The 114733-nt window shown below is 61.4% G+C and carries 101 protein-coding genes and 2 pseudogenes; 40 read left to right on the top strand and 63 right to left on the bottom strand.

Annotated features, from left to right (window positions below):
* Both NKJ94_RS20340 and NKJ94_RS20335 read left to right on the top strand, forming a co-directional pair.
* Positions 1–210, top strand: a 210-nt coding sequence (locus NKJ94_RS20340) for a hypothetical protein (RefSeq protein ID WP_352527301.1), incomplete at its 5' end; no start/stop codon positions are given.
* 10 nt (positions 211–220) lie between these two features.
* Positions 221–901 (top strand): SDR family NAD(P)-dependent oxidoreductase, encoded by a 681-nt coding sequence (locus NKJ94_RS20335; protein WP_352527300.1) that lies wholly within the window; start codon positions 221–223, stop codon positions 899–901.
* Positions 902–1537: 636 nt separating this feature from the next.
* On the opposite strand, the gene NKJ94_RS20330 is transcribed toward NKJ94_RS20335, so the two are convergent.
* Positions 1538–2347 (bottom strand): HAD-IIA family hydrolase, encoded by an 810-nt coding sequence (locus NKJ94_RS20330; protein ID WP_352527299.1) that lies wholly within the window; start codon positions 2345–2347, stop codon positions 1538–1540.
* 341 nt (positions 2348–2688) lie between these two features.
* Here NKJ94_RS20330 and NKJ94_RS20325 point away from each other — a divergent pair, with 341 nt between their 5' ends.
* From NKJ94_RS20325 to NKJ94_RS20310, 4 genes are all read left to right on the top strand, one after another.
* Positions 2689–4251 carry an ABC transporter substrate-binding protein gene (locus NKJ94_RS20325; RefSeq protein WP_352527298.1) on the top strand — a complete coding sequence of 521 codons (1563 nt, stop codon included), beginning with the start codon at positions 2689–2691 and terminating at the stop codon, positions 4249–4251.
* 72 nt (positions 4252–4323) lie between these two features.
* The gene (locus NKJ94_RS20320) at positions 4324–5304 is read left to right on the top strand and encodes an ABC transporter permease (protein ID WP_352527297.1); all 981 of its coding nucleotides are present in this window, start codon (positions 4324–4326) and stop codon (positions 5302–5304) included.
* Between the two features lie 50 nt (positions 5305–5354).
* A complete protein-coding gene (locus NKJ94_RS20315) occupies positions 5355–6218 on the top strand; it encodes an ABC transporter permease (protein ID WP_352527309.1) in 864 nt (287 codons plus the stop codon).
* A gap of 1 nt (position 6219) precedes the next feature.
* A complete protein-coding gene (locus NKJ94_RS20310) occupies positions 6220–8040 on the top strand; it encodes an ABC transporter ATP-binding protein (protein WP_352527296.1) in 1821 nt (606 codons plus the stop codon).
* 66 nt (positions 8041–8106) lie between these two features.
* On the opposite strand, the gene NKJ94_RS20305 is transcribed toward NKJ94_RS20310, so the two are convergent.
* Both NKJ94_RS20305 and NKJ94_RS20300 read right to left on the bottom strand, forming a co-directional pair.
* Complete coding sequence (locus NKJ94_RS20305; RefSeq protein ID WP_352527295.1) at positions 8107–9336, bottom strand: allantoate amidohydrolase; 1230 nt, start codon at positions 9334–9336, stop codon at positions 8107–8109.
* Positions 9337–9398: 62 nt separating this feature from the next.
* Complete coding sequence (locus NKJ94_RS20300) at positions 9399–10799, bottom strand: amidase (RefSeq protein ID WP_352527294.1); 1401 nt, start codon at positions 10797–10799, stop codon at positions 9399–9401.
* Positions 10800–11038: 239 nt separating this feature from the next.
* Here NKJ94_RS20300 and NKJ94_RS20295 point away from each other — a divergent pair, with 239 nt between their 5' ends.
* Entirely contained in the window at positions 11039–11965 is a 927-nt protein-coding gene (locus NKJ94_RS20295; RefSeq protein ID WP_352527293.1) for a phosphotransferase, read from the top strand.
* Positions 11965–12921 (top strand): phosphotransferase, encoded by a 957-nt coding sequence (locus tag NKJ94_RS20290; RefSeq protein ID WP_352527292.1) that lies wholly within the window; start codon positions 11965–11967, stop codon positions 12919–12921. The genes NKJ94_RS20295 and NKJ94_RS20290 overlap by 1 nt, the downstream gene beginning before the upstream one ends.
* 30 nt (positions 12922–12951) lie before the next feature.
* Here NKJ94_RS20290 and NKJ94_RS20285 read toward each other — a convergent pair whose 3' ends face one another.
* Together NKJ94_RS20285 and NKJ94_RS20280 are read right to left on the bottom strand one after the other, a co-directional pair.
* The gene (locus NKJ94_RS20285) at positions 12952–13926 is read right to left on the bottom strand and encodes an AraC family transcriptional regulator (protein WP_352527291.1); all 975 of its coding nucleotides are present in this window, start codon (positions 13924–13926) and stop codon (positions 12952–12954) included.
* A 44-nt stretch (positions 13927–13970) separates the two neighbouring features.
* On the bottom strand, positions 13971–14825 hold the full coding sequence (locus tag NKJ94_RS20280) for a DeoR/GlpR family DNA-binding transcription regulator (protein WP_352527290.1): 855 nt from the start codon (positions 14823–14825) through the stop codon (positions 13971–13973).
* A gap of 282 nt (positions 14826–15107) precedes the next feature.
* Between NKJ94_RS20280 and NKJ94_RS20275 the strand changes: the two genes are divergently transcribed.
* A complete protein-coding gene (locus NKJ94_RS20275; RefSeq protein ID WP_352527289.1) occupies positions 15108–16031 on the top strand; it encodes a LysR substrate-binding domain-containing protein in 924 nt (307 codons plus the stop codon).
* Here NKJ94_RS20275 and NKJ94_RS20270 read toward each other — a convergent pair.
* The 8 genes from NKJ94_RS20270 to NKJ94_RS20235 all read right to left on the bottom strand — a co-directional run bounded on the left by NKJ94_RS20270 (position 16024) and on the right by NKJ94_RS20235 (position 25541).
* Positions 16024–17481 (bottom strand): amidase, encoded by a 1458-nt coding sequence (locus tag NKJ94_RS20270; RefSeq protein WP_352527288.1) that lies wholly within the window; start codon positions 17479–17481, stop codon positions 16024–16026. The two genes, NKJ94_RS20275 and NKJ94_RS20270, sit on opposite strands and share 8 nt — an antisense overlap.
* A 48-nt stretch (positions 17482–17529) precedes the next feature.
* Positions 17530–18357, bottom strand: coding sequence for an FAD binding domain-containing protein (locus NKJ94_RS20265; protein ID WP_352527287.1), 828 nt, complete (start codon positions 18355–18357; stop codon positions 17530–17532).
* Between the two features lie 10 nt (positions 18358–18367).
* Positions 18368–20755 (bottom strand): xanthine dehydrogenase family protein molybdopterin-binding subunit, encoded by a 2388-nt coding sequence (locus NKJ94_RS20260; protein ID WP_352527308.1) that lies wholly within the window; start codon positions 20753–20755, stop codon positions 18368–18370.
* A gap of 13 nt (positions 20756–20768) precedes the next feature.
* Positions 20769–21245, bottom strand: coding sequence for a (2Fe-2S)-binding protein (locus tag NKJ94_RS20255; RefSeq protein WP_352527286.1), 477 nt, complete (start codon positions 21243–21245; stop codon positions 20769–20771).
* Positions 21246–21271: 26 nt separating this feature from the next.
* Entirely contained in the window at positions 21272–22378 is a 1107-nt protein-coding gene (locus NKJ94_RS20250; protein WP_352527285.1) for an ABC transporter ATP-binding protein, read from the bottom strand.
* Entirely contained in the window at positions 22375–23292 is a 918-nt protein-coding gene (locus tag NKJ94_RS20245) for an ABC transporter permease (protein WP_352527284.1), read from the bottom strand. The genes NKJ94_RS20250 and NKJ94_RS20245 overlap by 4 nt, the downstream gene beginning before the upstream one ends.
* Positions 23289–24164 carry an ABC transporter permease gene (locus NKJ94_RS20240; RefSeq protein WP_352527283.1) on the bottom strand — a complete coding sequence of 292 codons (876 nt, stop codon included), beginning with the start codon at positions 24162–24164 and terminating at the stop codon, positions 23289–23291. Before NKJ94_RS20240 ends, NKJ94_RS20245 begins: the two co-directional genes overlap by 4 nt.
* Before the next feature lie 66 nt (positions 24165–24230).
* The gene (locus NKJ94_RS20235; protein ID WP_352527282.1) at positions 24231–25541 is read right to left on the bottom strand and encodes an ABC transporter substrate-binding protein; all 1311 of its coding nucleotides are present in this window, start codon (positions 25539–25541) and stop codon (positions 24231–24233) included.
* Between the two features lie 600 nt (positions 25542–26141).
* Here NKJ94_RS20235 and NKJ94_RS20230 point away from each other — a divergent pair.
* Positions 26142–27772: pseudogene (locus tag NKJ94_RS20230) on the top strand (ATP-binding cassette domain-containing protein).
* A gap of 385 nt (positions 27773–28157) precedes the next feature.
* Here the strand turns inward: NKJ94_RS20230 and NKJ94_RS20225 are convergent.
* The 3 genes from NKJ94_RS20225 to NKJ94_RS20215 form a co-directional block, all read right to left on the bottom strand.
* Positions 28158–28757, bottom strand: a complete 600-nt coding sequence (locus NKJ94_RS20225) for an NADPH-dependent F420 reductase (RefSeq protein WP_352527281.1) — start codon at positions 28755–28757, stop codon at positions 28158–28160.
* Between the two features lie 68 nt (positions 28758–28825).
* The gene (locus NKJ94_RS20220) at positions 28826–29257 is read right to left on the bottom strand and encodes an ester cyclase (RefSeq protein WP_352527280.1); all 432 of its coding nucleotides are present in this window, start codon (positions 29255–29257) and stop codon (positions 28826–28828) included.
* A 51-nt stretch (positions 29258–29308) separates the two neighbouring features.
* Positions 29309–29974, bottom strand: coding sequence for a hydrolase (locus NKJ94_RS20215; RefSeq protein WP_352527279.1), 666 nt, complete (start codon positions 29972–29974; stop codon positions 29309–29311).
* 116 nt (positions 29975–30090) lie between these two features.
* Here NKJ94_RS20215 and NKJ94_RS20210 point away from each other — a divergent pair, with 116 nt between their 5' ends.
* The gene (locus tag NKJ94_RS20210) at positions 30091–31020 is read left to right on the top strand and encodes a LysR family transcriptional regulator (RefSeq protein ID WP_352527278.1); all 930 of its coding nucleotides are present in this window, start codon (positions 30091–30093) and stop codon (positions 31018–31020) included.
* A 72-nt stretch (positions 31021–31092) separates the two neighbouring features.
* Here NKJ94_RS20210 and NKJ94_RS20205 read toward each other — a convergent pair whose 3' ends face one another.
* Positions 31093–31644: a flavin reductase family protein gene (locus tag NKJ94_RS20205; protein ID WP_352527277.1), complete on the bottom strand. Its 552-nt coding sequence runs from the start codon at positions 31642–31644 to the stop codon at positions 31093–31095.
* A gap of 109 nt (positions 31645–31753) precedes the next feature.
* Positions 31754–32344, bottom strand: coding sequence for a TetR/AcrR family transcriptional regulator (locus NKJ94_RS20200; RefSeq protein ID WP_352527276.1), 591 nt, complete (start codon positions 32342–32344; stop codon positions 31754–31756).
* Positions 32345–32592: 248 nt separating this feature from the next.
* Here NKJ94_RS20200 and NKJ94_RS20195 point away from each other — a divergent pair, with 248 nt between their 5' ends.
* On the top strand, positions 32593–33066 hold the full coding sequence (locus NKJ94_RS20195; RefSeq protein ID WP_352527275.1) for a TOBE domain-containing protein: 474 nt from the start codon (positions 32593–32595) through the stop codon (positions 33064–33066).
* A 765-nt stretch (positions 33067–33831) separates the two neighbouring features.
* On the opposite strand, the gene NKJ94_RS20190 is transcribed toward NKJ94_RS20195, so the two are convergent.
* The 8 genes from NKJ94_RS20190 to NKJ94_RS20155 all read right to left on the bottom strand — a co-directional run bounded on the left by NKJ94_RS20190 (position 33832) and on the right by NKJ94_RS20155 (position 44598).
* Positions 33832–35925, bottom strand: coding sequence for an ABC transporter permease (locus tag NKJ94_RS20190; RefSeq protein WP_352527274.1), 2094 nt, complete (start codon positions 35923–35925; stop codon positions 33832–33834).
* Entirely contained in the window at positions 35922–36983 is a 1062-nt protein-coding gene (locus NKJ94_RS20185; protein WP_352527273.1) for a quaternary amine ABC transporter ATP-binding protein, read from the bottom strand. Before NKJ94_RS20185 ends, NKJ94_RS20190 begins: the two co-directional genes overlap by 4 nt.
* 97 nt (positions 36984–37080) lie before the next feature.
* Positions 37081–38019 (bottom strand): ABC transporter substrate-binding protein, encoded by a 939-nt coding sequence (locus tag NKJ94_RS20180; protein ID WP_352527272.1) that lies wholly within the window; start codon positions 38017–38019, stop codon positions 37081–37083.
* An 80-nt stretch (positions 38020–38099) separates the two neighbouring features.
* Positions 38100–38927, bottom strand: coding sequence for an SDR family NAD(P)-dependent oxidoreductase (locus NKJ94_RS20175; protein ID WP_352527271.1), 828 nt, complete (start codon positions 38925–38927; stop codon positions 38100–38102).
* Between the two features lie 57 nt (positions 38928–38984).
* On the bottom strand, positions 38985–39755 hold the full coding sequence (locus NKJ94_RS20170) for a glucose 1-dehydrogenase (RefSeq protein ID WP_352527270.1): 771 nt from the start codon (positions 39753–39755) through the stop codon (positions 38985–38987).
* A gap of 4 nt (positions 39756–39759) precedes the next feature.
* Positions 39760–40254, bottom strand: coding sequence for an acetone carboxylase subunit gamma (locus tag NKJ94_RS20165; RefSeq protein WP_352527269.1), 495 nt, complete (start codon positions 40252–40254; stop codon positions 39760–39762).
* Positions 40251–42455, bottom strand: a complete 2205-nt coding sequence (locus tag NKJ94_RS20160; protein WP_352527268.1) for a hydantoinase B/oxoprolinase family protein — start codon at positions 42453–42455, stop codon at positions 40251–40253. The genes NKJ94_RS20165 and NKJ94_RS20160 overlap by 4 nt, the downstream gene beginning before the upstream one ends.
* A gap of 13 nt (positions 42456–42468) precedes the next feature.
* Positions 42469–44598: a hydantoinase/oxoprolinase family protein gene (locus NKJ94_RS20155; protein ID WP_352527307.1), complete on the bottom strand. Its 2130-nt coding sequence runs from the start codon at positions 44596–44598 to the stop codon at positions 42469–42471.
* Positions 44599–44758: 160 nt separating this feature from the next.
* On the opposite strand from NKJ94_RS20155, the gene NKJ94_RS20150 reads away from it, so the two are divergent.
* Complete coding sequence (locus NKJ94_RS20150; RefSeq protein WP_352527267.1) at positions 44759–45541, top strand: helix-turn-helix transcriptional regulator; 783 nt, start codon at positions 44759–44761, stop codon at positions 45539–45541.
* Positions 45542–45583: 42 nt separating this feature from the next.
* On the opposite strand, the gene NKJ94_RS20145 is transcribed toward NKJ94_RS20150, so the two are convergent.
* A complete protein-coding gene (locus tag NKJ94_RS20145) occupies positions 45584–46621 on the bottom strand; it encodes an aldo/keto reductase (protein WP_352527266.1) in 1038 nt (345 codons plus the stop codon).
* A 184-nt stretch (positions 46622–46805) separates the two neighbouring features.
* Here NKJ94_RS20145 and NKJ94_RS20140 point away from each other — a divergent pair, with 184 nt between their 5' ends.
* The 4 genes from NKJ94_RS20140 to kdgD all read left to right on the top strand — a co-directional run bounded on the left by NKJ94_RS20140 (position 46806) and on the right by kdgD (position 50925).
* Positions 46806–47885 (top strand): sugar ABC transporter substrate-binding protein, encoded by a 1080-nt coding sequence (locus tag NKJ94_RS20140; RefSeq protein WP_352527265.1) that lies wholly within the window; start codon positions 46806–46808, stop codon positions 47883–47885.
* Positions 47886–48025: 140 nt separating this feature from the next.
* Positions 48026–49099, top strand: a complete 1074-nt coding sequence (locus tag NKJ94_RS20135) for an ABC transporter permease (RefSeq protein WP_352527264.1) — start codon at positions 48026–48028, stop codon at positions 49097–49099.
* A complete protein-coding gene (locus tag NKJ94_RS20130; protein WP_352527263.1) occupies positions 49096–49923 on the top strand; it encodes an ATP-binding cassette domain-containing protein in 828 nt (275 codons plus the stop codon). The genes NKJ94_RS20135 and NKJ94_RS20130 overlap by 4 nt, the downstream gene beginning before the upstream one ends.
* Positions 49924–49992: 69 nt before the next feature.
* On the top strand, positions 49993–50925 hold the full coding sequence (gene kdgD / locus NKJ94_RS20125; protein WP_352527262.1) for a 5-dehydro-4-deoxyglucarate dehydratase: 933 nt from the start codon (positions 49993–49995) through the stop codon (positions 50923–50925).
* Between the two features lie 36 nt (positions 50926–50961).
* Here the strand turns inward: kdgD and NKJ94_RS20120 are convergent, their stop codons facing one another.
* Positions 50962–51687, bottom strand: a complete 726-nt coding sequence (locus NKJ94_RS20120; RefSeq protein WP_352527261.1) for a FadR/GntR family transcriptional regulator — start codon at positions 51685–51687, stop codon at positions 50962–50964.
* Between the two features lie 154 nt (positions 51688–51841).
* Here NKJ94_RS20120 and NKJ94_RS20115 point away from each other — a divergent pair, with 154 nt between their 5' ends.
* Positions 51842–52672: an NAD-dependent epimerase/dehydratase family protein gene (locus tag NKJ94_RS20115; RefSeq protein WP_352527260.1), complete on the top strand. Its 831-nt coding sequence runs from the start codon at positions 51842–51844 to the stop codon at positions 52670–52672.
* Between the two features lie 5 nt (positions 52673–52677).
* On the opposite strand, the gene NKJ94_RS20110 is transcribed toward NKJ94_RS20115, so the two are convergent.
* Entirely contained in the window at positions 52678–54270 is a 1593-nt protein-coding gene (locus NKJ94_RS20110) for a GMC family oxidoreductase (protein ID WP_352527259.1), read from the bottom strand.
* A 218-nt stretch (positions 54271–54488) separates the two neighbouring features.
* Between NKJ94_RS20110 and NKJ94_RS20105 the strand changes: the two genes are divergently transcribed.
* The 4 genes from NKJ94_RS20105 (at position 54489) to NKJ94_RS20090 (ending at position 59199) form a co-directional block, all read left to right on the top strand.
* A complete protein-coding gene (locus NKJ94_RS20105; RefSeq protein ID WP_352527258.1) occupies positions 54489–55571 on the top strand; it encodes a sugar ABC transporter substrate-binding protein in 1083 nt (360 codons plus the stop codon).
* A gap of 163 nt (positions 55572–55734) precedes the next feature.
* On the top strand, positions 55735–56718 hold the full coding sequence (locus NKJ94_RS20100) for an ABC transporter permease (RefSeq protein WP_352527257.1): 984 nt from the start codon (positions 55735–55737) through the stop codon (positions 56716–56718).
* 5 nt (positions 56719–56723) lie between these two features.
* On the top strand, positions 56724–58226 hold the full coding sequence (locus NKJ94_RS20095) for a sugar ABC transporter ATP-binding protein (RefSeq protein ID WP_352527306.1): 1503 nt from the start codon (positions 56724–56726) through the stop codon (positions 58224–58226).
* A gap of 4 nt (positions 58227–58230) precedes the next feature.
* On the top strand, positions 58231–59199 hold the full coding sequence (locus NKJ94_RS20090) for an ABC transporter permease (protein ID WP_352527256.1): 969 nt from the start codon (positions 58231–58233) through the stop codon (positions 59197–59199).
* 83 nt (positions 59200–59282) lie between these two features.
* Here the strand turns inward: NKJ94_RS20090 and gloA are convergent, their stop codons facing one another.
* Positions 59283–59699, bottom strand: a complete 417-nt coding sequence (gene gloA / locus NKJ94_RS20085; protein ID WP_352527255.1) for a lactoylglutathione lyase — start codon at positions 59697–59699, stop codon at positions 59283–59285.
* 119 nt (positions 59700–59818) lie between these two features.
* Between gloA and NKJ94_RS20080 the strand changes: the two genes are divergently transcribed.
* Together NKJ94_RS20080 and NKJ94_RS20075 are read left to right on the top strand one after the other, a co-directional pair.
* Positions 59819–61303 carry an FAD-binding oxidoreductase gene (locus NKJ94_RS20080; protein WP_352527254.1) on the top strand — a complete coding sequence of 495 codons (1485 nt, stop codon included), beginning with the start codon at positions 59819–59821 and terminating at the stop codon, positions 61301–61303.
* A 3-nt stretch (positions 61304–61306) separates the two neighbouring features.
* Positions 61307–62092, top strand: coding sequence for a FadR/GntR family transcriptional regulator (locus NKJ94_RS20075; protein ID WP_352527253.1), 786 nt, complete (start codon positions 61307–61309; stop codon positions 62090–62092).
* Between the two features lie 33 nt (positions 62093–62125).
* Here NKJ94_RS20075 and NKJ94_RS20070 read toward each other — a convergent pair whose 3' ends face one another.
* On the bottom strand, positions 62126–63052 hold the full coding sequence (locus tag NKJ94_RS20070; RefSeq protein ID WP_352527252.1) for an NAD(P)-dependent oxidoreductase: 927 nt from the start codon (positions 63050–63052) through the stop codon (positions 62126–62128).
* A gap of 113 nt (positions 63053–63165) precedes the next feature.
* Here NKJ94_RS20070 and NKJ94_RS20065 point away from each other — a divergent pair, with 113 nt between their 5' ends.
* Entirely contained in the window at positions 63166–63912 is a 747-nt protein-coding gene (locus NKJ94_RS20065) for a FadR/GntR family transcriptional regulator (RefSeq protein ID WP_352527251.1), read from the top strand.
* An 8-nt stretch (positions 63913–63920) separates the two neighbouring features.
* On the opposite strand, the gene NKJ94_RS20060 is transcribed toward NKJ94_RS20065, so the two are convergent.
* The 5 genes from NKJ94_RS20060 to NKJ94_RS20040 all read right to left on the bottom strand — a co-directional run bounded on the left by NKJ94_RS20060 (position 63921) and on the right by NKJ94_RS20040 (position 68608).
* Positions 63921–64652 carry an ABC transporter ATP-binding protein gene (locus tag NKJ94_RS20060; RefSeq protein WP_352527250.1) on the bottom strand — a complete coding sequence of 244 codons (732 nt, stop codon included), beginning with the start codon at positions 64650–64652 and terminating at the stop codon, positions 63921–63923.
* Positions 64649–65374, bottom strand: coding sequence for an ABC transporter ATP-binding protein (locus tag NKJ94_RS20055; protein ID WP_352527249.1), 726 nt, complete (start codon positions 65372–65374; stop codon positions 64649–64651). Before NKJ94_RS20055 ends, NKJ94_RS20060 begins: the two co-directional genes overlap by 4 nt.
* Positions 65371–66414, bottom strand: coding sequence for a branched-chain amino acid ABC transporter permease (locus NKJ94_RS20050; RefSeq protein WP_352527248.1), 1044 nt, complete (start codon positions 66412–66414; stop codon positions 65371–65373). The genes NKJ94_RS20055 and NKJ94_RS20050 overlap by 4 nt, the downstream gene beginning before the upstream one ends.
* Positions 66411–67292 carry a branched-chain amino acid ABC transporter permease gene (locus NKJ94_RS20045; RefSeq protein ID WP_352527247.1) on the bottom strand — a complete coding sequence of 294 codons (882 nt, stop codon included), beginning with the start codon at positions 67290–67292 and terminating at the stop codon, positions 66411–66413. The genes NKJ94_RS20050 and NKJ94_RS20045 overlap by 4 nt, the downstream gene beginning before the upstream one ends.
* Positions 67293–67387: 95 nt before the next feature.
* Positions 67388–68608, bottom strand: coding sequence for an ABC transporter substrate-binding protein (locus tag NKJ94_RS20040; RefSeq protein ID WP_352527246.1), 1221 nt, complete (start codon positions 68606–68608; stop codon positions 67388–67390).
* A 164-nt stretch (positions 68609–68772) separates the two neighbouring features.
* Between NKJ94_RS20040 and NKJ94_RS20035 the strand changes: the two genes are divergently transcribed.
* Positions 68773–69759, top strand: a complete 987-nt coding sequence (locus NKJ94_RS20035; protein WP_352527245.1) for an aldo/keto reductase — start codon at positions 68773–68775, stop codon at positions 69757–69759.
* Positions 69760–71542: 1783 nt separating this feature from the next.
* On the opposite strand, the gene NKJ94_RS20030 is transcribed toward NKJ94_RS20035, so the two are convergent.
* The 7 genes from NKJ94_RS20030 to purU form a co-directional block, all read right to left on the bottom strand.
* A complete protein-coding gene (locus NKJ94_RS20030; protein WP_352527244.1) occupies positions 71543–72328 on the bottom strand; it encodes a 3-methyl-2-oxobutanoate hydroxymethyltransferase in 786 nt (261 codons plus the stop codon).
* A 64-nt stretch (positions 72329–72392) separates the two neighbouring features.
* Entirely contained in the window at positions 72393–73178 is a 786-nt protein-coding gene (locus NKJ94_RS20025) for an ATP-binding cassette domain-containing protein (RefSeq protein ID WP_352527243.1), read from the bottom strand.
* The gene (locus NKJ94_RS20020; protein WP_502896109.1) at positions 73178–74083 is read right to left on the bottom strand and encodes an ABC transporter permease; all 906 of its coding nucleotides are present in this window, start codon (positions 74081–74083) and stop codon (positions 73178–73180) included. Before NKJ94_RS20020 ends, NKJ94_RS20025 begins: the two co-directional genes overlap by 1 nt.
* A gap of 155 nt (positions 74084–74238) precedes the next feature.
* Positions 74239–75300 carry a substrate-binding domain-containing protein gene (locus NKJ94_RS20015; protein WP_352527241.1) on the bottom strand — a complete coding sequence of 354 codons (1062 nt, stop codon included), beginning with the start codon at positions 75298–75300 and terminating at the stop codon, positions 74239–74241.
* 472 nt (positions 75301–75772) lie between these two features.
* Positions 75773–76789 carry a sterol desaturase family protein gene (locus tag NKJ94_RS20010; protein ID WP_352527305.1) on the bottom strand — a complete coding sequence of 339 codons (1017 nt, stop codon included), beginning with the start codon at positions 76787–76789 and terminating at the stop codon, positions 75773–75775.
* A 155-nt stretch (positions 76790–76944) separates the two neighbouring features.
* Complete coding sequence (locus tag NKJ94_RS20005; RefSeq protein WP_352527304.1) at positions 76945–77952, bottom strand: LacI family DNA-binding transcriptional regulator; 1008 nt, start codon at positions 77950–77952, stop codon at positions 76945–76947.
* Between the two features lie 686 nt (positions 77953–78638).
* Entirely contained in the window at positions 78639–79493 is an 855-nt protein-coding gene (gene purU, locus NKJ94_RS20000; protein ID WP_352527240.1) for a formyltetrahydrofolate deformylase, read from the bottom strand.
* Between purU and NKJ94_RS19995 the strand changes: the two genes are divergently transcribed.
* Positions 79483–79755, top strand: a complete 273-nt coding sequence (locus NKJ94_RS19995; RefSeq protein ID WP_352527239.1) for a hypothetical protein — start codon at positions 79483–79485, stop codon at positions 79753–79755. The genes purU and NKJ94_RS19995 overlap by 11 nt on opposite strands.
* Before the next feature lie 86 nt (positions 79756–79841).
* Positions 79842–80894, top strand: coding sequence for a LacI family DNA-binding transcriptional regulator (locus NKJ94_RS19990; protein WP_352527238.1), 1053 nt, complete (start codon positions 79842–79844; stop codon positions 80892–80894).
* Positions 80895–80969: 75 nt separating this feature from the next.
* On the opposite strand, the gene NKJ94_RS19985 is transcribed toward NKJ94_RS19990, so the two are convergent.
* The 3 genes from NKJ94_RS19985 to NKJ94_RS19975 form a co-directional block, all read right to left on the bottom strand.
* Complete coding sequence (locus tag NKJ94_RS19985; protein ID WP_502896108.1) at positions 80970–81161, bottom strand: transposase; 192 nt, start codon at positions 81159–81161, stop codon at positions 80970–80972.
* 15 nt (positions 81162–81176) lie between these two features.
* Positions 81177–81968 carry an SDR family NAD(P)-dependent oxidoreductase gene (locus tag NKJ94_RS19980; protein WP_352527237.1) on the bottom strand — a complete coding sequence of 264 codons (792 nt, stop codon included), beginning with the start codon at positions 81966–81968 and terminating at the stop codon, positions 81177–81179.
* 378 nt (positions 81969–82346) lie between these two features.
* Positions 82347–83093, bottom strand: coding sequence for an AraC family transcriptional regulator (locus tag NKJ94_RS19975; protein ID WP_352527236.1), 747 nt, complete (start codon positions 83091–83093; stop codon positions 82347–82349).
* 161 nt (positions 83094–83254) lie between these two features.
* Between NKJ94_RS19975 and NKJ94_RS19970 the strand changes: the two genes are divergently transcribed.
* The gene (locus NKJ94_RS19970; RefSeq protein WP_352527303.1) at positions 83255–83671 is read left to right on the top strand and encodes a hypothetical protein; all 417 of its coding nucleotides are present in this window, start codon (positions 83255–83257) and stop codon (positions 83669–83671) included.
* 70 nt (positions 83672–83741) lie between these two features.
* On the opposite strand, the pseudogene NKJ94_RS19965 reads toward NKJ94_RS19970, so the two are convergent.
* The 16 genes and pseudogenes from NKJ94_RS19965 to NKJ94_RS19895 all read right to left on the bottom strand — a co-directional run.
* Positions 83742–83957: pseudogene (locus tag NKJ94_RS19965) on the bottom strand (porin); the annotation flags it as partial.
* A 116-nt stretch (positions 83958–84073) separates the two neighbouring features.
* Positions 84074–84301 carry an antitoxin Xre/MbcA/ParS-like domain-containing protein gene (locus NKJ94_RS37585; RefSeq protein WP_502904209.1) on the bottom strand — a complete coding sequence of 76 codons (228 nt, stop codon included), beginning with the start codon at positions 84299–84301 and terminating at the stop codon, positions 84074–84076.
* Between the two features lie 547 nt (positions 84302–84848).
* Positions 84849–85199 carry a hypothetical protein gene (locus NKJ94_RS19960; protein WP_352527235.1) on the bottom strand — a complete coding sequence of 117 codons (351 nt, stop codon included), beginning with the start codon at positions 85197–85199 and terminating at the stop codon, positions 84849–84851.
* Positions 85200–85213: 14 nt separating this feature from the next.
* Positions 85214–87091 (bottom strand): IlvD/Edd family dehydratase, encoded by a 1878-nt coding sequence (locus tag NKJ94_RS19955; RefSeq protein ID WP_352527234.1) that lies wholly within the window; start codon positions 87089–87091, stop codon positions 85214–85216.
* A gap of 64 nt (positions 87092–87155) precedes the next feature.
* Positions 87156–88136 (bottom strand): D-erythronate dehydrogenase, encoded by a 981-nt coding sequence (gene denD, locus NKJ94_RS19950; RefSeq protein WP_352527233.1) that lies wholly within the window; start codon positions 88134–88136, stop codon positions 87156–87158.
* 67 nt (positions 88137–88203) lie between these two features.
* A complete protein-coding gene (locus tag NKJ94_RS19945; protein ID WP_352527232.1) occupies positions 88204–89745 on the bottom strand; it encodes an acetolactate synthase large subunit in 1542 nt (513 codons plus the stop codon).
* A 53-nt stretch (positions 89746–89798) separates the two neighbouring features.
* Positions 89799–90587 carry an HpcH/HpaI aldolase family protein gene (locus NKJ94_RS19940; RefSeq protein ID WP_352527231.1) on the bottom strand — a complete coding sequence of 263 codons (789 nt, stop codon included), beginning with the start codon at positions 90585–90587 and terminating at the stop codon, positions 89799–89801.
* Positions 90588–90786: 199 nt separating this feature from the next.
* Positions 90787–92583 (bottom strand): hydantoinase B/oxoprolinase family protein, encoded by a 1797-nt coding sequence (locus NKJ94_RS19935; protein WP_352527230.1) that lies wholly within the window; start codon positions 92581–92583, stop codon positions 90787–90789.
* 29 nt (positions 92584–92612) lie between these two features.
* Positions 92613–94682, bottom strand: coding sequence for a hydantoinase/oxoprolinase family protein (locus NKJ94_RS19930; protein ID WP_352527229.1), 2070 nt, complete (start codon positions 94680–94682; stop codon positions 92613–92615).
* Positions 94683–95017: 335 nt separating this feature from the next.
* A complete protein-coding gene (locus tag NKJ94_RS19925) occupies positions 95018–95773 on the bottom strand; it encodes an SDR family oxidoreductase (RefSeq protein ID WP_352527302.1) in 756 nt (251 codons plus the stop codon).
* A gap of 337 nt (positions 95774–96110) precedes the next feature.
* Positions 96111–96941 (bottom strand): IclR family transcriptional regulator, encoded by an 831-nt coding sequence (locus tag NKJ94_RS19920; protein WP_352527228.1) that lies wholly within the window; start codon positions 96939–96941, stop codon positions 96111–96113.
* Positions 96942–97049: 108 nt separating this feature from the next.
* Positions 97050–98036 (bottom strand): hydroxymethylglutaryl-CoA lyase, encoded by a 987-nt coding sequence (locus NKJ94_RS19915; protein WP_352527227.1) that lies wholly within the window; start codon positions 98034–98036, stop codon positions 97050–97052.
* Between the two features lie 56 nt (positions 98037–98092).
* The gene (locus NKJ94_RS19910) at positions 98093–98983 is read right to left on the bottom strand and encodes an ABC transporter permease (protein ID WP_352527226.1); all 891 of its coding nucleotides are present in this window, start codon (positions 98981–98983) and stop codon (positions 98093–98095) included.
* A 67-nt stretch (positions 98984–99050) separates the two neighbouring features.
* Entirely contained in the window at positions 99051–100106 is a 1056-nt protein-coding gene (locus NKJ94_RS19905) for an extracellular solute-binding protein (RefSeq protein ID WP_352527225.1), read from the bottom strand.
* 70 nt (positions 100107–100176) lie between these two features.
* The gene (locus tag NKJ94_RS19900; RefSeq protein WP_352527224.1) at positions 100177–101247 is read right to left on the bottom strand and encodes an ABC transporter ATP-binding protein; all 1071 of its coding nucleotides are present in this window, start codon (positions 101245–101247) and stop codon (positions 100177–100179) included.
* Positions 101248–101255: 8 nt separating this feature from the next.
* Positions 101256–102452: an ABC transporter permease gene (locus NKJ94_RS19895; RefSeq protein WP_352527223.1), complete on the bottom strand. Its 1197-nt coding sequence runs from the start codon at positions 102450–102452 to the stop codon at positions 101256–101258.
* Between the two features lie 259 nt (positions 102453–102711).
* On the opposite strand from NKJ94_RS19895, the gene NKJ94_RS19890 reads away from it, so the two are divergent.
* The 7 genes from NKJ94_RS19890 (at position 102712) to NKJ94_RS19860 (ending at position 109725) form a co-directional block, all read left to right on the top strand.
* Positions 102712–103239 (top strand): FAS1-like dehydratase domain-containing protein, encoded by a 528-nt coding sequence (locus NKJ94_RS19890; RefSeq protein ID WP_352527222.1) that lies wholly within the window; start codon positions 102712–102714, stop codon positions 103237–103239.
* Entirely contained in the window at positions 103239–103745 is a 507-nt protein-coding gene (locus NKJ94_RS19885) for a MaoC family dehydratase (RefSeq protein WP_352527221.1), read from the top strand. The genes NKJ94_RS19890 and NKJ94_RS19885 overlap by 1 nt, the downstream gene beginning before the upstream one ends.
* 10 nt (positions 103746–103755) lie before the next feature.
* Positions 103756–105288 (top strand): class I adenylate-forming enzyme family protein, encoded by a 1533-nt coding sequence (locus tag NKJ94_RS19880; protein ID WP_352527220.1) that lies wholly within the window; start codon positions 103756–103758, stop codon positions 105286–105288.
* A 118-nt stretch (positions 105289–105406) separates the two neighbouring features.
* Positions 105407–106342: a fumarylacetoacetate hydrolase family protein gene (locus tag NKJ94_RS19875; RefSeq protein WP_352527219.1), complete on the top strand. Its 936-nt coding sequence runs from the start codon at positions 105407–105409 to the stop codon at positions 106340–106342.
* Between the two features lie 133 nt (positions 106343–106475).
* Positions 106476–107915 (top strand): NAD-dependent succinate-semialdehyde dehydrogenase, encoded by a 1440-nt coding sequence (locus NKJ94_RS19870; protein ID WP_352527218.1) that lies wholly within the window; start codon positions 106476–106478, stop codon positions 107913–107915.
* An 82-nt stretch (positions 107916–107997) separates the two neighbouring features.
* Positions 107998–108678 (top strand): metal-dependent hydrolase, encoded by a 681-nt coding sequence (locus NKJ94_RS19865; RefSeq protein ID WP_352527217.1) that lies wholly within the window; start codon positions 107998–108000, stop codon positions 108676–108678.
* A 165-nt stretch (positions 108679–108843) separates the two neighbouring features.
* A complete protein-coding gene (locus NKJ94_RS19860; protein WP_352527216.1) occupies positions 108844–109725 on the top strand; it encodes a DMT family transporter in 882 nt (293 codons plus the stop codon).
* A gap of 128 nt (positions 109726–109853) precedes the next feature.
* Here NKJ94_RS19860 and NKJ94_RS19855 read toward each other — a convergent pair whose 3' ends face one another.
* Positions 109854–110888: a LacI family DNA-binding transcriptional regulator gene (locus tag NKJ94_RS19855; protein WP_352527215.1), complete on the bottom strand. Its 1035-nt coding sequence runs from the start codon at positions 110886–110888 to the stop codon at positions 109854–109856.
* 319 nt (positions 110889–111207) lie between these two features.
* Here NKJ94_RS19855 and NKJ94_RS19850 point away from each other — a divergent pair, with 319 nt between their 5' ends.
* The 4 genes from NKJ94_RS19850 to NKJ94_RS19835 all read left to right on the top strand — a co-directional run.
* A complete protein-coding gene (locus NKJ94_RS19850) occupies positions 111208–112221 on the top strand; it encodes a sterol desaturase family protein (protein WP_352527214.1) in 1014 nt (337 codons plus the stop codon).
* Between the two features lie 45 nt (positions 112222–112266).
* A complete protein-coding gene (locus tag NKJ94_RS19845; RefSeq protein WP_352527213.1) occupies positions 112267–113262 on the top strand; it encodes a sugar ABC transporter substrate-binding protein in 996 nt (331 codons plus the stop codon).
* Positions 113263–113345: 83 nt separating this feature from the next.
* Complete coding sequence (locus NKJ94_RS19840) at positions 113346–114392, top strand: ABC transporter permease (RefSeq protein WP_352527212.1); 1047 nt, start codon at positions 113346–113348, stop codon at positions 114390–114392.
* A gap of 10 nt (positions 114393–114402) precedes the next feature.
* Positions 114403–114733, top strand: a 331-nt coding sequence (locus tag NKJ94_RS19835) for an ATP-binding cassette domain-containing protein (RefSeq protein ID WP_352527211.1), incomplete at its 3' end; no start/stop codon positions are given.

The following is a 114733-nucleotide window of genomic DNA, read 5'->3' as shown; positions in this document are numbered from 1 at the left end:
TTTCTGCTCATCTTCTTCGATCACTTGGTGTCCACCTATTTCGGTGGACACCTTGTGCATCAGAGCACTCAACAGCAAAAGGTGCGGGGAAATTCGCGCTTACTCATAATCGACGGCGACCCTCTCAGGGATATCCGGATCCTTGGCGCGCCTAAGCATCTGCGGCTGGTAATGGTCGGTGAACGACTGGCGAAGAACGATCTCCTCTGAGGAAACCAAGATGGACAGACCACGCATCCTGCTTACCGGCGCCGACGGCACCATCGGCACCGCCGTGCATGCGGAGCTTAGCGGCTCAGGGGCCGAAGTGATCACCCTTGGACATCAGCCGGGGCCGATGATCGATCTCGTGGCCAACTTTGCCAGTGACGACGATCTTGGCCAGGCGATTGGGTCGATCACCCCCAGCCTCGACGGGTTGGTGTTCGCCCATGGCATGCTGGAGCCGGGGCCAGTTGATCGGGTGCCTCCTGTCGCGTGGCGACACATGCTGGATATGAATCTAAACAGCATATACACGATCATCCATGCCTCGCTGGAGCGGCTTGCCGAGAACGCCAGCATTGTCATTGTGTCGTCGACTGCCGCATTCGACCACAGTCCTGTTGGCGGGCCTCACTATAGCGTGAGCAAATGGGCTCTGAGCGGGCTCGTGCGCCATCTCGCGGACGATCTTGGGCCTCGGGGGATACGTGTCAATTCGGTGTGCCCGGGAACCGTTGAAGGTCCTATGGCCAGGGCGCTGCTCGGCGAACCGGACTATCTGGCGTCGTTGCAGGGCATTCCGCTTCGTCGAGCAGCGGATGCATCCGAGATCGCGGATGTCGTGTCGTTCCTCTTAAGTCGGAAGGCGAGCTATGCGACCGGCGCGAACATTCCCGTCTCCGGCGGCTATCGATAGAGTTAGTGATCGCGGCCCTGACCAGCCTGTCCGGATAACTCATTCGGTTGTTTCGCTCCATAATAACTACGCACTGGTGTGCTCTCGCCGGATTGACGAAGTGCCCGACGCTTCAGAAAGTCGCTCGGCGTGTATTGGCCGAAGCGGAGGCAGCTGATGGATGTCCTTGGCGATGACGATATCGACACGCCAGACTCTATTCCCACGAGACATCGCAGACGCGTTTGGCCATGCAGGGGATGGACCGCGTCATTCGGCTGGTCGCATGCAAACCGCTAATTGACGAACCAATGGTGGACCTCGTGGCGAGCCGCCCTATAAGTCATTGATAAATAGTACTTTGGTGGGCGGAGGATGTGCCAGGAATAATGATTTTATTGTCCTTTTCGCGGGCCAAAACCAGAAGTCTTCCCATATCTTTTCGTAAGCTCCCGCCATCGTATGTGCCCTGCGCCAACAAACATGCCGTCCAAACTGAACCAGGAAGGAAGCGGAAGAGCGGGCAAGTCAGTCAAATTGAAGGACAGGCGCGCACGTCATCTGCGAGCACTTCGGCCGACCTCTCTGCTAAGTAGATAGCTGGGAACCGCAACCAAGGAAGCTGCAACCAACCGGTTTTTCCCTGGGCAATCTTGACTAGATGTCGAGGAGGCTCGCGACCACGCGATCCGGCGCGACGCCTGGCACGGATTGGGCAGGCACGCCTGTCGTGACCAGCACCGAGCGCAGCCCCGCGCGCTGGCCGGCGAGGATGTCGGTAGCGACCTGGTCGCCAATCATGATGGTCTGCGACCTCGGCGTGCCGATGAGGGCAAGCGCCTCTTCGATCATGAATGGCTCCGGCTTGCCGACCACGATCGGGGCGCATCCCGGCACAGCAGCCGTCATCGCGGCCATCAGCGTGCCGACGCAGGGCTCATAGCCATCTTCCGCCGGTGTGAGTATATCGGGATTGGTGACGACCACCGCTGCCCCGCCAAGCGCTGCGCGCACGGCAGTCCGCAGTTTCGCATAGGTCAGTGCATAGTCAAAACTGAGGACGACGATCTCGGCATCCTCGCCGGCGCGCCGGAAGCCACCAACCTCCAACGCCTCGAAGAGCGGCCTTTCGCCGATCGCGAACACGGTTGCGCCGCTCGGCCAGCGCCGGCGCATCAGGCTCACCGTCGCCGCGATGGCGCCGAAGACCTGACCCTCCGTAACCGGCACGCCCATGCGACAGAGCTTCGTGGCGAACTCGGCCGAGGATTTGGTCGTACTGTTGGTCACGAAAACATAGGGCACGCCGTTGCTGTGCCAGGCCCGAAATGCCTGCACTGCGTCAGCAATGGGATTGTCACCGCGATAGACGACCCCATCGAGGTCGGAAATGATGCCGCTTATGGTCGTGTCCTTTGGCATGGAGCGTGGCAGCATCATATGGGCGTTCAGTCGGTCGGCGGGCACGCCAATATCCAGGACCTTCAACTGCAGGGCCCGACGGTTTCTGCGACGCCAACATAAGTGAAGAGCACGCGGATGGACCATCGCCAGCGATCCGGAATTCCTGTGCTGAGCGTGGAGTCCGCATCCGAGCAATGTCGTCTTGCCTGCCCAAGAAGCGTGCAGCGAAAAGCGTCAGCAACGGAATCGTGGAGCGGCAGGTATCAGGCCGGAACTGCATCTGGTCTAGAGTTTTCCGATCCCACCCGGAAAGTGGTGGAATGAACCGGCAACCAGGTAATCCACACGATCGGATCCCTGCCGCGTTCAAAAAGAAAATTCACGCACGTTCAGGGGAACAACAAATGATCAATCGCAGAGATATCATGCTTGGGGCGCTGACCGGAGCCGGCGCCTTCGGTTTCGGCCGCGTGAATCCGGATTTCCTGAGAAGTTCAGCCTTCGCGGCCGAGGAGCGCAATTTGCGTTTCCTCGGTGCGGAAGCCCTGACCGGCAACTGGGATCCGACCACCCACACCAATCTCGGACAGCTCATCGTCGAAGGATTCGTCTTCGGCTATCTGACCCGCGCCCCAATGAAGCCGGAGAACCCCGGCGAGCTGGTGTTCGAACTCGCCGAATCCCTTACGCCCTTGGACACCAACACGCTTGAGGTCAAATTGCGTTCGGGCATCAAGTTTCATGACGGCACGCCGTTCACCTCCGCCGACGTCAAGGCAACCTATGAGTATGGCTCGCAGCCAGACCGCCCGGCGCAATGGTATCCAGGCCCGGTCACCGTCGACATCGTCGATGACCTGACCTGCCGCATCAACACCAAGGAACATGGCTATCCGGCCGCCCTGTACTACTATCTGTCGTCCTTCCTGCCGATCATGGCGGCCAAGGACATCGCCAACAAAGCCCAACTCTCGGCGCGGATGAATGGCACCGGCCCTTTCAAATATGTCGACCAGAAGGGCGACACGACCATTCTAGCCGCCAACGCCGACTTCTTCCTCGGCGCGCCGAAGATCCCCGGCCTCGAATATCATTTCGTCGGCGACACCACGACGCGCACGCTTTCGCTGCTCAACGGAGAAGCCGACATCATCGAACGTCTTGAACAGGAACAGGTCGACACCATCGCCAAGGACGACCGCTTCGCCGTTCACAAGGCGGTGTCAGTGGAAAACAAGTATCTGTTCTTCCGCTGCTCCAAGAAGCCGTTCGACGATCCGCGCGTCCGCCTTGCAGCCTGCCACTCCATCGACCGGTCGCAGGTGCTCGAAGTGCTCGGCGTATCGGGCACGTTTTCCAAGGCCCATATCTCGCCGGTCAAGTTCGGCTATGTCGAGGTGCCGGACTACCCGGAATTCGACCCTGAAAAGGCGCAGTCACTGCTGGCCGAGGCCGGATTCCCCAATGGCGAAGGTTTGCCGGAACTGACCTACTATACGTCGGTCGGTTTCTATCCGAAGACCAAGGAATATGCCGAGCTGATCACCGGCATGCTGCAGGAACAGGGCTTCAAGGTGAACCTGCAGACGCTCGAAGTGGCCGCCTGGGGCAACCTCCTCTACGACAAGCCCGGCGGCGGCGAAGGTCACATGATCGATTGCGGCTGGTGCACCGGTTCGCCGGAGCCGGACCTCGTGATCCGAACACACTTCCACTCCTCGTCCAAGCGCATCACCGGCATCGTGGATCCGGAAATCGATGCGGTACTGGACAAGGAGCGCAACGCCACCTCGATCGAAGAGCGCAAGACGATCCTGCAGCAGGAGACGCTTCCCACCATCGCTCGCAAGGTGCCGGCCTATGCCTTGTTCACCTCCGTCTTCATTCACGCCTACAACAAGAAACTCGATGGTCTCTACATCTATCCGAACGGTATGCAGGACATGAGCAAGGCGACCCTTGCCTGAGCCGCGGCGGACCGGGGCCGGTGCCAACGGCGCCGGCCTCCATTTTCGGCACGCCAACAGGATGGTCGCCCCGTGTTGATCCTCGAATTTCTGGCCAAGCGGATCGCCCAGGGCATCCTCATCGTCGTCCTCACCTCGCTGATCATCTTCACGCTGCTGCGGGTCGTGCCCGGAGATCCCGTACGCCTCATCGTCGGCGGCATGGCACCCGACAATGTTGTCGAGGAGGTGGCCAACAAGATGGGCTTGCGCGATCCGATCATCGTGCAATACGCCCACTATATGGCGGGTCTCGCGCATGGCGACCTCGGCCAGTCCTACATCAGGCCGGTTAGCGGCGGCGTCGCGGCCGGCGGTCAATATGTCGACCCGACCAAGTCGGAGATGGCGCCCGTCGCCGATCTCATCGTCGAGCGACTGCCGCTCACGCTCCAGCTCGGCGGCATGGCGCTGCTGTTTGCGCTGATCATGTCCTTCCCGATCGGCCTTGCCGGCGGCCTGCACCAGCATGGCTGGCAGAACACCCTCGCCTTCGGCGTGCAGTCGCTGTTCGTTTCCATTCCGAACTTCTGGCTGGCGATCATCCTGATCCTGTTCCTGTCGGTGAAGCTCAATCTGCTTCCAGCACTTGGCTACAAGGGTTTCAGCTACGTGTTGCTGCCGGCCTTCGTTCTGGCAGTGGAGATCTCGCCCTTCATCATTCGCACGCTCACCACCTCGCTCGGCGAGGTGATGCAGGCGCCATTCATCGACGAGGCGCGCGTACGCGGCCTGTCGCGGCGGCGCATCATCTATTCGCACGCGCTGCGCAATGCCGCCGTTCCGCTGATCAACCTGCTCGGCATCCAGCTCTCCACGCTGATCGGTGGCGTCCTCGTGATTGAGTACATTTTCGACTACCCGGGGCTCGGCAATCTCACCGTCGTCTCGGTGCTGGGTCGTGATTTCCCGGTCATCCAGGGCATCGCCATCACCACAAGTGCGGTCTTCGTCTTCATCAACATTCTCGTCGACCTGGTGGCCTACCTGATCGATCCGCGTGTGGAGATCTGAGCGTGACCGTGATCTCCACCGATGTCGCCGTCCCTGAGCCCACCCGGACCATGTCCGTTAATCGTCGTATCCTTGCCGCAGCCTGGGGCACGCGAAGTTTCCGCGTCGGTTTCTTCGTCTTCGTCACACTGTTGCTGGTTTCGATAATCTATCCCGAGCTCTCCTCGATCAGCGCCACCAAAATGGTTGTCAAGGACAAGTTCTTGCCGCCGTTGTTCCTGGGCGAGAAATGGAGCTGGATTCATCCGCTCGGCACTGACCAGCTCGGCCGCGACATGCTGATGCGATGCCTCATCGGCCTGCGCTATTCACTGCTGATCGGCATCGTCACGGTGGTGCTTGTGTTCCTGATCGGCTGCGGCCTCGGGCTGCTCGCCGGCTTCAAGGGCAAATGGTGGGAGATGATCATCATGCGCATCACCGACGCCCAGCTCTCTGTTCCAATGATCATCCTCGCCATCACGATCCTCGGCGTTTCGAGGCCGACGGTGCCTACGATCATCATCGTCCTGGCCCTGTCGGGCTGGCCGCTATACGCCCGCGTCGCCCGCAGCGCGGCGATCACCGAGCGCGGCAAGGAATATGTGCGCGGTTTGCGCGTTCTTGGTGCCACGGACTGGCGCATCCTCTTGCTCTATGCCGCGCCCAACATCCTGCCGCCGATCGCCTTCGTCGCCGTGCTCGACGTCGCCCGCATGATGATCTTCGAGGCGATCCTGGGCTTTCTCGGTCTCGGCATCCAGCCGCCGACACCGAGCTTCGGCTCGATCATTTCCGACAGCCGCAAATATCTCATCAACGCCTGGTGGATCGCCACGAGCCCCGGCGTCTTCCTGGCGGTGGCGCTGACAGCCATCAATCTGATGGGCTCCACGCTGGAAAAGGCCCGTAACAGGATTTACGGAGGCGCCTGACATGACGGTGGACATATCGCTCATCCTGGAAGCGCGCGACCTGACTGTTGGTCCCCCGACAGGCGCGGCGAACGTCCTCGACGGCGTGAGTTTCAAACTGCATTCCTCCGAGATTTTCGGCATCTACGGCGAGAGCGGCGCCGGCAAGACCGTGCTCAGCCGCGCTCTCGCCCATTGGTTGCCCGAGGGCCTTGCCTATCGCGGCGGCTCGGTCTTCTTTGCCGGTCGCGACATTTTGGACCGCTCGGCCAAAACGACATGGCGCATCGGCCGGGACGTCGCCTATATCGGCTCCAAGCCGCAGAGTTCGCTCGACCCGACCCAACCGGTCGGCGTTCAGATCGCCGAGAAGCTGCGCAGCGTGCGTCCCGAATGGACGACAAGGGATTGCCACGATCGCGTCATCCAGCTCCTCACCGAAGTCCGTATTCCTTCGCCGAAGGAGCGCTACTGGGAATACCCGTCCAAATTCTCAGGCGGTATGATGCAGCGCGCGATGATCGTCGACGCCATCTGCGCCGAACCGGCCGTGCTGATCGCCGACAACGTCACGCAGCCGCTCGATGTCACGATTGCCGCCCAGATCGTGGCGCTGCTGCACGACCTGTGCCTGCGTCACAAGATGGCGACGATCTATCTGTCGTCTTCGCTGGCGACACTCGGCCAGTTCGGCGGGCGCACTGCCGTGCTGCACCGTGGCCGGCTTGTCGAAGAGCAGGCCTTCGCCGAACTCATCCGCGCACCGCGCAGCGATTATACGAGCCGCGCGATCGCGAGCGTACCGCGGATCTGGTCGACCAGCGAGCGGCCGATGTCGCGGCGCAACACCACGGACGAGCCATTGATGCGTATCCAGGATGCGCACCGTACCTACCGGGCACGCAAGCGCGGTACCTTCAACACCTACCGCAACATCCTGGCGGTCAGAGGCGTCAGTTTCGATATCATGCCGCGCGAGAATTTTGGCATTGTCGGCGAATCCGGTTGCGGCAAGTCAACACTGACCCGCCTGCTGGCCTGGCTGGAAGAACCCGACCATGGCGAGATCGTTCTCGGCGGCGTCTCGCTGCGTACGCTCACCCCGCAGCAGCTCATCGAGAAGCGCGGCGAATTCCAGCTTATCCTGCAAGATCCCTACAACGCCTTGCCACCGCGCACGACCGTAGGCCGCATGATCGAGGAAAGCCTGCGCATCCGGGGTGGCAAGGGGCTTCGCGAGCGCGTGATGGCCGCCATACAGGAAGTGGGCCTGCCGGCACGCCTTTATGATGAACTGCCAAACGCGCTTTCGACCGGCGAACGCCAGCGCATTTCGATCGCCCGCGCCCTGATCCTGTCGCCGAAACTTCTCATTCTGGACGAGACCTTGTCGGCTCTCGACCAGGGCGAGCAGGCCAAGCTGATCGAGCTGTTCTCCACCCTGCAGGATAAGAACGACCTCACCTATGTCTTCATTTCCCACGACCTGGCCATGGTGAGGAAGGTCTGCACCCGGATAGCGGTTATGTACCTCGGAGAGATGGTGGAGATCGCGGACAACCACGAGCTTTTCTTCGACCCGCAGCATCCTTACACCAAGGCGCTGCTGTCGGCTGCTCCAACGCTGGAGGAGAAGCCGTTCGATTCCAACGACTACCTCCTCGAGGGCGAACCGCCGAGCCCGATCGACATTCCGCCCGGCTGCAGTTTCGCTTCGCGCTGCCCGAAGGTCTTTGGCCGCTGCCGGGTGGAGACGCCTCGCCTACGCGAACACACAGCCGGCAGGTTCGCGGCGTGTCATCTGCTCGACAAGATCGAAGACGGCCGCACCGTGGCGGCCTAATGCTTGTCGCCCAAAAGTGCGCAGCGGTTTTGGGATAACGACATGCATAAAAACAAAAATTAATGTTCAGCCGGCCGCGGTGACCATTCGCCAGAGCGTCTCGGTCAGCACGTCGAGCCCCTTGTCGAGCGCAATCTCGTCGGTGAACTCTTTCGGACTGTGGCTCACCCCCCCTCGGCTCGGCACGAAGATCAGCGAAGCGGGAACCCGCTTCTGTAGGGCGAGCGCGTCATGGCCGGCGACCGTCTTCATCGCCAGCGCCGAAAGACCGAGATCGCGTGCCACGGCGAGCGCCAGCGCAACACCGTCCGCGTCGAGCATGGCCGCGCCACGCCGTTCGTCCACGGCGATTTCGACAGAGCCGCCGAGAGGCACCAGGGCCGCCTTTGTTCTTGTCAGAAAACGGTCGCCCAGGGCGATTGCCACCGCCTCTTCCTCATGCCGGAACTCGAACCAGACCTGTACGCAGGACGGCACCACATTTGGCGAATTGGGAGAAACCGTGATGCGCGCGGCGGAAGCATGGGCGCCGGTGCGGCTCGCTTCGACCTCGTCGTAGAGAAGATCGATTGCGCGCGCCGCCGCCCGCAGTGCGTCGCGCCGCCGCCCCATCGGCGTTGGGCCGGTGTGAGACGGCTCGCCGCGAAAGACAAGCGAGAGTTTGCGTGCGGCCCAGGCGCCGGTGACGACACCGATGTCCGTGCCCGTCTCGTCGAGCTTCATGCCTTGCTCGACATGCAGCTCCAGGTAACTCACCGGCTCGAAGGGCAGGTCCCTCTCGCCGCGATAGCCCATAGCGGCAAGCGCATCGCCCAGGGTCGTACCATCGGCATCGGCGAGGCCGAGGGCAGTGGCGAGCGGGAAGGTGCCGGCATAGACGGAACTGCCGGTCAGGCTCGGCTGGAAGCGGGCGCCCTCCTCGTTGGTCCAGTTGGCAAGAACCAGATTGCGCCGCGCCGCGCCCGGCCTGTGCGTTGCGCGCGCGGCCACCGCTTCGACCGCCAGCAGGCCCGCCAGCACGCCATAGGCGCCGTCATAGAGTCCGCCCGTGGGCTGACTGTCGAGGTGAGAACCGACGATGACCGCCTCTGGCGCCGCCGGCGCCAGCGCTGCCGCGCCGAACATATTGCCGATTGCATCGACGTGGAGTGTGAGCCCTCGACGCGGGATTTCCGTCGCCAGCAGATCGCGTGCGGCACGGTCCTCCAACGACGCCGCCAGGCGTTTGACGCCGCCATCGCCGCTGTCGCCATGGCGGGCAAAGGCGGCGATGAGATCGTGAAGTTCCTGTGACATCGATTACTCGCGCTTGCCTGACGAAAAGGTGCGTCTCAGATGGGTCGATTTCGAGCGAAACCTCACGCCCGCGGCGTCAGCGGCCAGTCCATGACAATTTCGCGCAAGTCTTCCAGAGCCTTGCTGATCTGCAGCACGCCGAGATCGTCAAAGCGGTGGCCAATCACTTGAATGCCGATCGGCAGGTGCCGTTCATCGAAGGCGGTGCAGATGGTAGAGGCGGGTTGACCGGTCTGATTGAACATGGCGGTGAAGTGCGTATGGGCGAGCGGCATCTCGCGCGAAACGCCCGGCTCCTCGGCCGGAAAATTCACCACCGGCAAGGTCGGCGCGATGACATAGTCCCAACCCTCGAATGCCGCGAGCAGCGCCGACTTCATCTTTGCGATCTCGCCCAGGGCGCGGTAGAGATCGGCGCCGGAATGGCTGCTGCCGGCCAATGCCCACGCGCGGATATAGGGATCGATGTCGTCGTCGCCGTGCAGTGGCAGGCCGCAATATTCGACGAAACCGCGCACCTGGAGGAAAAGATCGATCGGTGCATAGGCGTCATGGTCGAGCGGCGACACAAACGGTTCGACATTGGCGCCTGCGCCCGCCAACAGCCGGCCGGCAGCCTCCACTGCCTCGCGCACGGCGGGTTCCGGCCTGAGCCCGAAGCCCATGTCGGTCAGGACGCCGATCCTGACACCCCTGAGGTCGCGCTCGAGGTGATTGTGATACAGGGCGCCATCGCCGGGAAAGCTCCAGGTATCGCGCTCGTCGGGACGCGCGAGCACGCTCAGCATGCGGGCAATGTCCTCGACGCGCCGTCCCATCGGACCCGCCATGCGCATGGTATCGGCAGGCAGGTGCGGCACTCGGCCATGGGTCGGCTTCAGCGATGCGAGACCGCATTGGGACGATGGCAATCTCACCGAACCGGCGATGTCGGTACCAACCGACAGAAAGCCCATGCCGGCCGCGACCGAGGCGCCGGCGCCGCTCGAGGAACCGCCGGTGTTCCAGGCCAGGCCCCACGGATTGCGGGTGACGCCGTGCAGCGAGCTGATGCCGGAAGCCATCAGTCCGCAATCGGGCATGGTGGTCTTGGCGAAGATCGGCGCGCCGCTTTCCATAAGCGCCAGCGCCGGCGGCGACGTATAGTCAGACGGCGGCAAGTCGCGGTTGGCGCCGATGCCGTGCCTGTAGGGCCAGCCGGCAATGGCGACGCTGTCCTTCACGGTTACCGGAACACCATCGAGAGGGCCGGCTTGTGTGCCGGCCCGGTAGCGCGCCTCGGAGGCTTGCGCGGCGGCGAGCGCCTGCTCCGGCCGGAAACAGAACAGGGCATTCACCGCCTTGTTGGTCGCCTGCGAATGATCGACGACGGTTCTGGTGACCTCGACCGGCGACAGTTCGCCCGTCGCATAGGCATTCACCAGCGCACCGACGCTCATGGCGACCAGACTTTCGATGGACATATGCAATTCCCTGTGGGTGAGGCGAAATGCCAGCGCCGACAGTGTCTGGATTACGAAGCTTGGCTGTGTTGCGGTAGGGCGTCGATCTGCCGGACAAGAAATGATGGAGCATGAGACATACCCCTTTGCGCCATTCCCAGCGAAACTACACTGGGAAGAACGGTTTGCAGCCGCGCTTCCCCATGTCCGCAAAGCAGACGAGCCAAGGCAGTATGAGCAGATTCGACGAGGAGCAAACTTTGGTTCAGGCGAGCATCCGCTCGCTGCCCGGTTGGCAAGAGCGCGCCGTCGTGGCCGAACCCGCCCTGCCCGTCCTCGCCTCGCCGAGCTGGCGCGGTGTCGATGGCTCGCCCTGGCGTGTCAGCGACACGGCGAGCGGCGAGACCCTGTTCGTCAAACTGATGGACCCCGATGCGCTCTTCTATATCGATGTCGCCTGCGCCTTCGAGGCAGCACAGCGGGCTTCCGATCTCGGCATCGGACCGAGGGTGCTCAAGGCCGATATTGCCTCCGGCATGCTGGTGATGGAGGATCTCGACAAGGGCTGGCGCGTCGGCACGCTCGACCAGTTGCTCGATACCGCCATCGTCGACAAGATCCTCGCCGCTCGACAGCGTTTCCAGGATGGCCCACCATTGCCGCGCACAGCCAGCGTATTCGACGAGATCGAGCGTTTTCATGCCGACGCGATCGCGGCGAACGCCGTACTTCCGTCGGAAGCGGACTGGCTGCTGGCGGAACTGCAACTCGCCGCCGAAGCCATGCGGCCGCTCGCAGCAAAAGCAGTGCCGGTCCATGGTGACGGCAACATTTCCAACGTGCTGATCAGCGATGCCGGCGAGGTACGGCTGGTCGACTGGGACCGGGCGGCCAATGCCGATCCGCTGGAAGATCTCGGCAGTTTTCTTGTCGAGGCCTTCGACGAGATGCCCGAAGCGCGCGACGCCTTTTCCCGCATGACCGGCGGCTTCGACGAAAGAGCCTTCAACCGGGCGTGGCTCTACGGTATCGCCGATGATTTGCGTTGGGGCCTGATCGGGGCGCTGGTTGCGGCGAAGTCGTCGCGCGATACGCATGAATTCTACAAATTCGCCAGCTGGCGATTCCTGCGTTGCCGAATGGCGCTGCGAGAGCCGCGCTTCGGCCAGGCGCTGCGGAGGGTCTGATGTCGATCAGGAAGGCCCTTGGTCAAGCCAGCAACGACCACGAACATGCACTGGAGCACGCGGTTGGTCGGGTGCCACAATGGCGAGGCCGCGATATCAGCTACGCCGCGCTCGTCGGTGGCCTTATGAACCAGAATTGGGTCGTCGAGGTCGCCGGAGACAGCCGAAGCTATTTCGTCAAGGTGCCGGGCGCGGGTTCGGAAATGTTCGTCGATCGCGTGGTCGCCAACCAAGCTGCACGCAACGCGCATTCCATTGGCGTAGGCCCCCAGGTCGTGTTCTTCGACCCCGGCGACGGCGTCGAGATCAGCGAATTCCTTCAGGGATATCGGGCCTGCACCAATGCGGATTTCTCCAGTGCCGCGATCCAGAGCGCGGTTCTCGATATCTATCGCCGTGTTCATGCCGGCCCGGCGCTGTCGCTGACCAAAACCATCTTCGACATGATCGACGAGCACATCGACCATGGCCGCCAACTCGGCTCGCATTTTCCGCCTGCCATGCCGTGGATCGAACACCGCTATGAGCAAGCCAGATCCGCATTCATGGCGTCCGGCCTGGACCTCGTTCCCTGCTTCAACGACCCCATGCCCGGCAATTTCCTGATCGGCCTCGACAGCGCAGGCCAGCTGCCGATGAAGCTGATCGACTACGAGTTCGCGTCCAACAATGAGCGCGCCTATGAACTCGGCGTCCTGTTCGCGGAAATGTTCTACGACGAAAAACTCATCCTTGAGCTGGTCGAGCAATATTATGGCTCGACCAAGCCCGATATTGTCGCCCGCGTCATGCTCAACCGCGCATTGGCCGACGTTAAATGGGCGTCCTGGGCGGTGGTGAATCGCAAGCTCAAGACCTGGGATTTCGACTACCAGAAATACGGCGTCTGGAAGTACATGCGCGCACGCGATGTCATGTACGACCCGCGTTGGGAGGCCTGGCTGCGCGCCATTTGAGCAAGCGCAGCCGTTCCGCTGGCGAACCCGTTAAATGGCTTCGTGCAGCGCCTCTTGCGCGGCATTCCAGGCGCCGGATGTGAAAGCACCGGCACCCGCCCTGTCGGCTTCTCCCCCGGAAAGAGGAATGGACGACCCCGAAACGAGCGGCCGAGCGAGTTGATGCGCTTCGCGTGGAGCCATGCCGAAATGCCGGCTGAAGGTGCGGGAGAAATGGGAGACGTTCTTGAAACCGACCCGGTAGGCGATCTCGGAGACCGTGAGGTGTCCCTTCGGATCGGCGACCAGCAACTCGTAAGCGCGCTGAAGACGCTTGACCTGCATAAATTGACCAACCGTCGTGTCGTCGTCGTTGAACAGGCTGTAGAGATAGCTGAGGGATATCCGGCTGCTGGCGGCGATCTTTCGCGGCGAAAGATCCTGGTTACCGAGATTGGTCTCGATGAAATCGAAGATGCGGCGGCGCAGGCGGTAGCGGGCGTTGCGCACGTCAAGGGTCGAACCACGATCCTCTGCGCCAATGGCAAGAGCAATAAAACCGAGGATCTCGGTGGCCAATGCCTCCGGATTGGGCGGAGGGCAATCGGCGAACAGGTCCACCACTCTGCGCAGCAGGTCGACCAGCAAGAGCGTCATCTGCCGGTTGGCGTCAAAGCGGCAGCCTATGTGATCGTCGACCGAGGCAAGGCGCCCTCTCAGCTCCACTGCCGGAATCCGAACCATCAGCAGGAGTGCCTCGGTGTCCGAGGAAATCTCATAAAACTCCATCTGGCTCAGAAGAATGTACTCGCCGGCATCGATCGTGCCTGAACGCCCGGCCTGGCTATAGTGGAGACGTTCGCTCAAGGGTACGACCAGCATATAGGACTGGTCACGCACACCGGCCACGCGTTCCCGGCTGCAGACGAGCTGGCGTTCGGCAACTGCCAGATCAACGAAAAGGCGGCCAATCTGGATCTGCCGTTGTGTTACCAGTCTGGTGCGAATACCCGGATTGTGCATCATGCTTGGTTCCTGTCCTCAACCTCCCTGTTGACAACTATTTGTTTTTATTCGCTCATTTCTGACACTCCCGCAACGATGACGTCGGTCCCCGCCTTGCGCAGTGCCGCGGCCAGCGTTCCTGAAGGCTGTTTGTCGGTGACGAGGCGGTCCACCTCATTCCATCGTGCACAGACTGAGACGGCGAGTTGATCGAACTTGCTGTGGTCGGCGACCACGATCGCCTCGGCAGCGCGCTCGATCATGGCGTTGTAGACGGCACCGGCCTCTTCGTCGGCGTCGTATATGCCTCGCGCGCTGATGCCGGTCGCGCCCACGATTGCCCGGTTGGCCTCGTAGCCGTTGATGCTGGCGATGGTCTGCGCACCGAGCAGATATCCCTCGCCGGGATGAAGCCTGCCGGCGCAGAACAACACGCGGATGGTTGGGTTGGTACCAAGCGCGCTGGCACTGGCGAAGTCGTGGGTGATGACCGTGATGTCCCGGTTGCGGGCCGCCAGGAACCGGGCGACGTGATAGGTGGTGGCCCCGCCGCCCAGCATCAGTACTTCCTTCGGAAGTATCCTTGCCGAAACCGCGGAAGCAATGGCTTCCCGTTCCGCGACCATTATCCGGCGACGGTCACTGCGCGCCGCCTCAAACGCAAATGGGCGAGAAGCGCCGCCATAGGTGCGGTTGATTAGCCCCTGTTCATGCAGTTCCAGCAGATCCCTGCGGATGGTCTCCCCGGAGACGCTCAAAGCCACCGCCAGTTCGGTGGCCCGCAATGTGGGTGCCGCAGCCAGTTGCGCCATGATGCGCTGTTGGCGAACCGCTTTGGAAAGCCGGTCCTTCTCCTGCATCGGTGAGGCAGACCGCTGCAGGCTCCCATCCTTCGTTGGCAAATGCGCTCCACTGCTCATCGACCGACCGGTCTCCATTCTGCTTGGAGCGAACTAACCGCTCACCCTGCCGTTCCGAACTGGGAAATCTTACGCATGGCTTCTGTGGATTGTCCACAGAAAATGTGGTACTGCCCTCATACTGGCTGTGAAGGCATCATCTCGTCTGCCTCTGCAAAATTGGTTGCATTGTGACAGGCAGCCATCCGCCGAGTGGTGGAAGCCATAAGCATGGGCACCAGATTTGGAATGAATCTTGCATGAAAATAGACCGGCCATATCGGATCTGGCTCGGGCACGTTTATGAACCTCATCAGCGTCGACATACGAATGCTCCGGTCTCTGCAATGTGTCGCGGAAACCGGCAGCATTACGGAGACGGCGCGGCGCCTCAGCCGCTCACAGCCGGCCATTACCCTGCAACTTCAGCGGCTCGACGACATTTGCGGCTGCAACCTGTTCCGTCATGACGGACGCAAGATGGTGCTCACTTCCGATGGCAGGCTGGTGCTTTCTTATGCAAATTCGATTCTTCGCCTGCACGACGAGCTGCTGTCGCGGCTCTCATCGCCCGATATCGAAGGCCAGGTGATCCTCGGCACCCCCGACCTCTATGCTGCCTATCTGCTGCCGTCGATCCTGGCCGTATTCCAGCGCGCCTTCCCGCGCGTCCAGGTCCAGCTTCAATGCTCGCTGTCGACGCCGCTGGTCGCGCAGGTCCATCGCGGCGAAATCGACATCGCGCTGGTCACGCGGATGAACGACTTCATCGGCGGGCGGGTCGTGCGTCAGGAACAGCTCGTCTGGATCACCGGGGAACACTCAACGGCGCATATCGAGACACCCTTGCCGCTGGCACTGCTGCCGCCTGGCAACATCTATCGCGACCACGCCATCGAGCACCTCGAAATGGCGGGCCGCCCCTGGCGCATCGCCTGTGTCAGCGAAAGCGTCAGCGGCCTCCAAGCCGCGGTGTTTTCGGGTATGGCCGTCACCGTTCTCGGCCGCAGCGCGCTCGTTTCGGGCATGCGCGAGATCGTCGCCAGAGTTGAATTTCCGACACTGCCAAAAGTCGACCTGCTGCTCTACAAGGCGCAAGGTGCGACCACACCGGCCGCCAAGGCACTGTACGACTATCTTTCGCATTATCTCAATATCAGCCGCGAGATCGGTGGTGTGCTGATGCCGGACTTGCGCGAAGCCGACAGCGAAGAACCAATCAGTTGAGCGGTGGCCATTCCTGCGCCCAGGGCTGCGCCTGCTCGAAGGCCCCGGCGAGAGCAATGATGGAGGTCTCCCGCATCCATGGCGCGATCATCTGCAGGCCGATCGGCAGACCCGAGGCATCGCGCCCGCAAGGGATCGTCGCGGCTGGCAGGCCGCACAGATTGACCGGCCAGGTGAAGGGCGACCAGCCCAGATGCGCGTCGACCGGTTGCCCATCGACACGGGAAGCGCCGAGAGTGCCGGCCGCGAAGGCTGTCACCGCGACTGTCGGCGTCAGCAATAGGTCGACGGTGCGAAACAGTTCGACGAACTGGCTCCTCAGCCGTGTGCGCAGATGCGTCGCCGCCATATAGTCCGCACCGCTGTAGCTGAGGCCCTTTCGAAGAACCGCGCGAAACTCGTCGTCCGAATCGATAAACGCATCCTCAGCGCGATCGCCGACCGATGCCGCTTGCTCCGTGAAGGCGATCGGCTTGAGCACCTTGTCCAGCATATGCGGGTCGAGGGCGAAAGGCACCTCGACGAGTTCGGCCCCGGCGGACGCCAGGATATCCACGGCAGCGATAAACGCCGCCCGGACTTGGCGGTCGACCGGCGCGTAGCCGAAATCGACAGAGAGAGCGACACGCAGGCCCCTGGCTGACGCCGGGGTCCTTGAATACTCCTGTGGCTTCAAGGCGAGCGAGGCGGCGTCGCGCACGTCGTAGCCCGCAATTGTCTCCAGCAGCCGGGCCGCGTCCGCGACCGTCCGCGCGATCGGGCCGGTATGCGCAAGCGATGCCCATGACGGCGGGAAGAAGCCGGGCGCGCGCGAAACGAGGCCAAAAGTCGGCTTGAGACCAAAGACCCCGCAGAACGAAGCCGGGACGCGGATTGAACCGACGCCGTCGGTGCCAATCGCCAGCGGGCCGCAGCCGGCGGCGACACCGGCGGCGGCACCGCCGCTGGAGCCGCCACTGGTGCGGTCCGGTGACCAGGGATTGCGGGTGACGCCGCTGACGGGACTGTCGGCGGTGAGCTTGTAGCCGGATTCACAGGTGGTCGTTTTGCAGGTTACGATGGCGCCGGCGTCACGCAGGCGGCGCACGACATGCGCATCGACCTCAGGCACGAAACCGGCGAGCGAAGGTGCGCCCGCTTTCGCCGGTTTACCGGCGACGAAGACGAGATCCTTGACGGTGATAGGAACGCCCGCCAGCGCACGGTTCTCAATGCCCTTTCGGTAGCGCTGTGCGATCACCTTGGCGGCGGAAACAGCCTCGTCATAAAGGTCGGTCACCACGATGTCGCAGACAGCGTCCGCGCGGCGGAGCGCCGACACCGTATCGTCGATCACGTCGACAGCGTCGAAACGGCCTGCTCTGTAGCCGGCGACCATGTCGGCGGCGGAAAGACGCGCAAGGTCGCCCGGCGCGCTGGCCGCGCCGAAATTGGCTGGATTGACGGTCATAAGCCCTCCCGGGCCGGACTCGCGCGGCCGAACCGCGCCGGCCGGCCGCTATTGTCCTTTTGTTGCACCCTGGCCGGCGTTTTGAAGCGCAGCCGCTACCGCTCGCCGTGCCATGACCATCACCAGATTGGCGCGATAGTCGCGATCCGCGTGGATATCGGAATTCAATCCCGATGGATCCATCGAGACGCGGTTGAGCGCATCCGGATCGAACCGCTCCTGCAGCGCCGCCTCGACGTCGAGCGCCCTGAAAACCGACGAGGCCGCACCGGTGACGGCGACACGCACCTTTCCGGCCGTCCGTGCGACGAACACGCCCACAAGCGCATAGCGCGACGCCGGGCTGCGGAATTTCGCGTAGGCCGCCATTTCGGCAACCGGGATGCGGAAACCGGTAACGATTTCCCCGGGTTCGAGCGCCGTCTCGAACATGTCGACGAAGAATGCGGCGGCGGCGACCGTCCGCCTGGTCGTGATCACGGTGGCATCAAGCGCCAGGATCGCCGCCGGATAATCGGCGGCTGGATCGTTGTTGGCGACGGAACCGCCGATCGTGCCGCGATGGCGCACTTGCGGGTCGCCGATCTGCCCGGCGAGCGCGGCCAGTGCGGGGATATGCGCCCGCACCAGCGCGGAGGACGCCACGTCGTAGTGGCGCGCCATGGCGCCGACCACCAACGCGCCCTCCTCCAATTCGATCTCGCGAAGTGCTGCCACCGCCGAGAGATCGATGATCGCGGCCGGCGCGGCCAGGCTTTGCTTCATGGCAGGCAGCAAGGTCATGCCGCCGGCCAGGATTTTGGCATCGTCGTGCTTGGCCAGCAGAGCGGCCGCCGCCACGGTCGTCGCGGGCTTCAGATAGGCGAAGGATTTCATCGAAGCCTCCTCATTCGGCCGCGAGCGCGGCGCGCGAATTGCGGATGATGTTCCAGATCCGGTTCGGCGTGGCCGGCATATCGACATGGGTGATGCCCAGCGGCTGCAGGGCGTCGACCACGGCGTTGATGACGGCAGCTGGTGAGCCGATGGTGCCGCACTCGCCGCAGCCCTTCACGCCCATCGGCGTATGTGTGCAGGTGGTGGAGTGCGGCGCAACGACGATCGCCGGGAAATTGTCGGCGCGCGGCATGCAATAGTCCATGAAGGACCCGGAGAGCAGCTGTCCGGAGCTCTCGTCGTAGACGCCGTGCTCGAACAGCGCCTGGCCGACGCCCTGGGCGATGCCGCCTTGCAACTGACCCTCGACGATCATCGGATTGATGATCGTGCCGACATCGTCGACGGCGGTATAGCGCTCGAGCGTCACCGTGCCGGTGTCAGGGTCGATCTCGACTTCGGCGAAATGCGCCCCGCCGGGATAGGTGAAGTTGACCGGGTCGTAGTAGGATTGCTCCTCAAGCCCGGGCTCGAGCGTTTCCAGCGGATAGTCGAACGGCACATAGGCCGCACCGGCGATCTCGGTGAACTTCTTCTTGCGATCCGTGCCGGCGACGGAGAACTCCCCGGCGTCGAAGACGATATCCCCTAGGTCGGCCTCGAGCTGGTGTGCCGCGATCTTCCTCCCCTTCAGGATCACCTTGTCGGCCGCCTTCGAAAGCGCTGCGCCACCGACGACGAGCGAGCGCGAGCCGTAGGTGCCCATGCCGAACTGCACCTTGGCGGTGTCGCCGCAGACGATGTCGATATCCTCGAACGGCACGCCAAGACGATCCGAGACGATCTGCGCGAAGGTCGTCTCGTGGCCCTGGCCGTGATTGTGGGTGCCGATCAGCACGGTGACGGCGCCGGTTGGATGCACTCGCACCGTGGCACTTTCGTAGAGACCACCGCGCGCCCCGAGACTGCCGGCGAGCCGCGATGGCGCAAGCCCACAGGCTTCGACGTAGGTGGAGAGTCCGAGGCCGCGATATTTGCCGCGGTGCGCCGATTCCAGCCGCCGCTGCTCGAAGCCTTCCACATCGGCGAGCTTCTCGGCCCGGTCGAGGCAACCCATCGGATCGCCGCTGTCATACTCGACGATGACCGGCGTCTGATAGGGATAGGCCTCTGTCGGGATCATGTTGCGACGTCGGATCGCGCGCTTGTCGATGCCCATCTCGATCGCCGCTACATCGACCAGACGTTCCAGCACGAAGGTCGCTTCAGGCCGCCCGGCGCCGCGATAGGCATCGACGGGAACGGTGTTGGTGAACACCACCTTGACCGAGCAGTGGATCGCCGGCATGCGATAGACCCCCGACAGCAGCGGGGCATAAAGATTGGTCGGGATATTGGGCCCGAAGGTCGAGAGGTAGCCCCCCATATTGGCGAGCGTGCGCACCCTCAAACCCAGAAATTTGCCGCTCTCGTCGAGGGCCAGGTCGGCCTCGGTAAAATGGTCGCGGCCATGGGCATCGGAGACAAAACCTTCCGACCGCTCGCATACCCACTTGACCGGCAGCCCGAGCTTGGCGGCGGCCCAGGTGACGACGGCTTCCTCGGCATAGTGGAACTGCTTGACGCCGAAACCACCGCCGACGTCGGGCGCCACGACGCGTAATTTGTGCTGGGGGATATGAAGCACGAACTCGCCCATCAAGAAGCGCACCACATGCGGAAACTGGCTGGTGGTCCACAGCGTGTGCTGGCCGGTGGCGAAATCGTACTCGCCGATCGCCGCGCGTGGCTCCATCGGATTGCCGATAAGGCGGTTGTTGACCAGCTCGATGCTGGCGACATGCGCGGCGTCAATGAAAGCCGCCTCGACGGCGGCGGCGTCGCCCAGTTCCCAGTCGCAGCAAAGATTGTCCGGAATGTCGTCATAGACGGCGGGCGCCCCCGCCTGCAAGGCTTCGACGACGCTGACCACGGCGGGCAGGATCTCGTACTGGACGTCGATCGCCTCCACCGCGCTCCGCGCCTGCTCGACCGTTTCCGCCACCACGAAGGCGACGGCGTCGCCGACATGGCGCACCTTGCCATGCGCGATCGGCGGGTGCGGCGGCTCTTTCATCGGGTTGCCGTCCTTGCCATGGATGCCCCAGCCGACCGGCAGGCCGCCGACATTGTCGGCTTTCAGGTCTTCGCCGGTATAGACCGCCACCACGCCCGGCATCGCACCGGCCGCCGTCACGTCGATCGCCCCAAGCCGGGCATGCGCGTGCGGCGAGCGCAGGAACGCGCCGAACAGCATGCCGGGCCGCTTGATGTCGGCGACGTAGTTGCCACGCCCGGTGACGAAGCGCAGATCCTCCTTGCGTTTTGGCGACGCGCCGATGCCGACCACTTTTGACATGTTCATGAGTCCCTCACTTCGCATCGCGCATGGCGGCAGCGCCGGCGATCACCGATTTGACGATGTTGTGGTAGCCGGTGCAGCGGCAGAGATTGCCCTCCAGCCAATCGCGCACCTCGACCTCGCTCGGATCGGGATTGCGCCCGACGAGGTCGACCGCGCTCATCAGCATGCCTGGCGTGCAGAAGCCGCACTGCAGTCCATGGTTTTCATGGAAGGCCTGTTGCATCGGATGCAACTTCGCCTGCCCGGCGGCCGACAGGCCTTCGACCGTCATCACCGAGCCGCCATCGGCCGAGACCGCCAGCATGGTGCAGCTCTTCACGGACTCGCCGTTGAAATGCACCAGGCAAGCACCGCATTGGCTGGTGTCGCAGCCGACATGCGTTCCGGTGAGCGAGAGCTGCTCACGCAGCAGCTCCACCAGCAGCATCGCCGGTTCGACCGAGACGCTGACCGGGCGTGCATTGAGCGTGAGACTGATTTCCATGACGGGCTCCAAATCCTTACGGAGGTCTAGGCAAGCAAATGTGCGCGGTCGATCAGCCATGCCGCAAGGACGCTGTCGCCGACTTCGAACAGATTCTCGAAAAAACGGCGCTCCGGCACATAGGCGACGAATTCCTCCTCGCCGGCTGCGTCCAGCATCACCTTGACGAAATTGCCCTGATACTCGATGCCGAGGATTGTCGCCGGCACCGACGCCATGTCCTGCTCGGACAGTGCCGTGCCCTTGCGGAAGAGCTCGACATCGTCGCGCCGCACCGCGATGTCGATCGCCTGGCCGGCCTCCAGCCGGGCACCGGCGTGCATCGGAATCTGAATGCCGGCGATCTCGGGGCTGGCGATCATCGCCCGCGTGCCGTTGATCTTGCCGACCTTGCCGCTGAGCACATTCTGCCCGCCGAGAAACTCCGCAACGTAGCGATCCTTGGGCGCGGCATAGATTTCGCGCGCCGGACCGGACTGCTTGATCTTGCCGTTTTCCATGACGACGACCATTTCGGCGAGGGCGATGGCCTCGAGCTGGGTGTGCGTGACATGGACGAAAGTGATGCCGAGTTCGCGCTGCATGCGCCGCAGTTCTGCGCGCATCCTGATGCGCAGATGTTCGTCGAGCGCCGACAGCGGCTCGTCGAGCAGCAGCACCCGCGGTTCGGTGATCGCCGCGCGCGCAAGCGCCACGCGCTGCTGCTGGCCGCCGGAAAGCTGCGCCGGGAGACGATCGGAAAACTCGGTCATCCGCACCTTCTCGATCATGGCGTCGGTCTTGGTGTAGCGCTCGGCCTTCGACAACCCGCGAACCCGGAGCGCGAAGGCGATGTTGTCGCGCACCGTGAGATGCGGAAACAGCGCGTAGGACTGGAACATCATAGCCGTGCGGCGCTCGACCGGCGGCAGGCCGACGACGTTCTCGCCGCCGATCATGATCTCGCCGACGGTCGGATCCTCATGGCCGGCAATCATGCGCAGGATCGTGGTCTTGCCGCAGCCTGACGGGCCGAGGATGCAGCAATAGGCGCCGTCCGGTATCTTCAGATTGACGCCGTCGACCGCATAGGCGAAGCCATCATAGCTTTTGGCGACGCCGGCAAGCTCGATATTGCCCTTGCCGAAGCTCATGCAGCACCTCCCTGCTGGCCGGCAGGCGCGCGCGCCTCACGCCGTTTCTGCATGAAGGCGATGGTGCCGAGGCTTGCCCCGATGACAACAAACGAGACGATCGTGGTTACGGTGCCAAGCGCATAGAGCGCCGGTGAGGTGATGTTCAGCGTCATGCTCCAGATCTCCAGAGGCAGCGTGTTGAGCGAGCCGGCCGTCTGCAGCGTCCGGGCAAATTCGTCATAGGAGAGCGTGAAGCCGAACAGCGCGACAGCGACGATGCCGGGCGCCAGCACCGGGATGACGACGAGCCGGATCGTCTGCCAGGGCGAGGCGCCGAGGTCGCGCGCCGCTTCTTCCCATGCGTGGTCGAAGCGCGACATGACGGCGAACATGACCAGCACGCCGAAGGGCAGCGTCCATGAAAGCTGCGCGCCTAGTGCGGAGGTGAACAGGCTTGCGTCGATGCCGACCGCGTTGAAGATGAGCCCGACACCAATGCCGAGCACCAGGCCAGGAGCGACCAGACTGCCGATCATCAGATAGAAGACGACCGTGTCGCCGGCGAAGCGCTTGCGAAAGCCAAGCCCGGCCAGGAACGACACGAGCACGGTCAGCACCGTGACCACGATCGCAAGCTCGAACGAGCGCTCGAAGGAGCCTTTGACGTCACCGGTGCGGACCTGCGTGAACAGGTCGACGAACCAGTGCAGGGACAGGCCCTTCATCGGGAACACCAGCCCGCCGCGCAGATCCTGGAAGGACAGGATGTAGATGCAGGCCATCGGCCCGTAGAGCGCCAGCAGATAGAGCGTGAACAAGGTGGCAAGCACGTAGAAGGTCCACGGCCGGCGGCCGCCGGCCGGCGCGATCGCCCGGCTCCTGCGCGCCGGTGCGCTGGCTGAGGTAACGTCCGAGATACGGGCCAGGCTCATCGCGTAATCTCCTTGCGGATGTCGACGAAGCGCAGGATCAGGCCGACCGTGATGACGAGGATTATCGTCAGCAGAACAGCACTCGCCGCGGCGGTCGGATATTGCAGCACCGAGATGTCCTCGTAGAAGGCGCCGACGACGGAGGCCGAACCACCGCCCGACATCACCTTGACCACGAAGAAGTCGCCCATGACGATCGAGATGACGAAGATCGAGCCGAGCGCGATGCCGCTTTTCGACAGCGGCACGATGATCAGGCGCATGATGTCGAAACGGCTGGCGCCGGCGTCGACCGCGGCCTCGACGACACGTTTGTCGATGCGGCCCATGGCGTTGAAGATCGGCACGATCATGAAGATGGTAAGCTGGTGGACATAGGCGACCACCACCGCGAAGCTCGAAAACAGCAGGAATTCGAGCGGCTGGTCGATCAGACCGAGCCTGATCAAGGCCGCGTTGACCAGCCCTTCCTTGCCGAGCAAGGGGATCCAGGAAATCATCCGGATGATGTTCGAGGTCCAGAACGGCACGGTGCAGAGCAGGAACAGCCCAAGCGCAAGCAACGGGTTCCTGACATGGAAGACGAGGAAATAGGCAACGAAAAAGCCGATCAGCAGGCTGAAAAACCAGGTCAGCACGGTGAACTTGATCGTCTCGTAATAGAGATTGAACGTCAGTCCCGAAGTCAGGATCTCGGTATAATTGTCGAGGTTGAAGGCCGGGAACAATCCGCCAAAGCCGTCGGTCTCGAAGAAGCTCGCCGCCACCACGGCGATCAGCGGCAGCACGAAGAACGGGATCAGCACGACGACGAGCGGCGCCACATAGGCCCATCCGGCCAGATTTCGCTTGAACGCAGCGCTTTGCGCCATCGCGGCTCTCCGAAGATTTTCGGATGAAGGTGTGGATCGGGCACGGCGCGCCCGATCCGGTCCATCTCAAGCGACCTTGAAGTCGTTCCAGCGCTTGTTCATGTAGGCCGCCTCGTCCATGAGCGTGTTCCAGCACGAGATGTTCTTGACCCGCTCGAGGAAGGAGCCGCCATCGCGCACCGTGCCTGCCTTCTCCATCGGGATGCCATAAGGATCCTTGATCTCGTCGGGAGCAGGCTTGCCGTCGTACCAGTAGTCCCACTCGGCGGCGGTGAGGAACGGCTTGGCCTTGGTCGGCACCGGGCTGTAGTAGCCGTAGCGGGCGACGAAGGCGCCCTGCCAGCCGGTATAGTACCAGTTGATGTATTCGTAGGCGGCGTCGAGCTTCTTGCCGGTGAGGTGCTTCATCAGGCCCATGCCGTTGCACCAGCCGCGATAGCCTTCCTTGTCGCCCTTCTTGTTGACCGGCGCGTAGACGCAAGGGATCTCCTTGACGCGCACCGCGGCGACGGCTGGCGACCACATCGACTGGATGATGACCTCGCCGGCCGCCATCAGCTGCACCGACTGGTCGAATGTGGTCCAGGTGGCGCGGAAGTGGCCCGACTTCTTCAGCTCGATCAGCTTGTCGATGGTGAAGTCGATCTCGGCCTTGGTCATGTTGCCCTTGTTGGCGTATTTGATCAGGTCGGCGCTCTCGAAACACAGCGCGGCGTCCATGATGCCGATGGCCGGCACGTCGAGGATCGCCGCCTTGCCCTTGAATTTCGGATCGATCAGTTCCTTCCATTCGGTGACCGGATGGCCGACCAGGTCGGGTCGGTAGCCGATCGAATCCGCATTGTAGACCTGCGGCAGGAACGTCGCCCAGTCGGTGACACCGTCATGCAGCTCGGTCGCGTCCGGCGTCTCTATGTACATCGCCTCGTAGGGCGAAATGCCCTGCCGCGACACGACGGCGCCGTCGATCTCGCCCTTGGTGAAGATCGGCAGGATGTTGTCGAACTCCTTGATCTTCTTGATTTCGATGCCCTGGATAACGCCGCGCTTGGCGGCGAGCTTGGCCTGCCAACCCTCCAGATCGGCGATATCGACCGAATTCGGCTGGGTGATGAAGCGGTTGATGGCGGCCGAGGTGTCGAGATTCTGCATCGTCACCTTGAAGCCGAGATCCTTGGCAGCCTGGTCGCCGATGGCCTTCACCACCGAGTAGGAAACACCGAGATGGCGCAGTTCAATGTCCTTGATCTCCTGGGCCCAGATCGTCGGAAAGCCGCCGATCGCACCCGATCCGACGGCCGCGCCTGCAGCCGCCGCGCTGCCTTTGAGAAACTTTCTTCTGGTCAGTGAGTTCGTCGACTCTTTCACCTGTTTCATGGTCAAACCCTTCCCCTGCATGCCGAACCTGTCGTCGGCAATCCACATTCTTTCGATGTCTGGCTGCCTGCTGGGGGCAGGATATATTTTTTGTGCGGGCCGCCAAATTAGAAGTAAAAATTCCAATCATAAGCCAGGCAAATCTGCCGACGATATGAGCACGGGCAAGCACAAACCTGCCAAAACATATGCAGAAACCTCAGTTCCCTGGGTTTTTTTGCCAGAAGATTCAGCAAATTGGCGATTCTGTTGCGCGAAGACGCGCAGTAGCCGAATGAAAAGTAACTTCGATGCGCTATGGCCGAGGCCACCGTGCTGAATCTAAGAACACACCTTGTAAACGTTTCAGGTTCGAAAGGGTCTTGAGGGGCACGTCCTTCTGGCAGTTCCAGATTGTGCGACTTTGCCCTGGCAATTTTTATAGCATGGCTCCAGTTCGGCTGGACGTCGCATCTTCAGATTGCCTCTGCAGCATTCTCGATCGGGCGCTCGAACCATCCCATTGGCACGCTTGCGGCAACCACATCGAGCGGCTAGAACGATGTCGCCGCTGTCCCAGTCGTCGCCCTTCAGGCGAACCGGGAAACTGCCGGCCTGCATTTGCTCCTCGATCCTGGCACTGACCGCCTCCGACATCTTGCCCAGATTTCGAGGACTATCGACAGCACTGGTCGATTTTTCCCAGCTGGACTGAACAGATTTCACGATCGGAAACGCCGTCGGGCAGATGAAGATCGGAGCTTCCAGGAGACGCTGATACTACCCGGCCAGCCGATGAGCGGGCCGCAGCCGCGGTCTACGATCATGCGGCATCGTCCGGTTCGCCACGACGAGGCGCGCGAGCGCGCCGCCGAACTGCTCAGGCGTGTCCGCGTCAGCCATCCGGAGCGGGTGCTGGGCCTCTATCCGCACGAACTGTCCGGCGGCATGCGGCAGCAGGCCAACATCGCCATCGCCATTGCGCTCGACCCGCCGCTGCTGGTGCTGGACGAGCCGACGACGGCGTTGGATGCCAGCGTCCAGTCCGAGATCATCGCCATCCTGCAGGATCTTCGCAGGGACCACAAAACCAGCGTTCTTCTGATCAGCCACGACATCAACATGATCCGCCGATCCTGCGACCGGGTGGCGGTGATGCAGTCGGGAACCGTGGTCGAAAGCGGCGCCGCCGGCGATGTCTTCGACAACCCAAGCCATGCTTACAGAAAGGCGCTCATCGCCTCGATCCCGGCACTTAACTACACCAAGCGGGACGGAAGGCTGGCTGAGACGGATGGACCCGATCCGACGGCGACAATCTCGGATGAAAATGCCGGCTCGCCAAAAGAACGTCAGATCGCGATCGCCTGCAAAGGCATCAGCCATTCCTTCGGCAGCCAGCCAGTGCTGCACGAGATCGACGTCAGCATCGGCTTGGGCGAAACATTCGGGCTGATCGGCGAGTCCGGTTCCGGCAAGTCGACATTGGCGAGGATCGTCACCGGCCTGCAGATCCCAAGTACCGGATCGGTCGCGCTGTTCGGCAAGACGGTCGTACCGCGCGTCGAGAAGAGAAATCTTGGCGAACGACGCGACGTGCAATGGTCTTCCAATCACCGGACCGCACGCTCAACCCACGGCAAAAGATAGGCAGGATTTTGGGCCGCCCTTTGCGGCGGCTTGCCGGTCTGCGCCGCCGCGACGTGAAGCAGCACGTCAGTGATTTGCTTGCTTCGGTTCGTCTGGCCAGCAGCACGGCTGAGCAAAAGTCGCGGTCGCTGTCCGGCGGCCAGCGACAGCGAGCGGCCATTGCGCGCGCCTTCGCCGGCGTGCCGAAAATCGTCGTGCTGGACGAGCCCACCTCGGCGCTCGACGTTTCCATCCAGGCGACCGTTCTCAACCTTCTCAACGACCTGCAGCGGGACAAGGACACGACCTATCTGTTCATCAGCCAGGACCTCAGGGTCGTACGCTACATGGCTGACAGGATCAGCGTGCTCTATCGCAGCCGTCTCGACGAGACCGGTTCATCCGACCAGATTTTTCGCGGCCCCAATCATCCCTATACGAAACGAAACTCCTGCTGGCGGCGTCCTCGGATGAGACCGCGCCGAAGATCTCGGCTCAGCTCGACATTACGGCAGCCGATTTCCCGAGCAGCGGATGTTCTTTCGCCGATCGGTGCCCCCGAGCTCTCCCCGACTGCAGAAAATCAGAACCGCCGGTCAGGCAGGTCGGCGACGGTCATCTGATCGCATGCTGGCGGCATGGCGAAAGCTTCTGACATTCGAATCATCAGCATTCTGAAGGAGCAACAGGCCTGGCGTTTGCTACAAAGCGGGGATGCACGTGCAAGCTTTGGCCTGACTGAATGTTAGGAGCGCGACCCTTTGCGGCCCCCACGCGCACGATCCATCACGAGGGGTTACGCGTCGCCCAGTACGACTGAGGTCGGCCGGACGGTTTATATGCCGTGCAAAAGTCGTAGAGACTCCAGAGGCCGACAATCCCGACGCTTTTCAGGAGCGGACCTTCGTTTGTCATCCGGAACCGACCTAAGCGGGACGTATAAAATCGAGCCGTATGGCGGTCGGCCCGCTAGAAATCGCATCCCGCTCTGGTGCCAATGGCAAACAATCAACCGACCTTGACGAGATTCAGGTTCGGAAGGGGGCCGCCAGGAAACTGAGCGAGCTTGCCGCCGATCGCCAGCGAGCCAAGATCGATCCCCACGAATCCGATCCGCTCGATCAGGGATGCGACCTCTGCCTTGGCCGCGATGTCGTTGCCCGAATAGAACAGCACGCGCCGACCGCCGTCCGAACGTGGATCAGTGGCCAGTAGCTCTGCACGGAGGTGATTGAAGGCCTTCACGACGCGGGCTCCGGGCACGAGATCTGCAAACGCTTCGCTCGACACGCGGCCGCCGAGGTCTGCGGGCTTGAACAGCGGTGCCTCGATCGGATTGTTTGCATCGATTACAATGCGCCCTGTCCAGTCTGGAAGGCCTGCCATCGCCGCCGGGAGCTTCGTCCAGTTAACAGCCACGAAGACGATATCGGCGCGTGCCGCTTCGTCGCGGGTGCCCGCCTTGATGGATGGCCCAAGCTCGCGGACCAGATCCTTGAGTGAATCCGGGCCGCGGCTGTTGGAGATTGTGGCCTCGACACCCGCCCGGCCCAGCGTCCCTGCGAAGGCGGTGCCAATCGCGCCCGAGCCAATGATACCAATGGTCATTTGATGTTCCTTTCAGAGTCGGAGACGGACGCGGTTGAACGTACCGGCACGTGCTTTCACGCTCGATTTCAGTTGACTGGTGCGGTACCGAGCTGCTGCATCAGCGAGAAGAGATTGGCGACGCCCCAATGTTCGGCGATCCGCCCATCGCGCACGCTCATGACGTCGACGGTCTCGAATTGAATTTTTCGGCCCGTCGGCGTCACCCCAAAAAACGCTCCCAGATTCGTTCCGTGATAGGTCTTGTAGGTCGTCACCCGGTCGCCATCGGCAAGCTGCCAGTGGATTTCGGCGTGGAAGTCGGGGAACGCGGCGCGAAGGACTTTGTACAGCTCTCTCGCGCCTGCCTTGTCGGGCGTGCGGCCCGGTTGCGGTGTGTGGTCGACGAAGTCCTCGGCGAACAATTCATCGAACACCGCGAAATTGCCGCCGCCCTGCACTTCTTCGGTGTTGCGGCGAACGACCGCTTTTGCGGCTTCGCTTGCGTTGCTGCTGGTCATGACATGCTCCGATCGGTTGAGGGTTCTGCGCTCTGTCATGTGCGACGCCGCTCAGGCACCGCCGCCCGCCTTCTGACCGAGCAGCTGCAGCTCCCAGGCGAGCGCGATACCGGTGCCACCGCCATGCTCAAGAAACATCTCAGCCCCCATCCTCGCCGTCTCTTCGCGGGCCCAGTCGCGCTGCAATTCACCGGCCACCGCCATCCACGTGATTGGAACGACGCCTGCCATCACCATGCGGCGCACTGCCATGTCGTGCGCTTCCGCGCTCACGCCGCCTGACGCATCGGTGACCGCGTAGACCTCGTAGCCTTCGCCCGCAGCCTGGATGGCCGGCATGGCGAGACAGATCTCCGACCAAAGCGCCGCCATAATGATCTTCTTGCGGCCCGTCTTCTTCACGGCATCGACAACGCGCGCATCTTCCCAGGTGTTGGTGAAGGTGCGGTCGATCGGCTTCTGATCCGGGAAGACATCCTGCAGGCCCTTGATGAGCTTGCCGCCGCGGTCCTCAAGGACGGTAGTCAGGATCGTCGGCACGCCGAAGATTTTGGCCGTCTTGGCCAGCGCGATGACGTTGTTCACGATCATCGTGGGTTCGTGGCTGTGCAGATTGGCGAATTGGAACGGCTGGTGGTCGATCAGCACCAGCACCGACTCTTCCGGGGTCAGCAGGGCGTTGAGGCCGTTCTTGGGAGCGTTGGACTGGGTGGGCATGGGCGTTGTCTCCGGTTGGCACTGCGTTGTGTGTCACCTAGCTATCGCCCTTTTATTGGCCTATAATTAGTCCGCAATGACTTGCAATTCTTACAAGCATCACTTGAAAAAAGCCCATGGAGACACTGGCCAACCTCGAATCCTTCGCCCGCAGCGCGGAAGCCAGCAGCTTCTCGGTTGCAGCGCGAAGGCTTTCCCTGACCCCGGCCGCGGTCAGCCGTAACGTGGCGATATTGGAGCGCAATCTCGGTGTCCGGCTGTTTCAGCGAACGACCCGGAAGTTGACTCTGACCGAGGCCGGTGAGCGCTTCCTGCTCGCAATGCAGGATCATATGCAAGGCCTGCAGGCGGCGATCGCGGACGCTGCCACCGATCGCGGTGAGCCCGCTGGTGTGCTTAAGGTCAGCATGGGGTTGACGTTTGGCGCAGATTACATCCTGCCCCTGTTGCCAGGCTTCCTCGCGCGCTATCCCAACATTCGCCCGGACTGGAGGTTTGAGAGCCGGCAAGTCGATCTGATTGCAGAGGGATATGACGCGGCCATCGGTGGCGGTAACGACTTGGCGCCGGGCTTGGTGACACGCACGCTTGCGCCCTTGCATATCATCGTTGTTGCTTCGCCAGCCTATCTGAAAGGCAGGAAGCGGCCTGGCGATCCTTCGGGGCTGGCCCTCTTCGACGGTATTGTCATGCGCTCCACGCGGACGGGACGAATCCGCGAGCGCACCATGCGCGACGCCGCCGGCGCGGAAACTATTGCGACACTGAAGGAGACGATCGTACTCGACGATCCCGAGGCGATGTGCCGGGCGGCACTGCTCGGTCTCGGCGTGACGCTTATCGCCGTGCCACATGCTCTTCCGCATCTCGAAAGGCGCGCGCTCGTGCGATTGTTGCCACAATGGTACGCCGACGGCGGACCGATCTCGATCTACTATCCCACCCGAACATTGCTCCCCGCCAAGACCCGCGTCTTCGTCGACTTTGTCGTCGAGGGCTTTCGTCGTGATCGCCTGGCGGAGCGCTTCGCCGGAAGCCTCGGCTAATTGCATCGACCTTCGCTCGGGCCTGGTTGATCTTGTGGCGTGATGCGAATTCGGCTCTCAGACTCCCAAAACTCAGTCTGGAAGATGCCGCCATTTCACCATCCGCTTGCGCAGATCGACGACTTCGCCGTCTACCGTGAACGACCCGTCTCCCCTGTGGTGCAATGTCCGCCGCTCCTTCCGGTCGGGATCGATCCAGATCCGGAGCGCCTCCAGAAGGAAGAGGTTGTAGGTCTCGACCATACTGTCGTCAGCAATTCGGCACTCGATATTGGCGAGACATTCGCCGATAAGTGGCGGCCCCACGTCCCGGGCGGGACGGGATGATAGCCCGAATTTCTCAAATTTGTCGACCTTATCGCCCGAGCAGTTGCCGATATCGACGACCGTGCGGGCAAGATCGACGGTTGGGATAGCGATCACGCATTCGCGGCTTTCGCGCAATGCTCGGTAGCTGTGGTCCCAGGGTCCGATGACGCATCCAATCAGCGGCGGTGCGTGCTGGACCATCATGTGGAAGCCCATCGTCATCACGTTCGGTTTGCCGTTTAGAGCGGTCGTGACCAGGACGATGGGGCCTGGTTCGACCAGTCGGTAGGCATGGGATGCAGGCATTTCCTTCATTGGAGTTCTCCTTGCGATTGGACGCCGCCCACAAGATCCTGAGCCGCAACGACGCGACAACAACCGCTGACGGGCAAAGCGCGATGCCGCTCCACATCGGATCGCCGGCTCAGCGCGGTTTCAACTCCAGACCACCAAATACTGCCTCCACGACCGCCTCGATGTAAGCGTCGGAGATGTCGGAGTTAACGTAGGGAACGAGGAGCCGGTGATAGATCGGGCCATATAGAGCATCGAGCACGACATCTGGATCCAATCCGGGTCTCAGTTCACCATTCGCTATGCCAAGCCGAACGATCTCGCGGGCAATCTGTCGCCGCGGCTCGACCCAACGCATCTTCACGGCCTCCAGCAGCCTGTCGTCGGTTTGGGCGCGCCCCAGTAGCGGCCGCATGATCCTGCCCTGCTGGCCGCGGTAAGCCCGTGCGAGCAGTTTCATGGACGCTGCGAAACTCTCGCGCGCTGTGGCCTTTTCCTGGATTGGCGCCGCCTTTGTAACTTCGGCGAGAAACGCATCCATCACGACTGCCGAGACATTCGGCCACCGGCGGTAGATGGTCGTCTTCGCCACGCCAGTCCGTTCCCCGATGCCTTCAATCGTCAGCGCGTCGAATCCTACCTCTTCGCCCAGTTCCAGCGCAGCGCGGAGAATCGCTGCCGTCGCATCGGCGCCGCGTGGGCGCGGGTGGGCGACCTTCACCGCTCGCAATCGAACATTCCTTTCCATCGTTCCCTTCCTGCAGTCCATCTGGCCAATGCAAGCGGGCAGACTTGGCGTCGCTGATCCCGCGTAAAATCCGCGAATCGGCTTGACAAGTGTACGCTACGTATCGTAGTTGACAAGTGTACGCTACGTATCGTAGCTTTTAAGTGAACAACCTGGGCAAAGCACGGTACTCCGCGGATCCTGCGATCTATGTCACGCATGACCAGGTCGAGGCCATGACCATGGCCGACCGGATTGTGGTGATGAATGGCGGCCATGTCGAACAGGTCGGCCGGCCGCTCGATCTCTATGATGACCCGCAGAGCATGTTCGTTGCCGAATTCATCGGCTCGCCATCGATGAACCTGCTGAAAGGCCGCTTCGACAGCGCCGTCGGACGGCCTGTCTTCAAGACCAATGATGGCATCGTGCTGCCGCTGCCCGGCAGCGTTTCAAGGCCGTCCGGTACGGAAGCGATCTACGGCATCAGGCCGGAATATTTCACCATCGCTACGGCAGGCTCCGGCATCCCGGCCCGCATCGTGGTGGTCGAGCCCCTCGGCCCCGAAACGCAGGTGACCGCGACCGTCGGCGGACAGACCGTGGTGACGATGTTTCACGAGCGGATCAGCGTGCAGCCCGACGAGATCATCTGGCTGCAGCTACAGACCGATCGCGTCTGCCTGTTCGACACCGCTGGACGGCGGCTAACTTAGAATCTGTCAAAATAGCAACAACGAACGCCTTGAAGAAATGCGCGCGGTTACGACGAGCGGCCGTAGACCAGATGGCACCACGCGCTTTCTTGTCGGTGGTCTGCGAGATACCATCCGGCGACCGAGCGACCGAACAACGGCAGGATCACCAACGGCGTCGCCGAAGGCCGCCGCAATGCCTTCCAGATTACGCGGTCGATCGGTTGGCTTCGCCCTCGGCGATTTTTCAGCGCTGCGCTATTTGTACGACCGGCATGTCGAAGCCGTGGTCGGTGTCCAAATCATCCTGTTTGCACGTCGTTGCCGCCCTTTACCGCATGCATTGACCATAGGACTTCCAGCCTTGCTGTAGTGGCGTTATGCATGGCTGATCGCAGTCTGATCGACGAACGGTAGAAATTGGAACTCGGAAAACAGGCGTAGGATCGTTCCCTTCTGTCTTTAGATGGTCCTGCGGGAAACTACCACCTGCGTGCCATGGGTTTAGCGAAGCCCAGCCCTCCATATTGGTGCACGTATCTGGTAGATATGACGATTTTATTCATTGTATCTTGACGCATAATGATCCCGCTCGATACCCCACGGCCATTGCCGCTCCCGATCAGGCAAGCGTGAATTCAAATTGTCTATAGTAGCAAGTGGTTGCGGGACTCTTCTCTGTAACGGCACGAAGGCGACAAACCGCAGACGTCCTGGCCACATATCTCTCGCCAGGATGCCGGCAGATCGTGGGGGAAAGCGATCATGGCAGGCAAGTGATCAGCATCACAAATCCATTATCCGCCCCGCTACCGCTGCTTGCACCAAGCGATCGGCGAGAATGGCCAGGAAGGCGATCGACAGGCCGGCGATCAGCCCCATGCCGGCATCGGCCTTGCCCAGCGCTACATAGACCGCTTGTCCGAGATCGCGCGTGCCGACCAGGGCGGCGATGGCGAGCATCGACAGTGCCGCCGTGATGGTCTGGTTGAGCCCCAGCATGACGACAGGCAGCGCTAGCGGCAGCTTGGCCTGGAACAGCGTCTGCACCGGGGTCGCGCCCATCTGTTCGACCGCCTCGACGACATCGGCCCGGACATGGCGCAAGCCGTGCTCGACATAGCGAATCGGCGGCACGATAGCATAGAGCATGATGGCGATCAGTGCTGTGAACTCACCGACCTTGAAGAACATCAGCGCCGGGATCAGGAAGACGAATTGCGGCATGGTCTGCAGCGCGTCGCAAACCGGCTTCATCACGCGCGAAACCCGCTCGCTGTAGGCGGCCCAGACGCCGAGCGCGCCGCCAATGACAAGGCAAAGCAGCACCGCCAGCGTGCAGAGATAGAGGGACTGGACGAGCGCTCCCCACAGCCCGTTGACGAGGATCAGCAGGAACCCGGCGGCGGCAAAAAGCGCCAGCCGAAGGCCCGCGACCTGAAAGGCGAGCAGGGCAATGCCGAGGATGAAAACCGGCCAGGGAAAGCCTAGAAAGCCGGTGTAGAGCAGCGTGCCGGCGACCAGCAGCGCCAGTGCCGGCCGCCAGTTGAAGCGATGCAGCAGCAAGGCGCAGGCGAGCAGGACGGCGACAGCATAGGTCGCGTTCGCGGTCGGCGAGAGCGTGAACCCCCAGATGGCGGGAACCGCAGCCCCCGATATGCCGATCCTGAGCGGCAGCAGCAAGCAATAGAGAACGCCGTTGCGTAGGCCGTCGAAGAACCAGGCATAGTCGCGCACGAGGCCCAGCAGCCATTGATTGATGCCGCCGACCTGCATGCGCAGCCCAGTGGCGGGCAGCAAGGTTTCGTCCGGCCACAAGAGGCGTATGGCAATCGCCAGCACCGCCGCGAGGACCAGGACAATTGCCAGCCGGCGATCGGTCATCCATGTCATGACCGCCGTCGGCCCGGTCGGACGCGCCTTGGCAAAGCCGATCGTCAGCCGGTCGATGAGGATGGCGAGCAGCGCGATCACCAGGCCCGACAGGATGCTCTGGCCAAACTCGGCCTTGCGCATCGATGACAGCACCTCCCAGCCGATGTCCTCGAAGCCGCCGATGATGGCGGCGACGATGACCATCGACAATGCGGCCATCGTCGTCTGGTTGAAGCCGACCAGAATCTGCGGCAGCGCGGTCGGCACTTCGACATGCCAGAATTGCTGGCGGCGCGTGCAGCCGCTCATCAACCCGGCCTCGCTGATATCGGAAGGCACGCGATCGAGGCCGAGCAAGGTGTTGCGCACCATCGGTGGCGTCGCATAGATGGCGCTGGCGATCAACCCGACCACCGGGCCGAAGCCGAACAGCAGCAGCAGCGGGATGAGATAGGCAAAGGCCGGCACGGTCTGCATCAGGTCAAGCGCGCCGAGCAGCATCGGACGCAGGCCGGGCTTAGCATGGCCGAGCACGCCAAGCGCGAAGCCGAGCACGGTGGAGATCGGCACGGCGAGCAGCACCAATGACAGCGTGCTCATGCTTTGCGGCCAATAGCCGGCCAGGAGTATGTAGGTCAAAGCCAGCAAGGCAAAGGCCGCCAGCCTGATGCCGCTTGATTTCAGCGCCAGCGCCGCCACCGCCAGCATCACCGCCGGCCATGGCAGCCAGACCAGGACGAGACGCGCGCCACGCATCGGCGCTTCGAGCGCGGCGGAAAGGGCCCGGAACGCCGGCTGGACGACGGTCACAACAGCGTCGGTGACCGCGTTCACCCCTGCCGCCAGCGGCAAGGTCCATTCCTTGGGAAACGTCACCAGCCAGGGGAAATCGGTCTTGAGGACGAGGCACAGCGCGGTCAGCGCGATCAAGGCGCACCAGGGCAGAAGGGCCGGCTCGATTGTGACCCTCGGCGAGGATCGAAACGATGCGGCCGGCGCCGTCATGACCGGGTCCGCCTTGTCTGTTCCCGCTCCAGCACGGCAAGGACAGCACTTGCGGTCAGCAGCGCCGGCGGGCCGGCGCCCTCACCCGGCACGTTGAACGCGCGAACGCCTGAGGCCAGCCGTGGAATGAGGTCCTCCAAGCTGGCATCGGCAGCGACGCTCTCCTCGGGCACGGCTGCCCCGTTCAGCGACGTCGCGAGATCGCCGGCTTTGATGACGCGCAGCAGTGGCATGTCCTCGGTGAACTGCGCGACATAGTCGTCGGCCGGGTTGAGGACGATATCGGCCGGGCGGCCGATCTGGACGATCTTGCCGGCCCGCATGATGGCGAGCCGGTCGGCCAGCCGGAAGGCTTCAGCCATGTCGTGGGTAATGAAGACGATCGTCTTCTTCAGCATCCGTTGCAGGCGCAGGAATTCGTCCTGCATCTGCCGGCGGATGAGCGGATCGAGTGCGGAGAACGGCTCGTCTAGGAACCACAGTTCCGGGCCGACGGCGAGCGAGCGGGCGATGCCGACACGCTGCTGCTGGCCGCCTGAAAGCTGATGTGGAAACGAGGCCTCGCGGCCTTCGAGACCGACCAGCGCAATCATCTCGCGAGCACGGGCTTCGCGCTCCTTCACCGGCTTGCCTTGGATCTTCAGCGGGAACGCCACATTGCCCAGAATGCTGAGATGCGGCAGCAGGCCGAAATTCTGGAACACCATGCCCATGGCGTGGCGGCGCAGTTCGATAAGCTCCTTGCCGGTGGCCTTGAGCAGGTCCTGGCCGTCGAGCAGGATTTCGCCGGCGCTCGGCTCGACCAGCCGCGACAGGCAGCGCACGAGCGTCGACTTGCCGGAGCCGGAGAGCCCCATGATGACGAAGATCTCGCCGGCCGCGACCTCGAAAGTGGCGTCGACCACGGCCGGCAGATGCGCTTCCGAGCGCAGCCGCTCGGCCAGCGCGTCCGGCTCGATGATGTAGCCGCGCGAGTCGAAATAGTAGGCGGGGCGCCGCCCATAGACCTTCCAAACATTGCGGCAGGCCAGCTTGATTGATGGGGCGGCGGCGTTCATTGCGTGAAGCCCTCGTGCGGCCAGAACCCGGCCACGCATCGATGCGAAGCCGGGTTGGCAAATCGACCACCGCTCGAGCGGCGCGACATCGAGGCGTTTACCCCTTGGCCGCGTCGACCCAGGACTTCCAGACGGTTTCGTTCTTGTCGACCCATTCCTTGACGACGGTGTCGAGGTCCTTGCCGTCCTTGTCGACGGCTAGCATCATCTTCTGCTGTTCGGTGGCGTCCATCTTGAACGCCTTGAGAAAGGCAAGGGCAGCCGGCCATTTGGCGCCGAAGCCGGACCAGACGATCTTGTCGACATCGGGCGGCGTGATGCAATGTTCGTTGCTCTGGTCCTTGCAGGGCGGCATCTTGATCCAGCCGACGTCGTTTTCCGCCAGCGCGTAATGCGGCCCCCAGAACATCATGACCAGCGGCGACTTCGCGGCCTCGGCGGATCGGAGCTCGGCGACCAGCGCGCCTTCCGACCCCGCCGGAACGGCGGTGTAGGGCATGTTGTTGTCGGCCAGGATGGTCGCGGCACGCGACCCCCAGTCGGCCGGATAGTCGAGGAAGCGGCCGTTGGGCGCCGTCTCGGGCGTCGACAGCGCCTGCACGCATTCGGGCTTGGTCAACGCCGACCAGTCGGGCAGGCCCGGGCAGATTCTCTCCATGAATTTCGGATAAATCCAGCCCTCGCGCGTCTCGAGGTCGAGCTTGCCGATGTCCTCGATCTTCTTCTCGGCCAGCACCTTCGGATAGATGTCGCCGACATTGTTCAGCCAGATTTCGACCGAGGCGCTCAGCGTGCCGTCGGCAAGGCCGGAGAATTGCGGGAAGTTGCCGGCCGTGACGTATTCCACTTTGTAGCCGAGCTTCTCCAGGAGCTGGCCGGCGATATGCGTGGAGACATGCGCGCCGGTCCATTCGAGCATGGCGAGCTTGATCGGCTCATCCTTGGCGCCGATTTCGGCGGCTCCCCCTTGAGCGTTGGCTGCAAGCAGAAGCGCCAGCCCGATGCCGGCGCCTTTCAAGACAATGGTCCTTTTCATATCAGTTCCCCTGTCGGTTGGACTTTCCTTGTGTCATGCCGGCCTCCTCCGATGAAGGCCGGAACCATCCCGCAAGAACGCTACCACAGTGCTCCGCCGGTGATTTGTATGTTTTCCATGGTGATGCCCTTGGCCAGGTCCGAGCATAGGAAGACGGCCAGAGCCGCGATCTCCTGCGGCTGCAGCATGCGCTGCTGCGGATTGCCCCTGGCGATGTCGGCCATCGCTTCCTCTGCTGTGCGCCCCTTGCCCTCGCGCTCGACGACCTGCGCCACATTGCGGCGCATCAGTTCGGTCTCGACCCAGGTCGGACTGATCATCACGCAGGTGACCCCGCGTGCGGCCCCTTCCAGCGCCACGCAGCGGGTCAGGCCGAGAAGTCCGGCCTTGGAAGCGCAATAGGCCGGATTGTCCTTCCAGCCGACGGAAGCCGCCGTCGAGCCGATGTTGACGATGCGGCCCCAGCCGCGCCCGATCATGCCGGGCAGCACGGCACGGGTGGCGCGGAAGGCGCCGGTGAGGTTGGTGTCGACGATCTTGTCCCACAGCGCGTCGGAATGGCCGCAGACCGGCTGCTCGGCGGTGGTGCCGGCGGCGTTGACCAGAATGTCGGCGGGGCCGATGGCGGCTTCGGCGTCAGCCGCGAACCGATTGGTGACGTCGCTGTCGCGCACGTCGAGATGGGCGGCGTGGACCCTGGTGCCGTGGGCGGCAAGGGCTGAACGCACACGCGCGATCTCGTCGGCGCCGGGATAGTAGGCGGCATCGGCTTTCTCCGTGCCGGCCGGCGCGATGTAGGAGCCGACGGCGACATTCGCTCCGGCCTCGGCCAACGCAGTGGCAATGGCAAAACCCATCCCGGAGAACCCGCCTGTAACGATCGCGCTGCGGCCGGAAAGGGTCTTCATCGCGTGCATTCTCCATTCAGTTTGGCAAAGGCAACATAGGCCGGCAGGATTTGTCGATCACACCGCAAGGTAGCCTCCATCGACGACCATTTCGGAGCCGGTGACGAATTTCGATTCATCCGAGGCGAGGTAGAGGACCATGTAGGCGATGTCGTTGGGCTCGCCGAGGAAGCCCAAGGGATGACGGGCGAGCGCGCTGGCTTTCTCCTGTTCCAGCGTGCCGAGGTCGCGCAGATAGTTTTCGGTCTGCGGCGTCCAGATGTAGCCCGGGTGGATGGAGTTGCAGCGGATACCGTAGCGCCTTTCGGCGCAGTGCACGGCGACCGCCTTGGTCAGCGTGCGCACGCCGCCCTTGGAAGCACAATAGGCGGCAAGTTCGGCCTCGCCGATGATGCCGTCGATGGACGACAGGTTGATGATTGAGCCGCCACCCGTTTTCTTCATCAGGGCGATGCCTTGCTGGCAGCCAAAGAAGACGCCGTCGAGATTGACGGCCATGGTGCGCCGCCATTCCTGCAACGAGGTATCCTCGATGTTCCTGGCGATGGCGATGCCGGCATTGTTGACCAGCACGTCTAGCCGACCGAACCTTTGCTTGACCGCTTCCATCACCGGCGGCCAGTCGTCAGGATTTGAAACGTCGTGACGGAGATGGAGGCTTTCACCACCATTTTGAACGATCAGTTCGGCGGTCTGCCGGGCCAAGGCATCATCAATATCGGTAACGACCACCCTGGCGCCCTGAGCCGCGAGCAGCAACGCGGCCGCCCGACCGAGGCCCAAGCCGGCTCCGGTGATGAGTGCAACCTTGCCTGCGACGCGGCTCACGACATCATGTCCCCTGGAGTGGTTTGCCGAGCCATTCGCGATAGAAGCCTTCGAGGTCGGGTTCGAAATCGTGCACTATGGGATAACCAGGTGCCGCCGCTTCCACCTCGTGCAGCGTGCCGCACTCAGGGCAGATGAATTCGCGGATTTCCATCCATTCGGGATCCGGAAGGTCGCTGTTCGGATAGATCTCGCGCAGCGATTGCTCGGTGTTGCGGACATGAATAGCGGCGTTGAGCTTCCAGTTCTTGCGATAGTCGCCGAAGGAGTGGCCGCATTCGCACCGGGTTATCCGCTCGTCACCGCTCTGGCAGATGAACAGGTGATCCGAGACCGGCAGCAGGATCGGGTCCTTCCAGACGACACGATCCTGATAGACGGCGACCATCTTGAAGAAGCGGTCATCGTCCTTGTAGGCGCTCATGATGCGCCTTGTCTGCGGCCAGGGCAGCTGGCCAGCAGCCAGATCGCGGATGACTTCCTTGCTGTACGAGGTCATGGCTTTGCTCCCGGCATGAAGATCGATCTGGCGTCGACGTTCCAGAACTCACTGAAATCCCTAGTGAAGCGCGACGACAGCTTGATCGCGCTGGCGTACATTTTCTTCACCTCAGGGGCGAAGTCGGCCTTCTCGACACGGCCGCGCTCCTTGGCGATCCAATCCACCACCGGGATCGCCTTGGCCAGACGCTGCTTGCGCATGGCGGCGCGACGCTCGACCGTCGCGTCGATATCGGCAATGGGATAGCCGTCTTCATCGTCCTTCAGCACGATGCCGAACACCTGGTCCGCCGCTTGCCGGGTGAGAAAACCGTTCTCGACATCCCAGGCCGTCTTGATCGGATCGCGCTCCAGCACGTCGCCATAGCCGCCGCCGCCATTGTAGCAATGGCTGAAGATATCGCCGGATTTGTGCGGCGAGGTGATGTAAGGGCCCTCGACCACAGCATGGTCGCCGCCGATGTTCTTCTCGTAGTCGGAGACATGCGGATCGATACCAGGCGCATGCGCCAGCGGTTCGCCCTTGGCGGCCAGTTCGTGGATGTTGGAATTGCGCACAGCGCGGTGCTTCTGGCAGGTCGGCGCCGGATAGCCACCGCACATGCCGCCATTGTCGAACACCCTGGAGGAATGCTCCGAGGTGTGCAGCCGCAGATGTGAGGTCTTGTTGATCAGCCAGGTCGAGACGAAGGAGCAGCCGCCGCGATATTTGCCGGCGCCGCCTGAGTTGGGCGCGATCGAACGGCCGATATAGACCATCGGCATCGACTGTTCCCAGACCTCGATGTTGCCCATGTCGGATTCCGGGTTCCAGCCGACATAGGCGGTGTCGAGACCGTCCTTGATGGCGAGCGCGCCGGAGCCGGCGGCAGCGCATTCGAAATGCGCCATGCCGAACGGCGTGCCGTACTGGCTCTCGCCGCCCATCTCGATCATCGGGCTGTTGACCTGGCCGACGAAAGCTTCCTCCACGTAACCGCGCGCTACGAAGCCGCGTGACAAAAGCCGCTGGAAGACGCCATAGGCCGGCAGCAGCAGCGCCCATGAGGTGGCGGTCGCCACCATCTCGTTGTCGGGGTTGGTCCAGGTGCCGTGCGGCAGTTTCAATTCGGTCGCCATCCAGGCGCCGTCATTGACCAGCCCTTCGAAATTCATGTGCTGGGTCAAGGTGACGAACATGCCGCCATCCATGCCGGCCGGCGTGCAGTTCATCGAATGGTAGCCCCAGGGCTGGGTGCCCTCGAAGTCCATGGTGATCTTGCCGTCGGTGGAGATCTCCATCTCGATCGGGATGTTGTAGAGCCAGTCCGGATCGCCGAGCAGCTGGAAGCCGGGCTTGCCGGCGGTGACGTGGCCGTAAAAGGTGTGGCCGCGATAGATGCCCGGGACTGTGAGCTGGCGGGTGCGGGCGAGCTGGGCGCGACGCCCTTCCTCGATGAACTCTTTCGACACCTTCATCCAGTAGTCGAGGCCGATCTCGGAGATCAGCTGCTTGACGCTTTCACGCATGTCGATGCAGGAAGCGACCTTGGCCTTCTCGTCCAGCACCCAGTAGATTGGCATGCGCAGATTGCGTTCGCAGCGGATCACATAGTCGCGGCGGATCTCGTCATTCTCGCCGATCTTTTCGGCGCAGACGAACAGGCCTTCGGTGAAGCGCTCCTGCGCCAGGCAGACGTCACCGCCAGGGGTGATGCCACCCGCTTCCAGCTCGTGGCAGACAGCACCCGCCCAGCCGACCAGCGTGCCGTCATAGAAGATCGGCACCACGTCCATAACGTCGGGCACCTGCACGGTGCCGATGAAGGCATCATTGTTGGCGAAGATATCGCCTTCGCGGATACGCGGGTTTTCCTCGTAATTGTTCTTGATCATCCATTTGATGAAGCGGCTCATCGTATGGACGTGCACCATGATGCCGTTGGAGAGCGCGATGGCATCGCCCTCGGGCGTATAGATGGCGACCACCATTTCGCCGACCTCGCGCACGCCGGGCGAGGCCGAGATGCGGCGCGCCATTTCACGGGCCGAGACGCAATAGGCACGCAGCTTGGTGTGCAGCGTCTCGAATTTCAGCGGATCCTGGTTGCGCAGCATGAGTTCCGTGATGCCGTCATAGCAGCCGGTCTCTTCCATCAACCGCTCTGAATCGAGCAGTCTTTCGCGAAGGCGCAGGGCCGAGGCAGGTTTGTCCAACATGGCGGTCGCCCTCTCAAGCGTGGGTGTAGTGCAGCAGCGTCCATTCATCGACATGGACGCGGTCCTGCGGATGAACGACAAGCGTGGTGGCGGGATGTTCGATGATGGCCGGGCCGATCACTTCATGGCCGGGCTGCAAGAGATCCATCTCGTAGAGATTGGCCTTGTGCCAGCGCCCGCCAATATAGGCCTCGCGCACGCCCTTGTGAGCGGATGCCGGATTGGAGGCACCGAGCGACCGCTTGAGCAACACCGGCTTGACCTTGTCGGCGGTGGCGATCAGCCCGAGTTCGGTGATGGTGAAGCCTGCTTCGCCATAGCGCGAAACGCGGTGATTGACCTTGGCGTAGACCGCCTCGAACTCATCGAGGACCTTGCGCATGTCGTCGGCTGAGTTGACCTCTGCGAGCGGCGCCATGACCTCGACATCCTCAAGCTGGCCGGTGTAGCGCATCATCAGGAACGGCACGGTCCTGATCTTTTCGCGAGCGTGGCCGTCGGCGATCATTTCGTCGACCGCTGCCTTGGTCAGATCGTTCCAGACCGTGGTGACCTTGGCGCCGAAGCCGGCAAGCGTCGCCTCGTCGGCACGAGACGGGATGTCGTGCTGCGTCGACACCGAATGCCGGCGCATGAAATCGGCGGTGGTGCAGCCAAAGGCGGAGAAGGCAGCGGCAAACTGGAAGGTGATGATATCCTTGAAGCCGATGCCCCTGGAGCAGCCGGCCAGATGCAACGGACCCGAGCCGCCGTAGGACAGCAGCGTGAACTCCGAGGGGTGAATGCCTTGGCCCGAGATGACGCGGCGCAGCGCGTTGTTGGCATCGGACTCCAGCATGTCGATCATGCCTTCGGCGGCTTCCTCCAGCCCGACGCCCAATATGTCGGAGCATTTCTCCTGGAAGGCGCGGCGGGCCTTCTCGACCTGCAGCACGACCTTGCCGCCGAGGAAGTAGTGCGGGTTGAGACGGCCGAGGATGGCGTCGCAATCGGCGATGGTCGGCTCGGTGCCGCCGCGATCGAAACAGATCGGGCCGGGGTCGGAGCCAGCGCTTTCCGGCCCGAGACTGACCTTCTTGGTCAGCGGGTCGACCTTGAGGATCATGCCGGCGCCGGCGCCAATCGTGTCGAGATGCAGCGTCGGCACGTTGAGCTTGAAACGGTCCATCAGCGGCTCGTTCTCGATCCGCGTCTGGCCGCGCGTGATGACGCCCATATCGAAGGACGTGCCGCCCATGTCCGAGCAGATCAGCGAATCATTGCCGATCAGCTTGCCGACATAGGCAGCACCGAGGATGCCGCCGATCGGGCCGGAGATCATGGTTTCATGCAGGCGCGGGTGGTTGATCGAGGTCAGGCCGCCGAATGAGAGCAAGGTCTGGACGCCATATTTGAAGCCGTATTTCTTCGAGACGTCCTCGATACCCCTAAGCTGCTTGCGGCCGCGCGAGGTGGCGTAGGCTTCGATCAGCACCGAGTTCAGCCGCGACTGCTCGCGGATGACCGGGCGGATCTCGTGGCTTGTGTAGACGGTGATCTCGGCACCCGCCTTTTCGATCTCATCGCGGCAGATCTCGGCGATGCGTTTCTCGTGCACAGGATTGACGTGCGAGAAGATGGTCATGATGCAGATCGCCTCGACCTTGTCGGCGATCAGTTTCTTCGCGGCGGCTGAGACCTCATGTTCGTAGAGCGGCAGCACGATGTCGCCGAACTGGTCGATGCGCTCGGTGACGCCATGGGTGCGACGCCGCGGCACCAGCGGATCGGGATGGTGGTGGGTGACCGCATGCAGCCGGTCAGCGTAGGAATAGTCGGCCCAGGCCTGCAGGCCGCGGCCCATCAGGATCATGTCTTCCAGGCCCTTGGTGGTGATTAGCCCGAGCCGGCGGCCAGTGCGCGACAACAGCGTGTTGAGCATGCCGGTGCCGGAATAGAGCACGACATTGACGCCGGAAAACAGCGATTCCAGCGATATGCCCCAGGCGTCTGCCGCGTCCTCGGCCGAGGCCAGAAAACCCTCGGCTTCGTTCTTCGGAGTGGTTGCCGACTTGCCGATCTTGAAGTGGCCCTCCTGATCGACAAGGATCGTATCGGTCATGGTGCCGCCGGCGTCGATACCGATGACGATCGGATTGCCAATGATTGGCGGGTTGCCAACAATGGGGCCGGTGAGGTTGGGTTGGGTCACGGTCGCCTCGGGATCTGGTCTAAGTTGACGCTAGGCTAGATTCGACGGGCGGCATCGCGCCATATGCCTAAAGACACAATGACGGCTGGGCTGATATCGCTGAGAAAAGGGCATGCGCATGGGCACTATCTGGGCGCCGCTCGCCAAAGCGATCGCCGCCACCGGCACGGACAGGCATGTCGACTGCCTGATCGACCTGATCGGCGCGGACATCGAGCACGACCTCGTCACCGTGACGCGCTATTCGGCGACGCAGACGCCGGAATTCGTCAAGCACCGGCGCTTCTCGGACGAGATGGTCCAGCGCTACCTCGCCAGCTATTATGTCTTCGATCCGTTCTATGCCTCGTGGCGGCGCGAGCGAAGGCTGGGCATCATGCCGCTGAAGCGGCTTGCCGACGACGAGGCAAAGCGCGGCCAATACATAGCCGGCTTCCTGGCACAGTCGGAAATCTGCGACGAGGTCGGCATCATGCTGGCGGATGGCGGCGACTGGTGCCTCGGTATCTTCCTCGACCGCTCGACGATGTCGTTCAAGGACAGCGAGATCGCCTTGCTGGATGAGCGGCTGCCGGTGTTCGAGGCGTTGCACGCACTCGACATCAAGGCGCGCGGGGCCGAGTTCTCGCGCACGTCGGCGCCGACAGGCCCCGGCGCCTCGCCGCAGCAGGAGCCAACCATCCCGGCGAGCCTGTGGCCAGAGCTGTCGCTGCGCGAGCGGGAACTTGTCCAGCTGATCCTGGCGGGTCACCCGACGGCGAACATCGCCGAGCGTCTCGGCATCACCGTCGGCACCGTCAAGAACCATCGCCGGCGCATCTACGAAAAGCTCGACATCACCACCGAGCGGGAACTGTTTTTGCAGTTCTTCCAGTATCGGGAATCTGCGAACTGACATGCTGCCTCGGAGGTTGGAAGGCGACGTCTTTTAGCTCGCTTATCTCGCTCTAGGAACGGGTGCGCCGAGCTCGATGAGCCCCTCTCTCCTGAGATCGGTCCAGAGAGCCGGGGGAATAGTCTCGCGCAGATAGCCCAGGTTCTGCTTCAGCTCCTCGGCGGACCGAGCGCCGGGGATGACGCTCGACACCATGGGATGGCCGAGCGGGAACTGCAGGGCGGCCGCCGGCAACGACACATGATGGCGGGCGCACAGCGCCTCGATGCTGCGAACACGCTCGAGCACGGGTTCCGGCGCCAGCCTGGTGTTGAAGGTCGCGCCCTTGACCGCTCCCGTTGCCAGGATGCCTGAATTGTAGGGACCGCCGATGATGATCTTGGTGCCGCGCTGCTCGCACAGCGGCAGCAAACTCGCCAGCGGTTCCTGCTCGAGCAGCGTGTAGCGGCCGGCTAGCAGGAAATAATCGAACGCACCGGCTACGACGAAATCAGATAGCATCTGCCACTGGTTGATGCCGACACCGACCGCCTTGATGACGCCTTGCGAACGCAGTTCGTCGAGCGCCGGATAGGCGCCGTCCATGGCTTCCCGGAAGCGGCTTCTGGCGTAGGGGTCTTCGCCGGGGCCGAAATGAATGGCCTCGTCCGGGTCGTGGATCGAAACCATGTCGACATAGTCGGTGTCGAGGCGCTTGAGCGTGCCTTCGAGCGAACGCATCACCGCATCGCGCGAATAGTCGAACTCGGCGCGGAACGAACCGGGCTGATCCCACAGCGCCGGTTGAAGGTCCTCAGGCGGGATCGGCACGAGGTCGTAGCCGATCTTCGACGAGATGACGATGTCCGCGCGGGGCAAGGATCTGATTGCCAGCCCGAGCCTGGTCTCGCTGACACCGAAGCCGTAGACCGGCGCGGTGTCGAAATAGCGGATGCCGTTTTCAAAGGCGGCATGAACCGTCTTGACCGCCGCTTCCGTGTCGACGGCGCGGTACATATTGCCCAGCCCGGTGCCGCCGAGCCCGATCGTGCTCACTTTCAGGCCGTTTTTCGCGACAGCCCTGAATTCGATTTCTGCCATTTTCGCTTCCTGTGATCCGTATCGTCCACCTGCCGGTCAAGCGGCAACCTTTCCGCACCGTGTTCGAACCCAAAAAGGCCCGTCGCAAATCGGCGTCGAAAAAGCATTGACACAAAAGTTGTCATATAACAATGTAACCAGACGACAAAAGCGGCAACCCGCAAAACGAAGAGGGAGGAACCAAGTGGACGACGAAACGAAAAATCAGATGGTGAACGCCGCCATCAGCCGGCGCAGCGCTTTCGCACTGGCCGGGAAACTCGGTCTCGGTGCCGCCGGCCTTGCCAGCGGACTGGGTGGCCTTGGCGGCGGCATCAGTGCCGCCAGGGCGGCGGATTCATCGGCCGGCCTGCCGAAGAAGCCCTACAAGTTCCACTTCGTCTGCCATGTGACGCTGGACCAGTTCTTCACGCCGACGGTCTACGGCATCCAGGACGCCTGCGCCGCCTTCGGCTGCAGCTATCAGTGGACGGGTTCGCAGAAGAACGTCGTCTCTGAAATGGTCAGCGCCATGCAGACCGCGATCGCGCAGAAATCCGACGGCATCGCCGTCTGCCTGGTCGATCCGACGGCTTTCGATGCCGCTACCGACATGGCTGCCCAGGCCGGCATTCCGGTCGTCGCCTTCAACGCCGACGTTCCCGTCGGCAGCCCCAACAAGCGGCTGTCCTATGTCGGCCAGCCGCTCTACCAGTCCGGCTATAACTCGGCGCTGAAGTGGCTGAAGCTCATCCCCAAGGGCGGCCACGTCATGCTGTCGATCGGCGTGCCCGGCTCGCTCAACACCCAGCCGCGCCTCGACGGTTACATCCAGGCGATCAAGGACAGCGGCAGCGGCGTCACCTACGATGTCGTCAACACCGGGCCGGATCCGGCAACGGAAATCTCGCGCGTCGAGAGCTATTATCTCAGCCACAAGACCGTCAATGGCCTGTTCGGCACCGGCGGTTCCGACACCTATGCCTGTGGTTTTGTGTCCAACAAATACGGCCTGGTGAAAGCCGGTGGCGCCGTGGCCGGCTTCGACCTGTTCCCGCAGACGCTGGACTTCATCAAGGCCGGCGACGTCAACTTTACCACCGACCAGCAGGCCTATCTGCAGGGCTTCCTGCCGGTCCAGCAGATGTATCTCTACAAGCTCTCCGGCGGTCTCGTCGGCCCGGCCAACAGCGATACCAGCCAGGCCTATGTGACCAAGGACAATGTCGACGCCTATGTCGGCAAGTCCCGCTTCGAGGGTCGTAGCGACGTCGAGCCGACCTGACGCCTCCAACACACTATCCCCTCCCCTTGCTGCGTCGTCGTGGCTATCACCCAGCTGGGGTCCGCCTACGGCCGTGCCTGGAAGTCGGCTCGCCTGTTTGACCCGCCTTTCGCCCAGAATTCGAAATCAGGAAGACAAAAGTGCCGTCAATTGAACTCAGCCCGGCAAGGAAGAACGCAGTTGGCGTCAGGATCCCGCATACGCTGACGGAGAGACTGCTCATCCTGCTGTCGCGCTATCGCGAAGCCAGCATCGCCGTCGTCGCCATCATTCTGGTGATCTATTTCCAGGTCGGCAGCGACGGCGGATTCCTGTCGCCGCAATTCATGAGCGTGGTGCTGCGCGACACCGGCCGCCTCGGCCTGATCGCCGCCGCCGAAGTGATGCTGATGATCACCGGCGAGATCGACCTGTCGCTGAGCGCCATCTTTTCGATCGCGCCCTATGTCATGGCGCTGTTGTCGGTCACATGGGGCGTGCCGCTTGCCGTCGGTGCGCTCATTGGCGTTTTGATCGGCGTGCTGGTTGGCGCCATCAACGGCATCATCACCGTACGCTTCAAGGTGCCGTCGCTGATCACCACGGTTGGCATGCTGTTCTTCCTGCAAGGCATCGTCGTTTCGATCTACAACAGCCAGCCGATCGTGGCGCCGGTCGAACAGCCGTTCAACGCGATCTTCGGCCAGAGCCTCTACCAGCCTTCGGATGGTCTGTTGTCGTTGCACGGCGTGACCGCCTTCACGCCGTTCCTGTGGACGGTGCTGATCGTGCTGGTGCTGGCGCTGGTGCTCAACCGGACCACCTTCGGTTTGCACACGATCGCCACCGGCAGCAACATCATCGGCGCCCGCGAGATCGGCGTGCGCACCGACCGGATGAAGATCTACAATTTCATGATCGCCGGCGGCTGCGCGGCCTTTGCCGGCATCATCAACACCGCCCAATTCACCTCCGCCGACCCGCAAGCCGGCAGCCCGTTTCTCACCTTGCAGGCCATCGCGGCGGCGGTCATCGGCGGAACGTCGCTGATGGGTGGCTCCGGCACCGTCATCGGCGCCTTGATCGGCGCCTTCGTGGTCGCCTCGCTCAACAACGGCCTGGTGATGATCGGCGCCCAGGCCACCGTTTCCGACATCTATCTGGGTGCCGCAATCATAGCCGCCATGGTGCTCAGCATCCAGGTCGACCGGCTGCGCACGAGGAGGCGCCTATGAACGCGCAGGCCATTCCGCCGCTGGCGCCCGACGCGCCGGTCATCCTCGAAATGTCGCACATTTCGAAAAGCTTCGGCGCCGTCACCGCGCTGGTCGACGTCTCGATCAAATTGCGCCAGGGCGAGGTTCTGGCGCTGGTCGGCGACAATGGCGCCGGCAAGTCGACGCTGATCAAGATCCTGTCCGGCTTCCATCAGCCGGATACCGGAACGATCGTCTCGCAAGGCAAGGAAGTGCGTTTCGCGTCGCCGCGCGACGCGCGCGCCCAAGGCATCGAAACCGTCTACCAGGACCTGGCGCTGGTCGGCGATCTCAGCGTCTTCCACAACATGTTCCTGGGCCGCGAATACCACAAGCGCATCCTTGGGCTGAACCTGCTCGACAACAAGAAGATGCGCGAACAGGCGCAGCTCTACCTCGACACGCTCGGCATCTCGATCCTCAGCGTCAACAGCACCGTCGACCTTCTGTCGGGCGGACAGCGCCAATGCATCGCCGTTGCCCGCTCGATCTATTCGTCGCCGAAGATCCTGGTCCTGGACGAACCGCTTGCAGCACTCGGCGTGCGCGAGAGCGCGCATGTTCTGGGGCTGATCCAGAACCTGCGCCAGCAGCGCCAGGTCTCGGTCATCCTGATCGTTCACAACTACAACCAGATTTTTGAAGTCTGCGACCGCATCAACTTCCTGCATTCGGGCGAGGTCGCGCTGGACGCCTCGACATCCGAGACGAGCGAGGAAGAACTGATCCGCATCGTCAAGTCGGGACTGGGCAGCAAGGCGATCGACGCCGCGGCAGCCGAAATCCGGCCAGGCATCCTATGACGGCCGCAAAAACCTTGCCGGCCCGACCCTCCAACCCAATTTGCCGGCCCCATACACGGAGTATTCGTTTTGACATTCTCACCTACTGAACTGACCAGATCCCTCGGCCGCGGGTTGCTGTCCTTTCCCCTCACCTTTTTTGACGATGCCGGCGCCTTCAACGAAGCGGGCTATCGCGCCCATGTCGCAAAACAAGGTGCGGCAGGTGCGGCCGGACTGTTCGCGGCCGGCGGCACCGGCGAATTTTTCTCGCTGACGCTCGATGACTACAAGCGCGTCGTGCGGGCGGCATCGGACGAAGTTCCCGACCATCTGCCGCTGCTCGCCGGTGTCGGCTACGGCACCCATATGGCGGTCGAGTTTGCCAGGGCAGCCGAGGCCAATGGTGCCGATGGGCTGCTGGTGCTGCCACCCTATCTGGTCAAGTCCGAGCAGGATGGCCTGCGCCGCCACCTGAAGGCGATCTGCCGTTCGGTCGGCATCGGCGTGATCGCCTACAACAGGGACAACGCGATCCTGACGCCTGAGACCCTCGACCAGCTCGCCGACGAGTGCCCGAACCTGATCGGCCTCAAGGACGGCGTCGGCGACATCGAGCTTTTGACCGCATTGCGCTACCGCATGGCCGACCGCCTGATCTTCATCGGCGGCATGCCGACGGCCGAGGTCCATGCCAGTGCCGCCGCCGCCATCGGCATGACCACCTATTCGTCGGCGATCTACAATTTCGCGCCCGAGATGGCGCTGCGCTTCTTCGACGCCTTGCGTGCTGGGCGCATGTCTGAAGTCGGCGATCTCATCCGCAGCTTCTTCCTGCCCTACCTCGCCATCCGCAACCGTCGCGCCGGCTATGCCGTCTCGATCGTCAAGGCGGGCGCGCGCATTGCCGGGATCGACTGTGGCCCGGTCAGGTCGCCGCTTCTCGACCTGACCGCGGATGAGGAGCGGCAGCTTTCGGCGCTCATGCAGTCCTGCCGACTGCCGGTCGGAGAGCTGGCGTGACATTGGGATCGATCGGCGATCGGGTTTGAGGCCGTGCTACGATCTGGCGTCGACCATGCGGCGATAACGCTCCCGGCCGGCCTCGAGATGTTCGCGCAAGGTAAAGCGGGCGGCCTCGACGTTTTGCCGCTCGATGGCCTGGTAGATGCGCCGGTGCTCCATCTGCACTTGCTCGAGATAAAGCCGCCGCTGCTCCGGCGTTTCCGATCGCGGACGGATCGACTGCCGCGGGATGACGACGGGTCCGAGAAAATGCATGAACCGCTCGAAATAGGGATTGCCGGTCGCCGATGCGATCGCCCGGTGAAAGGCAAAGTCCGGCTCGATCGCGCTGTCGCCCGCCGCGATCGATTGATCGATGGCGTCAAGGCAATCGCGCATGCGGGCAAGGTCGTCGTCGCTGCGCTTCTCGGCGGCGATGCCCGCCGCTTCCAGTTCCACGGCGAGCCGCAGCTGCAGCACGTTCTGGACTTCCATCAGCGAGTGAAGCTCGTCGGACACAATGCGGAACGTGGTGTTGGCCTGTTGGTCGGCGACGAACACACCAGACCCCTGACGGCTGACCACCAGCCCTTCAGAGCGCAGCGAGGCCATCGCTTCGCGTATGACCGTGCGGCTGACCCCGAACTGCGAAATCAGTTCCTGCTCGGTCGGCAGTTTCTCGCCGCTGATCAGATGGCCGGCGTGTATCTCGCGGGCAAACCAATCCGCGACTTGCGCCGTGCGGCTGATCTGAGGGGGAAGGCCAAAGGAACGTTTCATCACCACCAAGCAATAAACGAACCGCCGTTCTTCGCAACCGCTTATTTATAGGGTGATATGATGAAATCCACGACGCTGATTGCCAGCGATTGCCATGGCCCGGCTGGAACGGAGCATGGCTCACGATGATCTCTTGAGCGCGAAAGGATAAGGATTGGCTCTTTCCGACAGACCGGTGCTGTTGACCGGAGCATCAGGTACGATCGGGCGCCTGCTGGCAAGCAGGCTCGCCGCTCTCGGCTGGACGCTGCGCCTGACCGATGTCGTGCCCTTGCCGATCGCGCTTCCGCAAGGCGCGACATTCGATGTCGTCGATCTTGAGAACCAAGGCGCGGTGAATGAACTCGCCAAGGGATGCGGCTTGATCCTGCATTTCGGTGGCGTCTCCACCGAACAATCCTTCGAGACGGTGCTCGGCCCCAATCTGCGCGGTAGCTTTCACATTTACGAAGCCGCGCGCAAAGAGAAAGCGCGGGTCGCATTTCCTTCCTCCGTGCATGCGGTTGGCCTCTACGAGCGGACGGAGATCCTCGACCAGGATTGCCTGCTGCGTCCGGACGGCTATTACGGTCTGTCGAAGGCCTATGGCGAGATGCTGGCGCGGCTCTACTTCGACAAGCACGCGGTGGAAAGCGTGCTGATCCGCATCGGCTCGGTGCTGCCTGAGGTGCCGGACGAACGGATCCTGTCGACCTGGATATCGCACGACGATTTCGTGCGCCTGATCGAGCGTTGTGCCGCGGCAGAGCATGTCGATTGCTCCGTCATCTGGGGTCAGTCCGACAACAGCCGCGGCTTCTGGCGAAACGATGCCCGCAAGAAGCTCGGCTGGGCGCCGCTCGACAGTTCCGACAGTCAGGCCGAGCACGTCCGTGGCAAGGTGACGGACAACCCGGTGGTGGAGCGTTACCAGGGCGGCAAGTTCATCGTTGTCGACTACAGCCGCTCCGACTTTCCGCCGCGCTCCATGTTCCCCGAGGAGTGATCGACTTACGCCGGCAGCTTCCGCCCGGCGATCAGGTCGGCAGCCTTCTCGGCGATCATGATGACGGCGGCATTGGTGTTCGACGACACGATGCTTGGCATTACCGAACTGTCGCAAACGCGCAGACCCTGCAAGCCGTGCACGCGAAGTTCGGGGTCGACGACGCTGTCCATACCGCCGCCCATCCGGCAGGTGCCGACCGGGTGGTAGGCGCTGCGACCGTGCTCGCGCGCGAAGGCTTCCAGTCCTGCGCGCCCCTTCGTTGCTGCACCCGGAAGATGCTCGCGGCTGATGTATTTGGCGAAGGCCGGTTGCGACAGGATCTCGCGGCTGATCTCGATGCCGTCGATGGCGCGGTCGAGGTCGTAGCGCTCGGCGAAGGGGTTCGGATCGATGACCGGCGGCTCGCGCAGATCAGCCGATCGCAGCGTGACGCTGCCGCGCGAACGAGGCCGCACATGATAGGAATTCAGCGTGCAACCATTGCCGCCTGGGACCGAGCCGATGCCTTCCTCGACGCCGGCGCCGGGCAGGAAATGAAACTGGATGTCGGGGGTTTTCTCGGTGCGGTCGCCCCACCAGAAGGCGCCGGCTTCGACAATGTTCGAAGCCACCGGCCCCTTGCCGAACAGCGCATATTCGAGGCCGGCGACGGCCTGCCAGCGCTTCTTCTTGTAGCGATCGATACCGTGCGGCCCGTTGAGTTCGGCGACGACGTCGACATCCATGTGGTCATGCAGGTTCTGGCCGACGCCCTCCAATTCGTGGATCACCTTGATGCCATGCGCGCCAAGATGGGCAGCGGGGCCGATACCGGACAGCATCAGAAGTTTGGGCGAGCCGATGGCGCCGGCGGTGATGATCACCTCGCGCTCGGCACGCAGCAGTTCCGCACGGCCATTGACAATGATCTCAACGCCGATGGCGTGCCCATTTTCGACAACGATGCGGCTGACCATTGCGTCAGTGCGCAGCTTCAGGTTCTTGCGGCTCATCGCGGGCTTGAGGTATGCGACGGCAGTGCTGCTGCGGCGACCGTTGCGCGTCGTCGTCTGGTAAAACCCCGCCCCTTCCTGCTGACCGGCGTTGAAGTCGGCGCGGAACGGAAGACCGGCCTGCTGCGCCGCCCTGACGAAGACCCGTGTCAGCGGGTGCGGCGTGCCACTGGAAACGCCGAGCGGCCCTTCGGTGCCGTGATGCGGGCCGGCGAAAGTGTCGTTGCCTTCGGAGTGCCGGAAATACGGCAGTACATCGGCATAGCTCCAGCCCACGCAACCCTCTTCGACCGCCCACCCGTCGTAGTCTTGCGGGCAGCCGCGGGTGAACACCTGGGCGTTGATCGAGGAGCCGCCACCGAGAACCCGGGCCTGCGGATAGACCATGGTGCGCCCATCGATCATCTTGCCTGGTGCGGTTTGATAGCCCCAGATCAACGGACCGGACGTCATCTTGAAGAAGCCGACCGGGAGGTGGATGTAGCGATCGGTGTCCGGCGGGCCGGCCTCCAGCAGGACGACCGATAGGTCTGGATCCTCGCTCAGCCTTGCGGCAAGAACGCAGCCGGCCGAGCCGCCACCGACTATGACGTAATCCGGCATTTTTCCTCCCGTTGCTGCCCGGCCCTGATGCCCGGCCCTGATGCCCGGCCCTGATGCCCCGACGATCTCAAGTCTCTTGTGTCGCGTCAAGAGAACGGGTATGGTTGCCGTGTTGAAGGGTTGTCGTACAAGTGGAGGAGCTTGACAATTCCTCTTTTCGGAGGCGTCCCCGCGCATGCAGCCGGGCGGGAAACAGATTTCAATCGGGAGGTTTGATAATGAAGGACAGGAAGAGTTTGACACTTTCCGGCACAGTCAGTCGCCGGACACTGATGCTGGGCGCGACGGCCGGAGTGGCCGCACTTGCCATGCCAAGGGTCCTGCGCGCACAGGAAAAGCCGACGCTGGTGACATCAATCCGCTCGCTATCTAACCCATACCATGCGGTGTGGAAAACCGGCGCCGAGGCCTATGCCAAATGGGCCGGGCTCGAGCATGTCACGCTGGTTTCGGAAGGCAACAGCGAGAAGGGCATCGCCGACATCAAGGCCATGCTCGCCAAGACCGGCGGCAACATGGTGCTCAATTCCGACCCCAACGACACGCCGGATGCGCGCCCGATCGTCGAGGCCTGCGCCAAGGCGGGCGCCTATGTCGTGACGCAATGGAACAAGCCGCCGGATCTGCACCCGAAGGACTTCAACCCGAACTATGTCTCCCACATCGAGTTCGACGGTATCTCGAGCGGCAAGACCATCGCCGAGATCCTGTTCAAGACCATCGGCGGCAAGGGCGGCATCGTAGCACTCGGCGGCCTGATTTCGACCACCGCGGCGATCGAGCGCAAGAAGGGCCTCGACGAAGCGCTTGCCGCCAATCCCGACATCAAGCTGCTCGACTTCCAGGTCGCCAACTGGAAATCGACCGAAGCCTTCGACCTGATGGGCAATCTGCTCACCCGCTTCGGCGATGACATCAAGGGCATCTGGGCCGCCAATGACGATATGGGCTCCGGCGCGCTCGAGGCGCTGCGCGCCGAAAACCTTGCCGGCAAGGTGCCGATCGTCGGCGTCGACGGCATCAAGACGGCGGTCGACGCGGTGCGCTCGGGCGAGTTCGCCTGCACCGTTACCTCGGATCCGTTCTGGCAGGGCGGCATGGGACTGGCCATCGGCTACAACGCCAAGATCGGCAAGTTCGATCCGGTCAAGGAGCCGCCTGAGCATCGTGAGTTCTACGGCAAGGCGGTGCTGATTTCGCACGACAATGTCGAGGAGTATTACAAGACCAACGTCGATGCGAAGCCCGAGATCGACTGGAACGATCTGTGGGGTCGGGTGACCGGAGCCATCCGTACCTGACCACCCGAGCGGGCCTGCTAACTCCCTGGCGGCCCGCTCCCCTTTGCAGGCGTCGTGCATTGCATCCGCATCGGCGACTGTCATGACGCAGACGGGAAGCGGTTTCTTGACAATCAATACAGAACCCCTGAAGTCCGTTACAGACATTGAGCGGACGACGCTTATGACATTTCTCCCCGGCCGCATCGCCGGCATGTTCGGTGGCAGGCGCTGGCGCAGCCTGGCGCCGCTGGCGGTGCTGATCGTGCTGTGCGTGCTGATCGCCATTGCCAATCCCAATTTCATCGAATTGCGCAATCTGGTGCGCCTCGCCAACTCCGCCGCCGTGCCGCTGACGCTGGCGATGGGCCTGACCTTCATCATCCTGATGGGCAGCATCGACCTTTCCGTCGAGGGCACGCTGTCGGTGGCAGCGATGGTGGTGGTGCTGCTCGCCGCCAATGACAGCAATGGCAACGACTATGGCTGGTGGGGGGTGCTGGCCGCGGTGATCGCCGGTACCGCGATGGGTTTTGTCAGCGGCCTCGTGCAGACCATGCTGCGCATCCCTTCCTTCATGGCGACGCTCGGCATGTGGTTCATCGGCCTTGGCCTGTCGGTCTATATGCTCGGCGGCTCGGCGATCCGGCTCAACGACGCCACGATCCGCGACCTAGCATTGACCCGCTTCCTTGGCCTGCCGCTGGCGGTGTGGGTCGCCACCGGGGCGTTCCTGCTCGCCGCCATCATTCAGTACCACACCAGGCTCGGGCGCCACATCCTGGCCATCGGCGGCGACGAGGATGTCGCCAAGCTCTCCGGCGTCAATGTGGTGCGTGTGCGCATCACCGCTTTCGCACTGGCCGGTTTCTTCTTCGGCATCGCTGGCGTCCTTGCCGCGGCCCAGCTCGGCCAGTCGCATGCCGTCATCGGTGACGGCAGGTTGTTTGCCGCGGTCACCGCGGTCGTCGTCGGCGGTACGGCGCTGACCGGCGGCGAAGGCGGTGTCGTCAACACGCTGATCGGCGTGCTCATCGTCACCGTGCTCGCCAACGGCATGATCCTGCTCGGCATCTCGCCATACATCCAGCAGACGGTGCAGGGCCTGATGATCATCGCGGCAGTGGCGCTGTCGCTCGATCGCGTCCGCCTCAGGATAGTGAAGTGAACGCCATGCTCAGCGCATCCGGCATCATCAAGAATTTTCCCGGCGTCCACGCTCTGCGCGACGTCAGCATCGAGGTCCGGCCGAACGAAGTGGTCGGGCTGATCGGCGAGAACGGCGCCGGCAAGTCGACGCTGATGCGGGTGCTGGCCGGCAGCTACCGGCCGGACGGCGGCAGCCTGACCCTCGACGGCGAGCAGCTTCGCATGCGCAATCCGCGCGACGCGGCACGGCATGGCATCGGCATGGTGTTCCAGGAACAGTCGCTGGTCCTCAACCTGACCGTGGCCGAAAACATCTATCTCGGTCAGGAAGACCGTTTTACGCGCTTCGGCATCGTCAACTGGCGCGGCTTGAATGCAGCGGCACGCCGCCAGCTCGGCAAGATCGGCATCGACATCGATGTCACCGCACGCACCTCCGAACTCACTTTCGCCGCGCGCCAGATGGTCGAACTGGCCAAGGCGCTGACGCTGGAGGAAATGGTCGAGCGGCCGCTGCTGATCCTGCTTGACGAACCGACTTCGGTGCTCAATGCCGCCGACATCGAGGTGCTGTTCGCGCGCGTCCGTTCGCTCAAATCCCGCGCCAGCTTCGTTTTCGTCTCGCACCGTCTCGACGAGGTGCTGGCGATCTCCGACCGCGTCTACACCATGAAAGACGGCGCGGTGGTCGCCGAACACCGCACGGCCGATGTCACCGCGCCGCAGCTGCACGAGATCATGGTCGGGCGGGGGCTGCAGGCCGAATACTATCGCGAGGCCCGCCAGCAGGCGCCGCGCAAAGAGACGATGGTCGAAACCAGGGGGCTCGGCGTCGCCGGCGCCTACCATGGCGTGGACCTCAGGATCAGGGCCGGCGAGATCGTCGGCATCGCCGGTGTCGTCGGTTCTGGCCGCGAGGAAGTCACCCGCACGGTCGGCGGGTTCCTTCAGCACAGCGCAGGCGAAATGAAGATCGCCGGTGACGCGGTGCATTTCGGCTCACCGGAGCCGGCCGTGCGCAAGGGCATAGGCTATGTGCCGCGCGAGCGGCGGCTCGAAGGTCTCGTCATGTTCCTGTCGATCGCCGAGAACATCTCGCTGGCCGACCTGTCGAGCGTCATGCGCCATGGCGCGATCGACTATGGCAAAGAGCGCCGGCTCGCCGCCGACTGGATCAAGCGGCTGCGCATCAAGGCGCCCGGCCCGGACGCCGCCTGCCGCAAGCTCAGCGGCGGCAACCAGCAGAAGGTGGTGCTGGCGCGCTGGATGACGGCGGGCTCGCGCATCCTCGTGCTCGACCATCCGACAAGGGGGCTTGATGTCGGCGCCAAGGAAGAGGTCTATGAACTGGTTCGTGATCTCTGCGAGCGGGGCGTGGCGATCCTTTTGATCTCCGACACTCTGGAGGAGACGATCGGCCTGTCGCATCAGGTGCTGGTGATGCGCGACGGCGAGATCACCGCGCGCTTTGATGCCAGCCCGGGAAACAAGCCGAACCAGGTCGATCTTTTGCGAGCCATGGTGTGAGCCGATGAATGAAGCTTTTTCGCTGAGGCGCATCTTCGAAGGCAAGTGGACGCAAGGCGCCATTCCGCTGGTCCTGCTTGTCGCGCTGCTTTTGATCATCGAGATCGCCGCGCCCGGCTTTCTCACCGGCGAAACCGTGGCGCTTTTGTTCGCCAACACGGCCGTGCTGTTCATCCTGGCGACCGGCGTCACCTTCGCCATCCTGCTCGGTGGCATCGACCTGTCGATCCAGGCGGTCGCTTCGCTGGCAAGCGTGATCCTGGCGCAGTCGCTGCCGTCGCTCGGGCTGGCCGCGTTTCCGGTGGCGATCCTGTCCGGTCTCGCCTTCGGGATGTTGAGCGGCATCGTCCATGTCAAGCTGCGCGTGCCGTCTTTCGTGGCGACGCTGGCCACGGGCGGCGTTGTTACCGGCATTGCGCTTTGGGTTTCCGACGGCCGCGCCATCACCATCGAGGAAGCGGGGCGCGAAAACACCGCCTGGATCAATGCGACAGTCGCCGGGGTTCCGGTGGTGGTGCTGATCTCCGCGGTGATCGGCATCGCCGGCTTTCTCGCGCTGCGCTACACGCGCTTCGGCCGCCAGGCGATCGCCGTCGGCGCCGGCGAGCCGGCCGCCTGGGCCGCCGGCATCAATGTCGACCGCACCAAGATCATCGCCTTCGCGGCGTCCGGAATGCTGGCCGCCATCGCCGGCGTGGTGCTGGCAGCTAGACTGTCGAGCGGTTCGCCGGTTCTCGCTAATCAGCTGCTGCTGCCGGCGATTGCCGCCGTCATCGTCGGCGGCACGGCCATCACCGGCGGGCTGGGAGGGGTTGCCCGCACGGCGGTCGGCGCGCTGATCATCTCGATCGTGCGCATCGGCATGACTTTCGTCGGCGTCAACATCTTCCTTGAAAACATGGTGTTCGGCGCGGTGCTCATCGCCGCCGTCGCCATCACCATCGACCGCAGCAAGATCGCGGTCATCAAGTGACAGAGCTTTCCGCACCGCCTCCCAAGCAAGCGCGGACCGGACGGGGTCGCATCAAAAGCTCGATGCGGCCCCGCCTGATCAGGTCACTGCATCGTGTCGAGGCCGATCAGCTCGATCTTGTAGCCGTCCGGGTCCTCGACGAAAGCGATATGGGTCGTGCCGTGCTGCATCGGTCCGGGCTTGCGCGGGATCTTGGCGCCCCGGTTCTCCAGTTCGGCGCAGACGGCGTAGATGTCGTTGACCCCAAGTGCGAGATGGCCGAAGCCGGTGCCGATCTCATAGGGCTCCTCGCGCCCCCAGTTCAGCGTCAGTTCGACAACGGCCTCCTTGTCCTCCGGCCCATAGCCGACAAAGGCATTGGTGAACTTGCCGCCAGAATAGTCGTCCCGGCGCAGCAATGTCATGCCGAGAACCTCGGTGTAGAAGGCAATCGACTTGTCCAGGTCGAGAACCCTGATCATGGTGTGCATATAGCGGAAGCGGCCTGCGGCGTCGCTCATGGGGAAAGTCCTCCGAATACAGCGATTTGTGTGTCTGATTATCCGCATCAAACGGTTGGCGGTCATACAACCTCGCTTGATGTTCTTAATCAGGGTTGTATGATAACACGACAAGTACGATGGTTGTCCAGTCGTTTTCCGAGGGATCGCTGAGCCAGATCATGAATGCCGTGCAGCCCACCTCCGCATCGCTGATCGCCACGCTGGCCGGCGTGCTGCCGAATGGCGGGCTGCTGACCGCCGAGGACGATCTGGCGCGCTATAGCCGCGACTGGTCGGGCGACCATTTCGGCCGCCCGCTGGCGGTAGCGCGTCCAGCTTCGGTCGAGGAGATGTCGGCGCTGATGCGGCGCTGCCACGAGGAGCGTATTCCGGTGGTGCCGCAGGGCGGTTTGACCGGCCTCGTCGGCGCGGCGGTGGCCGCAGAAAGCGGTGAAGTGGTGATCTCGCTGGAGCGCCTGAACAAGATCCGCTCCGTCAGCCCGATCGATTTCGCCATGGTGGTCGAGGCCGGCTGCATTCTCGAGGACGCCAAGCGCGCCGCCGACGAGAACGACTGCCTGCTCCCGATCACCTTCGGGGCGCAGGGAAGCTGCCGCATCGGCGGCAACGTCGCCACCAATGCCGGCGGTTTCAACGTGCTGCGCTACGGCATGACCCGCGACCTCGTGCTTGGGCTGGAGGTGGTTCTGGCCGACGGCCGCGTGTGGAACGGGCTGAAGGTGCTGCGCAAGGACAATCGCGGCTATGATTTGAAGCAGGTCTTCATCGGCTCAGAGGGCACGCTCGGCATCGTCACCGCGGCGGCGCTGAAGCTGTTTCCCAAGCCGACGCAAATCGAGACGGCGTTGGTCGGGCTGCGCTCTGTCGAGGACGCCATGGCGCTCTATGCGCGGGCGCGGCGCGACTGCAGCGACCTGCTCACCGCCTTCGAATTGATCCTGCGCCGCGGCATCGAGATCACCATGCGCGAGCGCGCGGATTTTCCCGATCCGCTGACCAAGGCATACCCGGTCTATGTGCTGATCGAGGTTTCCGCCGGCGGGCTGATCGACCTTTCCTCCATGCTTTTGGGTTTTCTCGGCGGCGTCGAGAATCTGGTCGAGGACGGCGTCGTGGCATCGACGAGGGCCCAGGCTGAACGACTTTGGCTCTACCGAGAGATCATGGTCGAGCGCCAGGGACGCGGCGGCCGCTATCTGCGCACCGACGTCTCGGTGCCGATTTCCAGGCTCGCTGATTTCGTCGCTGACGCGCTGGCGGCGCTGGAGCGGACCCGCCCGGACGCGCTCGCCGTCACCTACGGCCATGTCGGCGACGGCAATATCCATCTCAACGTGGTGCCGCCGGAAGGCATGGCACCGGAAGCGATCGAGCACCTGTTCGAAGAGACGGAAGCGCAGATCTTTGCCATTGTCGACCGCTATGGCGGGTCGATCAGCGCCGAGCACGGCATCGGCCGGGTCAAGCAGAAGGCGTTCCTCGAACGCATCGATCCCGTGGCGCTCGACCTTGCGGCAGGCATCAAGGACGCGTTCGACCAACGCCGCATCTTGAGCAACGGGCGCATCCTGGCGTCCAAATCCTCCCTCGACTATAGGTGAGCGATGGCGCTGAAGCTCGACAAGGTCAATCGTGGTCCGCATCTCTCGACTCTGGTCGCGAGCTCGATCTCGCGCGAGATCGCGCAGGGACGCCTGAAGCCCGGCGACCAGCTGCCGACCGAGCAGGCCCTCGCGACCACATTCGGGGTCAGCCGCAACGTGGTGCGCGAGGCGATCGCACGGCTGCGCTCGGAAGGCCGCATCTGGTCGCAGCAGGGACGCGGCGCCTTCGTGGTGGAGAGCAACAACCCGACGGTGCTGACCATCGACTACGAGGCGCTGCAGCGGGCCGATTCCTTCCGCAGCCTGTTCGAACTGCGCGGCATCCTCGAAGTGCAGGCCGCGGCACTCGCCGCCAGGCGGCGTACCGATGCGGATCTCGCGGCGATGGGCGAAGCACTGGCCGGAATGCGTGCGGCACCTTACGGCAGCGTTGCCTGGCTGCGCAGTGACCTCGAGTTCCACCGCACTGTCGCCGAGGCGACGCGCAACAGCTACATGGGCCAGTTCCTGGTTTTCGTCTCCGAACGCGTGCGCGAAAGCATCCTGGCCGCCGGCAACCAGCAGAAGTCCGACGACATGGCCCGCATTACGCTCGGCGAGCACGAGCGCATCTTCGCCGCCATCCGCGCCGGCGATGTGGAGGCGGCGCAAACGGCCATGCGCGACCACCTGGCGGGTGCTGCCCTGCGCGTCGGGCTGCACGACGGTGACCCCGTTGCAGAGGCAGCCCCAGCGCTGCGGCACACAAGACTGAGGAAGGCTATCCGCAAGCAAGCCGCTGGATAACAGTGGCGCCCGGCCCTATCGGCCCGGCCCCCGTCACGTCGTTGGCCGCTCAACAAGCGAGACGCCGTTGAGGCCCGCAACAATATCGGACAGCGCCGGCACGAATTTCTCGCCATGGCCGGTGGCGACAGCGATGGCGAAGCCGTTGCGCACCGCCGCGCCGATCGGGTTGGCGACGCCGGCGGCTTGCGCGAATGAAGCGAGATAGGTCATGTCCTTCAGCGCATTGACGATGGCAAACCGCTGAGCATTCTCGTTGCGGTTCAGGACGAAGTCGAAGAAGGCCTGGTAGAAGCCGCAATCCATGCGGCTGCCCGAGATGACGCTGTTGAAGACCTGCGGCTTCAGCCCGGCTTTCGCGCCGAGCGTCAGCGCTTCCGAATAGATCGCTGAATAGCCCATCGAGACAAAATTGTTAAGCAGTTTCATGGTGTGGCCGCTGCCGGTCGGCCCGGTATGCACGATGCGCGCGGCGAAGGCTTCGAGCACCGGCCGCGCCCGGGCGACGGCCTCGGCCGGACCGCCAACCATGACGTCAAGCTTACCTTCGGTGGCTTCCTTGGGGGTACGCGCCAGCGGCGCATCGATCAGCGTCAGGCCCTGAGTGGCGAGTTCGGCCGCCAGTGCCGTCGTCGATGACGGGTTGGAGGTCGAGCAATCGATGATCAGCAGCTGTTTGCCAGCGGCAGCTTGTTCGTCCGCAGCGGCGGCCAACCCATCGGGCCCCTTGATCAGCATTTCGACCTCACGCGAGCCGGTAACGCAAAGGATGATGATGTCGGAGGCGGCGGCGAGCTTGCATGGGCTCGCCGCCTCGATGGCACCGGCGGCCAGCAGCCGGTCGGCGGCATCGCGGCTGCGATGCACCCAGACCGTCAGCGGCCAGCCCTTTTCGAGCAGATTGGCGGCCATGCCGGCGCCCATGCTGCCCAACCCGATGAAACCTACGCGTTCCTTCATGCAGTCCTCCAACCAAGGTCCTGCGCCTGCAGGTCCGCATTTCGTCACCTTGCAGTGAGCATCCGTCGATGCAATCCTTTGCCAGCGAATCGGATCGGGGGCTGCCTGCCGCAATGGCGGAAAATGAGACCATGCTTTTCGACGCCATACCGCAAGCGCCCAATCTGCGGACCGGGCTCGTCAACACGCTGATCGCGCAGATCGAATCCGGCGACCTGGCGCCGGGCCAAAGGCTGCCGACCGAGCAGGAGATCGTCGCTGCCACCGGCGTCAGCCGCACCGTGGTGCGCGAGGCGCTGGCGGCACTGCGCGCCCGCGGGCTGATCACCACGCGCCAGGGCCTCGGCGCTTTCGTCGCCAAGGATCCGCTGCCCAGGACCTTTTCGATCCTGCCGGACGATCTCGAATCGATCGACGAGGTGCTGCGCGTGCTGGAACTGCGCATGGGCATCGAGGTGGAAGCGACCGGCCTCGCCGCCGAACGGCGCAGCGACACGGCGCTCGAGCAGATGAGCGCGCGGCTGGATGCGCTGGAGGCGGCGGTGCGTGCCGGCGGATCGGGTTCGGAAGAGGATTTCGGCTTCCATCGTGCCATCCTCGCGGCGACGCGCAACGCCAATTTCACCCGGCTGTTCGACACATTCGGCAGCGCCATGATCCCGCGCCAATGGACCAGGCTCGATCGCATGACGGTTCCCGAACGGGAAAAATACCTGGCCCGCATGCAGCGCGAGCATCGGGCCATTCTCGCGGCAATAGAGGCCAGGGATGTCAACGCGGCGCGGCGCGCCATGCGCAGCCACCTGACCAAAAGCTATGCCCGCTTCGAGGAGTTGCGCGACAGGGCAAGCCACGACTGAGAGCTTGCTCATGCTGTGGCTCCCGCCACACCGCCGAGGTAGAGTTCCCGCATCAGCGACATGTCGCGTAATTCGGCGATTGCGCCTGAGACGACGATGCGGCCGTTCTGCATGAGATAGCCGCGCGAGGCGACCGACAGCGCGAGACCGGCATTCTGCTCGACCAGCAGCACCGAGGCACCGAAGCGCTCGCCGATGCCGAGAATGATGGCCTTGATCTCCTTGACCAGCAGTGGCGACAGGCCGAGCGACGGTTCGTCGAGCAAAAGCACGCGCGGTCGCGCCATCAGGCCGCGCGCGATCGCCAGCATCTGCTGCTGGCCGCCGCTCAGCGAGCCGCCCTTGTCGCACCGCTTGGTGGCGAGGATCGGGAAGAATGCCAGCATGGTCGCGAAATCGGCCTCGACGGCGTCATCGTCGCGGCGCGAGTAGGCGCCGAGACGAAGATTTTCCTCGACCGTCATGTCGACGAAGATTTTTCTCCCCTCCGGCACCAGCACGACGCCACGCCTGGCCATGATATCGGCGGAAAGCCCGGTCACGTCCGCGCCATCGAAAATGACGCTTCCGGCACGCGGCCGGACCAGCCCGGCGATCGCCTTGAGTAGCGTCGACTTGCCGGCGCCGTTGGGGCCGAGGATGGTGACGATCTCGCCTTTGGCCAGGGTCAGCGAGACGTTTCGGTTGACGATCGTCGGGCCATAGCCGGTGACGATCTCTGAAACGGCGAGCAGGCTCACAGGTCGCCTCCCAGATAAACTTCCAGGACCTTGGGATCGGCGAGCACCGCACCAGTCGGCCCGTCGGCGATCTTGGAGCCAAAGTCGAGCACGGCGAGGCGCCGGCACAGCATCTGCATCAGCTTCATGTCGTGGTCGATGACGCACACGGTGATGCCATGGCTGGGAAGCTGGCGGACCAGCCCGACAAGGGCGGCTGTTTCCCGACCGTTGAGACCGGCGGCGGGCTCGTCGAGCAGCAGCAGCGCCGGCTGGGTCGCCAGTGCTAGCGCAAGGCCGAGCAGGCGCAGGCTGCCGAACGGCAGCACGCCGGCCTTCTCGCCCGCGAGCGCCGTCAGGCCGACGAAATCGAGCAGCGCCTGCGGCGTCGGCCAAGGGGTGTTGGCGTTTGCTCCGGCTCGCACATGCTCGCCGGCGATCTGCACATTCTCCAGCACGCCGAGGCCGGCAAAGACCATTGCCTGCTGGAACGTGTAGCTGATGCCTGTCCGCGATATGGCATGCGGCGCCAGACCGGTGATGTCTCGCCCCCGAAACGACACGCTGCCGCCGCCGGGCTTGTGGACGCCGGTAACGACGTTGAAAAGGGTCGTCTTCCCCGAACCGTTCGGGCCGACAACACCGAGGATTTCGCCTTCCTCGATGGCGAGATCGACGCCTGACAATGCGGTGACGCCACCGAACCGTTTGCTCAACCCGCGGATTTCGAGGATCGGGCTCATCGCCGCGCCTCCGAAGGCGTGGTGCTGGCCGTGTCGAGCTCTTCCCGTTCCTGCTTCGGCCGCTCGCTTGCCAACAGCCTGCGAAAGGCCTGCCCGACGCCAGCGATCAACCCCTCCGGAAGAAGCAGGATGACGGCGATCAGGCAGACGCCGTAGACGATGCGCGACTGCACCGGATCGAGATTGAGCACCTCGGGCAGGAAGGCGACAAGAATGCCGCCTGCGAGCGGACCTGCGATCAGCCGGGCACCGCCGATCATCACCATCAGCGCCAGGTAGATGCTGGGGAATGAGGCGAACTGGGTCGGCGAGATGTGGCCGAGGAAATGGGCGAGCAGCACGCCGGAGATCCCGGCGAAGATGCCGCTGACGACAAAGGCGCCGATCTTGTGCCGGCCGACATTGATGCCGAGCGAGGCGGCAAGTTTCTCGTTCTCCCTGATGGCGCGCAGCGTGCGGCCATAGGGCGAATTGATGATCGCCCAGCTTGCCACCGCCGCCGCTGCCACGAAAGCCACCACCATCAGGTAGTAGCGCGTCAGGTCGCTCATATCGGCGCCGAACAGGGTGACCGGACCAACCAGGTCGAGGCCGGTCGCGGCGCCTGTATAGTCGCCGCCATTGGTGAGCACGATGGCCAGCAGCTGACCGAAGGCGAAAGTCATGATGACGAAATGATGGCCGCCGACCCGTAGCGACGGAATGCCGACGATCATCGCGAACAGGGCGCTCGCCAGCGCTGCCGCCGGCAGGGCCAGCCAGAAGCCGATGCCAAAGTCACGCGCCAGGATCCCCGCCGTATAGGCACCGACGCCGACAAGTGCCGCATGGCCCATCGACAGGATGCCGGTTTGGCCGAACAGCGCCGAAAGCCCGTAGAGCGCAATGACGTTGATGCCGGCCGAGATCGCCAGTGACAGGAAGCGATTGCTGGGCGAAAGCAGCGGCACCAGGGCGATCAGCACAAGGACCGTCAGCACCGGCAGCAGGGACCGCAAGGCGGAAATTGCGGAGCCGTTTGGCTGTCTGCTTGCAATCATGAGGCCATCCTGGGTCCGCTGGTGCCGCCGAAAAGGCCGTGCGGACGGAAGAGAAGCACAAGGATCATGAGGACGAAGGAGTAGGCATCGGTCCATTGCGAGAAGCCGTAGCCGGCGCTGAAGCCTTCGACGATGCCGAGGATAAGACCGGCGGCGACGGCGCCGTAGATGTTGCCGAGCCCGCCGATCAGCGCGACGGCAAAACCCTTCATGACCATGGTGCCGCCGGTGAAAGGCGTGATCGGAAACAGCGCGATGAGCAGCGCACCGCCAAGCCCGGCCAGCGCGCTGCCGAGCACGAAAACGCCGGTGATGTAACGGCGCACCGGAATGCCCATCAAAGCCGCGGTATCACGGTCCTCGACGCTTGCCCGCAGCGCCCGGCCGTAGCGGCTTGCCGTGATCATCCTGAAGCTCAGCGCCACGACGGCGATGGTGATCAGGATGACCATGACGCGAACGGAAGCGATCCGCACGCCGCCGACTTCCCAGACAGTGGTCAGCGGGCGCGGGATGCTCTTCTGGTTGGGGTTCCAGAATAGCACGACGACATGCTGCAGAACGACGATGAGGCCGAGCGAGACGATGAAGCCATTGGTCGGCCGCTCCAGCGTGAAGCGGAAAATGCCGCGCTCGAGCACAAAGCCCATGAGCCCGACCGCCAGTATCGCCAGCACGGCCGCCAGTGGGAAGCCGAGGCCGGCGCTGACGGCCAGCCAGGTGACGATGCCGCCGATCATCAGGAATTCGCCATGGGCGAAGTTGATGATGCCGGTCAGCCCGAAGATCAGCGTCACGCCAACGGCGATCAGCGTGATGACGCTGGCGATCGAAAGCCCGTTGAGGATCTGCTGTATGAAAATGTCCACGGCATGCATCCGCTGTTGACGTGGCGGCCGGCGATCCGGCCTTGTGCTGGACGGGGTGTTGGCGACGCGACCGGCGCCGCCAACACAAACGTGGGTCCAGGAGCTCAGCTCTTCGGCGCGTCCGCCGGCGGCTGCTGCATGGAGCAGGAAATGTCGCCGCCGGGGGCCGCGGCGCAGACCTCGGTGGCGTGGGTGACCTGATGCGTCGGGTTGAACGTCAAATCATCCGAGACCACGCCTTGGTGGTGGATCGACAGCAATGCTTCGACCGTCTTGTCCGGGTCGAAGCTGCCGGCCTTCTCCCACGCCTCGGCCAGGAAGTGGACATAGTCGTGGTAGAGCAGCGACACCGACGAGGTCACGCCGTGCGGAGCGCCGGCCGCGAAATAGGCGTCGAAATAGGCCTTGGCTTTCGGGTTGGACGACTCGCCCCAGCAGATGGGCACGCAGCTCATTGCCACCGGCACATCGGCCGAAAGCGCCTTCTCCTTCCAGATGCCGGGGTCGACACCGAACAGGAAGTAGCTCTTGGCAGCACCCAGTTCGAGCGCCTGCGGCAACGCGGTCAGCGTTGAATCCCCATTGTACCAAAAGTGGATGATATCCGGATTAAGGCTCTTGGCGCGGGTCAGGAAAGGCGAGAAATCGGTCGTGTCCGGTGGGTAGAATATGATGTCGGGAACGTCCTGCCCTTCCGCCTTGAGCGCCTTGAAATAGTAGGACGACAGGAACTGGCCGGTCGCGTCATTGCCGACGATCATGACCGACTTCTTCGGCTTGTAGCCGAGCAGCGGCTCGAGCAGCGTGAGCACGCCGCGCGCCGTCGATCCGGACCGCTGGAATTCCTGCGGCTCGGACTGGAAGAGATAGTGATCCTCACCGCTCGACTTGACCGAGTCCGGGTTGAGGATTTTCGCCAGCGTCGAATTGCCAGCGAAATGGATCACCTTCGCCGGCTGCGTGATCTTGGCCATCGCTAGCGTGAAATCATGGGTCTCCGATCCGAAGATCGCCTTGACCTTCACATCACGCACCAGTTCTTGGGTCGCCGCAATGGCGGTCGCAATGTCGGTGCGATCGTCGCGTTTGACCATTTCCAGCTTGTAGACCTTGCCGCCGACCTTGATGCCGCCGGCGTCGTTGATCTGCTTCACGGCAAGCCCGACGCCCGCCGGCAAGGTGTGACCGGCGGAGACGAACGAGCCTGATTCCGCCGCGACGACGCCGATCTTGACGATGTTGTCCGCGTCATCGGCGAACGTGGGATGCGCAAGCGCGCCAAGGCAGAATGCTGCCGACACGCCTGTTTTCAGAACGGTTTTCAACTTGAGATCCTCCCGACTCCAAATCATTGCAGTCTTACCGGGTTGTCATACAACCCTGTTATCTGGTAAATCCAACGGCCGCGGATGTCAATCGCGTCATGATTTTGATTAAGTGCCGCGGGCAGGATGCGAATCGGCACACGGGCCGGAGCGAGGAACAGGACATGCAGTCACGGAAATTCGGCCGCACCGGCCGCGACGTCAGCGAGATCGGCTTTGGCTCATGGGCGATCGGCGCTGCCTGGGGCGAGGTCAATGACGACGATGCCGTGGCCGCCCTGTATGCTGCACTCGATGCCGGCGTCACCTTCATCGATACCGCCGACGTCTATGGTGACGGCCATTCCGAAAAACTTATTGCAAGGGTGATGAAGGAGCGCGGCGGCGAGCGGCCGTTCATCGCCACCAAGGCCGGAAAACGTCTGCCGGCGCAGACTGTCGAGGGTTTCAGCCAGAAGAACCTGACCGACTGGATCGATCGCAGCCTGAAATATCTCGAGGCCGATACGCTCGATCTGGTGCAGCTGCATTGCCCGCCGACCGACCTCTACTACCACCCGGAAGTGTTCGAGCGGCTCGACCGTCTCGTCGAGCAAGGCAAGATCCGCAACTACGGCGTCAGCGTCGAGCGCGTCGAAGAGGCGCTGAAGGCGATGGAATATCCCGGCGTCGTCAGCGTGCAGATCATCTTCAACGCCTTCCGGCAGCGGCCCTCGGAATTGTTCTTCGACCTGGCCAAGAAGAACGATGTGGCGATCATCGCCCGCGTGCCGCTGGCGAGCGGGCTGCTGTCAGGCAAATTCAAGGCCGACACCACATTCGAGGACAATGACCACCGCAAATTCAACCGCAAAGGCGAGGCCTTCGACGTTGGCGAGACCTTCTCCGGCGTGCCCTATGAAGTCGGGCTGGCGGCGGTCGAGCGCATCCGGCCGCTTGTTTCGGGCGACACGACGATGGCAAAATTTGCCCTGCGCTGGATCCTGATGTTCGACGCGGTCACGGTGGTCATCCCAGGCGCGCGCAATCCGGCGCAGGCCCGCTCCAATGCCGAAGCCGCAAATCTTGCGCCCTTGTCCGCCGACATCATGGGCAAGATCCGGGATATCTACGACCAGGACATCAAGCCCTACGTGCATCAGCGCTGGTGATTAAACGCCATGACGCTATCGATTGAGCAAGAGTACCGGCAACGGCGACGCAGATTTCTCCGCTGCTCTGCGAGGCTGACGGAATTCTGTTGCTGACAGCGCCACCGGACGGCGGCGCATTCGATCCAGCCGCATTGGCCAGGTTGGAGCACTTGCCCAGGGGCGTTTGTCGACGGCCGCATCGTGCAAGATCATCGGGTTGGTTGATGATCCAAATTCCCTAATCCCGTCCATGTACACACGCGAGTCGCTAAAAAATCCATTCGACGGCTGTACCTCTGTTTCATAAAAATGACACGCAGAGCCCTGTGCGATAATTTGCGAATGCCCAAAAAAATCTACCGGTAACCCCGATATCTGAGTGACCGAGAGGTACAACTTACTGATCTTCGGGATCGGCATTTTTACCCTCTATTCGCTGATGGCGGTCGTAGTAATGTCTATCAATCGTCCATTTTCGATATGTACTTCGATGTAGTGATACGCTGGCGGCATAAGCCAGTAGTAAACCCGCTAGGAACCCAAAGACCTTCATCTCCGCGGCGCGGTATGAAAGTTGCATGAATATTCGTTGTCGCGCCGAGGCCTGGACTAACGCGTACATCAAAACTCTGACACGATAGCCACTTTGTGAACCCTTCCGCGCCAAGGGCCAGGAATTTACGTCTGGCAAATTCTGTCGCCTCGTCATTGGAGGCGAATTTCCCCCAGATTTCTTTGGCATCTATCAATTGGTTAGTCGGGCAGCTTTCTGCCCGTTGCCGAGAGGCCTGCTCTGCCGTGGCCGCAGTGCAAAGCAACAGCGACACTGCGAAGAATAAATACCTGATCCATCTTCTGTAATGGTAGTTCGGTTGCCATAGAGCAATCTGATGTACCGTCATTGCGCTATCAAGCATCTACCGTGACGTTTGGTATGGCTACGATGCTTTGCGGCGGCGACATTGGTGGATTCCGTGACACGAACGATACCGCGAGGCAAAGGCGCGCGAACATCGGCCCAATACCAACCCTTGGCCCGACAGGCGCAAACCTGCAGGCACGCACAGCCAAAGGTGGCGCCCGACACCATCAAATTCTCGCCGCTTTGTGGGCTGTGGCGATAATCACCGATGCCCCCGCAACAGATACAGAAGCCAGAGCCCCGTGGCAGGACAGCATGAAATAGTGATTGATGAAAAATGCTCGATTACAGAAACCACCGATGCCGACATTCGCTCGATTTCACAATTTGGTGACTTGCCAGCGAGTGGATCGGTTGCTCCATCGGGGCCCATCATAAATCAATGAATTCAATGGGATCCACGGAGGTTAGCCAGTTTTGGTTTGGCTAACCGAGCCATTAAACACCTCCAAGTTATTGAAAAATAACGATAATGGTAGGCCCGGAGCGACGTCGACTTTTCGACAAAAACAATCAGTTAGCGGGTGGTTCGTGCAAGAATCGCTGAGCGACCTTTTGACACCAGAATTCCTGTATTAGGTGGCGACGTGTGTCTCCGATGAGAAGGAGATTTGTAGCGCAAAGGCCCAAAATGTTTTCTTTCGAAGGCCGGGAGCTTAGCCGAGAAAAATGAATTCGCCCGTCAGGCCTTCGAATAAGCCTTTGATGTTCCTTTTGATATTTTTGAGTATGGTGGGCCGGAGGATATACAATGTCACGTCTGCCAATCGCTACCTTCAGATCGGCACGCCATCGAGGTCTCCCCTGCTCTACCGGTTGACTGGTAGCCCTAACGGGGCATTCGGGCGGCATAAGCCTCTGTGAAAGCTGAGGCACAGCTTACTCGCCTATTAGCTCCTGGAACTGCGCGAAGCTCGTATCGTCGATATCCACTTCGTGCTTGCGCTCAGGATACCGAAGTTGAGCCACGTCATCCGCGAACGCCCTGAACGCATCCACGCGCAGTCGCTGGACCGCTTCGAGTGCGGCCGGAATGTCCGCGTATTTTTTTGAGTGACGAGGATAGTGGCCTTTGTTGGTGCCTAGGACATCCGACGAAAAGAGGTATTGGGTATCGCAGACGTCGCCACAGCCCATGCCCTCGGTGATCATATGGGTGTTGCGCGTCAGGAAATCGGCAAGCTTGACCGGCACGACCTCGACCTCCACAGCCCAGGCCCCGGCGCTCTCAAGCGCCTTCATCTTGTGGTAAACGGCTGCCGCCTCCTCCGGCGTCTTGCCGATCGCCCGATAATTTGTCCATGTCGACCAACGGGGCACCAACCCGATGTGGCCCGTCACAGGGATTCCTTCCTTGGCCATGGCTTCGACGATTGGCAGGCTGCCAGCGAAATAGACCGCGTCCGCCCCCATCTCCAAGGCCTTAAAACCCTCTCGGATTCCGTCGGAAGGACCGCAGATCGACCCCTGAACCGAACCCGCCTGGATGAATACCCCCGGTGCTGCAGCCCTGATCCGGGACAGCATGTCGCCGACCTCACAGGTGAAGATGTCGATGCCAGCCTCTTCCGCGGCCGCTGCCTCGAGTTCGTCGTCGATATGCATTTCGAGGAACTTGCGCGTGCCCTTTTGCTGCAGCAGATCGTAGACCGATGGACGCTTCACCACTCTTCTCCCGAATATGCGAGAAATATCTGAGGGTGCGGCGCTTCCGCCGTACCCTAACTGCTCAGCTCTCGCCGAGGATCCGATGCAGGTCTTCGACCGTGACCTCGTCTTTGGCCATCTCAGCAATCTTATGGCCGCGCGCCATCGCGACGATGCGGTCCGACATGGCATGCACGTGATGCATGTTGTGCGAAATGAACACGGCCGAGATATTTTGCTCCTTAAGGCGGGCGGTCTGGTCCAGAACCTTGTTGGTCTCCTTGACTGACAGGTGGTTGGTCGGCTCGTCCAGGATCAGCACCTTGGACTTGAAGTGCATCGCTCGGGCGATAACCACAGCCTGCCGCTGGCCACCTGAGAGGTCGCTCACCGGGGTATCAGCGTCACGCAGGCCAAGATCCAGCGTTTCAACGGATTTCATCGCCTCCCGGCTCATCCGGTCGAAATCCATGATCCGCAATGGGCCAAGGCTGAAACGGATTGGCTCACGGCCGATAAAGATGTTCCGCGCAATGCTCATCTGCGGAATCATCGCGTTGTATTGATAGATGGTCTCGATCCCGAGTCGCATGGCATCCCGGGTCGAGTTCAAGACAACGGGCTTACCGTCGACCTCAATATGACCCTCGGTAGGCTTGTGTGCGCCCGCTAAGATCTTGATAAGGGTCGACTTGCCGGCACCGTTGTCTCCAACCAGGCCAACAATCTCGTTTCGCCCGACGTGAAAGTCGGTTGGCTTAAGGGCATTGACGGCACCGTACCATTTGGAAATGCCGCGCGCGGCGATGAGTGGAGTGCCGCGAGCGGCGACAGCCGCGGCGGCCGTCGAAAGTACGTTGACGCTCATTACCGCCTCCTGCTGAAGAATTGCCCTGCTTTGACGTTGAGCACCACCGACACAACAATCAGGACACCCAGGGCGGTTCGGAACCACTCGGCATTGACGCGCGACATGACCAGCCCGTTGTCGATCGATCGGATCAGGATCGCGCCAATGATCGCCCCGATAATCGAGCCAACGCCGCCAGTGAGGGCTGTGCCGCCAATCACCGCACCAGCGATGACTTCAAGCTCGAGGCCTGTGCCCATCGAAGGCAGCGGAGCCTTGGTGCGGAGCATCTGAATGATGCCGGCCAGTCCAGCAAGCAGCGAGCAGAGCATGAAAGCGGTGATCTTCACGCGGCGCGTGTTGATGCCGAGATCCTTCGCCGCTTGGGCTTGGCCACCGGTCGCGAAAATCCAGTTGCCGAAATCGCTGGCATGGAGCCAGACGCCAAGAACCACCGCCAGCCCTACGTACCAGATGAGCGAAGCGCGAATGTATCCGAAATTAACGACGAGCACGTCGCCGAATGGATAATCTGCCAACGCAAGGGGGTTTCCACCAACCGCCACAATCGACATGGAACGGGCAACGAACAGCATGCCAAGCGTGGTGATGAAAGAGGGGATGCCTAGTGACAGCGTCACCGCCCCGTTGATATAGCCGACCAGCAGCGCCAGCCCGAGGACCAGGACGAGGGCCAAATACGGATCAACGCCATACCGCGCCGTCAGCGCATGCAGGGTCATCGGCACCAGGGCGAAAACGGAGCCGACCGACAGATCGAATTCGCCTGCAATCATCAAGATCGTTACGCCAAGCACCACGATGCCCAGCTCGGGAAGGATCGTCAGCAAAAGCCGAGTGTTCGCATAGGACAGGAAAAACCCGGTGTAGAGCTGAAAGGCTGCGAACACCGCGACCAGCATCAAAAAGGCGCTAAACTCGGGCTTTGAGATCGCCTTTGACCAAAGCGACTTCCGAGAAGTGGGCTTCAAACCCGATGAAAGCTGCGATGCATGAAGAATGCTGGCGGCCTGGCCGCCAGCGTCTTTCCTGCGTCCGGGGACGCCCGGCGCGGTGTTCACCGGATGCCTTCCTTGGAGAGGGCCTCAATGGCGTCGATATTGTCCTTGGTCACCATCGCTTTGCCTGTGTTCACATCCCACGGACCGAGATTGTATTTTTTCATCATGAAAAGCTGGACGATCGGCAGATAGCCCTGCAGATAGGGCTGCTGGTCAACGGCCACCTGCTGATAACCGGACTTGATGGCGTCCATGACCGGCGGAACCAGGTCGAAGCCACCTACTTTCACCTTTCCTGCCGCGTAACCAAGGTCCTGCATGGCCAGAGCCGCCGGGAAGGCATTGGCAACATCGATGACCGCCGTAAGGTTCGGATTGGACTGAGCATATGCCGAAATTCGGCTCTGCTCGGTCGGCGTGTCGTAGGTCGCCTCGATCACTTCCCAAGTCACATTGCCCTTATGGATCTTCTTGTAGTCCTGGAGAAAGCGCTCAATACCATGAGTACGCTGGGCGGCCCAGGCTTGGGCTAGATCGACGCCGTTTACCACGACTTGGACATCGTCATCCGGAAAGGACTTCGCCATCTCGGCGGCGAGGTCGTAGCCGGCCTGTTCGAGGTCCTGGCCGATGAACGAGAGCCGCGCATTGCCTGCGCCGTGTTTGCTGTCGTCGACGTTGGCGGCGATAACCGGAATGCCCTGCTTGATCGCATCAGCGACCGACTCGTCCATGACGTCGTCGTTGATGATGGTCGTGACAATGCCGTCGACGTGCTGGGCGATTGAGGCGTCGAGGTTGGTTTTTTCTTGGGCGATGTCGCCGTCCTTGTCGAGGAAGAGCATCTGGCAGTCGACGTTCAGCTGCTTGCAGGCGTCCTGCATGCCGCGATTGACCGCGCCCCAGAACGGCTGCCCGGTGTTGGAATGCATAACGTAATTGAAGCGATACTCGCTGGCAGCGGCCGGCAATGCGATTGCGATGAATGCCGCCGACAGAGCGGTTACGGCTGCCGTGCGAGGCTTGAAAGCGCCAGGCCGGCGCGCTTGCTTATTAAATGACATATTGAACTTCCTCCCCTGTTGGGTTGTGCCGACGCTAATGGAGCCGACGGTCACCGCCCAAGCCTCCCTGGACCGGCGTTGAATCAGGAGGGGTATCAATATCCTCCGCGCACGCCGCGGATTGACTGCGAGTCTCCTCCAGGTCGCTTCGGGCGCGTCGCCGATGCATTTCCGTGCATCTCCTCTGTGGCGCGCTATGGGCATTACCCGCGCAATGATGAACGGGCGGCCGGGCAGCGGCAACTTAGATCTTGATTAGATTTGATCAAAACCGGCGAATTGCCGTTGCCAAGGCAATTTAGTGGGCCACTCCGACGAGACGTCACTGTCTTCGACGTTTTCTGGTTAGTCCAGGGGGCGAGCCTCACCGACACGGCAGTCGAAGGCGCCGGAAGCTTCGGCATTGGTCGAAGCGGCGTGCGCCCTCCTGCTCGATCATCGAGGCTGCAGTCCATCCTCCAACGAAGATCTTTGGCCTTCCTGGAGCCCTATACGATACGGGAGCGGTTTAACCACCAGAGGCGACTCAGCCCTTCCCTGTGGCGGGTGCGTTTGCGCGCGCCTTCATCTTCTCGTAGCGGGCCTGCATGCGGGCCTCGCCTTCCTTGCTGCCGTCGTGGAAAGTGCCCAACCATCGGTCGAACGGGATGAGGCCGTCGCCGTAGTTCACCTCGAAATATTTGTGATGGAGGTAATGGATGTAGGCGTGGCTATCGATGCTGGTGTCCTCGCCGAGTTCGACCTTGTCGAAGCCGACATGACCGGGAATGGCGCCGAAGCCGGCGTAGTGGAGCTGGTAGAGCGCAAGGATGGGGTTGGACGGGATGACCAGGTGCCAGAGTGCAACGCCGAGATAGCCGAGCTGCTCGACCGGATGCATCGACAGTGACGACCACGGCGACGGGTTCACCGAATTGTGGTGTACCGAATGCACCCATTTGTAGAGCGGCGGCCAGTGGATTGCCCGGTGCAGCAGGAAGAAATGCGTCTCGTGGATGATTGGCACCACCAGCGCCAGGCAAAACAGGTAGACGGGGTGCTCGGCGACTGTCAGCCACGGCACGTAGCCATTGGCATAGGCGTAGAGGATCGCGACCTCGATCGCCGTCCAGATCGGCATGCCGGTGCCGAAGGTACGCAGCATGTTGTCGAGGTTCTGGTTCTCGAAGAAGAAAGCCTTGCTCTTCTGCTCCGAGGGCCATTTGCCGTTGTATTTGAAGCGATTGCCCTGGGCTCTCAAAATGTAGAGCCGGAGCTCGAAGACGCCGAAGAAGACAAGCAGCGCCGCGCAGTTGACGAGGAAGAGCCTGAGGATCCATCCGACGCTCAGCGTCTTCATGACCTCGACGTCGGGCAGCACGTAGTGCCACCACGCGACCGCCGAGAGCGCGAACAGCAGATTGTAGGGCAGGAAATAGTGCGGCAGCCATTTCAGCAGCGCCAGCGGACGCGGCGGAAAGGCGAACAGCGGCGCGGTGCCTGCCGGTTCGCTCGGAGCCCAGTCGCCCCTCTTGTTGCGCGTGCCGTATTTGAGATCGTCCATGGCGGGGCCTCGCAGGTAGGAAATCACCTCTGTCACCGGGCATCCCTGTTTACAATCTCGGCCATATCCTTCCCACGGCCAGAACTAAATGCCCTTGTTCATTCAGAGTAACATCGCTCCGAAAGGAAGGCCGTCAGTTCTTTGATCAGATCAGATCAAATGTTCTCGGCGGTGAAGGTTATGAATCGAATCGGCGGGTTCTCGATCGGAAGGTCGTGAATCCCAAGCCTGGACAGAACAAGGTCGATAGAGCGCCGAGCCTGTGCCTCCGGCGCCTGGTCAAACACCACGTCCATAGTTCCGTCGCGAAGGGCTTGAGAGCTCTTTTCGGTGAGCTCGTGCCCGACAAAAAAGATGTCGCGATCACGGGCATGGCGGCGCAACACGTCGTTGAGAGCGCCATTGGCGCCGCCCGCATTGTAAAGGCCGACAAGATCCGGACGCTGCTGCAAGGTTTCCCGGAGCATCATCGCGCTGCGCGTGTCTTCATCGCCACCGAACAGCACTTCAGCGAACAGAAAATCTCCCCGCGGGTGTTCTCCAAGATAATCGGAGAAGCCGCGAATACGGTCGCGATGAACCTGGTAAATGTGGCTGTGGCAGACACCCACGACAGTGCCGCCGCGTCTCTGCATGTGGCTCAGAAGATGCGCCGCCATGCGTCCCGCAGCATAATTATCGATGCCGATATACTCTGCCCTGGAGCCCGCTATGCGCGTGACAATCTGCACTGCAGGCATTCCGCGCGATTCGACCTGCGCCAGCGCTTCGCCAATGGACGGATGGTCCGGGACCGCCAGGATGAGACCAGATCGCCGAATACCGGGCTCGAGGATCCGCTGCGCGATAGCCTCGGGCCGGTCTTCCGGCAAAAACGTCCGCTGAACCATGATGGATTTGTCGAGCGATGCCGCAATCCGTTCGAATGCTGCCGACAGACGGGCAAAGAAGGTGGTCTCAGGTCGGACCAGCAGCACCTCAATGCGCAAGATGCCGCGGTGGGCTTCGGGCAGCCGGCGCTGGTAGTCGAGAGCTCGCGCCGCGGCGACCACCTTTTCGACTGTTTCGGGCCGAACCCCTCCCCTGCCGTTCAGCACGCGTTCAACTGTAGCGGTGCCGACGCCGGCCCGGCTGGCGATATCGAAAAAGGTCGGGTTGGAGATGAAACCCTCCGGTGATCTGAGCTCGACTAGCCTAGAGCCAAGTCTCCTCCATTCCAAAAGTCGCAGACTCTATGGAGCGGCGCTGCGGGGAAGCCAGGTCAAGCCGGACCTGATCCCCTTGGCTTGGCCAAAGACTGAATCAATCGATGGGTCCCTTTCTCTAGGGGCCGGAAAGCTTGAGCTGCATTACGCAGCCGGTCTGTCAGATATATGATTACGCAAAAACCGTTGCTTACACCATTATCATCCATTCCATTTCCAACGAGGGCCACGAATTTTGTGTCAGCTTGCCTGCCCTCGGCGCGAAACGATATGCGCGACAAACACAGTGCGCAGGTCGGCCGTACGCGCAAATCCGAAGGCTTTGGCAAGGCGCGACACTGCCGAAGCGCTCATGCCTGCGGCCGACGCAAGTTTTCGGCCATTCCTAAACGCCAGCAGGTCAGGATTCTCAAATGCCAGCCGCGCCAGATCATGAAGTTTGCCAGGGAGTTTGACATCCCTCGGGCAATACCGATTCTTATAGCCACGAAATCAGATGACCTATCAGGCGGCAGCGCTGACCGGGCAGGCAGATGTTCGAAAGGCGTCATCGGTTCCAATCCACGTCTATCGCATTTGGTGGTCGGGTTGGTTTCCGTTCGCTATGACCAGCGGCTCGGACCGCGATTTCGGCACGTCGCGCACTAGGCAAATACGACGGTCTTGTGCCCGCTCAGCATTACGCGGCGCTCCAGATGCATCTTCACGGCGCGGGCGAGCACGCGCGACTCGATGTCACGACCTGCCGCCACAAAGTCGTCGGCCGTCATAGAGTGCGTGACCCGCTCGGTTTCCTGCTCGATGATCGGTCCTTCGTCGAGATCCGGGGTCACATAGTGGGCGGTCGCGCCGATCAATTTCACGCCGCGGTCATGCGCTTGGTGGTAGGGTCTGGCACCTTTAAAGCTGGGTAAGAATGAGTGGTGAATGTTGATCGCCCTGCCAAAGAGGCGGCCTGAAAGCTCATTTGAAAAGACCTGCATGTATCGAGCCAATACCACCAACTCTGCACCGGTCTCATTTGTCAGCTGGAGCAGTTTTGCCTCTTGGTCCGGTTTGTTCTCCTTGGTCACTTTCCACAGATGAAACGGGATGTTTTCGATCTCCGCTGTACGACGCGCATTTTCATGATTTGAGACTATCCCAACGACCTCGGCGTCGAGCCAACCGACCCGGATCTGGTAGAGCAGGTGCAGCATTGCGTGGTCGAATTTCGATACCATAAGGATCACCTTAGGACGCCTGTCGATATCAGATATCGACATAGTCATGGCGAAGCGATCCGAGGCCGGGCGCAACACACGCTTGATGTCCTCGTTGCCGACGCGGTCAGTCACCGTGAACGCTATTCTCAGGAAGAAACGATTGGTCTGACGATCCCAGAACTGGGCGGACTCGGCGATGTTCGCACCGATCAACGCCAGCTCGCGGGTGACCTCCGCCACGATGCCAGGCCTGTCCTCGCAAGTGAGCGTCAGGATGAAGTTCTTGTCTGCCATATCGTCCTTTCTTGGGCTCGCGGAGCCACGTGCAATCGATCAGCCATTTGAGGAGGGTCTTCAAACCAAAATTTGGGTCCGTGAGCAGGTTCACGTCGGGCGCTATGTCCCTCTCGATCATCATCTTGGCCAGCCTAATGTCCTTGGCGACAGCATTGCCGGTTCCGATCCCGGATTGCCGGCCGGATCGTGGCGGTTACCGGGCTACCTCTCGCTGGCCGTTCGAGGATGCGCCTATGTCAAAGGCTTCGATCGGATCTGATGCCAGGAGCATACACGATTGCCGCTTGCAATATCAGCTATCTGAAATGCTTTCTTTCAAATGCTTCAAATTCACTGGCTTGCGATTTGAAAGATTCTGGCAAATTCTCTACGCGGCGTCCAACCATTGCCGATCTGGCACGGCAGGCCGGGGTCAGCATCTCGACCGTCGATCGCGTGCTCAACGGCCGCGATCCTGTGCGCCGTGACAAGGCCGAGCGCGTACTTAGTGCTGCCGAAGAGATTGGCTTTCATGCAGCCGGCCTGATCCGCAAACGAATCGGGCCGGAGCGCCCTGCCAAGACCCTCGGCTTCCTGCTACAGCAGCCTTGGCGGCTGTTTTATCAGGATCTCGGCCACGCGTTGGCTGAGGAGACCAGAGCCAACCCACTCATCCAGGGAACGCCGCGCGTCGTCTTTGTCGACAACCTTGATCCTGCCGCGATCGCCGAGCAGATGAACCAGTTGGCCAAAAGCGTCGATGCGCTCGCGGTGGTTACCGCCGACCATCCGCATGTCTCACGGGCGGTCGACGGCTTCGCTGAACGCGGTGTCCCGGTCTTTGCCCTGATCTCGGAACTGTCCGCGCAAAACCGGATTGGCTATGTCGGCCTCGACAATTTCAAGGTCGGCAGGACTGCCGCTTGGGCTATTTCGGGATTGTGCAACAAGCCCGGCAAGGTCGGCATCCTGGTCGGCAGCCATCGCTATCGCTGCCAGGAGCAGAACGAGATGGGCTTTCGCTCGTATTTCCGCGAGCACGCATCAGATTTCTCGTTGATCGAGCCACTCGCCAGCCTTGAGGATTCGCGCTACTCGGCAGAAATCACTCGCGAGCTGTTTGCGAGGAACCCTGATCTCGTCGGCCTCTACGTCGCTGGCGGTGGCATTCGCGGCGTCATGCAGGCTTTGCGGGAACAGCCGGATTTCCAGCGCATCATCACCGTCGGTCACGACCTGACGGCAGAGACGCGAACGGGATTAATCGATGGCGTGCTCAAGCTGGTAATCTCTCATCCGATACAAAACCTGTCGCAGACGGTCGTTGCCGCGATGGCGCTAGCGGCAACTCAATCTCGTCAGGAGGCATCTGTCCCGGTAGTGCTACCTTTCGATCTGCATGTCTCGGAAAACGTATGATATTCCCACCACGCACGCGTTTCTGTCCGGGAACAGGCCCGGTTGTTCGCATCGTCTTCTAAGGCCTGTTGAGATTCATCGAGAGAAAAAGGCCGGCAGGTCACGCCACGGGCTTCCCGCGCGCGCGATCCATAGAACCGCCTCAATGAAGCGCCGGTTGTCGCCTCCACTTCGTCCGGGGTCTACCGGCTTACCCAGACAATGCGGTTCCATCTTCGCCCATTGGGCGTGCGATGAGCTCGGAGGCCCGTACAGTAAGACCGCCAAGCCGTCGCGAGATGATCAAATGGTATCGACGACGCCGCCGTCGACACGAAGCGCCGCGCCTGTTGTCGCAGATGCCTGCGTCGAACAAACATACACGACCATGTTTGCGACTTCCTCGACGGTCGCTGCGCGCTGGATCACGGAGCTCGGACGATGCTGCCACACAAACTCGGTTGCGACCTCCTCAAGGGATTTGCCTTGCGCGGATGCTGTCTCCTTGAGCATCGATGCGACCCCGTCCGACAAGGTAGGTCCCGGCAGGACGGAATTGACGGTCACGCCAGTGCCGGCCATCCGTTTGGCAAGGCCGCGCGAAATGGCTAGCTGCGCGGTTTTGGTGAAGCCGTAGTGGATCATTTCCGGCGGAATGTTCAAGGCCGACTCGGACGAGATGAAGACCACTCTTCCCCAATCCTTTGCCACCATTCTCGGCAAATACCCACGCGCCAACCGCACGCCGGACATGACATTCGACTGGAAGAAGCGCTCCCATTCCGTGTCGTCGATGTCGAAGAAATCTTGAAGAGCGTAGATGCCAAGGCAGTTCACAAGGATATCGCAGTTTGGATGTTCGGCCAGCATTTTCTCGCACGTCTGCGGTATTGCTAGATCTCCAGCAAAGCCCGTCACCTTCGCATTCGCGTAGCTCCGTCGGATATCATTCAGCGCCCGGTCAACGCTCTCCCGGGTTCTGCCGTTGAGAACAACTTCGGCTTCACTCGCCGCCAACCCCTTCGCTATCGCCAAACCGATACCGGCGGTCGATGCGCTGACCACGGCCTTCTTTCCCGATAGGTTAATTATCACTGTTCATCCTTCCATTGCGCCGAGGCATTTCGGAGTTTCAGTCCACGCCGGAGCCGCAACGGACAGGAGAAGAAATACGCTGCCCCAATCTGTGATGCATCGGAGAGCAGCGCGGAAATCGCCAAACCCATCGGCTCGCGTCAAACTTGCGGGAGATGGTAGACCCAAATGGGCTTTGGCGTCACTGCGCCATACGGCCAGCAGATGTTTCAATCCCGCCAAACAGTTCAGGATCACCGGTCGAAGCGCCCGGCATTGATCTAAAATTATGGTCATCCCTACGTGCCACGAGGTTGAAACCCTATGGCTACTCGCAGACTGGTTCAGACCTGCTTCTGCTGCTCGAGCAGGTAGCGACCCGGAGGCTTGCCGAGCACCTTACGAAACATCACGACAAAGCTGCCTCGCGCTTTCGTAGCCCAGATCGTGAGCAACAGTTTGCACGCTCTCGCCGGCCGTCAGGCGCTGGAGGGCAAGGATCACATGCAGTTGCCGACGCCAGCGGCCAAAACTCATGCCGATCTCCTCCATCAACATGCGGCTGAGGCTACGTTCACTAAGCGCGACGCGCGCGGCCCATACGCCAAGCGTCGCGCGATCCGCTGGGTTAGCCAGCAATAGCTCCGCGAGCTTCTTCAGTCGCGGATCCTCGGGGATCGGAAGTCGGAGATTCTCGATCGGTGCAGCTGCGAGCTCGTCGAGGACGACGGAGACGAGGCGGCCGTCATGACCCTCAACCTCATAGAGTTCCGGGAGGTCCACTACCCGGACCAGCAATTGTCGCAGAAGACTCGATACGGCGATCGTGCAGCATTCAAGCGGAAGGTTCGCGGTCGCCCTGGGCTCGACAAAGATGCAGAAGCACTCGATATCGCCCACGCCGAAGGCGGTATGCGGCAACCCCCCGGGAATCCATACCGCGCACCGCGGTGGCACAATCCAGATGCCGTCGTCGACTTCGCAATTGATGATCCCGCGGACCGTGTAGAGCAGTTGTGCCTTCTGATGGCTATGCCGTCGGGATCGCTCCCATCTCTCCATGTTGCCGGCAAAGCTGACCGCGATGAGATCACGGGGAACAGTATCGACATGCGCAGCCAAATCGATGCCGACGTCGAGATGCATGCAAAGCCTCTTTCGGGTACGCGAACGTGGCCGGATTGATACATATTGTGGCTAACTTGCGCAATGACGCCGCAGCCCTCGGTATCTACTCTGTCCAGCAAATGGCCTGGGCTCGAGCCACAATTTTCCATCGAGCTCGTCTTTTCTATTGGAGTTGCGTCATGGTCTTGGACACATCCGAATTTCCACTGGTGTGGATGCGCAATGTAGCTGCTACGGGTCCGTCCGACGCCGACGCGGTGTTCACTGTCTTCGAAGAACTGTTGCGTCGCGGTGAAACCTTCATTCTGATGAGCGAGCCGAGCGACCATTCGCCTGCTCACGAGCACACTCAAGAAGAAAAGAAACGCACATCGCTCTGGATGAAGAAGCACCGGCGCGAGCTAAAACTCGTCAAGGCGATGGTGATGATCGAGCCGAGCATCGCGAAGCGGCTTGCGATGAAGCCCTTTTCCATGATGTTTGAGAAGTTCTGGGGTTACCCGATGTTGATGGCCAATAATCGGGACGAGGCGCTGGCGATTGCACGAAAACTGCTCAACGACAACGCATCGGTGTCGCGGCCGGCGGCCGGCTGAGGCCGAGGAGCAGAACGGGGTGAGGAATCCGGTGCCCGCAGCATATGCCGCGGGCTCCGAGTACAATCTGTCAGAAGGAACGAATCCCTCCGATCGCGTCGTTGCCTATGTCGAAGTTGCGGTAATCGACCTCGGCCGTAACCTTGAGGCCCGGAACAACAGTGTAGGCGACATTTGCCGCCAGCCCGAAGGTCTTGCCCTCATCATAGGACAGCTGGACGTTGAAATCCGTCTTCTCATTGATGTTGTAGGTGCCGCCGCCCTAGACAGCCCAGTTGCCATTCCATAGCCTGCTACGACAAAATATCGAAGGGCATATGGCGAGCCGATCAATACTGACATCGCAGTCAGCTCCGCGGCCGAACAAATTGTCGGCAATAGTGCACTTTCGGCAGGTCAGCTTCAGCGCGTGGAGAAGCCTCGTGCAGCTGAAATGACATCCGCGACCAAGGCCTGCCTGAGCATTTCGACGGGAACGCGACCATCGAGAAGGGGCGAAGGGCGGATCAACCAAAGCCATGCCACCCTGGGACAGGTGATCAAGGAAAGCACGTCCCGTATTCCTGGAACAGGTCTGCCATCGACGAATTGAGCCATCGGGAAGACATGCTTCCGGGAGCCCTTTCGCAGTGCAACAACGTCGTTGCGACGTTGCTACCAATGCAATGTCGATCGCGGTATGCGGAGGGTTTTTCCAGATAGGTCGATCCGACCACCCGGCCCGCCCAGTTTTCGATACCCGCAGATCCGAGATCGCTAAAGCCATCGCGCGCTTCGACAACATGGGTCTCGCGCGCGCTCTCGATTTGTGCCCCGGGAGAGGCCCCTGATCGCTATCGACACTGGTTCCGAAACGACGCGCAGCCTCAACTGCGAGCACGTGAACAAATTCCGAGGCCAGGCCGGCGAGGTCATTGTGGATGGCAACGTTGCCAGCCGAAATCAAACCATGCGTTTTTATGACCTCATTGTACTGAGCCAGCACGCGTTCGACTTCCTTTGCAATGAAGCTTTCAAACTCATCCCTGTGAATTCCATTTGCAAAGTCCACAGACTTAGCCATTTCGTGGCCCCCAAGTCCTGAAATGCATTGGCAACGGTGCATGCCCCCACCACCCGCGTGCTCTGTTGATCTCGTCCTCCGGTGTGTGTTCTTGTTGACCAGGCGTCCTTGCAGCTAACGCCTCGCCGTCGTTCCAGTGGCTTCGTGTTCCCGAATCTCCATCGCCGTCGGGACACGCCCGGCGGTGGCGGCGACGTCGAATACCTGGTCCTGGGTCCGCTCGAAGAAATCGGCGGAAGCTGAAGGGCTCGACGGCAATTGTGAATTCTGAAATGAGCCGAAGGCGCCGCGGTCAGCCCAAGCGGTGAATGTGGTGAGCAACAACGGCTCCTCCGGATTTTCCATCCGGAAGCGAAACAGGAATCCAGGCGCACACGCTGCCGCCGTCCCTACGCCATCTATGTGCCTGCGACCGTTTTCGATGTGCTCTGGTTTGCACCAATGATGTACGATGCGAACGAACAATTGACCTCTCCAATTCAGTGATTGTTGCGCGGCACGTTCCCGGACTGGGCAACCCTCTGGTACTTGACCGCCGGCTTCAAAATCATGCCGCTGCCGAGCTGATCCACCATCTCGCGCTGGATCTCCTGCCATGGCGTCTGGCTTGCAGCAATCTTGAAGCCACCGGACTCAACGAGCTTGGAGCGCCTCAGTGCGAACTCTTCATCCGAGATCAAGATGTTCGCCGTCCCCTGCTTGAGGTCGATGCGTACCCGGTCGTTCGTCTCAAGCAGGGCGAGCCCGCCACCCGCGGCCGCTTCCGGAGAGGCATTGAGGATGGAGGGCGAGCCCGAAGTACCCGACTGGCGGCCATCGCCGATGCAAGGCAGCGACAGTATGCCCTTTTTTATGAGTAGCGCCGGCGGCTGCATGTTCACCACCTCCGCCGCACCCGGATAGCCGATCGGTCCCGTTCCCCGCATGAACAAGATGCAGTTTTCGTCGATCTTCAGCTCTGGATCGTCGATACGGTGGTGGTAGTCTTCCGGACCCTCGAAGACGATGGCGCGGCCTTCGAACGCTTCGGGGTCCTTCGAGTTCGAGAGATAACGTGACCGAAATTCGTCCGAAATTCCGCTCGTCTTCATCACCGCATTTTCGAACAAATTGCCCTTCAGCACTGCGAAGCCGGCTTCCTTGCGCATCGGCTTGGTCACCGGGAAAATCACCCTGTGATCCAGGACGCTGGCGTTCGCGCAATTCTCGCCTATCGTGCGCCCGTTGACGGTCAGCGCGTCCTCGTGAACCAGCTTTCCCTTCATCAGTTCGTTGACCACAGCAGGAACCCCACCGGCGCGATGGTATTCTTCGCTGAGATATTCCCCCGCTGGCTTCACATTCACGATCAACGGTACCTTGCGGCCGACCTTTTCCCAGTCCTCGATGCTCAGCTCGACGCCGATATGGCGGGCGATGGCATTGATGTGGATGGGTGCATTGGTTGATCCGCCGATAGCGGAGTTGACAACGATGGCGTTTTCGAACGCCTTCCGAGACAGGATGTCGCTGGGCTTCAGGTCCGCCCACACCATCTCGACCGCCCGCCTCCCCGTCTCGTAGGCGATCTGCCCGCGCTCGCGATAGGGTGCGGGAATTGCAGCGCAACCCGGGAGGCTCATGCCGAGCGCCTCGGCAAGTGAGTTCATGGTGGTGGCAGTGCCCATCGTGTTGCAGTGGCCCACCGAGGGAGCGGATGAGGCAACGATATCCATGAACTCGTCATAGCCGATCTCGCCTGCAGCGAACCGCTCGCGGCTTTTCCAGATGATGGTGCCGGAGCCGGTGCGCTCGCCTTTCCACCAGCCGTTCAGCATCGGTCCGCCGGAAAGGACGATGGCGGGAATATTCACGGTGGCTGCCGCCATGATGCAGGCCGGAGTGGTCTTGTCGCATCCCGTGGTCAGCACAACGCCATCCAGCGGATAGCCGTAGAGCACTTCGACGAGGCCGAGATAGGCGAGGTTTCGGTCCAGCGACGCTGTCGGGCGCTTGCCCGTTTCCTGGATCGGGTGAACCGGAAATTCGAGGCACAGCCCACCCGCGGCCGTAATGCCGTCGCGGACACGCTTGGCGAGTTCGAGATGATGACGATTGCACGGCGACAGATCGGATCCGGTCTGCGCGATGCCGATGATCGGCTTGCCCGACTGCAATTCCTCCCGCGTGAGGCCGAAGTTCAAATAGCGCTCCAGATAGAGCGCCGTCATGCCGGGGTTGTCGGGATTGTCGAACCAGAGCTTGGAACGCAGGTTGGCCTTCTTTCGTTCGGCACTCTGCACTGCGGATGCAACGCTTTCGCCTGGCCTCGCCGTGGCACCGTTGGCATGAGGTCTGCTCTTGTTGTTGTCGGCCATTTCCGGATTCCTGTGTCAGTCCGTTTTGTTTCCCGATCCCCGTTCAGAGGGACGAGGAAACCATTCAACCTTCGAATTTTCCGCCGAGTTCGTCCTCGATGTGGGCGAGGATGATCTCGTCGAAGTTGTTCTCCACGGTGAAGCCCAGTTCCCGCGCTCGCTTGGCCTCGACGCGCGGCTTGACGCCGACGATGCGTTGGATGCGTTCGTCGGGTTCGTACCGGATGCGTGCAGCGACCCTCGCGCCGGCAATCCGCTTGAGCGCCGCGATCTGCTCGCCGACGGTGCAGTTGATGCCGGGCACGGTAAGACTGACGTTCGAGCCGAGTTGCTCGCGGTTAAGGCTGGCGGCATGAATCAGGAAGCCCACTGCCGAGCGCGGCGATGCATGAGTGTGCGTGACGGTCTCGGGCACGGGCAGGATCGCTTCCTGCCCGGCCAGAGGCTCACGAATGATGCCGGAAAAAAAGCCGGAGGCTGCGGCATTTGGCTTGCCTGGCCGCACGCAGATGGTCGGCAGCCGGATGCCGACAGCGTCGACAAAGCCCCTGCGTGTATAGTCCGCGAGCAGCAGTTCGCAGATCGCCTTCTGCGTCCCGTAGGATGTCCGCGGCGTCAGGTGGAAATCATCCGCAATGGTAGCGCCGAATGGAGCGCCGAAGACCGCGCCGGACGAAGCGAAGATCAGCTTTGGATGATAGTCGCGATCAGCCTTGCGTATCGATTCCAGCAGATTGTGTGTGCCGCCGAGATTGATCCGATAGCCCTTTTCGAAATCGGCTTCGGCCTCGCCGGACACGACGGCTGCGAGATGGAAGATAATATCGGGACGCTCGCGGATGGCCCTGTCGCTCTCGCCCGGCGCCGAAATGTCCGCTGCGACGGCTTCGACGCTGCCGCCAAATCCGACAGGTGCCGGAGGAGCCACGATATCGATGAGGGTCATCTTGCCGATCGGCTTGCCGTTCAGCCCGCCGTCATTCAGGAGCCGCTCGGTGAGTTTGCGACCGATCATGCCGGCCGCGCCGATTATGAGAATATGCATTTGGTGCTCTACCTCACGCTGATTTCGTCGCCCAAATTGTCCCGATCGCTGAACCGACCGTTGGCGCTCACATGACCAATTCCACGAGGTAAGGCCCAGGCGTTGCCAGTCCGCGACCGAGTTGGTCGGCCAACTCTTCAAGTGTCGTCGCCCGACCTGCCTCCACGCCCATGGAACGAGCAAGGCCAACCCAATCGAGGTCCGGACGCCCGATGTTGAGCAAGTCCAGGGCTTTCGGTCCCGGACTTGGCACACCGACATTCGCAAGTTCCTGCTTGAGGATCGCGTATTCGCGATTGGCGAAAATCACGGTGGTAATGTCGAGGCCCTCGCGCGCTTGCGACCAGAGCGACTGAAGGGTGAACATCCCGCAACCATCCGCCTCGAGACAAAGCACCTTGCGATCAGGACACGCAATTGCCGCCCCGGTGGCCGCTGGCATGCCAAAGCCGATAGAGCCGCCGACGTTCTGAAGCCAGTCATGCGGTCGGGAATTTCTTGTTGCCGGGAACAGCCCGCGGCCGGAGGTCACCGATTCATCGACGACGATGCCCTGGTCTGGAATAAGCGCACCGATTACAGCCGCCAAGCCGGGTAGTGTGATTGCTCCGTGGGGTAAAGCCGGGGGTTCAAGGGCTTCGACTTTTCTATCGGTGCGGGCGCCGATGAGATCCGCGAGGGCCGCCAGCGCCTGAACGATGTCTTCGTCCGGAGTCGCAAGCGTCGCAACTTCGCAGCTTTGCGGCAGCAACACACTCGGCTTTCCAGGATGGGCGAAAAACGCTACCGGCACTTTCGCACCCGCCAGCACGATGGTGCTCAGTTCCCCCAGTGTGTCGAGAGCGTGACTAATTGAATACTGGAGACGTTCGACAGCCAGCCGTCCCGCCCCGCGCTCGAATCTCGGATTGAAGGTTTCCGCGAGAAGGTGCGCACCAGTTGCCTCAGCGATACGGGCCGCATATTTCAGCCCGTCCCCAAGCAGTGCGGCGTTACCCAGAAACAGCAGCTTCGGTCCAGGACCGCGCAGCGCTTCGGCTGCGAGCGTGATTACCTTGTCATCGACGATCGCACGCGCGGGCGGCGGCGGCACTTCAGTCGGTCCGACAGCCTCGCCCCAGGCAGTATCTGCGGGAAGGATCAGCGTCGCCACACCAGCCGTCGGGCTTCGGGCGGCAACGATGGCATCGGCGCCATCTCGCGACACTGCATTCGCATCGCGCGACGTGCGCACCCATTTGGAGAATGGCCGAGCGGTTCCCTCGACGTCGGAAGTGAGAGGTGCGTCGTGCTGGCGATGGTAGCTCGTATGATCCCCGACGATATTGACGACAGGTGTCCGCGCACGCCCGGCATTGTGCAGGTTTGCATTCCCATTCGCGAGCCCCGGCCCGAGATGCAGCAATGTCGCAGCCGGTTTTCCGGTCATGCGGGCGTAGCCGTCAGCTGCTCCTGTTACGACGCCCTCAAACAGCCCCAGGACGCAGCGCATCCCGTCGATGCGATCAAGCGCCGAAACGAAATGCATCTCGGAGGTACCAGGATTCGTAAAGCATACATCCACTCCGCCATCCAGCAGAGTATGCACCAAGCTCTCGGCCCCATTCATTGAATGGGATCCTTCTGAACTTCGATTCTTAATTTTAGGGCTGTCCAGCATTTCTAATAGCTCTTCAAAGGAAGGGGTCTATTTTCGCTTTCCATCGCGCTTAGTTCTTCCGAGGCGCGCGCAGCAAGGTATCTGCTGTCGCTCGCGAGGGTCACGAATTGCCAGCCCTTGGCCGCCATCTTCAGTGCGTAACTGCTGCTCGCGTTATGAAGACCTGGGATCACCTTGTGCCGCTTGCACGCCGCCAGGATGGTTTCGAGCGCCTTGACGACCGGCTCCTCGGTCTGATCGACCTGGGGGGTGCATCCCAATGTAAGCGACAGATCCGCCGGGCCAACGTAGGCTCCATCAACGCCGGGCGTGCTCAGGATTTCGTCAATATTCTCCAGCGCCTCCTTCGTTTCGATCATCGGCATCACGATGACCGTATCGTTGGCGTGCTGGGCGTAGTCTGAACCGGCATACAGGGAGGCCCTTATCGGACCGAAGCTGCGATTGCCTTTCGGGGCATACTTGCAAGCGCGCACGAGTTGCTCTGCTTCCTGGCGCGAATTGATCATTGGACAGATGATCCCATAGGCCCCGGCATCCAGCATTTTCATGATCGATGCCGGCTCGTTCCAAGGTACGCGGACCAGCGGAATTGTGGTCGTCGTCGAGATTGCTTGAAGCATCGTGACAGCGATCTGGTAGTCGATGAGGCCATGCTGCATGTCGATGACCAGAGAATCGAAGCCCTGATGCGCCATGATCTCTGCAGAGAAGCTCGAAGGTATCTGCAGCCAGCCATTGACGACCATGCCGCCACCGGACAACTTCGATCTCACGGTATTCTCGCGCATCTTGAGACTCCTTCCTGGGTAGCCGCCGGCAACTTTCATCACCCTCTTCACGAGGCAGGGTGCTTCGGTTTCGGGGGCTGCTTGTCTCTTATCGTGGCCAAAACAGCTGCGACCTGACGCACCCATCGGGTACCCCGGTCAGCATCAGCTGGTCTCGCGCTATTGCACTAGGCCAAGCAGACTGGTTGGGATGCTGCGCTCACGCGCCGCTCCCCTTGCCAGTCTTCCGGAGAGCTGCGGTTGCCACAGGATCATGCTCGAAGGTAACGGGATCAACGACAACGCCGTAAATGTTACGAGCGGCAGCGGCACTCACCAGACCTTCCTCGACGTCGAAAACGACACGTTCGGGATCGCGGGCATGAGGATCGCCATACCCGCCGGCACCGGATGTTCTCCAGCTGAGCACGTCCCCTTCGTCCAGCGTATAGGTGCCTTTCGAATTGAGCTCGCGCTCGCCGCTTTGGCCGGCATTGAGCAGCGTGACGCCTTTCGTTCCGCTATGGCCTCCGAACAGGCCAAAGGGCGCGAATTTCACGCGATCGCCGAGGTTGAACATCTTCACATTGCCGACTGTCAGCTGCAAATCGCGCCGCACACCGAAGCCGCCACGGAACGTGCCGGCGCCAGCCGAGTCGGGGATCAGGCCGAAATGTTCGAACAACACCGGCCTGCGGCTCTCCTGCACCTCGATGGGCACGTTGCTTGCGTTCGCGGGAAAGGAGGTGGCCTCGAGGCCATCCTTGTTCGACCGCGCACCGACACCACCCATGGTCAGCTCCCAGCAGACGAAAGGCTGGCCCGTCTTCGGATCGAGACCACCAAGGATCGGGTTGAACATATGCGAGCCAGCCGCCAGGCTTCGGCCAGGAACCGCCTGCGAAAGGGCTGCCATCACCACCTCATAGATGCGCGGCGAGTTCACGGCACGGCCGCCGCAGGGTGCCGGCCGGCGCGGATTGAGAAAACAGCCTTCCGGAGCCGTGACCGTAATAGCGCCGATGATCCCCTGATTTTGCGGCAGGTTCGGCAGGGTCACGCTCTTGACCGCCGCAATGGAGTAAGCGGTCGTGTAAGTGAGATAGCTGTTCATGCCGGCGTCGCGCTGTGGGCCGCTCCCGGTCCAGTCGACGTTGATGCTGTCTCCGGAGACCGTTACCGTCACCTTGAAAACAACCGGGTCCGTGCCCGGCCCGACATCGTCCATGCAATCTTCGTAGGAGTAGGTCCCTGGTTTGAGTTCGCGCAATGCATTGCGCATCGCTTCCTTGCTGCGCGACAGGATTTCGGACATGCAACCACGCAGCGTCGGCGCCCCGTAGCGTTGACCGAGTTCACGCAACCGCCGCGACGCACCCATGTTCGAGGCGTATTGCGCGCGGATGTCGCCGAGCACATCGGAGACCCGGACGTTTGCTTCGATCATCCTGAAGATGTCGGCATTTGGCTCGCCCGCCGTGTAAAGGCGGGTCGGCATGATGCGCAACCCTTCCTGGTAGTTGTCGAACAGCCCCGCAACGCTTTGCGATCCGCTGGCCGCCCCACCGATGTCGATCTGGTGCGCGATATTCACGGCATACCCCAGAAGCTGGTTGTCCAGGAAGGCGGGAGAAACCATGTAGATGTCCGGCAGATGCCCAGACCCGATCGCCGGATCGTTGCAGATGATCGCGTCACCTTCGCGAAGCGACTCAAGAGGAAAGTTTGCAAGCATTCTGCGAACCGCGAAGGCCATGGAGCCCAGGTGGCCAGGGCTGTAATCGCCCTGTGCGATAAGGTTGCCGTCGGGATCGAAGACAGCCGTCGAGAAGTCCGTGCCCTCCCGAACCGCAACGGAGTAGGCCGTACGGCTCAGCGTGACGCCCATCTCAGCAGCGATGGTAAGCAGTCCTCCCCAGACGACGGAGAAGGTTACCGGGTCGATTCTTTCCGGTGTGCCCATTTGATTTCCCTCGTAGGAGAAAGTTTCCGGGTCGATCTTTGCCGGTTTGCCCATTTGATTTCCCTCAAACTCCGCGTCTGCTTTTAGTGAAGGTCAACGATGATGTTGCCGGATCCATCGACCTGCGCGAGGCTGTTCGGCAGGATGACGATCGTGGATTCATGTTCCTCGACGAGTGCAGGGCCCTTGAAGCGTTCCCCTGACTTGAGCAGGTACCGGTCGTACACCGGGCACTCGGCAAAGCCGTTCGTCTCCGGGAAGTAGACGCTGCGGTGGTTTTTCAACGCCTTGTCGGCACTGCCCCCCAGTGCGGGCGTCTCCGGGAACGTTAACTTGGGCAGTTCCACACGCGCGCTCAGGTGCAGTTTGACAAACTCGACGCTGTCGTCACGCGAGAATGTGCGCTCTCCATAGGTCTTGCCGTAAACCTTGAAGAAGGCATCACGAACTTCGGATGCAGCCGCATCGTCGGAGGGAAGCTCGACGTTGATTTCATAACCCTGACCGACGAAGCGCATGTCGGCGCTGAAGGTGAAATGAACGTCACGACCGTCGAAAGATCCGGCTGCAATCTGGCGGCGCGCTTCCTCCACCAGAAGCTCGAACGTGTCCGTGACCTGATCCACGTTGGCGTCATTCGTCTCGACGATCAGCGTTCGGGCAAGGTCGAAGCGGACATCGCCCATCAGAAGGCCGACAGCCGACTGCACGCCCGCACCACTCGGAAAGACGATGCGCGTGCAGCCCAGCATGCGGGCGATGCGCCCGCCGTGAACAGGGCCGGCTCCGCCAAACGGGATGAAGGAGAAGTCCCGCGGATCCTTGCCGCGGCCGACCGAGACGACGCGTGCAGCCTCTGCCATCTGAGCAGTAACGACCTCGAAAATCCCCCATGCCGCGGCAGCTGTATCGATTCCGAGGACGTCGCCGACGTGCGTCTGAATGCCCTTGCTTGCCGCGTCGCGATCAAGCGACATCTTGCCGCCGAGGAAGTAGTCCGGGTTGATGTAGCCCAGGATTACGTCCGCGTCGGTCACTGTTGGGCGCGTCCCACCGCGGCCATAGCAGATCGGCCCAGGAACACTGCTGGCACTTTCAGGCCCGACCTTGATCGAGCCCATCTCGATCCGAGCGATGCTGCCGCCTCCGGATCCGATCTCGACCAGATCGATCGCCGGGATATCGATGGGCAGACCGCTGTTGGGCTTTAGGTTGACCATGTCGACCTCGAACTGGCCGGCAAGGAAGGGCTTGCCATCCTCGATCATGCACACTTTGGCGGTGGTTCCGCCCATGTCGAAGGAGATGATGTCATTGCCCGCAGCCTTGGTGTAGCGCGCGGCGGTCAGCACACCCGCTGCGGGGCCTGATTCAACGATTCGTATCGGGAATTTCTTGACGATCTCGGGGGTCGCGATGCCGCCGTTCGATTGCATGATCAGCAGCTCGCCCTTGTATCCGCGCTCTCGCAGACCATCGACCAACCGCTTGACGTAACGCTGAACGGGCGGGACCACATAGGCATTCAGAGTCGTCGTGCTGCCGCGCTCATACTCGCGAAGAACCGGCGAGATTTCGGATGAAAGCGTAACCGCGATCGACGGTGCGACCTCACCCAGGATCTCCGCAACGCGCTGCTCATGGGCAGGATTGGCGTAGCTGTGGAGGAAGCAGATGCCCACCGACTCGATGTCTGCGCTCAGCATTTCGGCAGCAACGCGCCGGACGGCATCCTCGTCCAGCACCTTGTGCACCGTACCATCAAACAGCATCCGTTCCGGCACTTCCCAGGTGTATTTGCGCCGAACCACCGGAACCGGCCGATCAACGCTCGTGTCGTAGATCTCGGCGCGCCGCTGACGTCCAATGATCTGAACATCGCGAAAGCCTTGGGTTGTGATCAAAGCCGTCTTTGGTCCGTTTCTCTGGATGATTGTGTTCGTGGCAATTGTTGTCGCGTGACGCACATCCGAAACATCGGCGACCGAAATCCCCATCACCGCCGTTATTTGTTCAATGCCGTCGAGAACAGCCAGCGATGGATCTGCCGGCGTTGTCAAAAGTTTCAGAAACTCAATTCCGTGATCCAGATCGTTGAACAGCGCGAAGTCTGTGAACGTGCCGCCAACATCTACGCCTATTCGATAGCTCATCTCACCCTCAGCAAAACCAAAATTGCCCGCCAATCAATCGTTGGGCTTAGCGGAAATTATTTCCGCATATTTCGAACCAAAGCGCAAGACCCTTTCGCGCGAAAATTAGGGCGAATGCGTTGGTCCGACGTTTTCTGCGATTTGCTCGGTGATACGGCCCATGCGCTTGGGCCCTGGCCGGCCCGTTCACAGCCGCCGCGAGTGGCGGTGCGGCATCGAACGCGGTTGGGAAATTGATGCCCCTCCGAGGATCCACCAAGGCTCCGAATCGCTCAGTTCCGGAAACGGCGCGGTTTCGGGTATACTCCGGCGACCGGCAAATCCGACAACAAGGATCAGCCACGCCCTACGAATGGCATGTTGGTAGCCATCACGGTCATGGTCAGGATGTTTGCCGACAATGGCAATGAGGCCATGTGCAACACGGCGGCGACAACATTGGCTACATCCATCACAGGTTCAGGGATGAGGCGACCGTCTGCCTGTCGCGCGCCAGTTGTCATTCTGGATGTCATCTCGCTTGCGGCATTGCCGATGTCGATTTGGCCACAAGCGATGTTATGAGGGCGCCCGTCGAGGGCGCATGCTTTGGTAAGGCCGGTGATCGCGTGCTTGGTGGCTGAATAAGGTGCCGACATAGGCCGCGGCGTATGAGCCGAGATGGAGCCATTGTTGATGATCCGCCCGCCCTTGGGAGATTGTTGTTTCATGACTCGGAAAGCCTGGCGAGCACACAGGAACGGCCCCGTGAGGTTGGTGTTGACGATTGCTGTCCAGGCCTCCAGCGGAAGTTGGTCGATGTCGACAGCAGGAGCCGAGATTCCGGCATTGTTGAAGACGACGTCGACGCGACCGAACCGCTGGACAGCGTGGTCGAACAAAGCTTCCACCGCCGCAGCGTCCGTCACGTCGGCCGGGTGCGACAGTGCCCTCTCCCCGGTTGCGCCGGCCGCAGCAATTGTCTCGGCCAGCCGGTCGGCGCGACGCGCGGTGACGATGACATTGTACCCGGCTTCGAGAAAGGCGATCGCGGTCGCCCGGCCGATACCGGATGATGCCCCGGTGATCAACGCCACTCTTCCCTCATTCATGTTGGGTCTTTCCTGCTGATTGTTCGTCATGTTTTTTGTGCCTCTGTGCAGATAATCTCTTCCGGCAGCGCCAGTTGCGCCAGCCGTTCAGGCTCGGAAGCCCGCAAATCTTCGCGCGCCCTCAAGCAGGCGCGAGCTGCGTATTGGATCGGGGATATGAGCGCCGGTGCGCCGTTCAGCTCAAGCAATGCCAGGGATTGACGGGACAATTGATCGATTTGTGGATTGGCCTGATCCAGCCAACAACAGCTTGGACCCTGCCTGTCTCATCGGACCGTCGATCCATCAGCCACAGGGTTTTATCCCAACCCTGAAACGGCGCTGATGTATCTTGATATCACTCCTCGGTCTTGGGTGATGGCGATTGCGCTTCCAGAATGCTCTCGACCTTGCGAACAAGGTCCGCAAGCCGAGGTCCAACTTCATTCATCAGGAAGCCAGGATCGAGATAGTCGGCAATTCCACCGCAGTTGAAAGCGACGACGTTGCCAGTATCGCGCATTCGCAGAGGCACGGCGACCGCTCGAATATGCGACAGCCACATCCTGTCGGCGATGCAAAATCCCTTCTCGCGAAACAAGGCAACGTTGTCGTCGATCTGTCTGCGAAAACTATCCAGGTCGGGAATCTTGGACTTCAGCAAGTCCAACACCTCCTGCCGTTCGGCATCATCGAGGCCGGCCAGATAGGCATGGCCCATCGCAGTGCGCTCGATCGGAACACGCGAGCCAACTTCAAACTTCAATGAGAACTGGTCCTCCACGCTCTCCCTCGCGGTGTAGAGCATCTTGTCTTCGTAGCGACGCGCAATGCACACCGGAACATGCGAAAATCCCGCAAGCTCTTTCATGAGTGGACGTGCAACGTGGCTTACCAGGTCGTTGGCCATGTAAAGGTAACCCAACGCAAGACAGGCGTCGCCCAGCCGATATTTGCCGACCTCGGGCAAATATTCGACGTAGTTCAGATTTCCCAAGGTGTAGCAAAGCCGCGAAACCGTGGCGTTCGAAAGACCTGAAAGTCGAGCCAGATCTGTTGTACCCAGCACCTCCCCGTTACCCAGGAAGCGAAGCAGCGCGAGTCCTCTCGAAAGCGCCGTCACAAACTGCCTATCGCCCGAATCTTCTTCGAAATCGGCTATCGGCAATGTCTGCGCTCTTTTTCTCATTCGGGTCCTCTTAGATCGCGCCAGGGATTGGAGGCCACCTTTCGGTGATAACCAGCCTCCATTCTCTCATAGCCTTCCAACGTTGCGAAGCAAGCTGGCCACGATGGATCATAAAGTCGGCGCCAGGACATCGGCCCTGCTCCTCTGATTGCTCTTATACGCTGCCAGCGTACCGCCCCGTATGATCTTGCCAGGAAGGGGATGCCCGACGAGCTGTTCGACGCGAAGTGACACCTCGCGGAGTCGGTCCAGATCGATGCCCGTCGAGATACCCATCTCCTCACACACATAGACCAGGTCTTCCGTGCAAATATTGCCGGCGGCGCCCTTGTGGCCGGCGAAGGGGCAGCCACCCAACCCGCCGACGGAGGAATCGAATTCCGCCACGCCAAGTTCCATCGCCGCCACCGCATTCGCCATCGCAGCGCCGCGCGTGTCGTGCAAGTGAAGCTTGATGGCGATATGCGGCCAGCGCTCCCGCACCGCCGAGATCGTCCGCTTGACCTGCAGCGGATTGGCCCAGCCCATCGTGTCGGCCAGCGTCACATGCTTCAGCTTGGTACCATTGTCATCGAGGATTCGGCTCGCCCGGTCGATAAGGCCGATCACCTTCTCCAGCGGCACGTAGCCCTCGAAGTTGCAGCCGAAGGCGGCCATAACGGCGATCATCGTCGCGTCAATGCCTGCCTCCCGGAACAATTCGATCCATTGCGGAAATTCCTCGAAGGTCTGGTCGATGCTGCGGTTGGTATTGCGCTTGACGAAGGTCTCGCTGGCGGTGATGGAGATCTGGCCGTAAACATCCGCCCGCCCCGTGGCCAGCGCATCCTTGAGCCCGCGCGGATTGAGCAGGACCACACGATAGGCAACATCCAGGCGCCGGCCCAGCTTTTCCAACACTTTGTCGGTGTTCGCCATCTGCGGAACCGCTTTCGGATTGACGAAGGATCCGACCTCGATGTCATGAAACCCGCAAGCCAGAAGATCGTCGATCATCGTCACCCTTTCGTCGACCGAAAGGATTTTCGGTTCGATCTGCAGGCCGTCCCGCGGGCCGACTTCGACGATGTTCACTGATTTCGGCAGGTCATACATGATGTCCTCATCATTCTTTGCGGCCCGGTCGGCGGACGGCGGTCACCGCAGGGCTATCAGCGTCGATAGCGACGCTGCATCCAGAAATTGGTAATGGCGGTCAGGATCAGCGTCGTCGCCATCAGGACGAAAGCGACGGCCGCGCCGAACGGCCAGTTGTTGAGCTGGAACTGCTCGTAAACCAAGGGCGCCATCATCATGAACTTCGGCCCACCCAGCAACACCGGCGTCGCATAGGCGTTCACGGCCAGGATGAAGGTGAGGATCGTGCCGGCAAGGATGCCGGGAAGCGCCATCGGCCAAAGCACCCGCCGAAACATGATCCAAGGGCCGGCGCCGAGGCTCAGGGCAGCCTCTTCCAACGAGTGGTCGATCCCTTCGATCACGCTTTGCAGGGTCAGGACCATGACCGGCAGGTTGATGGCGACGAGGCCGATGATAACTGCGGTCTCGGTATACATCATCTCGATCGGCTGGGTGATGATGCCAAATGACATCAGTCCGGTGTTGATCATGCCCTTGCTGCCAAAAAGCGTCATCCAGCCAGCCGCCCTGACTGCATTGTTGACGAACATCGGCAGTACGATCAGCATGATCATAAGGTTCTTGAAGCGCGACCGGGTGCGCGCCAGCACATAGGCGAGTGGGAAGCCGAGAACCAGACAGGCGACCGTACAGATGAACGCGACCCGCACGGTGGTGTAGAGAACGGTCCGATAGTACGGGTCGACGAAGAATTTGACGTAGTTCTCGGCGGTGACCGCGTCGATCATCAGACCGCGCGCCGAGTACTGGTTTAGGCTGTAGCGAAACAGGATGAGGATCGGGATCAGAAGCCCGAGCGCGACGATGGCCGTCGCCGGCCCCATAAGGGCGCTCGCGGACAGGCGCGTGACATTGCGCCCTTCGTCCGTCCCACTTGCCGTGATCGTCGTCGCTACGGCCATGCCGTTTCCCCTGTTCCTGTCTGGCCGGAGCCCCTCCCGTCGGATGGAAGGGAGGGGCCGGTTCGGATCAGCCCTTGAAGCTCTTGTTCCACCAGTCACGCAGGGCGATGTCGTTCTCGCTCAGATAGGCGTAGTCGAGATCGACGAGTGCTGCGAGTTGCTCCTTCGAAAAGCCCATGCGCTCGTTGAGTTCAGGGGCAATTTCGGCGTTGGTCACAGTCGGTGGATAGCCCAGCTTGGTGGCAAAGCCCTCCTGCGCCGGCTTTTCGAGCATTGCGTCGAGGAAGGCATAGGCACCGTCCGCGTTGGGCGCGTTTTTCGGCACTGACCAGCCCAGGACAAACTTGAGAGCACCCTCGCTCGGCACCGCCCCGGCCACATTGATCCCGGCATCCTTCCACTGCACGGCGCGCGCTTTCCACATGATGCCAAGCGAGCACTCCTCGGTCTTCAGCCCCTGCGCAAAGGCCTCGTTGGTCGGGTAGATGCGCACACCCGCCTTGCGCAATTCGAGCAGCAGTGCCTTGCCTGGTTCGACGTCATGCACCGTGCCCCCCATCGCCAGCGATGCCGCCGTCATCACATACTGGTACTGGATGTCGATGAGACCGAGCTTGTCGCCGTGCTTGGGATCGAGGATCTCCTTGTAGCTCTTCGGCGCCTCGATAAGTTTCGGGTTGTAAAGACCGACAGCGGCCGTATAGCCGGAACCGACACCATAGGGATATTTCATCGACGGCAGAAGATTTGCCGCGTTCTTCAGGCGGCTGTAGTCGATCTCTGCGAGGACACCGGCCTGGCCCATCTGGAACCAGGCAAGCGCCGACAGGCCCTGCACGTCGGTGGTGCCACGCGGCAGCCGGGCTTCGGCGATCATCTTGTTGCGGCGGTCGAGGTCGTTTGCCACGGCGTCGACCACATCCCATCCCGCGGGCTTGAGAACCCCGTCCACGATGAACTGGTCGACGAGATGCTGGTAGTCGCCCCCCGAGGTCCCCACCACAATCCGGCCCTTGGAATCGGCCCGTGCCGCGAAAGGCAGGCCGGCGGCGATGCCCGCGGCGGCCACTCCCTGCAAGACCTGGCGACGGGACGGGTTAAAGCTCAAAAATGTCTTCTCCACTGTTCCACTCCGTTTGTTTATTGGTTGCTTCAATAATCCAAGGTGTTGAGCGGGGCCGCCCGCGACGCCTCTAGTCATCGCCTGCCGTGAAGACGTTGGCAGAGGCCGCCGGCCAGCTGACGAAGACCTCGTCGCCGATCTGCGGGAGATTGTTTTCCGCACGATTGGGAATCTGGACGATCACCCGCTCCTCTGACGCGAGGCGAACATGAACGTCGAGGAGGCCGCCCAGGTAGGAGACGAACTCCGTCGTCCCGGGCAGGCAGTTTTCCGCATTGACAGGTGCATTCGGCGCAACGGTGATGCGCTCCGGCCGCAGGGCGATCACAGCCAGGCCGGTGACACCCGAGGCCCCGTTGGCGCAACGGATCTCGAGACCGCCGGACGTCCGGAACCGCCCCGGCGCCTCGATCATCCCCTCCAGAAAAGTGCTGCGACCGACGAAGCCGGCAACGAAGCGATCGGCGGGCCGCTCGTAAAGATCGCGCTGGGTGCCGACCTGGCGCACCCGTCCTTCGCTCATCACTACAAGGCGATCCGCCATCGTCAGCGCCTCTTCCTGATCGTGCGTGACCATGACGGTGGTGATGCCCAGGGCACGCTGCAGTTCGCGGATCTCGACCCGCACCTCGTGACGCAGCTTCGCGTCAAGATTAGAAAGCGGCTCGTCGAGGAGGAGGACGTCGGGCCGAAACACGAGGGCCCGGGCCAACGCCACCCGCTGTTGCTGCCCGCCTGAGAGTTGGCGCGGCAGCCGCTCGCCGAAGCCGGCAAGGCGCACCAGCCGCAGCGCCTCTTCGACTCTGGGCGCGATCTCGGCCGGGCTCACCTTGCGCATCTCAAGCCCGAAGGCGACATTCTGGGCGACCGTCAGATGCGGGAACAACGCGTAGCTCTGGAACACCAATCCGGTATCGCGCTTCCACGGCGGCAGCCCGGTAATGTCGCGCCCACCGAGACGGATTGCCCCCGAGGTCGGCTCGACGAAGCCGGCGATCATCCGCAGCGTCGTCGTCTTGCCGCAGCCGGAAGGCCCGAGGAGAGCCACGAACTCGCCCTCGGCAACCGAAAGGGTGATGTCGCGGGCCGCGTGGAACTCGCCATAGCGTTTGGAAAGGCCGTTCAAGTCGAGCTGTGCCATCGTTAACCTCAAACTACCCGGCTGATCTTGACGAAGCGGTCGGTGATCAGCATTGCAACGCCGACCAGAAGGATCTGCAGCACCGAGACCGCGGCGATCGTGGGGTCGATCTTCCATTCAAGGTACTGCAGGATCGTGATCGGCAAGGTCGTGCTACCAGGCCCGACCAGAAACAGGCTCATTTCGAGGTTGCTGAACGATGCAACGAAGCCGAACATGGCCGAGGCTACGATGCCCGGCAGCATCGAGGGCAAGGTCACGCGGCGGAACGTCGTCCAGCGATTGGCCCCGAGATTCTGCGCCGCTTCCTCCAACCGGAGGTCGAAATTGGCAAGCGTCGCAACGATCAGGCGCACCACCCATGGGATCACCAAAAGCGTGTGACCGGCGACAAGGCCCGTCAGCGACCCGAGGACCGGCATGTTGCCGTTGGTTTTGATCTCGATCTCGACTTCGAAAACATAGAAGGCCGTACCGAGCACGACGCCAGGGACCATCAGCGGAAACAGCAGCAGGCTGTTGAGGAACTCACGCCCGAAGAAGCGAAAGCGCGAGATGCACAAGGCTGCCGGTATGCCCACCACCATTCCGATCGCCGTGGCAACGACGCCGACCTGCAAACTGAACCAGAAGCCGTCTAGGAACTGCTGGTTGTTGGCAATCTCGGCATACCAGCGCAGTGAATATCCGTCTGGCGGGAAGGAGGGGATTTCCTGGCGGTAAAAAGAGAACCACGTCACGAAGATAAGCGGCGTCAGGATAAAGAGCAGGCATAGACCCGCAGCTGCCTTCAGCAGCCAGCGCCCCAGCTTTCGCCGGTCGAAAGCTCGGACCTGTGTCGATCCCAAGTCTCTTGCGGCCCCGTTCAGCCCTTGGCCCTTGTCAGTTGCGCTGGCGGCAGAGAGTCCGCTCATGGCAAGATTCTCGCACGATCGAACCCGTTGTCGCGAAATTGACCACACATCATCGCAACAAACGCTAGCCTCGAAGGCTCCCGACAAGATCTGGAAACGCCGAAAATCATAGTGTTGTGTTCTTCCTCCTGCCCGGCACCCCAATCGGGCCGACCGGCTTCCAAAAGTCCCCTGTCGAGCTGCCGGGATTCTCCTCATAACGCTCAACGGAAATAATTTCCGCATATTTTGAATTAAAGCACAAGCCCCTTTGCGCAAATAAATGGCAGCACCTGGAAGGACGTGCGCCAAGCCTATTGTGCTTCTCAAAAAAATATGCAGAAATAATTTCCGCAAAACGTGAACCGCCGACCGGAACGTTGCAAGACGCGCCCATTGGACGCCTGAGGTCAGACGGATGGCCGGCTTCTAACGTCCTTGGTGGAGGACCCAGTTCTAGTCGGATATTTTTGATGACCCAAGCCCGCAATCCTTGGCAACATCGGGCTGGCCGATTTTTGGGCGGACGCTTGAGTGTGGAATATTAGAGGAAACGAAAGGGCAGCGAGTGATGTCTTCGGAGTATGACTATTCGAGATATGTTGGGCTAACAGCGCCTCCGACAACGGCCGCGCTCCCCCTCGAACAGGACACGCTGCGCCGGTTCGTCCAGGCGATCATGGACGACGACCCGATATATTACAACGAAGAGGCGGCAAGGGCCTCGAAATACGGCGAAATTGTCGCTCCGCCGTTCTATCCGCTGCATGCATTTCGTCGGGCTTCGGGAACGCCGGATCCATTGGAAGTGATCATTGAGCGCCCTGACGCCGATGGCGCGGGTGACGGTGCTGACGCCTACTATGGCCTGGAACATATCAAGGTGCCGTTCAACCGCATCCTGAACGGCGGCATCGAGGTTGAAACGTATCGCTGCTTACGGAAGGGAGAAAAGGCTGTGGCCACCCCGCGCTACTCCAGCGTGACACCCAAGAAAGGAGCGAGCGGAGATTTTCTGCTCGTCACGATCGAAACACGATTCACAACAGAGGCAGGCGAATTGCTGATGATCAGCAGGCATACAATGGTGTGGCGGTAATGGGCGGCTCTCTCTATTTCGACGACGTCGAGGTCGATCAGACCTTGCTGCGGGTCAAGAAGGGGCCGATGACCACGACGCACATCATGCGCTGGTCTTCCGCAATCGAGAACTGGCATCGCATCCACTACGACCAGCGATTTGCCATCGACCACGACAAGCTGCCCGACGTGCTCGTGAACGGTTCGTGGAAGCAGCACATTCTGGCGCAGGTGATGAAGGATGGTCTTGGGCCAAATGGATGGCTGTGGAAGATAAAGTTCCGCTACGACAAGATGAATGTCGCGGGCGACACGATCTACGCAGAAGCCAAGATTGCCGAAAAGCAGGTTCTTGGCGGGCTGGGTTTTGTGACGTGCCGGCTCTTCCTGACGGATCAGAACGATACCGTGAACACAAACGGGTGGGCTATCGGCGTATTACCCCTGCGCGGCGGCCGTGAGGTCCCCTACCCCTTCGTTGTCGATCCCGCCTACGCCGATCTCAATCTCCCGAACTATCGATGAGGGCGCAACGATGGGCCTGACACTACCGGATGTGCTGCACCACAATGTTCGTCATTTCGCGCAGAAATGTGCGGTTACGATGGACGATCATGAACTGAGTTTCCTGGCTCTCGCACGCCTGGTCGCCGAAGCGCGGAATTGTCTCGGTCCGCATGTCTCGGCTGGAGATCGGGTTGCGATATGGATGCCGAATTCCTTCGCCTGGATCGCCAGTTTCCTTGCAGTCCAGGAGTTGAACGCAATCGCCGTACCCATTAGCACGCGGCTTACCGCGGCCGAAGTTAGTGGGCTGCTTGACGATAGTGGCGCCAAGGTGATTGCCGTTGTTCCCAAATACCGTGGACGCAACTATCTCGAGGAAGCCGCATCCATCGACGCGCAGCTTGCATCGGTGATTGTCGAAGGCCCCGGCGATGGTTTGGCGGGAGATTGGAAGGCGCGTCTCCGATACCAGATTGCGAACGAAAATTCCTCGGAACTGCCCGATGGCGTCTTCAGCATCCTCTACACATCAGGGACGACTTCGAAACCCAAGGGTGTGATGATCACAGCCGAGAGCTATCTGCGAACAGCGCAGTATGCTGCATTCTGTCAGCGCCTGACACCGTCCAGTCATTTCATCAGCCCTGCCCCCTTCTTCCATTGCAGCGGCAGCATGCATGCGATCACCACGTGTCTGATTGCAGGGTGCACCCTGCACTCGATGTCAAGCTGGGACCCCGAACGCCTGCTCGATCTGGCCGAGCGGCACCGGGCCGACGTGTCCCACGGCGTTTTCTTCCGCGATGTGCTCGCCCTTGGCGTCGAGAAGGTCCGCACCAAACTCGCAACGGTCAAGGTGGGCTATGATCACGCCGGAGCCCAGATGCGACAGCTTCATGATGAGATCGGAATCTCTGGAATCTCCAACCTGTACGGCATGACCGAAACGTCGGGGATGTTCACTATGTGGTTCCCGGACGATCCGCTGATCAAGCGAATGTCCGCGAATGGCCGACCGCAGCCAGGCAACGAGATTCGGATCGTCGACGCCGAAAGCGGCGTGCCGCTGGCCAACGACTGCTTGGGAGAACTTCAGCTCCGCGGACCAACCATCACACCAGGCTACTTCGCCCAGCCCGAGGCCAACCGTCAGGCATTCACGCAGGACGGATGGTTCCGCACCGGCGACCTCGGCTCCATCTCACCGGACGGTGAATTGCGCTACGTGGCGCGCCTGAAGGAAATCATTCGCGTCGGCGGCGAGAACTTTGCGCCCGCCGAAGTGGAGGATGTGCTGCGCGGCGAGTCCGGCCAGAAAAATCTCTGCGTGCTCGGCTTGCCCGACGAGAGATTGCAGGAGATTCCGGTTGCAGTCGTCGTGGCCAACGGCCCGGTGGTCTGGGACGAGGTACTGGCCGGTATGCGCAGGCGCCTGGCCAAGTTCAAAATCCCGCAGCAGATCTTTGTCATCGATGAGCTGCCGACGACACCGGCCGGCAAGATCCAGCGCAACGTGCTGGCAAGCCGGATTGCTGAAGGCAAGCTGACCCGGGTCGCGTGACAGGCGCGTGGAACCACGTGTTCCTCAACCGCACAGGTGAAGAAATACGTTCACATCGCATTCGCAGCCTGACGCGCTTTGTCGTGTCCGGTAGCCGCATACTGAAGGGATTATTCGCATGAAACTGGTGTATTTCGATGACTTCAGGTTGGGTATCCTGAAGGATGGGGCTGTCTTTGATATTTCCTCCATTGCCGACGAAATGCCGAAGACAGCGCCTCAAGACTTGATGGCGGGCCTGATTGCCCGGTTCGACCATTTTCGCGCGCGACTAGAAGGCGCGACAACGAACGGCGGCGGCATCCCCGTCGGAAGCGTGCGGCTGCGGCCGCCACTGCCGCGACCTGCCAATATCGTATGCATGGCGCTCAACTATTTCGACGGCAAGATCGGGCCAGAGCGCGCGCCGATCGACTCGTTCACGAAAGCCGCCGGGTCCATCATCGGTCCAGACGACACGATGATCCTGCCCGACTATCCTGCCATCGCCTTCGAAGGCGAGGCGGAAATGGCCGTCGTCATCGGCAAGCGCGCCACAAACGTTAGCGAGGCGGACGCGATGGACCACGTGTTCGGCTACATGAATTTCATTGATGGCTCGGCGCGCGGCGCCTCCTCGCTGTTCCAGGTCAAGGCGCGCGAAACCTTTGCCCCGATCGGTCCCTATCTGGTGACGGCGGATGAAGTGCGCGATCCGTACGATCTGCGAGTTCGGCTATGGATCAACGGAGCCCTGAAGCAGGATTTCAACACCGGCGCCATGGCTCATCGGATTGCGCGCTGCATTGCCTGGGTCAGTTCGGTGCATACGTTGGAACCGGGCGACGTCCTGGCAACCGGAACAAGCCACGACGGATTGTCGAGCTTCCAGGATGGCGATCTCGTGGAATTGGAAACTGAAGGGCTCGGCAAACTGCGCGTTCGGGTCCGTGACGACCTTAAGCGGACCTGGGAGCGGGACAGCTGGCTGGAGCGTCGGGCAAAAGGAATTCCGGAAAATGCGAACCGCCAGCTATCCGGAAAACACGCGCCGGAACGCAATCCACAGACCTGACGACCCGCTCGCAATTGCAAGGATCGCAGCTCGGATTTCGGATTGCGTTTGAACGTTTCGCTGTTCCGATCACCAAGCGCTGCCGCAGTGCGATCATCGAATTTGGCGACACCAAGGAAGCAGATGAACAGCCATGGTCTACGAATACAAAGACGTCTTGCTGCTGATCGATGGAAACTGGATTCCTGCGACGGATGGCAAAACGATCCCTGTCGTTGATCCTGCCACGGAAGAGGAAATCGGGACTGTCGCTTGGGCCGAGCAGCCAGACCTGGATGCAGCCCTGAAAGCTGCCGGCAAGGGGTTCGATGTCTGGCGCCAAATATCTGCGTTCGACCGTTCCAAGATCATGCGCAGGGCGGCTGACTTGCTCCGGGAACGGGTCCCTTACATTGCGTGGCTGATGACGCGCGAACAGGGCAAGCCCCTGGCCCAGTCGACAATCGAGGTGTCTGCTGCTGCCGACATCATCGACTGGTTCGCCGAGGAGGGAAAGCGAACATACGGCCAGGTGATTCCTGCCCGATCGCCAAATGTCATCCAGATGACTGTGAAGCTTCCGGCTGGGCCTGTCGCAGCCTTCACGCCGTGGAACTTCCCGATCAATCAACTCGTCCGCAAGCTCTCGGCTGCGCTGGCCGCCGGATGCTCCATTGTTGCCAAGGCGCCTGAGGAAACGCCAGCCTCGCCCGCGGAGCTTTTCTGCTGCTTCCTTGACGCGGGTGTTCCTGCTGGCGTCGTCAATCTCGTATATGGCGTGCCCAGCGTGGTCTCCGAATATCTGATCGCCAGCCCCGTGATACGCAAAGTCACCTTCACTGGTTCAACGGCAGTCGGAAAACGTCTCGCCTCTCTGGCCGGACAGCATATGAAGCGGGCAACGATGGAGCTCGGCGGCCACGCTCCGGTCATCATTGCCGACGATGCGGATCTCGATCGGGCGGTATCGCTGATGTCGGCGCACAAATTTCGCAACGCCGGGCAAGTGTGCATATCGCCAACCCGTTTCCTGGTCCAGGAAGCCGTGGCTAAGCGTTTTCTCGATGGCTTCACCGAGGCAGTCGGGGCAATCAGGGTGGGCAATGGCCTTGATGCCGAGACGGCGATGGGACCGCTCGCCAATGAGCGTCGCATGCTTGCTCTCGAGGCCATGGTTAGCGACGCCGTGGATCATGGCGCAAAATTGATCGCCGGAGGACGGCGGATCGGCAACATCGGTTACTTCTTCCAGCCGACCATTCTGGCCGATGTACCGATTTCGGCAAACATCATGAATGACGAGCCTTTTGGTCCGGTGGCGGTGATCAATCGATTTGCCGATCTGGACGAGGCGATCGCTGAGGCCAATCGCCTGCCCTATGGCCTGGCGGCATATGCTTTCACCGGCTCTGAGAAGAGTGCGACGAGACTAGGCCTGGAGGTCGATTGTGGAATGACGACCATCAATCATCTCGGCTTCGGACTGCCTGAAGTTCCGTTCGGCGGCATCAAGGATTCCGGATACGGGACGGAAGGCGGTTCCGAAGCGATCGAGTCGTATTTGGAAACGCGATTCATCTCCAGGGTCGGCTGATCACGGCTGCATTTAACCACACGCTCTGCCGACGGCACATTCGTGTGGCGCACGGTCGGCGCGATACGCGACGGAGGTAAATTTGACGAATCGTCTTCGATGGCTCGGCCATTCAGGTTGGCAGATTACGACCGGCAAGGGCAAAGTGTTCCTCATCGATCCCTGGCTCACCGGCAATCCGCTTGCGCCCCTTAGGCTGGACGAGTTGCCTGCAGCCGACTTCGCCTTGTTCACCCATGATCATGAAGACCATACCGGCGATGCCGTGGCGGTCAGCGCGCATACTGGCGCGGTTCTGGTCGGGCAGCCGGAAACGACGAGTGCCTTTCAAGAGAGAGGCGCCAAACGGGTATTGGCCATGAATATCGGCGGCTCAGTCGATCTCGATGGCGTTATCGTGACGATGACGGACGCTTGTCACACCAGCGCGACAGGCGTCCCTGCAAGCTACGTCCTGACCCTCGAGGACGGAAAGGTGCTCTACCACGCCGGCGATACCGGCCTGCACGCCAACATGGCAATTTGGGGCGAACTGTTCGACATCGATATCGCGCTGCTGCCGATTGGCGACAGGTTTACCATGGATGCCCGGCAAGCCGCCAAGGCCCTGAAGCTTCTGAGAGCCAAAGCCGTATTGCCAATGCATTACAAGACATTTCCGCTATTGGCACAGGACGCGACGCAGTTCGTTAAATTTGCAGAGCGCGAAGCGCCCAGAACGAAAGTTCATGTGGTCGAACCAGGTGAAGAGCTCACCTTCTAGGCCGCCACGACGGATCATGGAACATTCAATGCGCCGCCGCATCCTTCACGCCCATCAGCGCAGAACTTCTCCAACCGCCAGCGCGGCGTAGCCGGTGCCGGTTACTGCCCTTCAACGGCGGCGTGGACGCCGCGCGGAGGAAAGAGTCCGAAGGAGAAAAACGACATGGCAAACGGCCAGAGTTCTGCAATTCGCGGCCTGGGTTTCGGTTTGCTCTCTTTCGCATTGTTCTCCACCCATGACGCGATCATCAAAGTGCTCGGGAACACCCATTCTGTTTTTCAAATCCTCTTTTTTGCTTTGATGTTCGCGTTTGCGCCGATGACGGTGCTGGTGCTGGCCGACCGCGTCGTCGGCAATTTTCGACCGCGTCATCCATGGTTAGTCCTTTCACATTCCGTACTGTCTTTGATTGTGATGTCGGGCTCGTTCTACGCCTTTGTTAGGTTGCCCCTTGCCGAGGTCTATGCACTACTTTTTATGATACCATTGCTGATCACGGCGCTGTCCGTACCACTGCTCGGTGAAACAGTCAGGACATCGCGCTGGATCGCCATTGCCGTTGGACTGATCGGCGTCATGATTGTTCTGCGGCCAGGCGCAACATCATTGTCTTTGGGGCACCTCACGGCTGTTTTGGGGGCCTTCGCGAGTGCACTGGCAAAGATCATCGTGCGCAAGATCGGGGGTGAGGAGCGTCCGGCAGTGATGGTCCTCTATCCCATGCTGACATCGCTCGTTGTGATGGGTGCAATCCTTCCCGCAGTCTATGTACCCGTGGAACTTCCATCCCTTGGATTGATGGCTGCAGTCGGTCTGATCTCCGTCACCGGCCAATTATGTACCATCGCCGCGTACCGCTTCGCACCCGCGGCGGTTGTCGCGCCAACGCAGTATAGTCAAATCCTTTGGGCGACCGGATTTGGCATCGCGCTTTTCTCCGAACACCCAGACGCATCGGTAGCGATCGGAGCCGGTGTGATTATAGCTTCGGGCATATTTATTGCTTGGCAGGAAAGGCGCAATATGCCGCGCGAGAACACATGAAAGTGCGACATTGGCGGTCATGCAAAACGTTGCCCGCCCACTCGAGCGGGCCGAGTTCGAGACCTGAAAGCGGACATATCATCGGGTCGCATAAGCGCCCGAGGGCGGCCCCTTAGCTGACATCTACGTCAGATATTCTCCGGAGTGACAATTTCAAAAGGTATAGACCGTTGAAGGGTAGCGAGCGGTGCTTGTGGTCCAATGACATCGATCATCGTCTGCACGAGAAGGGCGGAGGTCGCCTCAAGCGGATGACAGAGAGCTGCAGTAATCAGTCCCTCAGACAATCCCTTACGCGTCTCGGGTCCGATGTCACGGCATACCACCTTGATCCCCGATCGCCTCTCGGGAGACACTTCCCTTAGCGCACGAAGCACACCGGTTATTCCGCCGCCGACGATCAGAATGCCGACAAGATCGTCGGTTGACTTTAGAAGCTCGGCCACCATTCGGTAGGCCTCACTCGATTCCTCATGAGTGGGACGGCTTTCCTCTGCCATCAGTCGTGAAGCGTGCTCGCGCAAATAGGAGCGGAAGCTGGCGTCCGCGACATCCTGGCATTGATAGCGATGATTGCCTATGAAAACCGCAATACGACCAGGACCTTGGGTGGTTTGCGTAATCAGGAAGGCCGCAGTGCGCCCCAGCTTCCAGTTGTCGGTGCCCACATAAGCTGCCCTTTCCGGCGCGGACTGATCCGTGATGTAAGAGACAACCGGTTTCCCCATCTCCTTCAATGAACGGATGGCCTGGCCAATGATTGGGTGATCCGCCGCGACCACCGCGACAGCGTCGCAAGAATCGCCGAGCGCGATGAGACGGCTCGAGATAGTCTCCGGCGTCAAAATATCCGCGAAGTCGACGACAGGTTCGATAACCTCGTCCCGACGCTCGCGACAGGCGGCAACGATCTTCTTTCCGAATAGCTGGTAGAGGTCACGAGTCGCCTGCTGGAGCAGGAAACCCAATCGGTAATGCGGCGAAATTTTGCGAGCCCGATCGTCTATCGCTCCGATACCGTAAAAGCCAATTTCTTCAGCAGCGCTTTGGACCCGTTGGACTGTTTTCGGCCGCACGGAAACGGTGCCACCTAAAATTCTATTTACAGTCGCCACTGACACGCCTGCCGCAGTAGCGAGATCGTGAATTGTCGGTCGCTTCATGAACGCCCATTCCTATGTTGTATCATCATGATTGAAATTAAATGATACAAATGCAATTTTGATTTTATTTCTGTCTTCTCCGAATATCAACCCTCCGATATAAATCGCGTCGCTTTAAGGGTTCCCGGGGCATTGTCGGCAAGCGCGACGATCCCCACACGTATTTCGAGGTGAAAACTATGGCGGCGATGCTCTAGTGCCCCTCGATAAGCTGTTTCGGCGCGTGGCACGACGGCAGCAAGGAATCCGACGAGGTCACGAAGACTCGCTTCCGCAAGAGGCGCGAACGGTTGAACACCGAGCAACAGGCGGCCGCGCGATGGACGATCTGGCCTTTGGCACCCGCGACAAGCGCGGCAATTGGCGTCCCAGCGCGCCGCTCCAAGTCGGACCCCTTCTGGATTTTCCCTGGAGCTTCGTGCGCGTGCTGAGATGGCTGCCGGGCTACTTCCTGCCGTGGAACGCTGTGTTCATGGGCGTTGGCGCTTTGTTGTGGTTTTACCTCACGCCTTCACGCGAGACGCTCCAGACCCTCGATTGGGGATGGGTACTATATCTCTATCTCCGCAACGCGGCGCTCATTCTGCTCCTCTACGGTGCTCTGGAAATACGCCTCTACTTGAAACGCGCCCAAGGCAACCGCTTCAAGTTCAACGGCAAGTTCCCCGCGGACCACCCATCGGACGTGTTCTGGTTCAAGAGCCAGAATATCGACAACGCGATCCGCACCTTCGTCAGCGGACTGCCGATCTGGACGGCCTATGAGGTGTTGCTGTTGTGGGCCTGGGCTAACGGCTGGGGGCCGTGGACGAGCTTCAGCGAGCATCCGGTCTGGCTTATCGCCTTCGCTCTCGTAATTCCTCTGATTCATGAGGTGCACTTCTTCTGCATCCATCGGCTGATCCACATTCCCGTGCTCTACCGCTGGGTCCACTCGGTGCACCACAATTCTATCAATCCAAGCCCGTGGTCGTCGCTTTCCATGCACCCGGTAGAGCATCTGCTCTACTGGTCGGACAGCCTGATCCATCTAATCGTGCCTTCGCATCCGTTGCTCCTGCTTTACCACTTGCAGGTGACCGGCACTGGCGCAGTCATCGGCCATATCGGCTTCGACAAAGTCGAAGCCGGCGACGGAGGCGTCGATACCCACGCCTACGCCCACTACCTGCACCACAAGTATTTCGAAGTGAATTACGCCGACGGCACGCTGCCGATCGATAAATGGCTCGGCACCTGGCACGACGGCACGAAGCAGGGCGACGAATTGATGAAGGTCCGCTTCGAGAAGAAGCGAGCGCGCATCACGGCAAAACAACAGCAGAATTCATGATGTCATGGATCCGTCAATGTGACGGCAGGAGAGGGAGGAAGTGAAATGTGGAAGCTCTTGAAGATTGCGTGCGCGGGCGCGGCCCTGGCGATCATTGCCCAGGCCGCGATGGCGGCGAACATCGCTATCATCGGCGGAAAGGCCGATGATCCGTTTTTCGCCAAGATTAAGAAGGGCATCGATGATGCGACCGTGGTTGTCCAGGCGCATGGCGGAACGGTGAATTATCTGCAGCTTCAGATCTATGACAACATTGGCGGCGACGCCGCCAATCTTGTGCGCACCGCGATCAGCCAACAGGCATCTATCATCGCCGTGCCAAACTGGGTTCCTGCCGCCGAAGATGAGGCCATCAAGGCTGCCTTAGCGGCAGGTATCCCCGTCATGCTCTACAATTCTGGCGGCGGAGATAAAGCCAAGGAACTTGGCGCCATCAACTACATCGGCAATGAAGAATATCCCGCGGGCCTCGCCGGCGGCGAATATTTTTCCACGCACGGCGCCAAGCATGTCATTTGCGTAAATACCGTGCCGGGCGCCCAGAATCTCGAGGACCGCTGCAAGGGCATCGCCGACAAGGTGACGAAAGCCGGCGGCAAGTCGGAACAGCTGCCGCTGCCTGCGAGCTCATTCGGAGATCCGACCGCTGTTGCCGAAGCCATCAAGGCCACTCTTCTCAAGGATGACTCCATCGACGGTGTCTTCACAATCTCCGCAGGCGACGCGGATTCCGCTGCTACCGGCATCGACCAGGCTGGCAAGACCGGCAAAGTACAGCTGGGTTCTTTCGACATGAACGTCGCTGGCCTCAACCGCATCAAGGATGGCAAGCAACTTTTCGCTATCGATCAACAGCCTTGGCTGCAGGGCTTCCTGGCCGTTACGATGTCTGACGCCTACGTGAACTATGCGTTGAAGCTCGCATCGGCCCCAATTTTGACAGGCCCTGGAATTGTCGACAAATCAAATGTCGAAATCACTCTCAAGGGCGGCGAGCAAGGCTATCGGCAATCTGTCACGGGATTGCTGCCCCTGGTATGATCGAGAGGCCGAGGACTCCTCGGCCTCACCTACAAATGTTCCAAGAATACGACGTTGCCGGCACTTCTGGGAGGAATAGTGCAATGAACACAAATGCTGCCAAGCCTTTTGAAGCGGGATCGGGTGGGGTCGGATCGGCAGGATCCGCAGTTGGCTCGCTGCTTAGACGGCCAGAAGCTGGTGCATTCCTTGGCCTGCTCGGAGTGTTCGTCTTCTTCACGATCTTTGGCGGCACCAGTTTCCTCATGCCGGCAGGTGTCGCGAGCTGGCTCAATGTCGCCGCCAGTCTCGGTATCGTTGCCCTCCCCATGGGTCTTCTCATGATTGCCGGCGAACTCGACATCTCGATCGGCTCAATGATCCCGGCAGGGTCCATGACGGTCGCCATCATCGCAGGCCATTATGGTCTCTCGATCTGGCTGGGGATTTCTGTCGCGCTTGCCATCGGCATCATTGTAGGTCTGGTCAACGGAATATTGGTGGTGCGAACCGCGGTGCCTTCGCTCATCGTGACACTTGGCACGCTATTCGCTGTAGCGGGCGCAGTGCTTGGTCTGTCCGTTATCATCACCGGCACCACCAGCGTCGCCCTGACCAGCACTGGGCTGGCAAAGACCATCTTCGGCTCGTTCATCGGTGCTCAGTTTCAGGTCATAATCCTGTGGTGGATGGCACTCGCGGTAATCTACATTTTCTTCATCCACTACTCACCATTCGGAAACTGGCTCTTCGCTATGGGCGGTGACAAGGAGAGCGCGCGCAATGCCGGTATTCCAACGCAGCGCCTCACCGTTTTGCTTTTCGTTCTGTCGAGCACCAGTGCCGCCTTTGTCGGCGTGTGTCAGGCGATCCTCTTCAGTTCGGCGCAGGTTTCGGCCGGCATGTCCTTTATCTTTAATGCCATCATCGCAGTCGTCGTGGGCGGAGTGCTGCTCACTGGCGGCTTCGGCTCAGTGATCGGCATCGTCTTTGGGACCCTCACCTTCGCCGTGGTGAATCAGGGCATCTACTTCACGTCGTTCGATCGCAATTGGTCGAGCCTCATTATCGGCGTACTTCTGCTGCTCGCAGTGCTCATGAACAACACCTTTCGCAAGATGGCATTGACATACACGCCGAGGAAAAAGTGAGGCCTTGGAAATGGAAACGCCAATTCTCGAGCTGAAAAGCGTCAACAAATCCTTCGGTCCATTCGATGTCCTGCACGACATTTCGCTGAGGGTGCGCGCCGGCGAAGTGCTTTGCCTTCTCGGCGACAACGGCGCCGGCAAGTCCACCCTCATCAAGACCTTGGCCGGGGTCCACAAACCAACCAGCGGCCACATATTGATGGATGGTCAGCCGGTGACCTTTTCCGGGCCGAGTGAGGCGCAGGGACGGGGCATCGCCACGGTGCATCAGTTCGGCGGCACGTTCCCGCTGATGAGCATCGGGCGGTCCTTCTTCGTCGGCGTCGAGCCGACCAAAGGTT

Source organism: Mesorhizobium sp. M0060 (assembly GCF_040323155.1).
In the GTDB taxonomy this organism is placed as follows: domain Bacteria; phylum Pseudomonadota; class Alphaproteobacteria; order Rhizobiales; family Rhizobiaceae; genus Mesorhizobium.
Note: the sequence above shows the minus strand (reverse complement) of the source record. Positions and strands in the feature narration are given on the sequence as shown.

Coding starts and splice junctions, on each gene's coding strand:
- NKJ94_RS20335 (WP_352527300.1), top strand. CDS start 221: ATGGACAGACCACGCATCCTGCTTACCGGCGCCGACGGCACCATCGGC.
- NKJ94_RS20325 (WP_352527298.1), top strand. CDS start 2,689: ATGATCAATCGCAGAGATATCATGCTTGGGGCGCTGACCGGAGCCGGC.
- NKJ94_RS20315 (WP_352527309.1), top strand. CDS start 5,355: ATGTCCGTTAATCGTCGTATCCTTGCCGCAGCCTGGGGCACGCGAAGT.
- NKJ94_RS20310 (WP_352527296.1), top strand. CDS start 6,220: ATGACGGTGGACATATCGCTCATCCTGGAAGCGCGCGACCTGACTGTT.
- NKJ94_RS20305 (WP_352527295.1), bottom strand. CDS start 9,336: ATGTCACAGGAACTTCACGATCTCATCGCCGCCTTTGCCCGCCATGGC.
- NKJ94_RS20300 (WP_352527294.1), bottom strand. CDS start 10,799: ATGTCCATCGAAAGTCTGGTCGCCATGAGCGTCGGTGCGCTGGTGAAT.
- NKJ94_RS20290 (WP_352527292.1), top strand. CDS start 11,965: ATGTCGATCAGGAAGGCCCTTGGTCAAGCCAGCAACGACCACGAACAT.
- NKJ94_RS20285 (WP_352527291.1), bottom strand. CDS start 13,926: ATGATGCACAATCCGGGTATTCGCACCAGACTGGTAACACAACGGCAG.
- NKJ94_RS20280 (WP_352527290.1), bottom strand. CDS start 14,825: ATGAGCAGTGGAGCGCATTTGCCAACGAAGGATGGGAGCCTGCAGCGG.
- NKJ94_RS20275 (WP_352527289.1), top strand. CDS start 15,108: ATGAACCTCATCAGCGTCGACATACGAATGCTCCGGTCTCTGCAATGT.
- NKJ94_RS20270 (WP_352527288.1), bottom strand. CDS start 17,481: ATGACCGTCAATCCAGCCAATTTCGGCGCGGCCAGCGCGCCGGGCGAC.
- NKJ94_RS20265 (WP_352527287.1), bottom strand. CDS start 18,357: ATGAAATCCTTCGCCTATCTGAAGCCCGCGACGACCGTGGCGGCGGCC.
- NKJ94_RS20260 (WP_352527308.1), bottom strand. CDS start 20,755: ATGTCAAAAGTGGTCGGCATCGGCGCGTCGCCAAAACGCAAGGAGGAT.
- NKJ94_RS20255 (WP_352527286.1), bottom strand. CDS start 21,245: ATGGAAATCAGTCTCACGCTCAATGCACGCCCGGTCAGCGTCTCGGTC.
- NKJ94_RS20250 (WP_352527285.1), bottom strand. CDS start 22,378: ATGAGCTTCGGCAAGGGCAATATCGAGCTTGCCGGCGTCGCCAAAAGC.
- NKJ94_RS20245 (WP_352527284.1), bottom strand. CDS start 23,292: ATGAGCCTGGCCCGTATCTCGGACGTTACCTCAGCCAGCGCACCGGCG.
- NKJ94_RS20240 (WP_352527283.1), bottom strand. CDS start 24,164: ATGGCGCAAAGCGCTGCGTTCAAGCGAAATCTGGCCGGATGGGCCTAT.
- NKJ94_RS20235 (WP_352527282.1), bottom strand. CDS start 25,541: ATGAAACAGGTGAAAGAGTCGACGAACTCACTGACCAGAAGAAAGTTT.
- NKJ94_RS20225 (WP_352527281.1), bottom strand. CDS start 28,757: ATGACCATTGGTATCATTGGCTCGGGCGCGATTGGCACCGCCTTCGCA.
- NKJ94_RS20220 (WP_352527280.1), bottom strand. CDS start 29,257: ATGACCAGCAGCAACGCAAGCGAAGCCGCAAAAGCGGTCGTTCGCCGC.
- NKJ94_RS20215 (WP_352527279.1), bottom strand. CDS start 29,974: ATGCCCACCCAGTCCAACGCTCCCAAGAACGGCCTCAACGCCCTGCTG.
- NKJ94_RS20210 (WP_352527278.1), top strand. CDS start 30,091: ATGGAGACACTGGCCAACCTCGAATCCTTCGCCCGCAGCGCGGAAGCC.
- NKJ94_RS20205 (WP_352527277.1), bottom strand. CDS start 31,644: ATGAAGGAAATGCCTGCATCCCATGCCTACCGACTGGTCGAACCAGGC.
- NKJ94_RS20195 (WP_352527275.1), top strand. CDS start 32,593: ATGGCCGACCGGATTGTGGTGATGAATGGCGGCCATGTCGAACAGGTC.
- NKJ94_RS20190 (WP_352527274.1), bottom strand. CDS start 35,925: ATGACGGCGCCGGCCGCATCGTTTCGATCCTCGCCGAGGGTCACAATC.
- NKJ94_RS20185 (WP_352527273.1), bottom strand. CDS start 36,983: ATGAACGCCGCCGCCCCATCAATCAAGCTGGCCTGCCGCAATGTTTGG.
- NKJ94_RS20180 (WP_352527272.1), bottom strand. CDS start 38,019: ATGAAAAGGACCATTGTCTTGAAAGGCGCCGGCATCGGGCTGGCGCTT.
- NKJ94_RS20175 (WP_352527271.1), bottom strand. CDS start 38,927: ATGAAGACCCTTTCCGGCCGCAGCGCGATCGTTACAGGCGGGTTCTCC.
- NKJ94_RS20165 (WP_352527269.1), bottom strand. CDS start 40,254: ATGACCTCGTACAGCAAGGAAGTCATCCGCGATCTGGCTGCTGGCCAG.
- NKJ94_RS20160 (WP_352527268.1), bottom strand. CDS start 42,455: ATGTTGGACAAACCTGCCTCGGCCCTGCGCCTTCGCGAAAGACTGCTC.
- NKJ94_RS20150 (WP_352527267.1), top strand. CDS start 44,759: ATGCGCATGGGCACTATCTGGGCGCCGCTCGCCAAAGCGATCGCCGCC.
- NKJ94_RS20145 (WP_352527266.1), bottom strand. CDS start 46,621: ATGGCAGAAATCGAATTCAGGGCTGTCGCGAAAAACGGCCTGAAAGTG.
- NKJ94_RS20130 (WP_352527263.1), top strand. CDS start 49,096: ATGAACGCGCAGGCCATTCCGCCGCTGGCGCCCGACGCGCCGGTCATC.
- NKJ94_RS20120 (WP_352527261.1), bottom strand. CDS start 51,687: ATGAAACGTTCCTTTGGCCTTCCCCCTCAGATCAGCCGCACGGCGCAA.
- NKJ94_RS20110 (WP_352527259.1), bottom strand. CDS start 54,270: ATGCCGGATTACGTCATAGTCGGTGGCGGCTCGGCCGGCTGCGTTCTT.
- NKJ94_RS20105 (WP_352527258.1), top strand. CDS start 54,489: ATGAAGGACAGGAAGAGTTTGACACTTTCCGGCACAGTCAGTCGCCGG.
- NKJ94_RS20100 (WP_352527257.1), top strand. CDS start 55,735: ATGACATTTCTCCCCGGCCGCATCGCCGGCATGTTCGGTGGCAGGCGC.
- NKJ94_RS20095 (WP_352527306.1), top strand. CDS start 56,724: ATGCTCAGCGCATCCGGCATCATCAAGAATTTTCCCGGCGTCCACGCT.
- NKJ94_RS20090 (WP_352527256.1), top strand. CDS start 58,231: ATGAATGAAGCTTTTTCGCTGAGGCGCATCTTCGAAGGCAAGTGGACG.
- gloA (WP_352527255.1), bottom strand. CDS start 59,699: ATGAGCGACGCCGCAGGCCGCTTCCGCTATATGCACACCATGATCAGG.
- NKJ94_RS20080 (WP_352527254.1), top strand. CDS start 59,819: ATGGTTGTCCAGTCGTTTTCCGAGGGATCGCTGAGCCAGATCATGAAT.
- NKJ94_RS20075 (WP_352527253.1), top strand. CDS start 61,307: ATGGCGCTGAAGCTCGACAAGGTCAATCGTGGTCCGCATCTCTCGACT.
- NKJ94_RS20070 (WP_352527252.1), bottom strand. CDS start 63,052: ATGAAGGAACGCGTAGGTTTCATCGGGTTGGGCAGCATGGGCGCCGGC.
- NKJ94_RS20065 (WP_352527251.1), top strand. CDS start 63,166: ATGGCGGAAAATGAGACCATGCTTTTCGACGCCATACCGCAAGCGCCC.
- NKJ94_RS20055 (WP_352527249.1), bottom strand. CDS start 65,374: ATGAGCCCGATCCTCGAAATCCGCGGGTTGAGCAAACGGTTCGGTGGC.
- NKJ94_RS20050 (WP_352527248.1), bottom strand. CDS start 66,414: ATGATTGCAAGCAGACAGCCAAACGGCTCCGCAATTTCCGCCTTGCGG.
- NKJ94_RS20045 (WP_352527247.1), bottom strand. CDS start 67,292: ATGCATGCCGTGGACATTTTCATACAGCAGATCCTCAACGGGCTTTCG.
- NKJ94_RS20035 (WP_352527245.1), top strand. CDS start 68,773: ATGCAGTCACGGAAATTCGGCCGCACCGGCCGCGACGTCAGCGAGATC.
- NKJ94_RS20025 (WP_352527243.1), bottom strand. CDS start 73,178: ATGAGCGTCAACGTACTTTCGACGGCCGCCGCGGCTGTCGCCGCTCGC.
- NKJ94_RS20020 (WP_502896109.1), bottom strand. CDS start 74,083: ATGCTGGTCGCGGTGTTCGCAGCCTTTCAGCTCTACACCGGGTTTTTC.
- NKJ94_RS20010 (WP_352527305.1), bottom strand. CDS start 76,789: ATGGACGATCTCAAATACGGCACGCGCAACAAGAGGGGCGACTGGGCT.
- purU (WP_352527240.1), bottom strand. CDS start 79,493: ATGGCAGACAAGAACTTCATCCTGACGCTCACTTGCGAGGACAGGCCT.
- NKJ94_RS19975 (WP_352527236.1), bottom strand. CDS start 83,093: ATGCATCTCGACGTCGGCATCGATTTGGCTGCGCATGTCGATACTGTT.
- NKJ94_RS19970 (WP_352527303.1), top strand. CDS start 83,255: ATGGTCTTGGACACATCCGAATTTCCACTGGTGTGGATGCGCAATGTA.
- NKJ94_RS19955 (WP_352527234.1), bottom strand. CDS start 87,091: ATGGCCGACAACAACAAGAGCAGACCTCATGCCAACGGTGCCACGGCG.
- denD (WP_352527233.1), bottom strand. CDS start 88,136: ATGCATATTCTCATAATCGGCGCGGCCGGCATGATCGGTCGCAAACTC.
- NKJ94_RS19945 (WP_352527232.1), bottom strand. CDS start 89,745: ATGAATGGGGCCGAGAGCTTGGTGCATACTCTGCTGGATGGCGGAGTG.
- NKJ94_RS19940 (WP_352527231.1), bottom strand. CDS start 90,587: ATGCGCGAGAATACCGTGAGATCGAAGTTGTCCGGTGGCGGCATGGTC.
- NKJ94_RS19935 (WP_352527230.1), bottom strand. CDS start 92,583: ATGGGCAAACCGGCAAAGATCGACCCGGAAACTTTCTCCTACGAGGGA.
- NKJ94_RS19930 (WP_352527229.1), bottom strand. CDS start 94,682: ATGAGCTATCGAATAGGCGTAGATGTTGGCGGCACGTTCACAGACTTC.
- NKJ94_RS19925 (WP_352527302.1), bottom strand. CDS start 95,773: ATGAATGAGGGAAGAGTGGCGTTGATCACCGGGGCATCATCCGGTATC.
- NKJ94_RS19920 (WP_352527228.1), bottom strand. CDS start 96,941: ATGAGAAAAAGAGCGCAGACATTGCCGATAGCCGATTTCGAAGAAGAT.
- NKJ94_RS19915 (WP_352527227.1), bottom strand. CDS start 98,036: ATGTATGACCTGCCGAAATCAGTGAACATCGTCGAAGTCGGCCCGCGG.
- NKJ94_RS19910 (WP_352527226.1), bottom strand. CDS start 98,983: ATGGCCGTAGCGACGACGATCACGGCAAGTGGGACGGACGAAGGGCGC.
- NKJ94_RS19900 (WP_352527224.1), bottom strand. CDS start 101,247: ATGGCACAGCTCGACTTGAACGGCCTTTCCAAACGCTATGGCGAGTTC.
- NKJ94_RS19890 (WP_352527222.1), top strand. CDS start 102,712: ATGTCTTCGGAGTATGACTATTCGAGATATGTTGGGCTAACAGCGCCT.
- NKJ94_RS19885 (WP_352527221.1), top strand. CDS start 103,239: ATGGGCGGCTCTCTCTATTTCGACGACGTCGAGGTCGATCAGACCTTG.
- NKJ94_RS19880 (WP_352527220.1), top strand. CDS start 103,756: ATGGGCCTGACACTACCGGATGTGCTGCACCACAATGTTCGTCATTTC.
- NKJ94_RS19875 (WP_352527219.1), top strand. CDS start 105,407: ATGAAACTGGTGTATTTCGATGACTTCAGGTTGGGTATCCTGAAGGAT.
- NKJ94_RS19870 (WP_352527218.1), top strand. CDS start 106,476: ATGGTCTACGAATACAAAGACGTCTTGCTGCTGATCGATGGAAACTGG.
- NKJ94_RS19860 (WP_352527216.1), top strand. CDS start 108,844: ATGGCAAACGGCCAGAGTTCTGCAATTCGCGGCCTGGGTTTCGGTTTG.
- NKJ94_RS19855 (WP_352527215.1), bottom strand. CDS start 110,888: ATGAAGCGACCGACAATTCACGATCTCGCTACTGCGGCAGGCGTGTCA.
- NKJ94_RS19850 (WP_352527214.1), top strand. CDS start 111,208: ATGGACGATCTGGCCTTTGGCACCCGCGACAAGCGCGGCAATTGGCGT.
- NKJ94_RS19845 (WP_352527213.1), top strand. CDS start 112,267: ATGTGGAAGCTCTTGAAGATTGCGTGCGCGGGCGCGGCCCTGGCGATC.
- NKJ94_RS19840 (WP_352527212.1), top strand. CDS start 113,346: ATGAACACAAATGCTGCCAAGCCTTTTGAAGCGGGATCGGGTGGGGTC.